The sequence below is a fragment of the Chryseobacterium indologenes genome (assembly GCF_001295265.1).
In the GTDB taxonomy this organism is placed as follows: Bacteria; Bacteroidota; Bacteroidia; order Flavobacteriales; family Weeksellaceae; genus Chryseobacterium; species Chryseobacterium indologenes_A.
Genome location: NZ_LJOD01000019.1, coordinates 1 through 93467 on the forward strand (window position 1 = coordinate 1; position 93467 = coordinate 93467).

The window sequence follows — 93467 nt, forward strand, 5'->3', positions numbered from 1 at the left end:
ATGGCAGCTGGTGAGGTTAATGTTGAATTCGGAATTCAAACAGCAGATATAGGTGGCAAAGATAATACTGTAGTTTATACATCTCACAATGAAACTTCAGCCAATAGTGTTTATAGTGGTGATAATGTTAAATTAAGTGGGCATCTTCATCCGGGATTTATGTTATCTCAAAATGGAGGCGGAATTGATTTTTCAGGTCCTTTAAACCCAAGTGGCTTTATGATGTCCAAATTCCCGACAAAAGAAAATGGCTATACTTTCTCTATAATAAAAAGTGCAATTAAAGGGGATAGAGCATCTGCAGAGAAAATGTCTAAGGCTATACATTTTATTTATTCTCCAAATTATAATACAACAGTAATATATAATAGTTCTACAATAATTAAAGCTTATGAAGGGAAATTTAAGAAAGATTAAGATAGTAATATTTTTAATGACTTTACTAAACAGTGGTGTAAGTTGTTCAGCTCAAAGGGTAGAAAAGGCTTTTAATAATTATTTAGATAATAGGATTAATTCTGGAAGATTTGTTTTTTTTGAAATCAATTTTCTAAAAAAATGTAATGATAATAAGTTTTTGTTTTCTTTGGCAGAAATGAATTACAATGATAATATTCCTAAAAGGCATAAACTATATATGTATAAAAATGTATTAATAGTTTATGATATAGATGAGTCTGAAAAAGATTTGAAAGTCATTGATTTTTTTAATTCTTATTTTAAAGAGATTACATATGATATTTCTATTTTACCAAAAGGAAATCAGTCTCTGGTTAATGCAACTGCTCTTTATTTTGAAAACAATAAATTTATTAATGATGATAAAGAAATAAAGACTTTCATGGAAAATAATTGTAATTAATGTTCTTGCTGTTGCAAAATTTCTCAAAGTTAAGCTAACAAAATAAAAACCATTATGATTATAGTGTTTTTTATGTCTTTATTTACAAAACCTCTGAATGAGTTTCATTATAACAACAAATCTTAGGGGTGTGTTCCTAAGATACTAGGCTTGGAACAGACCCTGATCCCAATGAAGTGGCTATGGATTAGATTATTCCCACTTCAGAAGGTTATTATGATGCACTTAATGGTCAGTATATTTATAATTATACCAATCATTTAGGAAATGTAAGATTAAGCTATACGGATACCAAGAAGAACGGAACGATTCAGCCGAGAATGTATCAGACAACAGTTATTCATTTTTCTCCTGCAGGGAATTTGATTACGCAGGAGTGGAGGCCAGGTGAGATTGTAGAAGTAAATAGTTATTATCCTTTTGGATTACTGCATAATTATACAGCAACAACACAGAATGCGTATCAATATAAGTACAATGGCAAAGCTTAAAGGTGCAAGATTTTATATGCTGGATTGGTTATCACAACTGCACATAAGTATTTTTCCATACTCACTTAAAAGCGTTCTGTTCTCTAAATGCAAAACAATAAATTCCCCAATCTTTCAGGCATTTTATTTGTTCCTCTTTTTGTCTTAAATTTGTAAATTCATTTTACAGGTTTTTATTTCGTGAACAATATTCCGTTCTGCTGTATTTTTTTTGCAGTTAAGAAATATGAAAATCAGTAAATTAAAATTGAAAGACTTATTATGATACGTATTACGAAAATTTTTACATTCGAAACCGCTCATGTGCTGTACAACTATGACGGGAAATGTAAAAATATGCACGGACATTCCTATAAGCTGTTTGTAACAGTGAAAGGGAGGCCCATTAATGACTTGGAAAATCCTAAGAACGGGATGGTGGTAGATTTTGGGGATATCAAAAGTATCGTAAAATCTGAAATTGTAGATGTGTGGGATCATGCCGTTTTGGTTAATGCCCTGTCTCCGCATAAAGAGCTGGGCGAAGATCTGGAACAGAAAGGTCATAAAGTGATCTACTGCAGTTTCCAGCCTACCTGCGAAAATATGTTGTATGCCATTGCTGCAAAAATAAAATCAAAACTTCCGGCTGAGGTTTCTCTGGCCTATCTTAAACTTCATGAAACCGAGAACTCTTACGGAGAATGGTTCGCAGAAGATAATAAGTAATCTGACAGATAAAAACTCAAAACGGTGTTAAAAACGATCATTAATCTCGAGCCGGGAAAAAAGGTATATTTTGCTTCAGATCAGCATTTCGGAGCACCTACACCTAAGGAAAGCAAGGTGCGTGAAGAGAAATTCATACGCTGGATGGATGAAATCAAGGAAGATGCACAGGTCCTGTTTTTAATGGGTGACCTTTTCGATTTCTGGCATGAATGGAAGCATGTAATCCCCAAAGGGTATGTGCGCGTTCTGGGTAAAATAGCAGAATTGAAAGACAGAGGAATTCACATCTATTTCTTTGTAGGAAACCACGATCTTTGGATGAAAGATTATCTTGAAGAAGAAATCGGCTGTACCGTATTCTATCAGAAGCAGTATTTTGAAATGGGCGGAAAACAGTTTCTGCTGGCTCATGGCGACGGATTAGGACCTGGCGATAAAGGGTATAAAAGAATGAAAAAGCTGTTTACCAATCCTGTAGCCCAGTGGTTCTTCAAATGGCTTCATCCCGATATTGCCATGAAAGTAGCATTGTACCTTTCACAGAAAAATAAAATGATTTCCGGAGAAGAAGACAAAGCGTTTCTGGGGGAAGATAAAGAATTCCTGATCATCTATTCAAAAGAGAAACTGAAAACCCAGAAAATAGATTACTTTATTTACGGTCACCGTCACCTTCCGATGGTTCTCAACCTAAACGGAAAGGCAGAATATATCAACCTTGGTGACTGGATTTCGTACTACACCTACGGAGTTTTTGAGAAAGATTTTGAATTGAAAACCTATAAAGACGGAACAAAAAAAAATTACCCCTGAAAGAGGTAATTTCCGAATGGACCAAAGCCCACTCTTGTTTTTAATCCATATTCCGGATAGGTAATTGCAAGAAGTCTACCAAAGTGTAGATCTTCTGGAAAAAAATTAAAAAATATCTTTCCCCTGTAAAATATTAAGTGTAAAATGGGGAGTTTAAAATAGTTTTATTAGAATTGGAAAATATATTCAACATTCAGACAGAACAGGATTTCCTGGACGCAGCATTGAAAACTTTTCGGTATCAGTATGAAAATGTTGAAATATACAGGAAGTTTGTAGACTTTCTGAAGACAGATGTTGAACAGATCAGCACCCTGGAGAAAATTCCGTTTCTGCCCATAGAAATGTTTAAAAATCATCAGATTCTGGATAAAAATGCAGACGCTGATCTTTTTTTTCAAAGCTCAGGAACCACACAGATGAACCTTTCAAAACATCATATTGCAGATCCTCGAAAATATGAAGATAGCATTTATAAAAGTTTTGAGCAGTTTATCGGGAAACCGGAAGACTTTATTTTCCTGGGACTTCTTCCAAGTTACCTGGAAAAACAGAACTCTTCCCTCATTTATATGGTTGATTATCTGATGAAAAAATCAGGAAAACCAGAAAACGGATATTTCCTTTACAATCATACCGAGCTTTTTGATCTGCTGGGCACTCTGAAGGATAAGAAAGTCATTCTGTTTGGAGTTTCCTTTGCCCTGCTGGATTTTTTGGATACATTGAAATCCCTTAACCTCTCAGTTTCCCCATCTCTCAATCTGACCGTGATTGAAACGGGCGGAATGAAAGGCAGAAAAGAAGAAATGACCAAAGACGAGCTTCTGGTTATTTTACAAAACGGATTCAAAACCGAAAAAATCTACTCCGAATATTCAATGACAGAACTGCTTTCCCAGGCTTATTCCCTTGGAAAAAATGAATATACGTGCCCGAAATGGATGAGAGTGATGATCAGAAATGCAGAAGATCCTTTTGCCTATGAAAAAGAAGGGAGAACCGGAGCCGTCAATATCATAGATCTTGCCAATATCCATTCCTGCTCTTTTATTGCTACACAGGATTTGGGGAAAATAAACGGAGATCAGTTTCAGGTGCTTGGAAGAATAGACCATTCCGACATCCGGGGCTGCAGCCTGTTGGTAAGTTAGCAGATGATAGATTAAGTTGAAAATTACCCGATACTTTTACATAGCACAGATAATATCCTTTTCATACAATGATCAAAATAGACGAACTTGTTCATGCCTACATCCATTCTCATTGTGATTTTGAGAAAGAAATTGTGCTGACGAATCATTTCCAGGCCGACTGGGAAGCCGATATACTTATTATTGATGCAGAAGGGTTCAGTCATGAAATTGAGATCAAGCTATCCAGGAGTGACTTTAAAAATGATTTTAAAAAGTCATATCTTAACAAAGATACCGGGGAAAAATTTCTGAAGCATGATAAGGTTTCCTGCGGCGATTATGTCTGTAACGCCTTCAGCTTTCTGCTTCCGATGGGAATGATTGAGCATAAAGACGTTCCTGAGCATTGCGGTATCATTGAATTTTATCATAACGAAGACACTTGGGAAACAGAATTCTACCTGATACGTAACCCCAGGAATGTACACGAAGATTCTTACTGGAAGCTGAACGATAAAGATCTTTTTATCCGTAAAATGGCATTGAATCTCCTGCATCGGAAAATGGAGATCAAAGGGAAGCACGAAGAGCTGATTTTTAAAAATCCTTTTGATATAAAGAAGAAAAAATAACAAATCCTGTCATCTGACAGGATTTGTTACATATGATAATTGAATGTTAAATACAATTAAGCCGCTGCTTCTGACGAGTCTCTCTGAAGCAGGAACTTGTAAATCAGTCCTCCTACAATCCCTCCTAAAATCGGAGCTGCCCAGAACAGCCAAAGCTGGGACATTGCAAGCCCTCCCGCAAAAACAGCCTGTGAAAGAGATCTCGCAGGGTTTACCGAAGTATTGGTGATAGGAATTGAAATTAAGTGAATCAATGTTAAAGCCAGACCGATGGCAATACCTGCAAACTTTCCGTTTGCCCATTTATCCGTTGCTCCCATAATAACAATAAGAAAAAATGCAGTCAGTAAGAATTCTGCAAGAAATGCTGCACCCATGCTGAATGCCTTGTCATTATACACTGCCTCACCATAGAAATTGGTGGCAAATGCCCCGGGCTTGGAAAAATCTACGGCTCCGGCACCATTAAGGATAACATACAGACATCCTGCTGCAACAAGTGCTCCGAGACACTGGGCAACAATGTACGGGATAAGGTCTTTGGCCGGGAATCTGCCTCCAGCCATAAGCCCGAAAGTAACCGCCGGATTAAAATGACCTCCGGAGATATGTCCCACAGCATAAGCCATCGTAAGCACCGTAAGACCAAAAGCCAAAGCAACGCCTAAAAGACCAATTCCGATATCGGGAACTCCGGCTGCAAAAACTGCGCTCCCGCAGCCTCCGAAAACAAGCCAAAACGTGCCGAAAAATTCAGCAAAAAGTTTTTTTATCATGTTGTTTATTTTTAAATGTATCTCAAATGTAGAATTTAAATCTCAAAATAAAAAGATAAATCTTAAAAATATTTCAAATGTTGGAGAACGAAAAAATTGATGATTTACTAATTTGGTTTAATGTTTGTTAAGGATTTTGTTGAAAGAGCATAATGCTCCGGTTTGATTGATACAACATAAATGTTTATCTTTCGTTAGTAATTTTAAAGCATGGTTAATGAGAAAGTTTTTTTGTGTGGTTTTCGTGCCTTTCCTATACAGTCTTTATTATTCACAGGGAACTAAAAAAAATCTTCCCTGTTATGATTTGTCACAGGTTTTAAAGGTAGAGCCTACCCCCCTTTATAAACCCCATCTGGATGCCTCAAAGAGTTTTGGGGTTAAGCTGCTTAAAGATTCTAAAACAGTACAGAAATATGTCAGCAGCGGTAAATTTCACGCCATAAAAAAAACAGGAAAAGGATATCGCGTTCAGAGACTGGATTACAGCAGGGCTTTTATGGTATCCAAAGCCAAAACAACATTGGAGAAAATTGCATCAAGATTCAGTAAAGAGACAAAAGGCCATACCTTTACGGTTTCATCAATGACAAGAACCCTTGAAGACCAGTGCCGATTGAGAAGAGTGAACTCCAATGCCTCTCTAGGGATCAGTTCTCACAATTACGGAAACTCTTTCGATATTTCCTATATACGTTTCAATAACGTACTCAAATATAATCCTAAAATGGAACTCGCTCTGGAGAAAGTCCTGAAATACTATGCAGACGCTGGCAGAATTTACTATATCAAGGAAAAACAGCAGAGCTGCTATCATGTTACTGTGAGGAATTATTAATTACGTAATAAGATGGGTTGAAATCTGGAACAGCGAAGCTATGAAATCCAGACGGAACAACTATTTTATCGTTTTATGGTAAGCTGATGGCTACCAATCTTACCCCGCATTAATTAAAATTCAAATTTCGGTGATTATTTGCACAGCACATTTAGTTTGTATATTTTTATACAAACTAAACAAGCCACATCTATGAACAGAGAACAATATACCCTGGCAGTCGCCCAATGGGGTAACGGGGTTTCTGATTATCACTCAATTACTGAGTGGATCCACACAAACTACACTTTTAAACTATCTAAAGATCAGATTGATAAGATCAAAGACTACAATTCCTACGAATACGTTTGCGCAGAAGTTGGAGTAGTTGAAGGAAGTCTTGTCCTGATTTTTGTTCCATTAACTGAAAAAGGAGAGCTGAATAGTAGTGTCACAGAGTATCAGTACACTACTCTTGAACCTCAGAAATATGATCTTGTCCTTCAGGAAACTAAAGAATTCAAAATCGTAAAAAATGCAGTGCTTTCTAACGACCTTCAGAAAATAGGCAGCAATGCAGATATGTATTTTCCGGTATCAGAGGCTCCTGTTTTCGAGCAGGATAAAGCAGTAGAAGCTATTGAACGCTGGAGAGAAGAAGGAATGGAATGGTTTCATCATGAATGTTCAGAATTCGGAGGTTCAAGAATCTTCAGAAGATTCTATGTTCCTATGGAAGACCTTTGCCATCCGATCCCTGAAGTAACCAGAATCGTATGCTCATTCGGACTTCGTTACAATGATATTTACCAGAGAATGCTGGTCACCCTGATCTTTATTTCTTTCCATGAGCTGTTGCAGAATGGAGGAAGTACATCCGTTATTTCCAATACCTATGACTGGGCAAAACCATGTCCGCCGGTATGCCGTATTCCTGGATTCCCTAATTAAGATCCTAAATATCCGGACGAAAAGGAATGACAGAATTTTTTAAGGCAATTTTATTTCTGAATTACGGACTGCTCCTTTGTGTAATCATTTTGGGAGCAGCCAGATACCGTATACTCAATCCTAAAGAAAAGCAGTATTTTTATTGTATTGCTTTTCTTTTTTTTATTGAACTCCTCAACCTGATCCTGCCTTATGTTTTTAAGCTGAATGATACTTCATTTATCTATCCGTTTTATATTGCCGGAGAATTTTTTCTGCTCAGCACCCTGTTCATCAGAAAGCTGGATGCATCAAAATATTTTGTCGGGCTGGCAGGAGTGCTGGCTGTTGGTCTTATGACCGCAAAATACGCTTTCAACTATCCCGGCAACAGCGATATTGCAAAAGTAGTATCCAATATCATCATTGTCTGTCTTTCGGGCTTCACACTCCTCCGGGAAATTAACGGAGCTTCTGCAAAGAATAGATTTCTTTTGGTAGATGCCAGTATTTTCTTCTATTATTCCGTTTCAGTATTTTTCTTTATTATCCAGCATCAGCTTGCCAATCTTTCTGATGATGATTTTTATTTTATGCTGAGCATTAATAATATTTTGCTGAGTATCTTATATTGTTCATTTATATACACCTTTATCAAATTAAAGAAGTAACTTTAAATATCAGTCTTTTGGTTCTTATAATTGTTACCATAACAGTTATAGTATCCTTTATACTCCTGGCTTACCGTTCATTCATCAACCGGATTATTAAAGAAAAAAATGCCCAGCATGAAGCCGAAGTTCTTCACCAGAAAAGCCTGGTGCTAGAAAATATTAAAGTTCAGGAAGAAGAAAGAAAAAGAATAGCCGTGATGATTCATGATGATATTGGGAACAGACTTAATATTTTATCGTTATGGCTCAATAATCTCGATACCAAAGGCGATGAGGTAATTAAAAAGAATATTTACAGCCAGATGTCATCACTGATTGACGCGGCAAGAAGCATTTCACATTCATTATATCCTGTAAATCTTGAATCGGTAGGGTTGGTTTTGTATGTAGAAGAGCTGATCGCCAACCTGTCTCATAAAATCAATATTTCTTTGCAGGTAATGCCGGGTTACAGAAAAAAAGATATTTTTACAGAAGTGCAGCTGTACAGGATTATTCAGGAATTTACAACCAATGTAATCAAGCATTCCCGGGCAACAGACCTCTGGATCTATATCAAAGATTATCCTTTGTATATGGCTGTGGTAATATCAGATAACGGACAGGGATTTGAATATGATCAGGTGAAAAAAGGCATGGGAATCAAAAATATAGAATCCCGGGTAAAATCAATGAATGCCGTCCATAAGTGGAAAAGTACCCTGAAAAAGGGAAGCCGTTTAATTATTATAATTCCAACAAACCATGAACCCGCAAATCAAAATAGTGCTGATTGATGATGAACAGCTGATCCTGGAAGGAGTAAAAATGCTGTTGTCAAATGAAAAAAATATCTCCGTATCGCTGACTTCCGGTAACGGACCGGATTTTATTGAAAAACTGGAAGAACTTTCTAACGAAAATTTTCCGGATATTGCCCTTGTAGATGTACAGATGCAGCCCATGAACGGCTTTGAGCTGGTGGAAATTTTAAAAGAAAAATACCCCGAGCTGAAGATCATTATCCTTTCTTCCCACTATAAAACATCTATTCTCGGATATATGGTTAAACTGGGCGTTTCTGCATTTCTTCCCAAAAATTCAGACAGGAAAACATTTATTGATGCCATCACGATGGTTCATAAAAACGGCGTATTCTTTACTGCTGAAGACCATCAGATGCTGTTTACCTATATGAACAGCTCTACAAAGAAAAAATCCCTTTTTGAAATGGAAGATGAACTTTCCGAAAGAGAAAAAGATGTGGTAAAGCTGATCTGCCAGGAATATACCAACAATGAAATTGGAGAAAAGCTGTTCATCAGTCCAAGAACAGTAGAAAGCCACAGGCAGAGGATCCTTGAAAAGATAGGAGCCAAAAATACAGTAGGTATTGTGATCTATGCCATCGTTAATAATATTTATACCCTCGAAAAAATATGATTCCGTAGAAATACGGATTTTTTTTATCTGGTGATTTCACGCTTGCACATCTGTTTTGTCTTTCGTTAATTTGAAAAAAGAAGTTTAGTGCCGGTACTAAGTGCTTGTAGTTCATCAAGATGTACCGGGAATAGTCAATTACAACACAGAAACACAAAGATGAAAAACGATGGAATAGTATCAGTCGGAATTTTTTTTGACGGAACGGGAAACAACGGAATTAATGCCACCTCAGCGAATATGCCTGCAAAGAATAATGAAAGCTATCAGGCAGCAGCTACCAATATTTATAAACTGTTTAATTTATTCAATGGAAACCACAAATTATATGTTGAAGGAATTGGTACATTAAACGGAGGAGAAGATCGTAATTTCGCAATGGCTACCTGTAGCAATCCTCCGGGAGAGAAAGGATATTCTTCGGATGATAAACTTCAGAAGGCCTATGATTTTGTAGCGCATACGATTAATAATACCAACAGAATATACCATTTTTATATCTATGGGTTCAGCAGGGGAAGTATGCTGGCAAGACATTTCAGCAATCAGATTCTGCTGCAGTACCCTTCGGCATCTGTTAAAATAAAATTTCTGGGTGTTTTTGATACCGTAGAATCCAAACCTTTCAATACATACATGACCAATCTGCCACAGGAAACAGAAAATGCTCTTCACCTCTGTGCCGTGAATGAATGCAGATATTTTTTTCCGCTAACCGGCTTTTTTGAAACTTCCGGAAATATGAGGGATACAAAAACAGAAACCTGGGATGCTGTATGGAAAGAAATCTTTGTTCCCGGAGCCCATGCAGATGTAGGAGGAGGCTATCTGGAAGGGCCTCAGTCTGTTTATATATCTACGGATTTTCTCAATGTCCAGGATCTGCAGGATTATGTATCAGATATAAGAAATGCAAAGACAGACGCGGCAGGAAATAAAATATGGGATTCGCTGCTTTCAGAATTTCAGATTGAAAAAGGAGTGATGCTTGCCCAGGCTTATGTTTCCAGAGACAAAGTGTATCAGGATCTGTCAAAAGTATATGGAAGGCTGATGCTGGAAGAAACCAACAGGGTGGCATTACAGATCTTCAGTTCAGATTTTAAAGAAGATGATTTTGAAATAGATGCAGAAAAACATCCGTTTCTTGCAGACTTCTATGCTCATGTTACAGACTATGTTAAAAATATGCAGCCGGATTCCCAGCCGGTATATGATTATAGCCGCTTTGCAAAGTATACCCATATTTCTGCCAACTTCGGGCTGTACAGTGATGAAGTATTAAAAAGATCCACAAGAGATATTAGTGCGGAGCTAATTAATAATGGGCTCAACGTACCGAGCAGCAGCTCCCTGGATCATGAAAACCATACCAAAGTGATCATGGAGCTTCACCTTCCCGAAGACAGCTTTATCCCTGATTTTCTCTACGGAACCAATGTCCCGAACAACGATATCTGGAGTCGTACCATTGAGATGAGAAGGAACAAAATGAAAGAAGAAAGCCGGAGGTAGGAAGGTGACAGCCTCTAAGATCCGAAAAGCCAAAACAACTTGTATAAAAGATAATAGCCGTTTCATAAAATAACCCAAGCTTAAGGCAGAATTTAGCCTCCATCTTCCCCCGCTTTTTATTTCTGGCCTATTCATTTCTTTTTCCGTACTTTTGCACCCGAAAATTCATTATTCATTACTAATTATTAATTAAAGAAATGCTTTCGGTTCAAGGTTTAGGATTACATCATTCGGGAAATTATCTGTTTCAAAATGTAAATTTTACCATCAAAAAAGATGATAAAGTGGGCTTGGTAGGAAAAAACGGAGCAGGGAAATCCACTCTGTTGAAAATGCTGTCAGGAGAAATTAATTTCTACGAAGGAAATGTTGTTCCGGAAGGAAATATTACCATTGGCTTCCTGAAACAGGATCTTGATTTCGTAAAAGGAAGAACGGTATGGAATGAAACAATGCAGGCTTTTGAGCAAATTAATGCATGGAAACAGGAACTTGAAGAAGTTAACCATCAGATGGCTGTAAGAACCGATTACGAAAGTGATGCCTATACAGACCTTATCAATAAGATGACCGAACTGAACGATCTTTTGATGAACCATGATGCCTATAATCTTGAAGGTGATATGGAGAAAATATTGTTTGGTTTAGGTTTTAAAGCAGATGACTTCCATAAAATTACTGATGAATTTTCCGGAGGCTGGAGAATGAGAATCGAACTGGCCAAGCTGCTGCTTCAAAAGAATGACATCATGCTTCTCGATGAGCCTACCAACCACCTCGATATGGAATCCATCATCTGGCTGGAAAGCTTCCTGAAAGACTATCCGGGAGCCATTGTTCTGGTAAGCCACGACAAACAGTTTATGACTTCGGTGTGCAACAGAACATTTGATATCAATAACAAAAAAGTTGACGATTATAAAGCCAATTATTCCAAATATCTTGTGATGCGTGAAGAACGCCGTGAAAAACTGATTCAGGCTAAAAAAAATCAGGACGCGGAAATCAAGCAGATGGAAGATAATATCAATAAGTTCCGGGCCAGTGCTACCAAAGCCTCTTTTGCCCAGTCCCTTATTAAAAAGCTGGATAAAATTGAGCGTATTGAAGTTGATAATGAAGATGTTTCCAAATTCAATATCCGCTTCGTACAGTCTATAGTACCCGGAAAAGTTATTTTCGAGGCTGAGCATTTAGGAAAAGCTTACGGAGACAAGCAGATTTTTGATGATGTAGATTTTATTGTTCAGAGAGGAGACAGAATTGCTCTTTTAGGACAAAACGGACAAGGAAAAACAACATTAGCCAAAATTCTTGCCGGAGATATCAAAGATTACACAGGAACCTGGAATTTAGGACACAACGTAAACATTGGATATTTTGCCCAAAATCAGGAAGAAGTGCTTACTCCCAATAAAACAGTGTTAGAAGAAGCCGAAGATGCAGCAACGGAAGAAACAAGACCCAGAGTAAGAGATCTTTTAGGATCTTTCCTTTTCCAGGGAGAAGCAGTAACCAAGAAAACCAAAGTGCTTTCCGGAGGAGAAAGAAACCGTCTGGCCCTTTGTAAACTATTGCTCCGTCCCTTCAATACGCTGATTATGGATGAGCCTACCAATCACCTGGATATCCAGTCTAAGGAGATTATCAAACTGGCTTTGCAGAATTTTCAGGGAACATTAATCGTAATTTCTCACGACAGGGAATTCCTGGATGGGCTTTGTGACAAGATCTACGAGTTCCGTGACGGAAGAATGAAAGAATTCCTGGGAAGTGTAGGAGAATATCTTGAATACAGACAAAAAGAAACCCTCAGAGAGATTTCTGCCGAAAGGGCGAAGCTCCACAATGAAGAGGTAAAGCCGGAACCTAAAAAAGAAGAAGTAAAACCTGCTGCTTCAAACAGCCAGTCATCTGTTATCATCAGCAAAGAGCAAAAAAATATTCAGAATAAACTGAAAAAGGTAGAGGAAAAAATTTCAGAGCTTGAAACCGAAATAGAAAAAATGGAGGCTTCATTTGCCCAGGAAAATCCTTCAGATGAAACTTTGGAAAAATATAATAAAATTAAGGAAGAACTTGAACTTGCATTACAGGAATGGGAATATTTAGGTTCTCAGCTGGATTAATTTTGTAATGAGGAAGAGCCGGGAAATGATTCCAAAATAAAATAAATAAAGGGTGCCTACGGATAATAGTTTGCAGAACCTTGTATGACTTTTGCCAGGCTTACACCCTTGTTTATCTTATTCCTTGTTTATCATTGCGATAAAATAAAATCCTCACTTTTTCAAAGGCTTTTCCATCAGTGTATTAACCTGAATTGATTATTTTAATCCTGTTCTGCTGTAACAAAAAATACTGATTCTCTACTTATTGAAAAGAGTACTAAACCTATTTTTAATATAAGTTTAATTCAAAAATTAAATTATTTTTATAATTTTGACAAATGGTTTTTAAGGAAAGCAGAAATCTGAAGAGTTTTATCGCCAAGCTTTTGTTTGGGATATACTTCGTTGCGCTGTTTTCCCAAAGCTTTCACCATCATGATTCTGTAGACTATTTTAAAAGCTTCAGTCTTAAAAAAACAGAAAACACCATGGCAAAGTCTTCCGGAAAAGAAAAAGCTGGGGACTGTCTTGCCTGTCATTTCCTGGCAACAGGACATACCTTAGTTCCTGAAGAATACGATTTTACTTTTGAACGTTATACGCAGGAAGTAGAACTCATTATTGCTGTTCAGGAAAGAATATGGTCTCAGACTAAATTCACATTTCAGCTTCGGGGTCCGCCCGCAATTTCATAATTCATAGATTCTTCTGGGTTTAAAATATAGTGTTTTAGATTTAATGTCCAATGTTTGACGTTTAGAGCCTGATGTTGCTGATAAAAACAATCAGTACTGTGCCGGCTTAAAATAATAACAGCAGCTTTTAACGTACAGCCTGCTTTCGTCATCAATAAATGGTACATTATTTACACTGAACATCATTCAAACTAAGCCCATCCATTAATTTTTACGAAAAATGTATCTCAAAAAGGTACGCAATCTATCTATTGACAATGAAATTGATATATAGCCTGCTGCTGGTCTTTTGCGGACTGGCGCTTACAAGTGCTCAAAAAACGTACACCATTGAAGGAACTGTTCAGGATTTTCATGATAAGACCATGCTGGAAAATGCCGTGGTGAAAATCGGAGAATTCACAACAAAAACAGACCAGAAAGGTAAGTTTATTCTTCATAAGATTCCTGCGGGAAAATATACACTCATTGCTAAACATCCTGATTGCAATGATTATACTGAAAATATAGGAGTTGACCAGGATCTTAGCCTCACGATTACACTGGAACATCACTCCGGTGATATCGAAACCATTACCCTGCACGGAAGCCATAAAAAGAAGGCCTCCGTGATTATGAAAACGCTGGATAAAACTGAAATCGAAAGAAATTCAACGGAAAATCTGGGGAATTTACTTTCAAGACTATCCGGAGTTACAGCATTGAAAACAGGGAATAATATTTCAAAACCTGTTATTCGAGGGCTTTACGGAAGCCGTATTTCTATTTTGAACGGCGGGGTGAAGATGGCAGAACAGGAATGGGGAGTAGAGCATGCTCCCAATGTAGACGTTAATGATTTTGAACACATCGATGTGGTCAAAGGAGCGTCGGCATTAAAATACGGAAGCGAAGGAATCGGGGGAACCATCATTCTTGAACCGGCACCGCTGCCTAAAAAAGATACCCTGATGGGAAATATAAAACTGTCGGGAATATCTAACGGAAGAGGTGGTGAACTGTCTGCAAATGCTTTGAAATCCTGGAAAAATGACTGGTTTGTAAAAACCGGAGGAAGCTATAAGAAGCTGGGAGACCAGTACATTCCCCATCACACACTGCAAAATACCGGACTGGAAATTAATTCTTTTAATTTTTCTTTCGGGAAACAGAGTTTTATGCAGGGATTTGAAGTAGCCTATAGCGGAATCAACCAGGAATTCGGGATTTACAAAGGTGCCCACCTTGGAGGACCGATAGATTATTATAATGCCGTAAACCTTGGGCAGGCCTATTTTTATGACGGCTTCAGCTATGATATCAACAGCCCGAAACAGGAAGTTGAGCATCATATCGGAAAAGTGATGGCCTACAAACGGTTTGCAGATTTTGGAAAACTGACTTTCCAGTATAGTTTTCAGCTGAACAGACGTAAGGAGTTTGACATCAGAAGGGGAGAGCTGAATGCTGTTCCTTCCATGGATTTAAGATTGATTACCCATACAGCAAGCTTAACACATCTTCTTGAACGCTCAGCCTGGAGCCTGGAAAGCGGAATCTCAGCGGGATATCAGGATAATTATCCAAATCCGGCTACCAAAGCCAGACGTCTGATCCCTGATTATTACCGCTATGATGCGGGCGCATTTTCTGTATTTAAATACAGATTTAATGGTAAACTGAATGCAGAAGCTGCTGTACGGTATGATTTCAGCAGATACGATGCCTATAAATATTATGATGCTTCCGAATGGGAAAGTAAATATGCAAACCTTTTTCCACAGTTTTTTGTCCAGAAAAATGACAGCAGAATTCTGACCCGCCCGATTCTGGATTATCATAATCTTTCAGCCAATATCGGACTGAATTATACCCCGGTTCATAATTTTGAAGTGAAACTGAACGCATCCAGAGCAGAAAGAACTCCAAATCCCGCAGAATTATTTGCAGACGGACTTCACCATTCCGCAGCCGTGATGGAAAAAGGAGACCTGGCCATCAAAAAAGAAACAGCGTATAACGTGAATCTTTCTTTGGCAGCCCAGCTTGATGTGTTGAAAGGCCTGCACATTGAAGCAAGTCCTTACTTTATGTATTCTGACAGCTTTATCAATCAGGTTCCAACGGGGATACAGTCAACCAACAGAGGAGTTTTCCCGATCTGGACATATCAGCAGATTAAAGCCAGAATGTACGGATTGGATGCAGAAGCAGAGCTTCGGATTCTTGATAACCTGAACTTCAGATCCGCATTCAGTACATTGAGAGGTGATGATCTGACCAATGATGAGCCCCTTATTCTGATGATGCCGACTAAACTTCGGAACAGTGTTGAGCTGAAGCTTAACAAACCATCTAACTTTTATATCACTTTAGAAAATGATATTGTTTCACACCAGAAACGTTTTCCGGTAAGAAATCCCGATATCACCTTTATAGAAGATGGAGCGCTGGTAACGAAAACCATCGATATGAGCACTCCTCCTCCTGGATATGTGGCATTCAATGCCTCTGTAGGAGCAGATATTTTCAAAAACTTTAACCTGAATTTCAGAATAAATAACATTACGAATACACTTTACAAAGAATATCTTAACAGGTTAAGATTAGTAATGTATGAACCGGGAAGAAACTTCGTGGTTACTCTGAAATACAATTTCTAATTTATTATTAATACTTAAAATTTAAATCAAAATGAAAAAAATATTCAATATAACACTTATACTTTTCGCTGCAGTTCTTTTATTCTCATGTAGAAATGATGATAACGACAGCATTCCGGAAGATATCCACGAACATGAGGAAATCGAAAAGCTGGTGGTGAAACTGACGAATAAAAACGATGCCACTGATATTCAGACGATCAATTATATCGGAGGAGTGGCAGATGCCCATATCCATGCGCATGCCGGTGATGTATATACGGTAGAGCTTGATTTTCAGGTAATGCATGATAATCATTATCACAGCGCCAACGACGAGATCATGGAAGAAAAAGATGAACATTTTATCATTTTCAATTTCGCAGGAGCCGATGTTAATGTGAAAAGAGCTGCAGATGATGTCGTAAGAACAGATGGAAAAAGACTGGGCCTTAAAACAGAATGGACTGTGGTAAGCACAACAACAAACGGAAAAGCGAATATCAAACTTATCCACGCACCAACTTCGGTAAATGAAAATTCACCTTCATCCAATAACCAGCTTGGTAGTGTGGTAGGAGGAGAAAGTGATGTGGATGCCTTAATTGATATCCACCCATAAAAACCTTAATATTAAAGTAACCAGCCGCTGAATTTTTCAGCGGTTTTTTATTTATAAATATTTGACCGTTAAGAATTTATTATTAATGAGTTATTTTCATAAAAATTTCATATTTTTGCAACCTAAAATTTTAATCAATAATGAAGGTTACCGCACAAAACCATGATGACGTAAGTGCTTTACTTACCGTAACATTGGAAAAATCTGACTACAAAGAAAGAGTAGAAAAGCAATTGATTAATTATGCTAAAAATGCGCAAGTTCCTGGTTTCAGAAAAGGGAAAGTGCCTTTAAGTATGGTTAGAAAACAATATGAAGCAGGTATTGCATTTGAAGAAATCAACAAACAGGTTTCTGACGCTCTTAACAACTACGTTAACGAAAACAAATTAAGACTAGTTGGACAGCCTGTTCCTCAGCCAGTAAACGAATTCGATTACAATGCTGATCAATTGGAAGTTGCTTTTGAAGTTGGATATGAGCCTGAATTCACTATAGATTTAGCGTCATACGAAGCTCCTCACTACAAAGTTGAGGCTTCTGAAAAAGAGATCAACAAGAGCATCGAGAACATGCAGAGACGTTTTGCAGAGCAGGTTCCTCAGGATAAGATCACTAAAGATTCTTATATTGCTTTAGAAGTTTCTCAGGTTGTAGAAGAAGATGCAGAAGGAGAGCACCACCACCATCCAAAGAACGTTACCATTACAGCTGAAAACAAAGAAGCTTTCAAATTGGTAAAAGGTCTTAAAATGGACGGATCTGTAAAAGTAACAAAAGAAACTCTTGCAGGAGACGAAGAATTAGCTAAAGAATTAGGATTCAGCAAAGAAGAAGTAGAACATTTACACCACGCTGAAGTAGAAGTAACTGTAAAAGATTTCTATTCATTAAACCTTGCTGAACTTAACCAGGATCTTTTCGATAAGGTATACGGAGAAGGAAACATCAAGTCTGAAGAAGAGCTTAAAGAAAAAGTAAAATCTGAATTGGATGAGTATTTCCAGCAGAATGCAGACGTTCACTTTGTGAATAAAGTATTGGAGCAGGTTACAGAGAAAGAAGAAGTGAAACTTCCTGAAACTTTCCTTGTAAAATGGTTACAGTTCTCTAACCAGAACATCCAGTCTGAAGAGCAGGCAAAAGCAATTCTTGAAGCAGAGAAAAACCAGCTAAGATATCAGATTATTGAAGGTAAATTAATGACGGACAACGAAATTCAGCTGGATTATGCTGATGTATTGGCTCAGGCTGAGCAGTTGGTAAGAAATCAATTGGCAATTTACGGAATTCACCACCTAGGAGATGAGGAAATCCAGAAATATGCTGTTGAAATGTTGAAAGACCAGGAACAGGTAAGACAAATTTCTTCTGAAGTAGCTATGGCTAAATTAAAAGACGTTATCCTTGAGAAAGCAGGTAAAAAAGAAACTGTAATCTCTCACGATGAGTTTTTAGAAGAACTTAAGAAATAATATTTCTTGATATAAATATTTCAAAACCGCCATAAGTGGCGGTTTTTTGTTTAAACAGATCAGATCTGTTAAAGTTAGTTAATCAAATTCCTTTATTTATAGAAATTTGCTTACCTCATAATTCCTTATTCTACCGCTTCCATCTCCCATTGCTGAAGAGTCCGCTAATATTCAGCTTATCCTGACCATTTTTTTGTTGATTTTATTTTCTTCAATATTCATATATTTACACCTTAAACTTATTATCATTATTATGAAAAAGATCATCATTCCGTTTTTCTGTGCCGTACTTTTTTCGGTTCCGGCAGCGGCTCAAAAGAAAAGTGCAGCTCCTGCAAAGACGGAAGTTGCCAAATCACAATTAACACCTAAAGATGTTTTGGATAAATATTTTACCGCACTGGGCGGAAAAAATAAATTAGAGGCTGTAAAATCTATCATCATTGAAAATACGATGAATACCCAAGGGATGGAAATTGCAATGACTACCCAGAAATCAGGAAATAAATTCAAATCCTCACAATCTGTAATGGGGCAGTCGGTAACTCAGGTTTTCGATGGAGAAAAAGGATATGTAGATCAGATGGGAAAGAAAGTAGATCTTCCGGCAGATCAGATTCCTGCTTTGAAAAAAGGAACTCCGGTTGAAGCGCTGGCTTTTGAAGATGCAGATTTTAAGTCAGCTTCAGTAGAAAAATTAGATGGTAAAGACTATAATGTGCTGGCTTCCGATAAAGGTAAATCTTACTTTGACATTGCTACAGGACTCTTATATAAAGTAGGATCTGAGCAAGGGGGCATGACCGTTAAAAATTATATGACTGTTGATGGATTAAAGTTTCCTTCAGAAGTGGAATTCGAAGGAAACGGACAGAAAGCAACGATTAAAACTACCAAGATTACTCTTAATCCGGTAATCAATGATAGCGAATTCAAATAAAAATTGATTTTTTTTAATGCAAAGCCGGGTATTTTCCCGGCTTTTTTGCTGGATTTTTAATTTTAACTCAAATTTAACTATAATCAGGTTTTTAACACTTCTTCAGGTTGTGAATAATTGATACTTTTGGCAAAAATAAAATCAATAAACATGAAAAGAATTTTATCGTCATTTGCGGTGGTCTTTCTGATGTCCTCAAATGTTTTCGGACAGAATATCCCTGTGGATCCTTCTGTGAGAATCGGTACACTTTCCAACGGAATGAAGTACTACATCAAAAAAAACACATTACCTGAAAAGAAAGTAGATTTCCGTCTGGCCATCAATGCCGGATCTATTCTTGAAGATGAAAACCAGAGAGGTCTGGCCCACTTTATGGAGCACATGAACTTCAACGGAACCAAAAATTTTCCGGATAATAAATTAGTTGACTTCTTACAGTCCATTGGAGTGAAGTTTGGGCAGCACCTTAATGCATATACCAGTTTTGATGAAACCGTATATATGCTTCCTGTTCCTTTAGATAAACCGGGAAATCTTGATGCGGGCCTGAAAGTAATGGAAGACTGGGCCTTCAATGCAACCCTTTCTGATGCGCAGATCAATAAGGAAAGAGGAGTTGTTTTAGAAGAATTGAGATTAGGTCTGGGTGCGGATAAAAGAATGTCAGACAAATATCTTCCTAAGCTTTTATATAAATCCCAATATGCAGACCGACTGCCAATCGGTAAAAAAGAAGTACTGGAGAATTTTAAACCGGATGTCATCAGAAAATTCCACCAGGACTGGTACAGACCGGATCTTATGGCTCTTGTAGTGGTGGGGGATATCAACGTGGATGAAGTAGAGAAAAAAATAAAAGATAATTTCGGAAAATATAAAAATCCTTCCAAGCCAAGAGAAAGAAAGGTATTTGATCTTCCTAACCACAAAGAAACACTGGTAGCAATTGAAACAGATCCTGATGCAACCAGCTCTATGGTTCAGTTTATCATGAAAGATGCTGAAGCCTATAAGCCGGATGTAACAATCCAGCAGTACAACCAGAGCATTATAGAAAATCTTTCTACAACAATGCTGAACAACAGATTAAGAGAGCTTATCAACTCAAACAATCCGCCTTTCACATTCGGTTCTGTATATCATGGAGGTACTTATGCAAGAAGTAAAGAAGCCTTTCAGGGATTTGCTATGGTGAAAGAAGGAAACCAGCTTAGCGCTCTTAAGGTTTTACTGGAAGAAGTGGAAAGAGCAAAAAGATTCGGATTTACACAAACTGAACTTGACCGTGCAAAAGCCCAGATTTTATCCAACCTTGAAAGATCTTACAACAACCGTGACAAAACCGAAAGTGATATGCTGGTTGATGAATATGTAAGAAACTTCCTGGAGCAGGAACCTATGCCAGGAATTGCCTGGGAATATGAAGATACCAAGTCCTTTCTTCCTTCGGTTACTTTGGCGCAGACCAATGATGTAATCAAGAAGATGGTAAAGGATGACAGCAGAGTAATCATAATGACAGGTCCTAAAAAAGATAATGTAACAATGCCTACCGAAGCAATGGTACTGAATACCTTTGAAGCGGTGAAAATGGCAGATCTTAAGCCTTATGAAGAGAAAGCAACCATCAAGAATCTGGTAAAACCTTTCAAATCTGAAGGAAAAATTGCAAAAACGGAAACGGATGCAAAACTGGGAACAACAACCTGGACATTGAGCAACGGCGCAAAAGTCACTTTCAAGAAAACAGATTTCAAAGATGACGAAATTGTATTCTCAGCAAGAAGTCTGGGAGGAAGCTCTTTAATCCCAGATGCAGATTTCAATAAAACTCAATTTGCTTTCTCTGCTTTATCAGAAGCAGGCGTGGGCGGACTTTCCAAAGCAGATCTTACCAATTATCTTGCCGGAAAACAGGTTAGCGTAAACCCAATGATCACCCCACTTTTTGAAGGAATTTCAGGAAGATCTTCGCAAAAGGATCTGGGGACAGCAATGGAGCTTATCTATGCTTATTTCACAGATTTGAATTTCAATCCGGCAGCATTCAATGCATATAAGGAAAAGCAGGCAGCGATGCTGAATAACCTTCTGTCGAATCCTCAGTTCTATTTCTCAAGCGAGCATGCTAAATTCATGAACCAGAAAAATCCTAGATTTATCGGAGTGGTTCCAATGGAAAAAGAATGGGCGAATACAGACTATAAAAAAGCATACGATATCTACAAAGAGAAATTTGCCAATGCCGGTAACTTCCAGTTCTATTTCGTAGGAAATATTGACGAAGCTAAATTCAAAAATGAAGTACTGCAGTATATTGCAAGCCTTCCGTCTACAGGAAAAACAACTTCATTTAAAGATACAGGTTACAGACAGATGACCGGAGATTTTACCAAAGTATACAAAAAAGGAAAAGATCCTAAAAGTATGGTAACGATCTCTTACAGCGGAGAAGCTCCTTACAATGAAAAAGAAGCGCTGGCATTATCTGCTCTTGGAGAAGTGGCAACTATCAAAGTAATCGAGAAGCTTAGAGAAGATGAAAGCGGTATCTATGGTGGCGGAGCCAGAGGTGGAATGAACAAAATTCCATACAGCACATACAACTTCAGTATCAGTTTCCCTTGCGGACCTGAAAATGCTGACAAATTAACGAAAAGTGCTATCGCAGAACTTCAGAAGCTGATTGACAAAGGTCCTGAGCAGAAAGACCTTGACAAATACAAAGAAGGAGAGTACAACGATAACAAGACTGATCTTAAAGATAATATGTACTGGATGAGTGCTTTGTCTAAAAATCAATTAGACGGAAGTGACAAATACGATATCCTGAACTATCAGGACAAAGTAAAAGCCCTTACCGTAAAAGACCTTCAGGATGTGGCTAAAAAATATCTTTCCAAAGGAAGAATTACAGCAACACTAATGCCGGAAGACGGATGGGAAAGTGCCAAAAAAGAAGAACCTAAAAAAGCAGGTGCAGCCAACTAACCTCTTTTACAGCCATAAAAAAACCGCAGATTAGTCTGCGGTTTTTTATTTTATGAGCCATATTCTTTTTTCCATTCATCGGCTGCTTCACTTAAAACCTCGTAAAATGCTTCACCGTATTTTCTGGTTAGCGGAGTTTTCAGAAATTTATAAACAGGTACCTGAAGCTCTTTCCCAAGCGTGCAGGCATCACTGCATACATTCCATTCGTGGTAGTTAAGGGCCGTGAATGTGGAATATTCTGTAATACGGATGGGGTAGAGATGGCATGAGATAGGCTTTTGCCAGTCTACAGCTCCGTCTTCATACGCTTTTTCAATTCCGCATTTTGTGATCCCTTTTTCATCAAAAGTTACATAAGCACATTCGCGGTCTTCTACCATTGGGGTAACATACATTCCGTCCATAGGGTCGGTAGTCCACGTACCCTGCTCTTCAAGGGCTTTAATGCCTTCCTGGGTAAGATAGGGTTTGATTTTATCAAAGATGCTGTCTAAAATCTCAAGTTCATCTTTGTCCAGCGGAGCACCTACATCTCCTTCTACACAGCATGCACCTTTACATTTTGTAAGGTTGCAAACAAATTCTTCGGAAAAAATATCCTCGGAAATCAATTTATCGTCTATCTGAATCATAATCTTTAAAATAAATCAAAATATGTACCTGCTTTGAATGTAATGAGGCTGATCATAATCAGCCACAGACACACTTCCTGCATCCAGTACTTAGGTAAAAATCTCATCATTCTGCTCAGGATAATACTGGACGGAAAGGCCAGCAGCAGAAGATATTCATAGCTTTTATTCATATACAGAATAATAGTGATCAGCTGGGCCACGGAAAAAACCAGCAAGAAAGTATATTTGTAGCGGCTAATCGGGCTCTTTTTGTTATAGTTGGTAAAATGGTCATATACGGCATATATAAGCATCAGGGCAACCGGAAGAAGCGGTGCCAGCTTGGTGTAATCCGTCATGGGTTTCATTTTTCCAAACGGGAAATAATCGATGTTCCATGAAGTGAATTGGAAGAAGAACATGATGGAAAAGTAACTGAATGCAATCAGAATAATTCCAAGAAGAAATCTGAAAAGATTCAGGGCAATTCTCTGGGAAGTGGCAATCACGTGAATAATCACAAAAACAGCCATGGGCCAGGTAGTGGGCAGGAAAATAAAATTCAAAGCCACAATAGATCCTACCAGAACATAAGACTTCTTCCTGATGTCTTCATCGGTACTGGTAAGAAGGAGGAGGAGAAATGAGTTGGTAAGCAGTGAAACCGCAATACCGATATCCAGATTTCCGGGATACAGTCCGAAAATAAAAAATGTATATAAAAATAACGGCAGGTGGGTCTGATAATTCAGAGCAATACTGTGAAAACAAAAATATCCTAAAGCAATTCCCAGAAAAGTAATTCCGGCAACAATAGCTTCATAGGTATTGAAATTCAGTATGTTAAATATTAATACTACTAAAAGAAGGCAACCAATGTAAACAGGAATTGAAAAAATATTGCTTTCTTTTGAAAGTAATTTAAACATTTTTTATAAATTTGTACAAAGTTAATTTAAAAAAGGAAAATAATGACGTCTTTCTGGTTATTCTTAAGTAAAGTTTTCAAATGGTCTTTCGGTTTTTATGATACATTTGGAAATGTTCTGAACTGGATTTTATTTATCGTTTGCTGTGTATTGTTCACGTATTGGTGCTATGTTCTGGTTGCAAAACTAGGTGGCGATAAAGATAAAGACTACTATTCTCCAACGGAAGGTAAGCATCCTTACTACGATCCGAAAATCTATAAAAAAGAAGGTTAATTAATTGGTTATATAGTAAAAAACCGATTGGAATATTATTTTCCGATCGGTTTTTTTATTAACGATTAAAAATTGATTCATATTCACTAGTCATGGATTGGAAGTACCAGCACAGGAACAGGGGAGTCTTTAGTAAGCCCTTTGGTGAGGCTTCCTACAAATACATCGTAGATTCCGCTTCTTCCGTGTGATCCCATTACGATATAATCTGCATTTTTTGCTTTGGCATATTCAAGGATTGTTTCTTTAGCAAGTCCCTGCTTCAAAAGGTGTTCGCAGTCTATATCATGGGCAAGAATACGCTGTTCTATTTTATTAAGCTGTACCAGTTCTTCTCTGATCTCGTTTTGTTCTACTTCAGGAAAATACTGATAGCCCATATCTCCAATGGCAAAACCAATATCAGAAGGTGCTACATGGATAAGGAAAATTCTGCCGTTCAGCTGTTTTGCAAATTTTACGGCACCCTCTACAAGCTGTTCTGTTTTATCCCCAAAATCTACGGGTAATACAATATTTATCATGACCTTTAATTTTGTTACCTAAAGATAGGGAAAAATTGCCGGAATTTATGTTAAATAACTTATAATATTCGAATATCAAGAATTTTATCATCTTTCAGGTATGCTTCCAGAATATCATTTTCATGAACTTGCCCAACCCCTTTCGGAGTTCCTGTAAAGATAAGATCTCCCACTCTTAAGGTAAAATACTGGGAAACGAACGCTATGATATCATCAAAGCTGAACATCATATCTTTAGTATTACCGTCCTGAACTTTATTTTTATTCTGTAATAAGGAAAATTCAAGGTTCTTAAGGTCAAAGTTTTCTTTTTTAAAGAAACTTCCTACCACAGCAGATCCGTCAAAACCTTTGGCCAGTTCCCACGGAAGTCCTTTGGATTTGAGTTCACTCTGAAGATCTCTTGCTGTAAAATCTATTCCAAGGCTGATCTCTTCATAATGTTTGTGAGCAGATTCTTTCTGGATGTATTTTCCTCCTTTTGAAACTTTCAGAACCACTTCCAGTTCATAATGGATATCTTCTGAAAATTCAGGAATATAGAAATCATTTCCTTTTAGCACAGCTGTGTCAGGTTTCATGAAAATAACCGGTTTTTCAGGAATTTCATTTCCCAGTTCCTTCGCATGTTCGCTGTAATTTCTTCCTATACAGATAATTTTCATAATTTTTTTATTTTAATGATTATCCCGTGAGGTACGGAAATTTTTTGTTTTTATCAGTGTATAAACTCGTTACCACAGTGATAACATACAAAATTCTGGCTTTTCAGTATTGATATCCCAAAGAAACTGGTAGCCCTGTCATCCCTGTAAATATGATTAGAACCGCATTTAGGGCATACGAAACCAAACTCAGGGTTTTCAATGGTATGTTCTGCTTCCAGAGAAAACCCTTCATTGTCTTTATACTCCTGCAGGAGTTTTTTTGCTTTTTCCAGATCTTCTTCAAATACCTGGAGCTGGATACCGCCTACAGCCTGGGACAGCAGCCAGTCTGACTGAATAAGCTGTTCGTTGGCAATAAAGCTGTTTATACCGCTTTCCGCAAGAATCTGTTTGTCCCTGTTAGCCTCCAGGGCAGTTTCATAGAATTTAAAGCGGACAAGTTCTGACATTTTTTAAAATTTACCAGCCAATTGAATTTTTGTAAATACTTTCTTGGTGTACAAAGGAAAATCTGCATTCTGAAGCCACCCGAAATATCCAAGATCTTTCTGGAAAACAGCCTTCACACCCTGCCCTTTATATTTCCCGAAGTTGAAAACTTCCACCATCTTTTCATTATATCCGATGAAGCCCGCCAGATCTGCATTCTTATTATGAAATGTAAATTCACTTAAAGGAGCAATCTCATTCGGAATATCATCATATTTTCCAACCTGTGCATCCAGCACTTCAAAAGTAGCCATCACATCAGCCTCTGCAGAGTGTGCATTTTCCAATGTCTTACCACAGTAAAACTGATAAGCAGCACTTAAATTTCTCGGTTCTTTTTTGTGGAAAATGGTCTGGGCATCTACCAGTCTGAATTTACTTAAATCAAAATCAATACCCACTCTTAAAAGTTCTTCGGCTAAAAGAGGAACATCGAAACGGTTGGAATTAAAACCTCCTAGATCAGTTCCTGCAAGCATTTCCATAATTTTGGGAGCAATTTCTCTGAAAGTAGGAGCATCTTTTACATCTTCATCATAAATCCCATGGATCTCGCTGGATTCTTTTGGAATAGGCATCTCGGGATTTACGCGCCAGGTTTTGCTTTCTCTGGATGCATCAGGATTTACTTTTAGTATACAGATTTCTACAATTCTGTCTTTTCCGATATTGGTTCCTGTGGTTTCAAGATCAAAAATACAAAGAGGTTTATGGAGTTTTAAGTTCATGTTGATCAATAATTTGAAAATGTGTTTATTTTAACTGTCCCTGAAAAATGAGTGATACCAATATATAATAGATCACAAGCATCGGGATTCCTACAATCTGGAAAAAAGCCAGAATAGCAATACCGCCCGCCAGTAATATTACCTTTGGATAATTATCTTTTAAAGCCTTGGACTTAAACTTCATCGCCATCATTTTTATAGGACTGATTAAAAGCCATGAAGTAATTACAGTAAGCGCTATCAGAAATAATTCGTTCTCAAACAGGAAGCGGAAATTTCCTGTTTCCCTGAAAGCATAGTATAATCCAAATAATAAAACAGTATTGGTAGGAGTGTTGAGACCTTTAAAATAATAACGCTGCTCTTCATCCAGATTGAAAATAGCCAGTCTGAGGCATGAAAAAACAGTAACAAGAAGTCCGATGTATTTAATTTCAAAAGGAAAGTGCATTCCCAGAAGCTCATTTCCGAAAGGCTCCAGCGCTTTAAACATGGTAAGTCCCGGAATCAGCCCAAAACTGACCATATCAGCAAGAGAGTCCAGCTGAAGCCCCAGGTTAGAATTAGATTTTACAGCTCTGGCGACAAATCCATCAAAAAAATCAAAGACAGAAGACAGGATCAGGCAGATGGCGGTAGTCTGGTAATCACCCAGGATAAGATGTATTGCTCCTATACAGCCTGCCAGCAGATTAGCGAGCGTCAGTAAGTTGGCAAGATTATTTTTTATGAAATTCATATCCGCAAAAATACAGTTTTTCCAAATTTTATCCTGAAATATTATACAGGAAAAAATACATTCATATGATTTTGATGTAAATTTGCCGCATGAAATTTTTTAAAGAATTGAGAAAACAGGAAATTCTGGTCCTTTTGTACCGGATTTTTCTGGCATATGTTTTTTATCAGATTGCAAGGCTGTTGTTTTGGTATTTCAATAAGGAGCTCATAAAAGTGGATTCCGTTTCAGATTATTTTAACCTGGCCTTTCATGGAACCGCCTTTGATACAACGGCGATTTTATATGTTAATGCATTGTTCATTCTGCTGAGCCTTATTCCGGTAGTGATTAATACAAAGAAAGGATATCAGGCTGTTTTATTCTGGCTGTACTTTATCACCAACGGAATTGCCTATGCCATGAATTTCGGCGATTTTGTTTATTACAGGTTTTCACAGGCAAGATTAACTTCCACAGCACTGAATGTTGCCCAGCACGAATCTAATATATTTAAGGTTTTTATGGTTTCTATCTGGCAGCATCCGTTTGTTCTGATATGGTTTATTGTACTGATGACGCTTTGGGTGTTCCTTTATAAAAAGGTGAAAGTTACAGAATACAGGCCTTTAAAGCTTATTCCATACTTTATCTGGTCTGTCCTTGTTCTCTGCGGGACAGCTGTCCTGGTTGTAGGCGGAATCCGGGGAGACTTCAGGCACAGCACAAGACCTATTAACCTGGTAGATGCAAACCGGTTTGTCATCAATCCGCTGCAGGGGAATATTGTTCTGAACAGTACTTTCTCATTTTTCAGAACCTTGGGAACCAATAATTTTAAAGAAGTTCATTTTGTAGATCAAAAATATATTGATGACCATGTTCTGCCTTATAAAGAATATAGCAGAGAAGTAAAAAACCGCCCCAATATTGTTATTTTTATTGTGGAATCTTTTGGAAGGGAATATTCAGGAGCTTTCAATAAAGATAAAAATATAAAAGGCTATGTTTCTTATACCCCTTTTATTGACAGTCTGGCCGGGCAGAGCCTTATTTTTCCCAACACGTTCGCCAATGGAAGACAGTCTATTCATGGGATGAGCAGTGTGCTGGCCGGAATCCCGAGTCTTACGGATGCTTTTACCAGTTCACCGTATTCCAATCAGAAAATTCAGTCTGTTGTTTCAGTATGTAACGACCTTGGATATGATACCTCGTTCTATCACGGAGCACCAAACGGGTCTATGGGATTCCTTGGATTTGGAAATATTTTAGGATTTAAGCATTATTTCGGAAAGAATGAATTTAATCATGATCAAGATTTTGACGGAATGTGGGCAATCTGGGATGAACCGTTCCTTCAGTATTTTGCTAAAAATGTCGGGAAAAAACAGCCTTTCATGAGTACAGTATTCACAGCTTCATCACATCATCCTTTCAAAATCCCTGAAAAATATCAGGGGAAATTCAAAAAAGGAACCATAGAAATGCATGAACCGATACAGTATACAGACTACGCCATCAAAAAATATTTTGAAACCGCCAAAAAGCAGCCGTGGTTCCATAATACCATTTTTGTTTTCACAGGAGACCATACCAATCAGATTGCTTATGGTGAATATGAAAAAGCAATGAACCGTTTTGCTGTACCGTTGATTTTCTATTCTCCTAATCCGGAGTATAACCTTAAAGGAGTGAGCCCGGAAATAGCGCAGCAAATTGATATTTATCCTACGCTGGCAGATCTTATCGGGTACAACAAACGCATCAGAAGCTGGGGGAGAAGCCTTGTAAGTGATAAAAAATATCCGTCACTCATTGTAAATTCGGACGGAAGTACAGAACAGTTCATCATTGGAAACTATATGTACCGTTTCAATGGAAAAGAAATCATAGGAGTATATGATAAAGCAGATCTTGGTTTTGAGAAAAATCTGATGGGGAAAATAAACAGCCCGGAAATAGAAACCGGAAAAAAGACTGCAATGGCCTGGTATCAGGATTATATGGACAGGGTAATCAACCGAAAACTGAATTAAACAAAAAAGAAGTGAAGGAGAGCACCGGTTAACAAAACGGGCAGATGAATCCTTTGATATTTCGTTCTGCCTTAATATGCTCCGTATAATAAAATTTTTTGCAGGTTGGAAATTAATTTATATTTTTATCAGTAGATAGGCAATAAAGCCAATATATCAGAATTAAAACTATAGAAATATGAAAAAATTATTAGCAACATTCGTTCTTTCATTATTCAGCGTAATGTCCTTTGCGCAGATAGAAGGTAAATGGAAGACGATAGATGATGAAACCAAACAGGCAAAATCTATTGTTGAAATCTTTAAAAAATCAGACGGAAAATATTACGGAAAAGTTTCTCAGCTGCTTATAAAACCTGCAGATCCTAACTGTACCGCATGTAAAGATGACAGAAAAGGTAAGCCCATTGTAGGGCTTGAAATCATCAGAGGTCTTAAAAAGGACGGTGATGAATTTACAGGAGGTACAATTACCGATCCTAAAACAGGAAAAACATACAAATGCACCATTACCAAAAAGGGTGATAAGCTCAACGTAAGAGGATATCTGGGAATGTCAGTATTCGGAAGAACGCAGACATGGGATAAAGCAAACTAAATTAAGTTTAAATAGAATTTTAAACGGCATTTCAGCACTGAAATGCCGTTTTTATTTATAAGCATGTTATTTTTCAAGCTATTTCTACTCTCTCACCATTTGGTAATTTCACTTTTCCGGCCTCATGCCTTTCGGCATTAATGAAAACAGGGATGTCTTGTCTTCAACTTACGTTAAATACAATGCATATTAAAGCATCTCATTCAATGAGATGCTTTTTTGTTATGTGTATAATAAAAAAACACTATTTTTGTAGTCTAAATTTTTCAAGAAAATATGGCAGAATATACTTTTCGTGAGGTAATTGCACAGGCAATGAGCGAGGAAATGCGTAAAGACGAATCTATCTACCTGATGGGAGAGGAAGTTGCAGAATACAATGGTGCATACAAGGCTTCAAAAGGAATGCTGGATGAATTTGGTCCTAAAAGAGTAATTGATACCCCTATTGCCGAGCTTGGTTTTGCAGGGATTTCTGTAGGAGCTGCAATGAACGGTAACAGGCCAATCGTAGAATTTATGACATTCAATTTCTCTTTGGTAGGAATTGATCAGATTATCAACAACGCGGCAAAAATCCGCCAGATGAGTGGCGGACAGTGGAACTGCCCTATCGTTTTCCGTGGCCCAACTGCTTCTGCAGGACAGCTTGGAGCAACCCACTCACAGGCATTCGAAAGCTGGTATGCCAACTGCCCGGGACTGAAAGTAGTAGTACCTTCCAATCCTTATGATGCAAAAGGGTTATTGAAAACAGCAATTCAGGATAACGACCCTGTGATTTTCATGGAATCTGAGCAGATGTACGGTGATAAAATGGAAATCCCTGAAGAAGAATACTACCTGCCGATAGGTAAAGCAGATATCAAGAGAGAAGGTACAGATGTTACTTTGGTTTCTTTCGGAAAAATCATGAAACTTGCCATTCAGGCTGCTGAAGATATGGCCAAAGAAGGGATCTCTGTGGAAGTTATCGATCTTAGAACAGTTCGTCCGCTTGATTTCGATACTATCCTGACATCAGTTAAAAAAACAAACAGGCTTGTAATTCTGGAAGAAGCATGGCCTTTCGGTTCAGTATCTTCTGAAATTACTTATATGGTACAGCAGAAAGCATTTGATTACCTAGATGCTCCTGTGAAAAGAATTACTACTCCTGATGCTCCGGCACCATATTCCGCAGCACTGTTTGCAGAATGGTTCCCTAAACTTGAAAAAGTAAAAGAGGAAATCAAAAAAGCGATGTACGTAAAATAAAGATAATAGAGAAAAACTTCCGAAAGGAAGTTTTTTCATTTATTATATTCATGAAGAAAAATTCTTGGCGTCATAAAATTAGTATAAATTTGCGCTTTTAAAAATTAAAATTGGCTGATATGGCAGAAGTTACAGAGGGCGGTCATCACTTTGACCTTAAGAAACTCTCATTTGTAGGTGTTATAGTATCTTTAGGGATTGTTTTCGGGGATATTGGTACCTCGCCGCTTTACGTAATGAAGGCGATCGTTAATGCAAGAAAAGACGGGGCCGCTATGCCGTTCGATGAGTATATTGAAGGAGCATTGTCCTGTATTATCTGGACCCTTACTTTGCAGACGACCCTGAAATATGTAATCATTGCCTTAAGGGCAGATAACAAAGGAGAAGGGGGGATTCTTGCCCTGTACTCATTAGTCAAAAAACTGAAGAAAAAATGGCTCTATGTCGTCGCTATTATTGGAGCGTCCACATTGGTTGCAGATAGCGTTATTACGCCGTCTCTTACCGTAATGTCGGCCATTGAAGGTCTTAAAATATACAACCCGGAAACTCCGGTAGTGCTTATTACCCTGATAATCCTGTTTGTGATCTTTGTTGTACAGCAGTTTGGGACTGCTTCTATTGGTAAATTTTTTGGGCCGATCATGGTGACGTGGTTCCTGGTTTTGGGAGTTTCCGGATCACTTCATATCTTCGATCATATCGAAATTCTGAGAGCTTTCAATCCAATGTATGCCTATAATCTGATCACCCATTCCTCAAGTGCAATTGTGATCATGGGAGCCGTTTTCCTTTGTACAACCGGAGCAGAAGCATTATACTCAGATTTAGGACACTGTGGGGCAAAAAATATCAGGATAAGCTGGATTTTTGTTAAAATAATGCTTATTCTCAACTATCTAGGACAAGGTTCATGGCTTTTGGATAATTACCATCAGGTACACAACGGAGTTAATCCTTTCTTCGGAATCATGCCTGAATGGGCGGTTCTTCCAAGTGTTATATTAGCAACAGCAGCTGCAATTATTGCCAGTCAGGCTGTAATCACAGGTTCATTTACCATGTTCTCAGAAGCAATGTCTATTTCTTTCTGGCCTAACCAGCATATTGAATATCCTTCAGGAATTAAAGGACAGATGTATATTCCCAGAATCAACTGGGGGCTGATGGCTTTCTGTTTTGTCGTTGTGATCTTCTTCCAGAAATCAGAACGTATGGAAGCGGCATATGGGCTGACAATTACCATTACCATGCTGATGACCACTATCCTGCTCCTGTTCTGGCTAAGCCGTACCAGAGTGAACAAAATTTTTATCTTAGGTTTTGGTTTGGTATACCTGTTCCTTGAATCAGGGTTCTTCTATGCTAACGTGATTAAATTTGTAGACGGAGGATGGCTGACTATGGTATTAGGAGGATTTATTGCAGTCTGTATGTATGCATGGTACAATGGCCGACTGATCAAAGCCAATTTCATTCAGTACGTGAAAATTGATAAATATGTATCTATTCTGAAAGACATGAAGCTGGATGAATCCATCCCGAAATATGCTACCAACCTGGCTTACCTGAGCAGAGCCAAAAGAAATGATGAAGTAGAGTCAAAAATTATCTATTCCATCATCAAAAAACAGCCTAAAAGAGCCGATCATTACTTTATCCTAAGTATTGTCAACCAGGAAGATCCATATACCTTCAAATATACGGTAGATGAAATTCTTCCGGGAACAGTGTATAAAGTGAATTTCCTTTTAGGATTTAAAGTGGACCGAAGAATCAATGATTACTTTAACATGGTTCTTAAAGACCTTATGGCAGACGGAACCATTCCTTCAAGAAGCAGCCACCCGTCATTAAGAGCTCACAATATTCCGCCGGATCTTAAATATGTTATTATAGATAATACATATATCAACGATATACTTTTAACGGTTAAACAGAAAATTACCCTCAATATTTACAACTTCGTGAAATACATCGGAAGTGACGACTTTAAAGCATGGGGAGTGTCTTCTCACAACGTTGAAGTAGAATCTGCACCCATTACGGAACTGACGGTTTACGACAATAAAATAGAACAATCAGGATTCTTCCGTCATAACTCTTAATCCCGGCGTATCAAACCATACTGTTTATTTAAATAAAAATCAATAAATTTGTAGATAATTTTTTTGATGGATACAGTACAAAAAGAAAAAAATATTGCTTTGATCAAGGATGTTTTAAGAAACTACTTATTAGAAAAAGGGTTTAGAAACACACCTGAACGATATACGATATTAGAGGAAATTTATAATATGGATCATCACTTCAATGTTGATGATCTGTATCTTCTGATGATGCAGAAAAAATATCATGTCTCCAAAGCAACCATTTACAACACTATTGAGATTTTCCTTGATGCAGGATTGATTCGTAAGCATCAGTTCGGAGAAAAGACACTGACTTCTTCATCTTATGAAAAGTCTTATTTTGACAAGCAGCATGACCACCTGGTGATCTACAAAAAAGACTCTGATAAAGAAATTGAAGAAATTATAGAATTCTGTGACCCGAGAATTCAGGGAATAAAAGAAGCAATTGAAGATGCATTTGGCGTAAAAATTGATTCGCATTCGCTGTACTTCTATGGCACTAAGAATGATTAATCAATGAGAATATTACTTTTCCTGTTCATTTTTATTTCTGCGCTTGCTTCCGCACAGGATACAAAACCTGTGAAGAGAGATCCGTATCTTCAGCCTGCTGCAGGGGCATCACGTCAGCAGCCACAAAAACCTGAAGACAAAATAAAGATCATTAATGCAGATGAAATCAAAAAAAGTCCTGAAAAATATGACGGAAACCAGTATTTCGTAGGCAATGTACAGATTGAGCACCAGGGATCTATTCTTACAGCAGATGAGCTGATCATTTACGAGAAAGAAAACTTTGTAAAAGCCATCGGAAATACCAAACTCCAGAATACCGACGGATCTGTGATCACCGCAGGAGAAATGGAATATGACGGAAACACCCAGAAAGGTGTGGCAAGGAAAAACGTTGTTCTTACCGACCCGAAACAAACCATAAAAACCGAAATTCTCTATTACGACAGAATCTCCAATCAGGCTTACTTCAATACCGGAGGAACTATTTCCGACGGACAGAACGTAACCTATACCAAATCAGCAACCTATTTTCTTAATACCAAATTGGTTGATCTTACCGGAAACGTAAAAATAGATACTCCGCAATATGTAATAGAAGGAGCAAATATCAAGCAGAACCAGAATACAAAAATTGCAGAATTCTTCGGCCCGACTACCATTACCAACCGTGCCAATCCTAAAAACAGGATTTATACCGAAAGAGGAACTTATAAAATGGAAACCAAGGAAGCTTTCCTCAACAAAAATTCCAGAATCTTTTATAATGACAAAATCCTTACCGGGGATGATATGTATTACAATCAGATCACTGGCTTCGGAAAAGCAACAGGGAATGTAACTTTAGACGATCCTAAAGAAAAAAGATATCTTAAAGGCGGCTACGGAGAAGTTTTCGAAAAGAAAGATTCTGCCATGATGACCAAAAGTCCTTATGCTGTAAAAGTAATGGAAAAAGATTCCATCTACTTTGCGGCTGAAAAGATTATCTCTTATCAAAAACCTGATTCTGCAGACATAAAAGTGAAAAAGAGTTTCTTAAGAGCTTACAGAAAAGGAAGAATATACAAGTCCAATGCACAGGGCAGAGCTGATTCTCTTGCCTTCAATGAGACTGATGGAGTCCTGCATATGTACACCAAACCTATTCTGTGGAGCGGAGAGAAGCAGGTAACAGGTGATAAGATTGAAGCCTATTTCAATACAAAAACAGAAGATCTAGACTCGCTTAAAGTAATCGGAAATGCTTTTGCCATCAGCAAAGTCGATTCCCTGACGCTGAAAGATGAATTCAACCAGGTAAAAGGGAAATTTATGACCGTTTACTATGAGCATAACAATATCAAAGAGGCTCGTGTAGTTGGAAATGCCCAGGCTATCGCGTATGCAGATGATGTTGATCCTGAAACCCAGAAGCCACGGAGAATCGGAATTACCCTTTCAACCTGCGGAATTATCGGAGCTTTATTTGAAGAAACAGGACTGCAGATTATTTCATGCAGCATCGGAGCCAATGCAGACACTTATCCGATGAGTATGATAGAACCTGAAAAAAGAAAATTCCCGGATTTCAATTGGAATACCAAAGACCGGATAAGGAAATGGCAGGATATCCTTGTAGATTCTCCGAATTATGAGGAAATAAAATATACGGCAGAAAACGATCTTTATAACCAGGCTCAGGAAGCCATGGAAAAAGAAAGGGCCAAAGAAGAAGCCAAAAAGCCGAAAAGAACCAGAAAATAATTAAAAGACCAGCATGACTGGTCTTTTTTATGCCTAATTCTGTGGGAAATGTGCGGCCACAACAGTCACAAAAGATCTGACACGTTAGTAATATATCTCAGATTTGAAAATCTACATTCTATCAGCAGGCATATAAAAATAATGCTCAAAAAGAAAACATCAGAAGCTATCTTTTTACACCATTAATTTGAGCATCTAATGAATGTTTTATAGCTTTGCTGAAATTTTTCGAGACAATGGAAATGCAAAAGGATTTTTTTACATATCAGGCACAAACCACTCAATTTGCAGCAGGTTTTGAAGTTGAAAAAGCAGATGGAAGTTACATCTACGGAACAGACGGAAAGAAATACCTTGACTTTGTAGCAGGAGTTTCAGCCAATACACTGGGACACTCACACCCCAAAGTGGTAAATGCAATCAAAGAACAGGCAGATAAATATCTTCATGTGATGGTATATGGGGAATATGCTCAGGAAAAACCGGTTGAGCTTTGCCGGCTGCTTGCAGAAGCCACACCGGACCCTTTAGAAATTACTTATCTGGTAAACAGTGGAGCAGAAGCTATAGACGGTAGTCTTAAACTGGCAAAAAGATATACAGGAAGAGAAGAAATTGTTTCTTTTAAAAATTCCTATCATGGAAATACTCACGGTGCATTAAGCGTATCAGGAAATGAATACCATAAAAGAGAATTCCGTCCTTTATTACCAATGATCAGCTTTATTGAATTCAATAATGAAAATGATTTTGATAAGATCACGGAAAAAACAGCCTGCGTAATTATGGAAACCATACAGGGAGCAGCGGGATTTCTGGTACCGGCAGATGATTATCTCATCAAGCTGAAAAAAAGATGTGAAGAAGTAGGAGCCCTCCTTATTTTAGATGAAATTCAGCCAGGTTTCGGAAGAACCGGAAAACTTTTTTCCTTTGAGCATTTTGGAATCGTTCCTGATATTCTCGTAATGGGAAAAGGAATGGGGGGAGGAGTGCCTGTAGGGGCCTTTATGAGTTCTAAAAAAATTATGGAAACCCTTTCACACTCGCCGAAGTTAGGACATATTACCACTTTTGGAGGAAACCCTCTGATTGCAGCAGCAAGCCATGCTACCTTAAAAGAAGTGCTGGAAAGTGGCCTGATGGAAGAAACTGCTGAAAAAGAAAAACTCTTCCGGGAGCTTCTGGTGCATCCGAAAATTAAAAATATCAACGGAAAAGGGCTGATGCTGGCTGTTAATCTGGGAAGCCCGGAATATACGCTGGAAACGGCAAAAAAATGTATGGAAAAAGGACTTATTGTCTTCTGGCAGCTATACAGGAATGAATACCTGAGAATTTCTCCGCCGCTTACTATTTCGATGGATGAAATCAGACAGGGCTGTCAGATTATTCTGGATGTTTTAAATGAAAATTAGATAAAAAAATCTCTTCAGTCCGGAGAGATTTTTTATGCTTAGCATCCTAGTTTTTATCCCTTAAAATGAAGTCTGATACAGATTTCTGATCTCTGATAAATATCATGCAGATTATGTAAAAAAGTAATGGCTTTTTTGTGTAATAAAAAAATTAATTTATATATTGCGGGACGATAAAAACAAAGATTATATGGCGAAACATAAAGTCCATTACGAATTTCCAATGCATTGTTTATCAGAGATTTTATATGAATATCTGGCAACTGCAGAGGGATTGTCTGAATGGTTTGCGGATGAGGTAACTGAGAAAGGTGATGATTTCTTTTTTAGCTGGGGCGGAGGGCCTGCCGAAAAGGCTACTTTGATCAGATATAAGCCTGAAGGTTTCGTCCGTTTCAGATGGGAAGAAGATGAAGGAACCAAGAACTTTTTCGAAATGACCATCGTTATAGATGATATTACAGAAGATCTTGCTTTAAATATCACCGATTTCTGTGAAGAAGGAGATGAAGAAGAAAATGCAATGTATTGGGAAAATCTGATAGAAAACCTTAGAATAAAACTGGGAGCAGCCTAATCTGTACACTGGTAAAATGGTAAAACTGATGAACGATTTATCGTTCATTATTTTTTTATAAATAAATCACATCGAAAATTGGAAAATCAATATTTTACATCAGACGAATTAAATGTAAAGAACAGAGCGTTTCTGATGGGAGACGCAGTGAAGGTTTCTTTCTTTGTAAGAAACAGAGAACTTATCATGGATGAAGAATGCTATTTTTTCCTGATGGCTTCCATGAGAAAAATGAGAATGAATATTCCCCTGACCTATACTCTGGAGTTTTTTCAGACTCTTTTTCACAAAGATGTTATAGAAGGGAAAGGAATTCAGAACGGGATTATTAATCTTCAGGTATTCAGAAATAATGATGAAATAACCCTGGCAAAATCTTCCGTTTCTTATTTTTATGAAGTAACAGAAGTTGCAGACGTGCTTTCTGTTCAGCAAAGGCTTCTGGAGCTGGATCTTATTAAAGAGATCAATGTCAACAACAATCTGTTAAGTAATATCCGGGTACACTGCCCTGAAAATATCTACGGTGGAATTTATGCTCAGGAAAATGATCTTGATGATGTTATCCTGCTTAATCCAAATAAAAGGATTGCCCGTACCACATCAGGAAACCTCCTGTTTCTGGAGGGAAATGTAATTAAAGTACCGAAGCAGACCGAAGGCGCCTACATTTCTCCTTTTATGGAAAACTTTGTAACATTCCTGCACAAAAATAATCTGGCAGATATTCAGGAACATGAAATTATTGCATTTGAATCCCAGAAAGCAGAAGAGATTTTAATGATCTCTGATGAAAAAGGTATATTTTCTGTAGGTAAAATAAGAAATAAAACCTTTGAAAACAGTCGTTTCCTTGAAATGGTGGAAAGCTGGAAAAAAAGTTTTTAAAAAATTGACAAACCCGGTAAACAACAAAGTTCCACAGTCCTTTACCGGGTTTTATTCTGAATAAATCAGAAATTGTATTTTTATTTAATATTCTCTGATAATTTCAGTGAATTTCTGAGCGATTTCTTTTTGCCCTTTTTCGCTGGTGATATACGCTCGGTCTTTGGTATTATTGATAAACCCAAGCTCTACTAAAACCGCAGGAGCTTTTGTTTCCCTTAAAATGTGAAGATTACGCTCTTCAACTTTACGAACGTCAAATTTTTTGGATATTTTTTTTGCCAGCTGTTTTGAATTCTCAGTATTCTGAACAAAAACTTCGGTCCCCTGATCAGAAGATTCCTTTTGAGGACTGCTGTTAACATGCAGGGAAATCACAATTTCAGGATTAAGCTTATTGATCATTGCTGTCCTGTCAGAAAGAGAAGGATAGGTGTCAGAATCCCGGGTAAGAATTACCTCATACTCATTCTGACCGTCATTAAACTTTTTGATTTCTTTCGCGATATTCATGGTAATATCTTTCTCTGCAATGTTTCCGTAAACAACCCCGTTATCATTTCCGCCATGTCCGGCGTCAACAACAATAACTTTTTTATTAACAGGAGTAAAAGATAAAAATGCCGCAGAAAATGCTGATAAAGTAAGTAGTTTAATTCCTTTCATTTTCAGTGATTTTTGTTTTTTCAAATAACGGAAATTCTTTCTTTAAAATTGGTTAATGTAATCTTAAAATTTGTTAATGTTTTTAAGGGGTATCAGATAGAAATACAGCTAGTTAAGGGATATATCTTCGGGAGAATTGGCCCAAAGAAGATATTCACCCCCCAGATTCTGCATAATAGACTTCCATAAAGTCTGGTCATTGGGTAATGTGTAGTCAAGATTATACACATCCACAACAGTCCACATCTTTCTCTGAACCTCCTTATCCAGCTGTTCTGCAGCCCATCCGGAATAACCTGAGAAAATCTTTACATCATCAATGCTCAGTTCTTTGTTAAGGACAGCGCTGATGATATTTTCAATGTCTTCCGTTAAATAAAAGTCATTCGTGATTTCAGAATAAAGTTCCGTTACCTTTTTGCCTTTTACAATAAAAAATACCTTGTCATTTTCTACAGGCCCACCGTCGTATACCTCTATTTTGAAATCAAAGAAATTATTGAACTTATTACTCATCTGGCTGTTTTTTTTATTCAATATCAAACCAAATGCACCACTTTCGTTATGCTCAATGATCAGAACCACCGATCTGGAAAAAATATCGCCGGAAATGTCAGGAGTGGAGATTAATATTTTACCTTTGTATGAGTAATTCATACTCAAATTTAATAAAAAATATTTATGGAAAACCTGCACAATAAAAGAAAAGTGTATGAGAAATCCCAACTTATTGAAAGTGAGATAAAACAAAATCCTATTGAGCAGTTCAGAGACTGGTTTTTAGAGGCTAATGAAAGCCCTGCAATCTCTGAAGCCAATGCTATGGCCGTTTCTACCATAGAAGAAGACGGGTGCCCGAGAACCAGAATGGTGCTTCTTAAAGCATATACCCATGAAGGGTTTATTTTTTATACCAATTACAGCAGCAGAAAGGGAAAAGCCATAGAGAAGAATCATAAGGCTTGCCTGCATTTTTTCTGGCCGAATCTTGAAAGACAGATCATCATCAAAGCTGATCTTGAAAAAGTAGCAGAAAACCTCAGTGACGGATATTTCCATTCAAGGCCCAAAGGAAGCCAGCTTGGAGCAGCTGTTTCACCACAGAGCCAGGTAATTCCGAACCGTGAATTTCTTGAAGAAAAATTAAAAGAGCTGGAAAAAGAATATGAGAACAGCGAAGTTCCAAGACCTGAAAATTGGGGCGGATACCTTGCAAAACCTTATGAAATTGAATTCTGGCAGGGAAGACCTAACCGCCTTCATGACCGGATTATTTATCAGCTGGAAGACCTGGACTGGAAAATTTCCAGGTTAGCCCCGTAGATAAACCCGTAAATAAATATTAAAACGCATAAATTTAAGCCGGACAAAAGCATAAAAAGCATTCATAACCCTGTTTAAACTTTTTTATTCCCATAAAAAAGACCGCTTCTTGAAGCGGTCTTTGCATTTTGTAATCTGAATGATTATTTTTTCTTAGCACCAGAAACTGCATTAGATAAATCAGCTCCAGCTTTGAATTTAGCAACTTTTTTAGCCGCAATTTTGATTGGTTTCTTAGTTGCAGGGTTGATACCTTGTCTAGCTGCTCTCTCAGCTACTGAGAAAGTTCCGAATCCTACTAAAGATACTTTTCCGTCTTTTTTCTTTAAAGTAGTCGTTACGTTAGAAATAAAAGATTCTAAAGCAGCTTTAGCTGCAACTTTAGTGATTCCTGCATCTTTTGCGATTGCGTCGATTAATTCAGACTTGTTCATAATTTTTAATATTAAAGTTAGTTCGTAATTATAGCAAATATAATACTATTTTCTATTTGTGCAATTTTTTTATTAAAACTTATATAATTTTTTTACTTTTCGGTAAAAATAGTCAAAATATGATAATTTGATTTTTTACGAAAAATCTACGTTACGGGTCACTAAAATCATGCCAAATGCTTATGTGCATTGACTTTAGCAAAAAATTAATATTACTTCGTGTATTTATTAAATCCTAAATTGCATGAAGACTATTAATTTTTTTTATGATATGTTTGATAATTTAATAAGCAATATTCAAAAAGCTTGTATAATTTAAAATTAAACCCCTGTGTTTGTGGGACTTTTAAAATGATTATAAAAGCCTGATTTATGAATTTTTATTAATAAATTTGCAGTATGTTAATAGAAGTTTTCAAGTCTAAGATCCATAGGGTGAGGGTTACTGCCTCAGACCTTAATTATATTGGAAGTATAACGATTGATGAAGATCTTATTGATGCTGCCGGCCTGGTAGTGGGAGAAAGGGTCTATATAGTCAACGTAAATAACGGAGAACGTTTTGATACATATGTGATCAAAGGAAAAAGAAAATCAGGTGAGGTATGTCTGAACGGTCCTGCAGCCAGAAAAGTACAGAAAGATGATATCATCATCATCATTGCCTATGCCCAGATGTCTCCTGAAGAAGCAAAAACCTTCCAGCCGAAGATCGTTTTCCCGGATGAAAAAACAAATCTGTTGACGTAATCCATGGAGAAAAAATCAAAAAGTCCTTTAAAATCAATACTAACAATAGTAATATCGCTTGCTTTTGCAGGCTTTTTTTTATGGCTTGCTTTAAAAGGCCTTGATTTTAAAGTGATTCAGAAATCGCTGGCAAAAGCCAATTATCTTTGGGTACTCTTTGCTTCCGTTTTCGGAATCCTGGCCTACTGGTTCAGGGCAGTCCGGTGGAATCTGATGCTGGAGCCTATGGGACACCGGATCTCCAATTCCAATTCCCTTTGGTCAATATCATTCGGATATCTGATGAATCTTACCATTCCAAGAAGCGGGGAGCTTGCGAGGGCTACTGCCTTATATGGGGTGGAAAAAGTTCCGGTAGATAAATCTTTTGGGACAATTATTCTGGAAAGAGTGGTAGACCTTGCGTGTATGCTAGGGTTTCTGGGATTAACATTGCTGTTTAAATATGATGCTATTCTGTCTTTTTATAAGAATTCAGGAATCAATATTAACCCCAACAGGATTTTACTTGTCCTTATAATACTGGCCGCGGGAACAGTTCTGTTTTTTGTATTTAAAAAGAAGCTGACCGGAATACCATTTTTAGGAAAAATTGTGAATTTTATCGACGGTATTTTTCAGGGATTGGCTACTATTTTTAAATTAAAACAGAAAGGAAAATTCATTCTTTATACTTTAGGAATCTGGATTTCCTATTATTTTGCAGCTTATCTGGTATGTTTTGCCCTTCCGGAAACCTCAGATTTTACGATTGCTGACGGGTTTTTTATTATTGTAGTAGGAACCCTGGGGATGATCATCCCTGCGAGCGGTGGGATCGGAGCTTTTAATCTGGCGATGAAGTACGGATTTATGGCTCTGTTTATTTCAGTAGGGAAAAATGCAGATCTCGGCGGCGAAATGGGACTTACCTATTCATTTATTTCACTTCCGCTTCAGATTACAATTATGCTGGTAATGGGGCTAATATCTATTCCCATGCTGGCAAGGGCAAGAAATAATGCCGTTTCCGATAAAGAATTTAAAGAGTAATATTACTATTAACGTGAGTTCGGGTTAAGGATTTTAAATGTAAAAGGCGGGAAGATGGAAGAAGGAGGCTGGAAGTTAATTTTAGTGATACTTCCCTCTTCCATCATCCAGTTTCAAACCTGCATCTATCGGATATTCTTATCCAGAACTGAGGTTACTGTTATATTTTAATAATACGTCCGGTTAAGAAACCGGACTTTTTTATGCTTTTATACTCCATAAAGTGAAAGTTTATCTGGTTTATACTGTGACATTTATTTTTTTATGTATAAATTTGGTCAATTCACAAATCAAATCTATCTTAATCAAAAAAATAATTAATAATCTAAAACATTATGGCAATTAATTTACAGAAAGGACAGAAGATCGAAATCGGACTGACAAAAATGACGATAGGACTGGGATGGGACCCGAATGACGGAACAGGATTCGACTTTGATCTGGATGCTTCTGCTATTATGATTGATTCCAACAGAAAACTAGTAAGTGAGGAATGTTTCGTTTTTTATAATAACCTGCAGTCTCCTGATGGTGCATTAACACACACCGGAGATGATCCCAATGGTAAAAACAGTGATGGAGACGATGATGAAGCGATCATTGTAGACCTGGAAAAAGTAGATCCGCGGGTTGAAGAAATTCTTTTTGTGGTAACCATTGAAGATTTTGAAAGAAGAAAACAGAACTTCGGACAGGTGAGAAACTCTTATATCAGGGTGGTAGACAATCATTCAAATCAGGAAATCGCAAAATATGAACTGGATGAAGACTTTTCTATAGAAACAGGAGTAGAATTCGGAAGACTGTACAAAAGAAACGGAAGCTGGAAATTTGAAGCTTCAGGAATCGGATACAGGGCAGACCTTGGATTCTTCCTTGAGAAATATTATAACGGACAAATCATTAAATAATAAAATCATTATATAAAACTATAGCTATGGCAATTAATTTACAGAAAGGTCAGACCATTGATCTACGAAAAAATGACCGCGGAGAAAGTGTGTATGACCTATCAAAAGTAACAATCGGTTTAGGATGGGACGTGAGAAAACAGGGTGGAGGCTTCTTTGGAAAACTTTTCAGCAAAGAACCAGAATACGATCTTGATGCGATTGCATTTCTTTTAGACGGAAACGGAAAAGTAGCCAATCTTGGGAAAACAGTTCAGACACAGGATGGAAGACAGATCGCCCTTTATCAGGGAGACGTTGTTTTCTTTAATTCTATGCAGCATCCAAGCGGAAACGTATGGCTTACCGGAGACAACCGAACCGGAGCCGGAGACGGGGATGATGAACAGATCATTGTGAAGCTGGACCAGCTGGATGAGAGTTACCAAAAAATCCTGTTTCTGGTAACTATTTACCAGGGGAAACAGAATAATCAACATTTCGGAATGGTGGAAAATGCTTTCATCAGAGCGGTAGATGCCAAAGGAAAAGAAATTACCAAATACAGCCTTTCCGGAGATTCAAGTATGAACGGAATGTGTGCCATGGTCTTTGCAGAAGCTTACCGTCATAATGGTGACTGGAAATTCCGTGCTTTAGGAGAGCCGCATCCTACAGATAATTTTATAGAAATTCTGAAGCAGTACGCCTACAGCAACTAAATTAACCTTCTATATAACTTAAAAGCCGGCAGAGAATAGTACAATATTTCCTGCCGGCTTCAGAATTAATACTTGCCTTACAATGACCAGAAGATTATTAGCATACTTTTTACTGGATACTTCAGGTTCTATGAACGGGGAACCTATCCAGGCACTTAATAACGGATTTAACGGGCTTATCAGCATGCTCAGAGCAGATCCTCAGGCTATGGACAGCCTTCATCTTAGTGTGATTACCTTCGACAGGGAGGTGAAGAATATCATTCCCCTGATTGATCTTGCGAGCTTTTATCCAATGGAAATCACCTGCCCGGACAGTGGACCTACCCACACAGGAGCTGCATTGGAAATGGTTGCGGAACTCGTTAAAAAGGATCTGGTGAAAGGATCAGGAGACGAAAAAGGAGACTGGCAGCCGCTACTTTTTATATTTACAGACGGAAAGCCTTCTGATATTCAGAAATACAGACAGATGATCCCTGTGATCAGAGGTCTTGAATTTGGTGCAATTGTAGGCTGTGCAGCAGGGCCTAAAGCCGATGAACAATTTCTGAAGGAACTGACTGATCATGTGGTAAAACTGGATACAACAGATGCGATAACGCTTTCTTCCTTCTTCAGATGGGTAAGTTCTTCCATTACACAGGGAGGGCATTCTCAGAATACGGGAGAAAATGTCACGCTTCCGCCGCCACCTTCAGAACTTAATATTATTATTTAACTACCGTCTTTACACTATAATCATGAGAAGACTACCGATTTATTTTTTGGTTGATATTTCCGAATCTATGGTAGGAGAGCCTATCGAACAGGTACAGGAAGGTATTGCCAACATCATCAGAGAATTAAAAAAAGACCCGTATTCACTGGAAACGGTTTATATTTCTGTGATCGGTTTTGCAGGAGAAGCCGAAGTTATTACTCCGCTTCAGGATATCATCAGCTTTTATCCTCCCAAAATTCCGATTGGAAGCGGAACATCATTATCCCAGGGGTTGATTAAAGTAATGGATTGCATAGACCGGGATATTGTAAAAACAACCTACGAGAGAAAAGGCGACTGGAAACCTATTGTTTTTCTGTTTACAGATGGAGTTCCTACAGATGATGCTACCAAAGCAATTGAAAGATGGAATACCAAATACAACGGAAAAGCCAATACCATTGCCGTATCCATCGGAGAAAATACCAATTATAAGCTTCTGGGCTCTTTGGCCGAAAATGTACTGCTTTTTAATAATTCCGATGAAAATTCCTACAAAGAGTTTTTCAAATGGGTGACAGATTCCATTAAAACAACCAGCCAGAGTGTTACCGAAGCCAATAAAGAAGGGATCAATCTGTCAAAGATCGACTCCATTATCCTGGAAAAAGTAGACCCTGAAATGGAACAAAGATTTCCGGATAACAATTTTGTGGTTCTGAATGGTAAATGCTCAGAAACCGAAAAACTTTACCTTATGAAGTTTAAGAAAGCCTTTACGGATTCAGGAATTATGGGAATGTCTACAAGGTATTATAAGCTGGACGGGGCCTATAAAATTGATGAAAAAGCGTATATGAGACTTTCTTCATCCCAGAGAAATAACCTCAAAATCTCTATTGAAGAGCTACAGGGCGGAACGTCCTGCCCTCACTGTGCCAATCCTATTGCGCTGGCTACCTGTTCCTGCGGCGGAATTCACTGCCTGAAAGGAGAAGGTTACAACAAGTGCCCGTGGTGCGGAACATCCGATTATTACGGATTCTCCAGCGGAGGTTATGATATTAACAGAACGCTGGGATAACAGCAGACGTACTATGGGAAGTATCTTTTTTAATAACAGAGGGAAAGAGCAGCAGGATGATCCGAACTCTTCCGGAGGCGAGAATGCCAGGGAAAAAACTTTGATCCTTAAAGAAAAAGAGGAATTCAGAGAAGCTTATCTGGTCCTGAAAAATGCAACTTCAAGAAAGTTTTATGAATTCAGTTTTGAGCTGGAAGATTTTCCCAATATTAAGATTAAAACCATCAGAAATATTGAGGAAACCGGACTGAAATTTGAAGAGAACGTGATATCCGGGATTTCCACAGGAGGTAATGTCTATGATCTGGATATTGAATTTTACCATATCCGGGATGAAAATAATTCAGACCTTAAAAGAGTCCAGCTTTATGTGAATGCCGATCCTAAAGATCTATGGAAAAATATTCCCGGTGATACCAGTGCTGCTTTCTATAAACCTGATGAAGTCTCATGGAAAGGAACTTTTCTGGATAAAAAAATAGTAGCTGCATCCAAAAGGGGCCGTTCACATGCCCATGAAGGAAAATTCAGGGAGGATGATTTTGCCGTAAATCAACTTCCCGAAGGATGGAATATTATTTCCGTATCTGATGGGGCAGGTTCTGCGGAAATGGCAAGAGAAGGCTCAAGGCTCGCTGTATATTCAGCCAATGAATTCTTTGATTCACCATTCATATTGCAGGAACTGGAGAAGAATGTTAAAGTCATTTATAATGCTGCATCAGGAGTACATTCAGAAGCAGAAAAGAATATTACCGGAATTTTATCTGAAAGTGTAAGACATGTATACAAAGTTTTAGATAAAAAAGCATCGGAACATTCCCTTTCTATCAAAGATTTTCATGCCACCCTTATTTTTACACTCGCTAAGAAGTTTGAATTCGGATATGTTTTTCTGAGCTTTGGAGTAGGAGACTGCCCTATTAACCTCATCAGCCCCGATTTTTCTGAAGTAAAGCTGTTAAACCGGATGGATGTAGGAGAATTCAGCGGGGGAACCCGTTTTATTACCATGAATGAAATTTTTAATGACCAGATGATTTCCCGTTTCGGAATGACCTGCGTTAATGACTTTTCCTATCTGGTATTGATGACGGACGGGATTTATGATCCCAAATTCATTACAGAAAACAAGCTCGAAGATCCGGAAAGCTGGACAACTTTTTTTAATGACCTCAACGGAAATAATAATGACCGTATAAAGGTTGATTTTATTAACGATACAGATATTGACCGCCAGCTTCTGCAATGGGCAGATTTCTGGAGCAGAGGAAATCACGATGACAGAACCCTGGCCATAATCTATTAAAACATGAAAAAGACTGTTAAGGTTGTTTCTATTTTAGACCCAGCCAAATCATATGAATATATAGATGAAAATCCCATTCGCGGAGGAGTTAAAGATGTTTATTTTTCTCCCGAAAGAGATTATGTCGTAGCTTTTTACAGAAATCCTGTGGATGCCGGGCAGAAAGAACGTATCATGCGGATCGTATCTACTTATCTGGCAAACATACAAAGCGGAACCTCATCAGAATACTTTCTGAACGAAATATTCAGGTGGCCGTATGATATTGTGGAAAAAGGAAAACTTACGGGAATTGTTGTTCCCGTATATCACCATAAATTCTTCTTTGCTAAAGGGTATATCGGTTCAGATAATATCCAGGGTGAAGACAAAGTGGGAAAATGGTTTACTTCCCCGATGTTCAGAAACCAGCAGTACCCGTTAAGACTTGACCAGTCGGAACTTGGTGACTGGCTGAGCTATTTCCAGATTGCCATCAATATCAGCAGGGGAGTAAAAAAGCTTCACCAGATGGGGCTGGCCCATTCAGATCTTTCTTACAATAATATTCTGGTGGACCCGGTAACGAAATCAGCCTGTATTATTGATATAGACGGATTGGTGGTGCCGAAATTATTCCCACCCGAAGTGATCGGAACGGCAGATTTTATTGCGCCTGAAGTGCTGAAGACCAAACATCTGAATATTCAGGATCCCGGGAGACACCTGCCCAACCAGAAAACTGATCTTCATGCCCTTGCAGCACTCATTTACATGTATCTGCTGAGAAGGCATCCTCTGAGAGGAGGAAAAATATGGGATCTGGACTCTGAAAAGGATGAAATACTTTCTATGGGAGAGAAAGCAACATTTGTGGAACATCCTGATGATTCCGTGAACCATGTGAAGCCTGATCATCTGAAGAAGTGGGAGACTTTCTGGGGAGATCCTCAAAAGGTTCCGTATACGATTACCGGACCTTACCTTTCCGAGCTGTTCAAAAAAGCTTTTGTTGATGGCCTCCATGATCCGATAAGACGTCCCCTGGCTAATGAATGGGAAACCGCTTTACTGAAAACGGTAGATCTTATCCAACCCTGCTCTAACGCATCCTGCACAGAAAAATGGTATGTTTTTGACAATACCAGCAATCCTAAATGTCCTTTCTGTGGTACGCCACATCAGGGAACACTTCCTGTGCTGGATCTGTATTTTAAATTTGATGATGAGGTCTGGAAACCCGAAAACCACAGGTTGATGGTGTATAATAACCAGTATCTTTTCAAATGGCACGTTTCCCGAAAAGTGATCCGGAATGAAAATCTCACCAAGCAGGATAAAATGCCTGTGGGATATTTTACGTTTCATCAGGGGAAATGGGTATTGGTTAATCAAAGCTTAACGTCTATGAAAGATGTTACAGAGCAGAAAGAGATTCCGCCGGGCTCAATGACAGAGCTAACTGACGGAAAAAAGATCCTTTTATCTGCTGAAGAAGGAGGCAGGCTGATTTATGTAACGCTGGCGAATCAATAAACGTTTGGCTGAAGCCATTAATGATACAGAAAGTTTATTTATGGTCCCGAAGATCAGGCGATTGAGCAGATTTTTTCTGTGATCATATAGAAATCATAGATTGTAATCCAGACTTTATAATTTTTTATCACCTGAAAATTCCATGAAATAAGAATGCTCATCTTCACCAACAATTTTAAACCCTAAAGCAGAATATAAGTTTTGTGCTTTATTGGTTTTCAATACGCTCAGAGAAACTTTTTTCCCTGTTTCTGAGGCTTCATCAAGAATATCTCTCAATATTTTTCTGCCCAGTCCCCGGCCCTGCAGCTCAGGATCAATCTGAAGCTGGAGAACTTCTGTTTTCTCTTCTGTCCGGTTAATTTTTAATAATCCGATGGGATGATGATTTAAGAAAATAATATGCGCCTTATCAAACTGGTAAAGAACCCTTTGTAAAGTAGCTTCACGATCAGTAGGTAAACTGGATTTTTCGTAGTGAGGATTCATGGTTTTCATTCTCAGGCTGAGAAGGAAATCAATATCAGTTTCATTGGCTTTTTCATAATGCAGGTTAAGATCCATTGTTTTATTTTTCATTAAATACCATTAACAGGAGTCTAAAATAACGATTCCTGTATTTTTATCAGCGTTAATTTTAGATTTCATGGCTACAGAAGAGAGGAAAAAATCATAAGCCCTGCAAACCGTTTGTGTGGTGATATTATCTTTGTTGAACATCTTTTTCAGATATTCGAATTCATTTTCCGCTTCTTCTAAGATAGGTCTATTAACCGGATTATCCTTAATTTCAAGGCCTGTTTTTTCTTCAGGTTCAGTAAAAGTATATTCAGAACCATCCAGCCTGCTGTCCAGAATTTTTTTGGTCAGAAGAATCATATAATCATTGAACCTCATAAAATCTTTTGAATCAACAGTAAGACCGATATCTTCGTCTGTCATTTGATCAACCTGAAAGTAATGGGTGTAATCTTCATTTAAAAATGAAATAATTGCAGAGAGCTCTTTAGCAGAGATTCTATTGATATCATTTCTGACGGTTTCTAACAAATTGTCAAAATTTATTTCATCAAAACCAATTTCACTTTTTTAATATATTCTTTGAAATTTCCGGAATGCACAAGGTGCTCATAAAGAGTTGGTGCTTTCTCTTTATCAAACATATAAATGGCCGTATTTCTTCCCATGATCCGATAGATTAAGTTATTTCAGAACTATTTTCAGTCCCATTTCTTCTTTCATATAAAGCAGAACCTCAGCATTTCCTCTCGCATCATCTACGGGATTATGGGTATGTTCCGTCTTACGGAGGTGTTTCCATTGGGCAAACGTATCTTTTTCCAGTCCGCAATACAGATCAGAAAGTCTTCGGGAAGAGTAGCCAAAAGGATTTCTTCCGATAAAATGATGAAAATACCAGCAGATAAACATCCAGTCGAAACCATTATTATCACTGATAAAAATAGGTCTTCCCTTAGAATTTTCTTTAATCCATTCCTCAAAAGCCAGCATTACGCGTTCCGGATCATCAAAATTCATCGTTTCCTCTCTGCTGAAGCCGGAAACCGCCAGCGCATCAGGATTGAATTGATCCGATATGGGTTTCAATTTTCCATAAAATGTCCGGTCCAGTTTTTCATCAACCAGCACAGCTCCGAAGCACACCATTGAAAAATCTCCCGGAATAGGGCCGTCTGACTCTATATCCACCATAAAATAGCTCATAACCTAATCGAATTTAATATTTCTTATCTTCATATATTCCTCATCAACTTCTTCCTTTTCCATACGGTCCGGGTATGTAGTAATCTTTAGCAGCTGATTGTTGAAGTTTTTTCCTACAATGAGTTCATTGCCATAAGATTTAAATTTTGAGGGCATAAAGAATATTTCTGTTTTATTTAAAGTATGAATATTGAAAATAAAAAACCTCTCTCTATGTTTGTCGTGGTAACGAACAATAAGGAAATTTTCAAAAAATTGTAACCGTACGCCGAATGCGGGATGACCTATCGTATTAAGCGGAGGATGCCAGGTAATAACAGTATCTTTGCAGAGCCATATTTTTACCATATCATTACCAACATCGTTAAGGATCCACCAGGCTGCCCATCCGTTATCACTGACAGCGGTCTGCCATGCCGATACCGAATTTTCAGCTCCGTAATGGTCTGTCCATACGATTTCATCTTCTTTGATTTCCGTATCAACGTTCTGTGCGTAAAGTTCTTCCTGAACGAGCAGGAAAATTTCTTTCGTGGTCATTGTTTTTTCTTTGATCCAGCGAATATATTGAAATTATTCCTGCAGTTGGAAAGTTTATGCCAGTTCAAAAAAACTTCTTCTCCCGATCTTCATCTTCATTTCTTTTTTCAGTTCAATTTGCTGTTCGGGATCTGTTATTTTGATATCATTAATCTGGACTCCTCCATTCAGAATCAGCCTTCGTACAGCAGATTTGCTGAGGTCATTTTTTAAATGATGGCAAAGTTCAACTAAAGAAACTGTATGCTGATGTTCTAAAGATTCTATTAAAACCTTCTCATAGACTTTCTCTTCAAAATTTTTATTCTGAAACTGGCTTTTAAAAAACTGTTCTGCATAATCTGCTGAAGCCTCATCATGATATTGGGTAATAATGTTTTTAGCAATCAGTTTTTTAATTTTCATCGGATTTTCACCGTTTTCTATTTTTTGTTTTAAATGGTTCTTTTCTTCAAGAGAAAAATCGGTGGTAAGATCAATGAATTCATCAATAAGACTATCCGGGATCGACATGGTTTTCCCAAACATTTCATTAGGTTCATCCGTCAGTCCTATAATATTGTTAAGAGATTTACTCATTTTTTCCTTTCCGTCAAGGCCTTTCAGCAGTGGCATACACATAACAATCTGTGCCGGCAGATCATGAACTTCCTGAAGCTGTCTTCCCATTGTACAGTTGAAGAGCTGATCTGTACCGCCCATTTCAATGTCACATTCAATCTTCACCGAATCAAATCCCTGAAGAATAGGATACACCAGTTCATGCATGGCGATTGGCGTGTTTTCTGTGAATCTCTTATTGAAATCGTTTCTGTGCATCAGCTGGGCTATAGTCACTTTTGACATCAGCTGAATGACCTCCGAAAAACTGAGGGCATCCAGCCAGTCAGAGTTAAAAACAACTCGGGTTTTATCCGGATCAAGGATCTTTGAAAGCTGGCTGATGTAGGTCTGTGCGTTATGATTTACCTCTTCAGCAGTCAGTGGCTTTCTTGCCTTGTTCTTTCCTGTTGGATCTCCGATTCTTGCCGTAAAACTGCCTACTACAATGATAATCTGATGTCCCAGCTCCTGAAATTGTTTAAGTTTTTTTAGAACTACGGCATGTCCCAAATGAAGATCAGGAGCTGTAGGATCAAAGCCCAGCTTGATGATTAATTTCCTGTTTTCTGCCTCCGCCTGTCGGAGTTTCTGCTCCAGTCCGTTTTCAGGGAGGATGATGGCTGCATTTTCTTGTAATGTACTGATCATGTTGTATTAATTTTAAAATGAAAAAGCCCGGACAACAATGTCCGGGCTCTATATGATGGGTTAGAATATTTTTATAGTATCACAGATATAGAAAGTTTTCCCGAACGGCTGGTCGGGGAGTAATACTCACTGAAGAAAGGAAGGCGCAATATGCTGTTCAGGTGTTTCATCTGTATTGTAAAGATAACATTTTTTCTGTTATTCCAATATTTAAACCATTAAGATGCCTTGTATGAAACAAGTAAGGTAAGATTTTAGCAAAAAAACTTAAAAATTTTAATCATTTTACCAATCCTAATGGTTTAAAATAATGGTTCAAAACAATTTTACTTGTCATTCCTTAAGCCAATACCATGCCATAAATTCTTCATTTTCAAACGGGAGAAATTCGTAAGAGTGAATTATTTCAGAATAAAAGTCCTGTCATTCTGTTATTTCCTGCGGGAGGTGGAGATAAGTATTAAGAATCTGTTCTTTCCAGACCTCAAGATCATCGGGGGAAACCCGGTCTGCCTTGTCAAAGAAAAAATGACGGATAACCTCTAAGCCGGAATACATAAAAATGCCGCTGTCGGAAGTCAGTGAAAGAGCTTTGTCCATTCCCATACGTTCATACTCTTCATTTGATTTTCCGTGGGTATTGATTACAATGGCTTTTTTCCCTTTTAAAAGGCCTTTCTGTACTCCTGAGTCATACCGGTATGCAAAACCATAGCTGAAGACTCTGTCTATATATCCTTTCATAATGGCGGGTAAGCCTGTCCACCAGATAGGATAAATAAACGTGATCTGTTCTGCCCACGAAATATGTTCCTGTTCTTTCTGTACATCTTCCGAAACCGTTCCGGCACGCTGTCCCTGCATATCTGCTATAGAAAGAACAGGATCAAATCCAATGTGATAAAGATCTCTGACCCTGATCTCATGATTTTGTAATTCCAGGCTTTCGGTCACTGTTCTTAAAAGATGGCTGTTTAAGCTTTGCTCATTAGGGTGGGCATAAATAATTAAATGTCTCATTGTTTCAGTTTTTAAATGAATGAAACAAATGTAGAACAGCTGAACACTTAAAAATTGTAAGAAAACGAAATGCTATTCTGACCTGGGATTGCAGATGTTCTGCTGGAATTTGAGATATTGGGAAGGAGACAGATTAAGATAATGTCTGAAATCATGAATAAGCTGGCTTTGATCATAATAGCCACATTGATCAATAATACTGAACCATTCCGGCTGCTGCTGATTTTTTATGCAGTCTTCAATGAAAGTAATTGCTTTTAAGAAACGGTTATATCTTGAAATTTCTTTTTGGGAATAGCCAAACTGCTCTTTTTGTCTGCGCTGGATATTCCTTTCTGTCTGACCGGTTTGCGTGGCTACAGTCTTGATGGGATTTAAGGCATTATTTTCAAAACTGCTTAAAAGAAATCCGGTGGCATCCTGTTCTGGAAGATAAGGCTTGCAAAACTCTAAAATATAGTGTACCTGCTCTTCAGGAGACTGAATTTCTGAAATAATATGCCATAGATCTGTAAAGCAGTTTTCTTCCAGCAGATCATCAGGATGTATTGTCCTGTTCTTTTCTATAATAATTTTTCCAAAGAACCTAAAAAATGCATCGTCTCTGAAATTGGCTGTCAGAATAGATGTTCCGGGTGAAAGTGTATATTCAAAAGACTGTCTTACCGGTCCGAAAATAATACATTGGTCTACCGTTATTAGATCACCCTCCGGAATCTGCATGGATGCACTTTTTCCAAAACAGAACAATAAAATAGTTTGATAGGTGGGGAGAAGGATTTTGGTAACCGGAAAGTCCGGAGACCTGTTTTCTGCAAAATAGAAATGTGAAAATACTCCTGCAAACTCTTCAGGCACTGTGATCCTCTGTTCATGGTAAAATGCTTTCATAATGGATTCTTAAAATAGATTTTTCTCCATTTTATAATTGGTGAGTTCCGTTCCCCTTAATGGAATAGACTGTTCGCGGAGAATACGGAAACCCATTTTTTCAAAGAAAGAGCGGGCAGTTTTGCTCACATCTGCTGTCAGGAGGGACTGCTTCTGCTTCATAGCTTCCTGTTCAATCAGCTTATAGAGCTGCAGAGCTATTCCCTGGTGCTGATGCTCCTTATGCACAAACAAAAGATCAATATAATTTCCCTGGTCAAGGCTGATAAAACCTATGATTTTCTCATGAGATTCGGCAATCAGTACATATTGTGTTTCTATGATCTTCTGCCACCGCATTTCATTCTCAGATCCCTGTCTCCAGGCTTCTATTTGTGCATCATCATAATCTTTTTTACAGATGTGTGTGATGGTATCGGCGAAAAGCAGCTTCATTTCTGTCAGATCCCTGCTGTTTCCTCTTCTTATTCTGATGGGTGGCGGATTCATCATCGGATATATTTCTTTTCGTAGAGTTTCTGCTGTTCTTCATTAAGCAAAGGATAAAAAAGATTCATCTGGATCATTACATAATGTTGTATGGCTTTTTCCTTATCAAATTTAAAGGCAAGACTGTTATGGGTAATCCAGTTGTCTGCAATAATAAAGATTTGTGTGGTGAGGCTGTGAAGGATAAAATCCGGAATATTTTTTCTGAAGACCCCGCTTTCCTGCAGCCCTTTAAAAATAATCTGAAATTCTTCTTTTCTGCTGATATTGATTGATTCATACTGCGATTCCATCTCCGGGATCTCATGCAAAATATCAACAAAATTCATGAAAATAAACCGGAAGGAATAAAATATTTCGTAGGTGGATCGTGTGAACTGATAAAGGTCTTCCAGCGTTCTGTTTTCTTCCTTCTTCATAGTGTTCAGCACTTCGTCCATTTTTAAGATAAGATCAGAGAAAAGAATTTTAATAATGTCTTCAGAGTGTTTGAAATGATAATGTAAATTTCCCGGACTGATATTCAGATTAGCTGCAATGTGCCTGGTAGTGATGTTGTTATAACCTTTTTCATTGAAAAGCTGCAGCGCTTTCTGTAGTATTTTGTCCTTCGTTTTCATAATCCAAATATAAGAGTGTTTAAATTATATACCAAAATTAGAACAATTGTTCTAATTTTGGTATATTTGCCTGGTAAAAATCAGATCAGTATGGAAGGAAAAAAAATGTTCAACTATGAAACTTCAGGAAGTAATGATGCAAAAAAAGGAAAGGATACACAGGAAACTCTGGTTAAAATTCTGCAGGTAATCATTGGATTTATTATGGCAGTTCTTCATATGTGAGGGATGAAAGATAGAGTTTCATATTGGTTTTTATCAGGGCTTACAGGGTGGTTTCTGGTGATTTTTTTAAGGCACGAGGGGATTTTCATTCCTGTGATCAGTAATTATTTCACAGATTTTATTACGGTTCCGATGTATGCTTATCTCATAGAATACCTGATGAATAAAGGAATGGGGTATTCCTGGAAACCGGATCTGAATTTTATTATGACCTCTGTTCTGTATCTGTCACTGTTGTTTGAGGCTTTATGTCCGCTTGTTTCAGAAAGATTTACAGGAGATCTGCTGGATGTCCTTGCCTATCTGACAGGAGGAATATTGTATTATTTTTTGAAAATAAGACCAATTGGAAAAAAAGATACAGCATGAGCAAGGCTTACTATTAAATAAACTCTATATATTACATTACGGGCGGGGAAGTATTTACTGATCAAGTTTGATGATAGAACCTTTGTAAAACCGGGTAAGATCATAAAGATCTCCGAAATACCGCTGTAATTCAGAATGATTTTCTATTCCCGTCCCATTTCTGAACTGGTCTTCTGCAAAGGAGTAGAGTACAGGATGGTCAGTCTTCAAATAATGAGAGACCATATTCACACTGCCTTTTTCTTCTGAGGCTATATCTGTGATGAACATTCCATAGATCAGAAACTGGTTGAAATTTTGGGAATCCATGATGAATTCCAGATTTTGTTGGGAATAATTTTCGTAGTCGGCAAGAAGCTGCTGAAAGCTTTTCACCTGGTTTTTATGGGAGATTTCATAAAAGAGATCAATGCCGTTGATGAAAAGCTGTGTTTTGGCTTCTTCAGTGTCGGAAGGACAAAGGCTGTTGAACCATGCAAAAATAATGGAAAGTTCATCCTTGGTAAGATGTTCTACAGAATCCTTTACTTTTTTCTTAATAATTTCAAGACTTACCCGGGCATCATCCGGAAGGAATTTCATCATCTGTTCTTCCTCACGGCTGATCTTATTGAACAAATTAATTTTGGCAATAGTAGGATTGGTTTTTATGAAATAAAGTTCATCTGCCATATGTTATGCATAGCTTGGTTTCTTAAGGAGCTAAGCCCTTTTCCGTGAACTAAGGTAAAGATTTTTTTTTCACAATCTGACAATTATAATTAATTTGTTCTATGATAAGTGTAAATATCGTGTCAGCTGTCTTTACATTCCTTATTTTTTTAGGGTTTCATGGAGGGCAATTCTGTTTCCTTCCGAATCTTCAAATTCAGCTATGGCAAAACCATTCTTATCATCTGTTTTTTTCGGGTAGAGAATTTTTCCGCCATTCTGAACAGCTTTATCCAAAGCCTGATCAATGTTATCTGTTTTGAAATAAATAATAACCCCTTCTTTGCTGGGCTTGTAAACATCTCCTTTGGCCAGGGCTCCGGTAATGCCGCTGTTCTTTTCCTCAAAAGGGAACAACGCCATTTCATAATTATCGATCACTTCTTTTTCAAAACTGAATCCGAAAACAGCCTTGTAAAACTGTTCCGCGCGTTGCAGATCAGTAACCGGAATTTCAAAGTAGACAACAGGATTAGAGGTATTCATAGGGTTTTCTTTTGGGGTGCAGGCGCTTAATAAGAGCAGGAGAAATACAAAATGTAAAAGATTTTTATTCATAATAAGTGATTTCATAAGACTGTGACCATTTCCCGTTTTCTTTCTCTGAAGCATCCTCGTAGTAGATTAAATTATTATGCGTGTCAAAAATATGGGTGAACTTCCTATGGTCTTCAGTTTCTTCCACTTCTGTTCTTTTTCCGTTTTCATAAGAAACAGTAGTAATGCTGGAGCTGCTGCCCGTTTTGATTTTTTTGATAACCCTATTTTCACCATCAAATTCATAAGTGTACGTATAGCTGCCACCGAAATCATGATTATTTTCTGTAACAGTATTAGTGTGGGCCGTTAAAAGTCCGCGGTCATCGTATTTATTTTCTGAAAATTCCAGCTGAGTGATTTCCGTTTTATTAAAATCCGGACAGAAAGCAAATCTGGCAGAGAAAATTTCCCGGTCAGATTCGTCATAAGCAAATGTTACAAGCTCATTGAAAAAATGGATGGATGGATAACCGGAAAGAAGTGCTCCATTCATGTCATATCTGAATTCTCCAAGAAGGTTTTTAATCTCATCTGCATACAAACTGTTTTCTTTTAACGGAAAAAAAGCCTGTTCCGGGAGGCTGTCCGGGACTATATTTTTAAAATCTTTCGTTGTAATCCTGGAAATGATTTCTTTACTGTACAATTCATACCGGTCATAAACATCAATATCATATCTGGAAAAAGCAAAATTCTGTAGGATCCTGTTCTTGTCGTCTAAAACGAGATATTTTAGCTTCACCAGCCTTTTTTCGGCATCAAATGTTTTTTTTGTAATAGAATTTCCATGGTAAGAATAGGTGACAACAGCCCATCTATCCCCGGAATCGGTAAATGATATTTCTTCCAGCGGCTGATTCTGTGCATTGAACTGTTTGGTAAAAAGAACGATCCCGTCTTTGATGAAGGAGATTAATTTTCCTGTAGAATTATGCGTGACAAAGGTACTCCCAATCTCTTTTTTTTCCAGAAAATTCCCATTCAGATCATAAGTCTCTTTTTTGTTGAGGTTTCCTGATGCATCCGTAAAATGATAAACAATCGTATCAGGCATATTTTTTCCCAGATGGTGAAGTTCTCTGACTTCCATCCCTTCTTTTTCGTATCTTTTTTCGATACTTGCCAAGATACCATTCCTGTATAATTTCTTTTCTGAAATCTGTCCTTCCTGAGAATATAGGGTTTCTTCACGAATAGCATCCAATACATATTCTTTCACCGATTTTACTTTTCCATGGAGATGATCCATTAGCTAATGTTTTTACTGTGAATAAATATACAGAAACTAAGAAATAAAAAATAGACAAAATCCGATTTGTCTATTTTTTATGGTCTTAAAATTAAATAAGATAAAATGTTTCAGAAATCGGAATGTTTCAATCGTAATTTTTTTTTATGGTTTGGATTCATCTTACCGGGATAAATGCCCATTGTTCTGCCCAGTCACTGGTTGAAGCCTGAAAAATTTTAATACGTGATCCGTTTTCTGTTGCAGCACCAAATAAATCAAGGGACATGGTGGAAATATGTTTTGGAGTTAAGGTGAAGTATCCGTTTTCAAGGCGGTTAATTTTCCATTTCTGATTATCTCCGCCATTTTTTTTCTGAAGAATAACATCTGTTCCGTTGGCTTTCCCTAAACCGTTTACATCCAGAACCGAATCAGGCGTATTCTGGGCATGCAGGTAGAAATAACCGTCTCCTGCAGCTTCCAGTTTCCATCTTTGATTGGGCTGGCCGTTTGCGGTATGGACAATAATCGGGGTGCCGTCTTGCTGGCTGTTTTGATTGACATCCATACATTTGTTAAGATCCAGTCTTGTACGGATTTCATATACCTGTCCGGGTTGCATTGTTTCAGAACCGAAAGAAAAAGGGTTGCAGGAGAAAAGACGGTTGATCAGGGCTTTATCCTGCGGAATTTCCGGGAAATCCATTGGGATAATCCCATACCGGGATGCAGGTTTGTTATACAGGTAATTAAAAAAAAGACGGTTGACAATTTCTGCAATGCCTCTTGGACCTTCATAAAATATATTACCACTGGTTCCACTGGTAAAATTAAGGAAAAGGCTGTCCGGAAGTGATGAGGAAGCTTTTTCCAGAACAGGTTTTACAGCTTTTATGAATTTATCTTCTATATCATCTTTCCAGTCATCATACCTGTCCTGTACATACAAGCCGATGCCGTGATTGCTGAATTCTTTAGTGCTGTCATGCGGCCATTGGTCATAAAGGTCAATGCCTATATCAGCCCGGTCTCCCAGTCCAAACCGGCGGAGGAGTACTATTTTTCCCCTTACTTCACTCAATGCAGGTATTCGGTTTTCGGTGTAGAAAAGTCCTGGGAAATGTCCGATATTCACAGATCCGGTCAGGTCATCATAGAATTTGTTTTTATCTTTACTGCTGTCAGGGTCACTTTCATTTTTGATGCTCATCAGGATGGTTTCTTCCGGGTTTTCAGAAAGAAATTGATGGCATTCATTCATAATGGTTCCGCTGAAGCTGATATCCATATCCGCAATTCCATGATATACCCAGAGCACATGATCCTTGTCTGCCCGGGTTCCGCGTTTTAAACGGATGTCCAGAAATCGTATACCTGCATTTAACTGTTCAGAGATGTTCAGGGACTGGCATTTCGTAAGGTAGCTTGAATCCCAGGCCGGATAAGTGCCGCTGTCATGAGTTCCTGGAATCGTAAGGTTATTAATTTTCAGATGATTGGGAAGATAGCTCATCCAGTTTTGTGAAAATGTTTTCATTTTTATTATTGATTAGTTTCCCTACTCCTATGGCTTTTCGGAATCTGCCCCGTTTGATAGATGGTTTCTGGTCTCCATCATACTTTTTTGATATTATTTTTTGATGATTTTATAGTTTCCGGAATCTGTGGTGATAAGATAAGCTCCGTCAGGAAGTGCGGTAATGTCTACTTCATTATCGCCTTTTACCGCTTCTGTGGATTTCACCAGCTTTCCGGATTGGTCATAAATAGAAACTTTATTGTTTTTTTCCACATTCAGGTGGAAAACTCCTGAGGTAGGATTAGGGTATATTGCTGTTTTGTCTTTAATGGTATTTTCAGCGGTTCCCAGTGTGGCTGTTTTTGTCCAGGTAAAGGCGTCCAGGCACATGTAAAAATAGCTTCCTGTGGATTGCAGCTGGAGCTCGTCAATAGGAGTGTTGCTGTTGTTCTGGTTATTCAGGGTGGCAAGATCAATCAGGGTAAAGCCATTGTAGATGCCTGTCGTTCCTGTTGTTGCGTTGAAGGTGGTATTGAATCCTGATGTTTTGGTGGTGGTGAATTTAGTGATACCTCCCAGTTTTCCTGTAATGATTAATGTTCCTGATGAATTAGACTGATTGAGCTGGGTATTGCTTAAGAATACCCAGAATTTTGATACGGTGAATCCGGAACTGCTTTTAACACTGAAGGATGGAGAGCTGATATTGGTGGTTCCTGTATTATCAATATAAATATTATCATTCGCAGTTCCGTTCCATCCTGTGCCTGGATAATTGGCCTGAATTCTAAAAGTACCTGCTTGTGAAACAATAGCAAACATATAACCGTTATTGGTGAAGCTTGTGCTGCCATTAGTTGAATTCTCAAAAGTCATTGTGCTTGTCTGTGCACTGAGGTCTGCAATACTGCTTAAGAAAAGAAGAATGGCAAAAAAGATAATTTTTTTCATGATACAGATTTTTAAAATGGATATGTTATTCTTAGTACCCCAAAGTAACAGGGAAATAAAAGGCAAAAACAGCGTATTACAGGCTGAATTGAAAAACAGGTAGAAATACGTGGTTTTCAATTCCGGGATTATTCTACTTTTGAAAACAGAGACAGAATGGAGTTATAAAATGATTGACAACAGCAGACTTTTATAAGTATTGAGCTATGCCTCAGATCTTTATTTTTTATAAAATGCTGAGGTTCATATTCCATATTCTGAACGAATTGTGTAACTTTAAAGAAATCTAAACTATGAAAACGATGAAAACACCCGTATTGCATGTACCATTAGAAGACGCCAGAAAATGGATACACAACTGGCAGATTCAGGAAAAAATTAAAGGCACCCAGATTATCTGCCACCTTCTCCCATCCATTGATGTGTATGAAATATTTAAGATTGAAAACGGAACCGAACGGTTTCGGGGATATAATGCCATTAACGATGAAGGGGAATATAAATTTTTAATGGTAGGCGTTGATCCGGATGGGAATGATATGGTAGATCCCGATCGCAGGTGGTATATTTATGATATGACAACTCCTTGTCCTTCCGCGTGTTCTGCTAATAAATGGTGGGAAGAAACAATTTAAAATAGAAGATCATTGTATCAATGGATTGAAATACCATCGCTAATTGGAAAAGGTATTCTGCTGATTAACCTGACCGTATATACCATAGGCTTTTCCGGTTCCGGGAAGGCCTATAGATTTTTTATGGGCTATTTAATCTGGATATCAATATGTGAAGCTGTATTTTACATACTGAGCTATCAGAAAATCAATAACCTGTTTTTCTCCCATTATTATCTGATAGGGCAATTCCTTCTGCTGGGGCTGTTCTTTCGTGAGATCCTGACGGAGCGGTATCAGAAGAAAACAGCACAGTTTTTTTTACTCATCATTCCAGCCGCCCTGATTTTACAATACATTGCAGATCCTGAAAAATATTATATATTCAATCTGTTTGAAATTTTTGTTACCTCTTACGCCATTATTATTCTGGGATTGTTTCATTTATATAATATACTGGATGCCGAAAAAAAATACAATTATATGGTTTTGGGGCTTCTTATGTATCTGATCAGCAGTACAGTATTGTTTTTGTCAGGAAACCTGTACGTGGTTATGGATAGAAATGTTCATAAAGAGATCTGGGTAATCAATGCTGTGATGTTTATTGTGTATCAGATTTTTATTCTTATTGAATATTTTTCTTTCCACAGGAAAAGAGTGTAATTATTTTGATGATTTTATACCATGAATGACAATACCATTATTTCTACGATAGTCTACACTTTTCTGGCATTCACCTTACTGGCTGTTGCGCTGATTATTTTCTACTATTTCTCCAATAAAAAGATCACCAAAAATCTTCTTCAGAAAAAAGAAATGGAAATCCGGTATGAGAAAGATCTTACCCATGCCATGATCAGTTCACAGGAAAAAGAAAGGCTGAGAATAGCTCAGGACCTGCATGATGATATCAGCTCAAAATTAAGTGTGGTCTCTCTGAATGTTCATCTGCTGGATTGCGAATATCTGACAAAAGAGGAATTTAACGAGCTTAAGGATAAAATAATAAACCTGATTAATACCACAGCAGAAAGCGCCCGGCAGATTTCACATGACCTGCTTCCTCCCATACTGGAAAAATTCGGGCTGCATGCTGCCATAGATGCCCTCTGCTCAGAAATTAATCTTTCAAAAACAGTGCAGGTTTCTTATACCAGCAATTTATATTTTGCCAGGACTGAAAGTGAGAAAAATTTACATATCTTTAGAATAATCCAGGAACTTACCAATAATTCCCTCAGGCATGGCGAAAGTACCCATATCCGGATCATATTTGAAGGCAGAGAAGGGAAAAACGTTTGTACATACGAAGATGACGGTAAAGGTTTTGACCCGGACGATGCCGTAAAAGGCGGCCTGGGACTGAGAAACATAAGAAGCAGAATAGAGCTTATCAACGGTACCCTAAAAATAGAAAGTAAAAAAGACAAGGGAACTACAGTAGAATTTACATTTTAATTGATAATCAGAATACGATGAAAGAAAACTTAATCCGGGTGATCATTGTGGATGACGAAGCACTGTTCCGGCAGGGAATCTCATTTTTGATACAAAGGGAAAAAGAGATGACCCTGTCCGGAGATTTCAGCAATGGCAAAGAAGTTCTTGATGCTCTTGCTGCCCTTGAAGAGCTGCCGCATGTGATTCTGATGGATCTTAATATGCCGGAAATAAACGGAGTGGAAGCTACTAAACAAATCCATACGAAATATCCTCAGGTAAAAATAATTGCATTAACCAGCTACAATACCAAACCTTTTATCATCAATATGATCCAGTCAGGAGCCTGTTCCTTTCTTAAAAAAAACTCCAGCCCGGCAGAATTGATTAAAGCGGTTAGGGAAGTACATGAAAAAGGGTTTTACTATAATGATGAAGTCATGGAAGCACTGCATCAGAATATGAGTGAGTCCAGAAAAAAAGTATCCAGTATTTTTGATGCAGATCATATCTCAAAAAGAGAAAAAGAGGTGCTGGAGCTCATCTGCCGACAGTATAGCACTTCGGAAATTGCAGATAAATTATTCTTAAGTTCCAGAACTGTGGAAGGGCACCGCAACAACCTTCTCCTGAAAACCGGGGCAAAAAATACGGCAGGCCTAGTTGTATATGCTATAGAAAGTAAAATTGTAGATACTCACTATCTGAAGGATAATTTTGAATAGATTTACAGTTGGAATAGAGACATTACTGATTTATATATTCAGGATCAATAAAAAATGACAGCAGGGTTTTCTGCTGTCATCTTGCTTATTGCTTTTCCAAAGTCTGCATGGCATGCTCAATATGCTTTTTGTCTTCAAAATAGCGCGTTTTGACGGATTCAAATTTTTTATCGTCTTTAAGTGAAGCTTTTAATGTAGATACCAGGAATGCATAGTTGGTGAAAACGGTGGGGGTTTTAAGAAGAGTATCCATCCATTTCCACATTTGTTTTTCACCGATTTCTTTTTCTATAGCTGCCAGAAGGATAGGAGTAGATTCGTAGGCATAATCAATATAGTCATCATCAGATGGTTTTGTTTTGATGGCGCTTAAAGGCATTGGAGTAAAATCCTTAATATTTTTAAGTTTATCCTTTATTTTTTTATCATACACCTCTTTACCCAGAATATCTTTGGTTACTTTTAAAGAAAGGAATTCTGAAAATCCTTCCGAGATAATCCCGCCAAGCTCAGAGTTGAACTGCTTGTAGGTTCCGAAATAATAATGTGCCAGCTCATGGGCAATAAATGGCTTGAACCAGTTCTGGGTTTTAGGATTAAAAAGGCTCTTAAGCCCATTCTCTCCCCAGCCGATGTTCATGATTGTGGGATAAGATACAAACAGCCATCCATTTTTCAGGGAAGTTGGGGTAGTTTCCACAAAAGTTACCGGTCCGCCGAAAGGAGTTTCCAGCTTTTCAGCATAATAATTTTTATAGGTATTGATCATTTCACTGAACTGTTTAATCTGCTCCCGGGTAAGCTGAGGATTCAGGATATACGTATTGGAGATATTGGAGTAATCGTAATTTCCAAGGAAGACCGCCAGCTCATAAGGAACATCACTTTGGAAGCGGTAATTTTTTGCCTTTACAGGGGGATTTCCGTTGACATACAGCGTAGAGCAGTCGTTGCAGGTAAATTCTATATCATATCGTACTTCTTCGTATTTTTTGTCTTTAGCCATATCAAATAGTATGGGATACCAGGCTCCCTGACTTCCCTCAGCTCTCAGAGAGTTATAGTTGAACGCAATATTTCCTCTCCAGTCATCTTTGGTATAATTTTCAATAGTGTCTTTGGCAATGGGAAACTTACCTGTATACTTCAATTGTACAGATTGGGGCAGGAACTTTTCTTTTTTGTTTTTCGGAAAATAGTAGGCCAGGGATTCACCTGTTGAAGTGCTGTCAGTGGTACTTTTTTCATAGGCAAGTACAAAATCATTGGGCTTTTTACTTTTAAAGTGTAAGATATTCATCCCGGAATTGAGGCGGATGACATAATCTTCGATGCGGGGAATATCACTTAAAGTAAGATCACAGTCGAAAGTCCCTTCTTTTATGGAAATATTGACTTTACCGGTAAGCAGCGGGCTTTTTTCCTGAGCATTGGCTTGTAGTGAGAATAATAGAATAATGAAAAACGAAAATGTAATTTTAATGTCTTGTTTTCTGAACATTGGTTTTGTATGGTATTTAGTTTCTTTCAGCAATTTCTGAGAAAAGCTGTCTGATAAAGATATTATTAAAGAAATGATCCTCCAAATTTTTTGAAATAAGAGACCTTGTTTTTAATGATTTTTCAGGTTGCTGCTCCAAATGATGCTGATTCTTATTTTCATAATGATTACGGTATTTAAGTTTCAGGGACATTATTTTTCTGCAGAGATAAGAAGCATCATCGGGCGGCGGAGCTCATCTTTCATTTCCGGGATTTCCTTCAGCATTTCAGGGCTGGGTTCAGGTTCTGTGATCTCTTTGATTCTGAAACCATATTTCAATAATGTATTCAGGTATGAGGTTAAAGTTCTGTGGTATTTGATGACACTTTCACCGAGGAAGGTTGTGTTTCTTTTTCCTTCCATGAAATAGCGGTCAACGGGCCAGCTTACTTTTTCACCATCTTTGTCATAAGTCCAATCCTGGCCGCCTTCTGCGGTAAAGACAGGGTGTTCCACCGAGAATATAAAATGTCCTCCTGCGGTCAGCCACCGGTAAACATTCTGAATGATGGTGTCCAGCGATTCTGCATAATGCAGGGTTAATGAACTCAGAATAATATCAAATTTTTCTGAAGGATAATCCAGGTCTTCCAGCGCTTTTCTTTCATACCGGATACCTTCAAGGCTGTTGATCTCTTTAGCTCTGGCAAGCATTTTTTCCGAAAGATCAATCCCGATAACAGATTTCGCATCATTTTCAGCAGCATAACGGCAGTGCCATCCGAATCCGCAGCCAAGATCAAGAACATTTTTACCTTTAAAATCCGGTAACATATTTTTCAAGGCATGCCATTCGCCGGCTCCTTGCAGCCCGAGCTGTGAGCGGAGCATTTTTTCATACTGTTCAAAAAAGGAAGGTTCGTCGTACTTATTTTCTTTCATATCAGATAAGTTGTTTGTTTCATTAAAAAACGAAAAAAATCAATAAAATAGTCTTTATTACTTTCTTTTATAAGTCTTTTTGTATACAAAAAATCCTTTAAAAAATTAAAGGATCTGTATAATTTATTATAAAGCTAATAATTTACTTCTGATTTTCGCGCATGGCACGGATTAACCTTTCATTTCGCTGGTCCGCTCTTGCATTATTTAAAGACAAAACAGCCCAGATCGCAGCAGGAAGCCAGCCTATCAATGTAATCTGGAGGATCAGGCAGACAATTCCCGTAATAATTTTTCCACGAACCATAAAAGAAAGAAAGGGAAGGAGAATCGCTAATAACATGGTTTCTGATTTTAATATTATGAATACGAAAGTTAGTTATATTTTTAAAAATAGGGCAGGTTTTTATTTGAAAAGTATTGAATTGATAAAAGAAGTTAAAATATAATAGGCTCGGAAAGCAGCTTCAGAATTTTAAATTCAGGAAATTTTCAAATAAATGCAACATTTCAACAGGACATGCGTCATTATAATAGTTTGAAAACTTTAAAAAACTTAAAAAATGAGAACTATGAAATTCAAAACTGCACTGGTATTCATTATGTTGTACAGCATATCTGTATCTTCACAATATTATAAAATTATATACGATTTCAAATGGAAAACAGAAAAAGAAAGTAAAAACTATAACTCTGAACTGACCGTTCTGCTGAAAAATGATGAGATTTCCTATTTTGAATCCCTTGCAAAATATAAATATGATACTTTAAAAACCAGACTTGTTCAGCAGGGGGCAGTAGGTTTTCCCAGTCCAAAAGAAACATGGAAACTACAGACATTAATTTCCAAAGATTTAAAATCTCAAACCACCACTTCCGAAGAAAACTTCTTTGATAAAGTATATTTTACAACTTATACATGCAAACCGGTCTGGAAAATCCTTTCTGAAAAAAGCACTTTTTTTAACTACAACGTCCAGAAAGCCGAAACCCATTTTGGCGGAAGAAAATGGATTGCATGGTTTACCAATGAAGTGCCTATCAATGACGGACCCTACAAGTTTTTCGATTTACCCGGTCTTATTCTGAAAATTTCAGATTCGGAAGAGAATTTTATTTTTGAAATTAAAGGGCTTACCAGGGAAAAAACAAATATTGAAGGCCGGAATGCTTACACTTCCAAAGTAAATTTCACTCCCAGACAATGGGAAACCTTTTGGACCCAATATCAGAAAGATCCCTCCATGGTTTTTGCCAATCTCAATTCGCCCAATGCAACATTCAGCTATGTGTACAAGGGTAAAAATGTAGACAGTAAAGAAGCTAAAGATGCCTACAACAAAGCTGAAAAAGAGAAGATCGCTGTTTTTAAAAATCCTGTTGAACTCAAGATTTGTGAGTAAATGTTTCAGGAGCTAAATTAATTTCCTTTTTTAATATTTTTGATTTTTTTCATAACCTGCAGGTAAGAAATAAAAAAATATTAGGAAAGATGCAACATTTGCTTCATAGATGCGTCTCTTCTACAGGAAACGATCGAGAATAAAAACAGCTATTGAAAACAGTAACCGAAAATATAAGTGATAGAGAATTGTTGGAACTTTGCCGTTCCGGTAACAATTCGGGGTATTCTCTGCTCTATCACCGCCATGCTAAAACTGCTTTCAACTCTATTTTCCGTCTGGTGAATGACAGGCAGGAAGCTGAAGATATTCTTCAGGAGGTTTTTGTAAAGGCTTTTTCTGAAATTGCAACATTAAAAAATGCTGATAGTTTTGGAGGATGGACCAAACAAATTGCTATTAATCATTCCTTATCGTTTTTACGTAAAAAGAAAAACTACTTTTCAGAAATTGAAGAAGATCAATTGCCGGATCACCACGAAGATGATCTGGAGGAAAAACGGAAATGGGAATTTCAGATTGAAGAACTTCAGAATGCTGTTGCAGAACTTCCGGTACAGGTAAGAACAATTGTCAATCTTTTTCTATTTGAAGAAATGCCGCAGGAGGAAATAGGAACCGTTTTAGGAATTCCGGCCAGTACCGTTCGAAGCCATTACCATCGGGCGAAAAAGAAAATCTTTGAAAAACTAACTCAAAAAAAACACAATGAACGATCCGCTTAAACAATATATACAAGACCGCCGTGAAGAATTTGATACCCTCGAAATTCCGGAAGAAACGTTTGATAAAATCATGTCCAGACTGAATGAGCCGGTTCCGTCTGCGGGAAAAAATCATCCATTATTTTCTTTGAAAACATGGACAATTGCAGCTTCTGTAACAGTCATTTTCAGTATAGGAGGCTTTCTTTTTCTGAAGGAAAAGGAAATTAAAAATCCTATTATAGTTACTAAGAAAAAAGCAAAAACTGTAGAGGAAAACCCGGTGGTAATTCAGATCCCGGAGAACAGAGAGGAAACATACGGAACAATAACCGCTGAACAGAACAACACCGATGGAAAATTGGACGGTACAGGTTCAGTAGGTTCAGGGAAAATAGTTGAAATTAGCAATCCTGAACAGCAGAATTATGTCGGAAATAAGTTGGATGTAGAAAGAGCAATGGTGATTGAGCTGATGAATAATCAAGAGTCAGCGAGCTCCAGACTTCAGGGAATTGCATTGGCCAAAAATATCTCAGCTTTCGATGAAAGGCTCATTCATCTCCTTTATGAAAAAGCTGTCTCAGATGAAAATACCAATGTAAGACTGGCAGCAGTTGAAACTTTAGCTGAACAAAATGAAAATCCGGCCATCGCGGAAAAAATTCAGCAGGTTTTCATTCAACAGGACGATCCCATGGTGCAGAAAGAACTCATTATGATGTTTGCCAGCCAAAAAATAACGGAACTCAACAGCGAGGTTAATGAAAAACTTAGGGTGCTTGCTCAGGACCCGGAAACAGCAGCTTATGTAAAAGATGAAGCCTATGCTGTTTTAATGCAATATTAAAAGCTTTTATATAAACTCACTAAAATTATTAACAAATTAAACATCATGAAAAAGATATTTTTAATCCTATTTTCATTGGCTGTATGCTCTTTTCAGGCACAGGAAAACCCGGATAAATCCAATACAGCAACAGAGAATTCCAAAACATATAAAGTCAGTAAAAATAAAGGGAAATTACAGCTTAATCTCGGAACTGTTACGGTTGAAGGTTATAAAGGAAATGAAATTATTTTTTCTCTGGAAGGGAATGCTTCTGCGGAAGACAAACGTGCAGAAGGGCTTCAGGCCATCAATGCTTTAGGAATTATAGATAATACCGGACTTGGAATTAATGTCAGTGAAAAAGATGGTATCCTGGAAGTTAATCCAATGAAAAAGCTTTCTCAGCCTAAGGTAAAAATATTAGTTCCGGAGAATGTGATTGTTTCCTTCAGACACCAGTCTCAATATGGCGGAAAAGTTGTATTTAAAAATATGCAGAATGAAATTGAAATTGCAGCTACCTACAATAATGTGAAACTGGAAAACATTACAGGCCCGGCCACTGTAAAATCAATTTATGGAAATGTAGAAGCCGCTTTCAGCCAGAATGTAAAAGGTCCTTTATCCATTATTTCGGTGTATGGACATACCGATGTAAGCCTTCCTAAATCTATAAAAGCCAATCTGAAAGTTTCAACTTCATATGGTGAAATGTATATCTCTCCGGAATTCAAAATAGCTGTTGAAAAAAAAGATGACTTAGCGATCCATGGCGATGAACTTAATGGAAAAGTAAATGGCGGAGGTATTCATATTGATGTACGTTCTGAATACAGTAAAATTTATTTAAGAACGAAATGAGAACATTAATCACCTTTGCAGTCAGTCTCGTTTTCAGTTTCGCTGCAGCACAAACATCGATTAATAAAAGCTTTCCTGTAAAGAATAGTCAGGGAATATTCCTGAAATTTGATTATCCTCAACTGATTCGAATCAGTACCTGGGATAAAAATGAAGTTGAAATTTTAGGAACAGTGAATATTAATACAAATGAAAATAACAATGCCTTTCAAATCAAAGAGACAAAAGATGCTAATTCTTTGATAATTGAAGGAAAAATTCCCGAAATTGAAAACCTTCCACGCCGGATTACAGCTCGTAAGGGAAATGAAAAATTCACTTTTAAAACCATGGAAGAATATCAACAGTATTGTGAAGTCAATAAAATGAAATTCAACACAATATCTGATGGGGCGGATATTAACATTGACCTGGAAATTAAAGTTCCGAAGTCATTAAAGACCCGGATAGAATCCACCTATGGAATTGTAGAGATGAAAAACTTTGAAGCAGAGATTGCTGTTAATGCAATATACGGTGGAATTGATGCCTCGGTTTCGGAGAAAAATACCGGGAAAATTTCTGCGGAAACTTATTACGGACAAATTTATTCCAATCTGAATACCTCATTCACAGGAAAAGAATCTGGTGATTTTCAGCAATTGGTTACCGCAACTCCTGGAATAGGACCACAGTACTATTTTGAGTCCAAATATGGAAATATTTATTTGCGAAAATAATTAAACATCAATAGTTTAACAGAAGAGAACCATTTCAGGTTCTCTTTTTTTGAAGCCGGGTGTTATTTTTAAGGTACTGGCTGTAATAAAGCAGGCTGCTTCAAAATGAAACAGCCTGTTATTTTTCTTTGGATAAGAGCGTACTCCACTAATAAGGAGTGTTCTTAGTCTTATACCGACATTACCAGCTCTTTCAGGGTCTTATCCGTTTTCATCAGTTCTCCATGGGGAATCTGATGATTGAGATATGTGAAAAACAGATGGTTTACCCAAGGATTTTCAATTTTATAAATGTAATATGAAGCAATCAGTTCAAAATCCTCAGAAATATAAGCCGGCAGATCAGATGAATTGGCTGTTCTGAAAGTGAATAAAAAGATCTCCTTTCGGATTTCGTCAACCTGATCCCTTAAAGCTTCCTCCATTTCCATTTCCTCTACGGCCTGATAAGCCTTCATCCATAATGAAGAGAATTCGGGCTGGTCTCTGCTGTTTAAAATTTCATCAATGCTTTCGGGGGTTGTTTTGTCAAGAGTCATTTTTAAAGACTGTATAAAAACTTCTCCCAGGGTATTGAGTTCCTGTTTCATAATGGTGCTGTTTTTATCCAAATGCTCTTTTCAGTAAACTTTCCACCTTAGGCTCACTTCCTCTGAAATCCTTATACAGCTCCATCGGATCTTTTGTTCCTCCGGAAGAAAGCAGGATTTTATATTTTGCTGCGGTCTCAGGATTGAAAATTCCGGTTTCCTTGAAATACTGGAAAGCATCGGCATCCAGTACTTCAGCCCATTTATAAGAATAATACCCTGCAGAATATCCTCCCTGGAAAATATGTGAGAAGCTTGGGCTCATCGCTGTTTCCGGATTAATAGGATATAATGTGGTAGGTTTTGTGTATCTATCTTCAAACTCTTTTACACTTTCATTTTCCAGTTCTTTCACTTTTGTATGGTAGCTCATATCCAGCAGTCCGAAACCGATTTGTCTTAGAGTCTGATAACCTTCCATGAAATTTTTAGACAATTCAATCTTTTCAATTTTTTCGTCGGGAAGTACTTCACCTGTCTGATAATGTCTGGCGAATGTTTTTAAGAATTCAGGTTCATAGCAGAAGTTCTCCAGAAACTGGGAAGGCAGTTCTACAAAATCCCATTTTACGGAAGTTCCGGAAAGATTTGGGTATTGGGTATCAGCCATCATACCGTGAAGAGCATGCCCGAATTCATGGAATAATGTTGTTACTTCCTGGAAGGTCAGTAAGCTAGGCGTCTCTTTGGTAGGCTTGCTGAAATTACATACAATGGAAATATGCGGACGGGAATTTTCACCGTTTTGCTTATACTGGTTTTTATAGCTGGTCATCCATGCACCGGCTCTTTTACCTTTTCTCGGGAAATAATCTACGTAAAGAAGACCTTTGTATCGGGTTTCCGGGTTCTGGCTGCCGGCCTGAACTTCTTTCACTTCATAAACTTTTACATCCTCATGGTATTTCGGAATATCATTTCTTTCTTCAAAAGTCAGCCCGAAAAGTTTTCCTGCCAGCCCGAATACGGCATCCTGTACCTGATTCAGCGGAAAATAAGGCTTCAGTTCTTCATCATCCAGATCAAATTTGGCTTTACGGAGCTTCTCCGCATAGAAAGTATGATCATAATTTTGCATTTCTTCAATTCCGTCAGCTTTTGCCAGAGATTTTAATTCTCCGATTTCCTGGTCAGCATAAGGCTTTGCTTTGGTTAAAAGTTCATTTAGAAAATCAAAAACCTTAACCGGAGATTTAGCCATTCTTTCTTCAAGGACAAAATCTGCATAGTTTTTATACCCTAAAAGTTCAGCCTTCTGCTGCTTTAAACTAAGGAGTTCTTTAATCAGATTCTGGTTGTCGAACTCATCATCATTGAAAGATTTTTTCCCGTTGGCCAGCGCCAGTTCCTTTCTCAGGTCACGGTTTTCGGCATAGGTCATAAACGGGATGTAGCTCGGATACTGTAAAGTAACGACCCAGCCTTCGAGGTTTCTTTCTCTGGCTTCCTCAGCATACTGTTCAATAATTGCTTCCGGAATTCCCGCCAGTTCTTTTTTATCTGTAATATGTTTAAAATAAGCATTCGTGGAAGCCAGTACGTTTTGTCCGAACTGAAGAGACTTTAAAGAAAGATCCATGCTGATCTTCTTTAATTTTTCTTTGTCTTCCTCATTCAACAGGGCACCACTTCTTACAAATCCTTTGTAGGTTTCATTTAAAAGCATTTCCTGCTCACCGTTAAGCTGGTATTTCTCCTTTTCATCATAAACTTTTTTAATCTTGTTGAAAAGGGCTTCATTCTGGGAGATTTTGGAAGAATATTCTGTAAGGATAGGAGATACTTCCTGGGCAATCTGCTGGATTTCATCACTGGTTTCAGCAGAATTTAAATTAAAAAATATATTGGAAACCACATCAAGCTGTTCACCGGAATAGGCGAGTGCTTCAATAACATTTTCAAAAGTCGGGGCTTCCGGGTTATTTACAATAGCATCAATTTCCTGCTCAGATCGTTTGATCAGTTCCTTGAAAGCCGGAAGATAATCTTCATTTTTAATTTCATTAAAAGGGGCTGCGTGGTATGGCGTGTTAAAAGTTTCTGTTAAAATATTCATTTTTCAATTATTTAAAGTAAAAATAATGATTCATCCGGGAATCACAGCTGAAACGGACAAAAATAATGCCCGGGTATCAGGATATGACAAAAATGCTTTAACTTTAATAATCTTGTCATATGAAAAGCTGCAGAGAAAACATAATGACTAATTTTGTTGACAGGATTTACCATTTCAACTAAAAATAAACTTAAAATATGTAAACTATGAAAACAATCTTAAAAATTCTTGGCACAATCATTCTGCTGCTTGTCGTGTATGGTATCATTGCAATACTGACATTCAGCAAGGATTATCATTTTGAAAAATCGGTAACCATTAACGCTCCGGTAGAAAAAGTGTGGCAGCATGTAGGCTCGCTGAAAGCTTATAATACCTGGGATCCTTTTTCTAAAAAAGTTAAAGATATTAAAATCACTTATTCCGGTGAAGGTGATAAAATAGGAGATTCTTATCATTGGTCAGGAAAAAAAAGTGAAGGTGAGCAGGCTGTTATTGAAACAGTGCCCAATCAAAAACTGGTAACAAAACTTCATTTTATCAAGCCATTTAACGGGAATGCTAAAGGAACTTTTATTTTAACGCCTGAAGGAAGCGCAACCAAAGTAACCTGGATGATAGACAACGAGCTGAATCCGGTAATGAAGATCATGAAGCCAATGATGGATATGAATATGAAAAAAATGTTTGACAAAGGGCTTGGCGATCTGAAGAAGCTATCTGAACAATAATTCAATAATAGAAAAAGAGACTTTTATAGTCTCTTTTTTTATCACAATTAAACGTTCCTGATAATGCATTCCTTTTCCAGATCCCTTTAGTACCGGTCTGCTTAAGATATCCGGTAATCTGGAAATTATTTTTGGTATTCATGTCAAATTTACCATCAGAATTCACATAGCCGCCTGTTATTTCTGTCGCATTACCGGGAGAAAACTCCAGCTTACCATCTATGGTTCCTTCTTTGCTACGGTAAAATAAATCCTGCCGTTTTCATCTCCGCTGAAAGTTCCCGCATATTCACCCTTAAACCCTGAATTTACCTGTCTGAGAGATTCTTCATCAGAAATACAGGATGTTAATGACACCATGAAAATAAAAGCGGGTACTGCTAAATTGATCTTCATGTTCTTGGCAGTAATTTATAACATTGGTGAATAATATAGCAGAATTGTCATTTCCGCACATAAATAATTGAATTTAACTAAAATAATAGGTCTTCCAGATCAGAATGGCTTAATTCTTTCAGGAAAAAAATATACCTTTATGTAAAGATTAGATGTATGGAGAAGACTGTATTTGAAAAAAGTGATATCCGAAATTATGTTAAGACTGCCATTGCAGAGAAAATAGAAAAACTTAAAAACTTCATCGAGTTTACGCTGGAAGCAAGTCGCGATATCAAAAAAACACCCAAATATGACAGCATCCGGGAAGAGATGCAGGAGGAAATCTATCAGATGCAGCGCCAGCTTGGAGCTTTGAATGATCTGAAAAGAAATATGGCCAAAGTACTGAACAATGCTACGCAAAGGGTTCAGCTTGGCTCTCTTGTAATTACCAATAAAGCCCGTTTCTATATTTCAGTTTCTTTGGGAGAGTTCTTTTTTGAAGGCGACCGCTTTTATGCTATTTCTCCCGAAAGCCCCATGGCCCGGAAAATGATGGGAATGAAATCCGGCGATGCATTTACCCTGAATAATATCCATCAGGAGATTATTGAAGTGCTTTAAGACGCAGTTACCAAAGACACTATTTTTAAAAACCTTTCTTTCAAAGATAGATATAGGAATAAATTTGCAGTTGTGAAAAATTTTAGTACCTTGCATTGCAAAATACTAAAGCTATGAAATTTGAAACACTCAGAACTAACCGATTTAACCAGTGGATCATTATACATTTAAGATATCTCGTAGGATTTGCCTTTCTTCCTTCAGGGATGGTAAAACTGATGGGGGAGAGATTTACACAGATTTCTACAGATGATCCCATCGGGTATTTTTTCGAAGCATTATATCAGTCGGGTTTCTATTGGAATTTTTTAGGACTTGCCCAGGTGGCGGCAGGAATCCTACTGATGACCCAACGTTTCGCTATGCCCGGTGCCCTCATGTTTCTGGCGATTCTGAGCAATATATGGATCATTACAATAAGCCTTTCTTTTACAGGAACCTGGATGATTACCTCCCTGATGATGGTTGCCGTACTGGTACTTATTGTATGGGATAAACATAAACTGATGCCTTTATTCAGTTACAATCAGCCATCTTCCGTGAAAGCTTTTCCGGATCCGGACAGAAGCTGGATAATTGCGGGAATGATTTATGTTTTCAGTTTTGTAATTCTTTACCTGCTTGGGCCTGTGGGAGAAAATATCTATATAAAGTGGATTTCTGCAGCATTAGGGGTTCTTATGGCGGGTACTTTTGTTATAACCGGATATAAAGCATACAAAAATCCGGATCTTCTTTTGAAAAAACAGGTGTAAATAAATGAGGAGCTTTTGCTTTCATGTTGTAAATTTGTAGCTATGAATAAAGCAGAAACTTTAAAAGAGATCATAGAGCAGAGAAAAAGCATATTCCCGAAAGATTATACTGATGCAGAAATTTCTCAGGAACTGATTGATGAAATTCTCAATTCGGCAACATTTGCTCCCAATCATAAACGGACAAAACCGTGGAGGTTCAAAGTTTTCAGGGGTGAAGAAAAGTTAAAGCTGGCATCAGAAATGCAGGCGATCTATAAAGCAACTCAGCCGGAGCAGCTTTTTCTGGAGAAAAAATACAACGATATAGGATTTAAAATCAATAAAGCAGATGCGGTAATATCCATTGTTGTTAATTTCAGCGGAATGGTTCCTGAATGGGAAGAAATTGCTGCTACCTCTATGGCTGTACAAAATATGTATCTTACCTGTACAGCCAATGAAATAGGATGCTACTGGAGTTCGCCCAAAATTGTCGACTATCTGAAGGAGTCCCTGACTATTGAGGAAAACCAGAAATGCCTGGGGCTTTTCTATATGGGAAAACTTAATTAAATGAATTATATACCAATGAAATTAATCCTGTAATCACTGCTTTTTAATTACATGATAAGCAGGGTTAATTTCATTGGTCATATCCAGAATGATATCATAGGTTCCCGGTTCTGTTATTTTTATATTATTCCCATATTTTACGAGATGGCTGGCTTCATTGATGCCCAGTTCCATTGCCCACTCATTATTGCCCCGGAATTTTAGATTACCTGGCTTTAACGCGACATTTCTGGCTTCCAGAATATTTTTATTTCTGGAATTGGGGGTTAATTGTACATCCGGTCCGTTCCAACCGTTCGGGGTGGAATCTCCTACTGCTCCCCAGAGAAAAGAACTGCTTATTTTTTTTGCTTCCCTGATCAGTTTTCCATTTTTTGTTATTTTTAAGGAGTTGATTTCTCCATTTTTGCCAGCTTCAAATTCAAAATAAATTTTATCATTTTCATAATTGATAACGTAAAACTTTTTTTCGTTTTCCGCAAAGAAGGTGTCTCCGGAGCTGTCTTTAGAGTCAAAATAGCTTATTGATTCGTCTTTTGCAGAAATATAGAGATTTCTGTCTGCTGACTGGTATAATCCCTTTATCCGGTTTTGCTGTTCAGGACTGATTTTTACATTTTTAGGAAGATGATAAGGGTGATTGTACAGTAAAGAGATGATTCCTTTATATACTTCCGGTACACCGCCATCGAAAGTGTTACTTAATACAATGACCGTAATGTCATCCTGGGGAATTCTGGAAAAGAAGGAGAGGAAACCCGGACCTGCACCTCCATGTCCGATCACGGTTTTCCCTTGTATGGATTCAACGGTCCAGCCATATCCATAGTCATAATTATGGAAACGGGACTGTGCTTTTTCTAAAGTTTCCTTATCCAGTATTTTAAAATTCTTAAGTCCTTCTTCATATTTATAAAGATCCTCTACCGTAGAGTACATGGCACCAGCAGCGTGAGGATGGTTATAATCATAGTTTACCCCTTCTCTGGAATTGTTTTTTGATAAAAAATCATAGCCTGTTGCTTTGTTTTTATCTTTTAAATCTTTAAATCCAAAACCTGTACTGGTCATGCCTAAAGGATCGAGAATATATTTTTGTACAGCCTGCTGATAAGACATTCCTGCCGTTTTGTTGATAATATAGCCTAATAAATAATAATTGGAGTTGCTGTAACTCCATTTGCTGCCTGGTGAAAAACCCAAAGGCTGGACTGAAATAAAGTTCAGGAAGGTTTCTTCATCCTTGGTCTCTGCAGGATTGACATTGTTCTGAATACCGGAGGTATGGGTCAGTAATTGTTCAATGGTAATACTGTCTCCTTTTGGAAATTTGGGAAAATATTTGGATAGTTTATCCTGTAATGACAATTTTCCCTGTTTTTCCAATAATAAAACAACGGTTGCAGTAAATGATTTTGTAGTAGAGTAGATCCGGTAAATACTCTGATTGGTGTTTTTCTCTCTGGTCTGGAAATTCTTAATGCCATAGCTTTTCTCAAAAAATATTTTCCCTTTTTCTGCCACAAGAACACTTCCGTTAAAACGGTTGAGATGGTAATAAGAGCTGATAAGCTTGTCAATTTTTTCTTCTCTGGATTGGCTGTGCAGATTTTTAAGGCCAAACATGACTACAAGAAGGAGGAGTAAGTTTTTCATTAAACGTAAGTTTTTGATAAAATATTTAAAATGTCTTGGAAACGGAAACATGAAAAAGAAAAGTAATAATAGAGTTAACTCCGGAAATCACAGAAATTTTCCATCAACAAACTGTCTGACCGTTTAATACTATAACAATTTAATGTTTTATCTTGTTACATCGGAAAATTTATTTATCTTTGCACTCTTAAATATTTAACTGGGACGAGTTCCCGTAAAATTCACAACATTATGTCAGTAAAAATCAGATTACAAAGACACGGTAAAAAAGGTAAACCTTTCTTCCACATCGTGGTTGCAGATTCTAGAGCTAGAAGAGATGGTAGATTCATCGAAAAACTAGGAACTTACAACCCAATTACTAACCCTGCAACTATCGATTTGAACGTTGATGCTGCTGTAAAGTGGTTAAACAACGGTGCTCAGCCAACTGATACTGCAAGAGCAATCCTTTCTTACAAAGGTGCCCTTTACAAAAAACACTTACAAGGTGGTGTAGCTAAAGGTGCTTTTGATGAAGCTGAAGCTGAAAAGAGATTCAACGCTTGGTTAGAAGCTAAAGAATCAAAAGTACAAGGTAAAGTAGAAGGTTTGGCTACTGCTAAAGCTGATGCTAAGAAAGCTGCTTTAGAAGCTGAAGCTAAAGTAAACGAAGCTAGAATTGCTGCTGCTGCACAGGCTGAAGCTGATGCTAAGGCTGCTGAAGAAGCTGCTAATGCACCTGCTGAAGAAGTTGCTGAAGCTGCAGAAGGAGAAGCTCCTGCTGCTGAAACTGAAGAAAACACTGAAGCTTAAAAAACAACCGCTGTATGCGTAAAGAAGACTGCTATTTATTAGGTAAGATCACACGCAGACACGGACTTGCGGGCAACGTTATCCTTAAACTGGATACCGATCAGCCTGAACTTTACAATAAATTGGAATCAATGTTCGTTGAAATCAACGGATTATTGGTTCCTTTTTTTATTGAAAAATCATCCTGGAGCAAAAATGATGCTCTGAACCTTCTTCTTAAAAATTCCACAGAAGCTATTGTAGACCAGGTATTGGGTAAAAACGTTTACCTGCCGCTTGCTACACTGCCAAAACTTTCCGGAAAACAATTCTACTACCACGAAATCATTGGTTTCGATATACTGGATCAGGATAATAATAACTGCGGAGTGATAAGATCTGTTAATGATCAGACCGCACAGAACTACTTCATCACCAATTTAGACGGAAAAGAGGTGGTGATTCCTATTATCAAAGACTGGATTATGGAAGTCAACAGAGAAGAAAAGTATATTAAAACCGAACTTCCTGAAGGACTTATCGATGTCTTTTTAGTTCCTTCCAAAAAGGACGAATAATTTAATTTCTCAGAAAATAGACCTGAAACTTTCCTGCTTTCAGATTATTCACTAAAAAATATTTCCCTGAAGCTGTCTTTGCAATGGAGGTGATCATCATTTTGGTATGATCTTCTTTTGTAGAGATCGTTTTGTTTCTGATTTTAAGATCGTAGTAATACATATACACCGGAGAATAACCAAAGCTGGCTACATAATGATTACCACGGCTGAACCAGGCATTTCCGGTAACAATCCTTCCTTTTTCCTTAAAAAATGTAGAATCTGCAAAGGATGTGCTGATCTTGCGGGTAAATTTGTTTTCCTTAGAAACAAGGGTCATTTTTGGCCGTAATTTTCCGTAAAGGGAGTCCCTGTAGCTGGCATTTCTTGTTTCAAATGCATCCTTCGGTTCTTCCAGAAAGTCAGGCATAATGTAGAAAGGAGCCTTAGAATCAGGATTACAGAGATAGGACGCGAAAGCGGATGGGTAATTCATAATTCCGGAGTTTGCTTCATCGTCTATATAGCGGATTTCTTTGATTCTGCTTAGAATATTGTTCTGAAGCTGCTTCTGCTCCATGGCTATTTTCCGGAATAGAACAGAATCTTTTTCATGTTCTCCAGCATGAAAAAGATGTTCATATTTACTTTGCACATCATTGAGATCATAAATGGGGAAAATTTCTTTCCGGGTATAATCAGGGGCCAGATATCTCCTGTTATTCACATACAGGTCCGCATGATCCCCGACAAACGCAAAGTTATTGGTCTTTGGAATATCTTTCCAGCTTTCGGAAATAACAGGCTTGCCGTTTTTGATGATGAAAATCCGGCAGAGCATATCAGCAGAACGTTCCGGGCCCGGATAATTGTAGATGAAAAAATAATCATCCTTTTGCTGATAAAAACAATTGCTGCTTTGGGAAAGGGGAAGCTCCATTACCTTTTCCGCATAAACGGCAGGATCTGAAAATTTTGGAAATTCCGGAATTTCAGGGTATTGATCTTTCTCAATATCGGTTTTCGGAGAATAACAGGACTGAAGTACCAGCAGTGAAAATAAGAGGATAATCCGGGTTTTCATAGATTGTTTTTAATTAAATATAGAGTTTTATGCGTCCAGCTTATTCTGAAGACGGATGATCTGTTCGTATATTCTGTTGAAAAATATCTTCCTGTCACGGTTTCCGGAGGTGTTCAGGGATTTTGAATTTTTAATCTGATGTTCAAAATAATTCAGGGTTTCATTACAGGTTTTGGCATCCTTAATCAGAATATATCCAAACATATTGGTCGGAATGGCAAAAAGGGACTGTTGCGGATGATGAAAAAATATGTCGTTGGAAAGGTGCATCAGCTCATTTTCATACAAGTGAAATTTGGGGTTGTTTTCCGTTTTCTGTTCAATGTATGCTATAAGTTCCTTCAGTTCCTCCAAAATAATACCGGCTTCTTTTTTTTGCAGTAGTCCGGTATCGGAATAAAAAGCAATCTGCTGTAAAATACTGGAAGCGGTCATATCATTCCATAATTCCACAACATTCTGTGCTTCATATTTTTTTCTTAGTTCCTGTGTATCTGCTTCAAAATAAGGCGGGGAAAACTGTAAAAAAGGAACAAAAACCTGTTTGGCATTCAGCAGATTCATCCAGACATATATTTTGAACTTGGAAAGCAGGGTATCGGAAAGGGTATAAAAAAAGGGAATATCCTTCGCTGAATAGTAAATCGTAATCCCGTCTGAAAGCGGTAAATCCTCAAAAACGCTGAGATTATTCTGGAAAAAAGACTGTAAATCTTCCGTTTCAGTTACTGCTGATGTTTTTTGTACCAGGATCTGATGATCAGAGGTCATAAACTGATCCAGGGAAATCTGATAATATTTCGCCAGTTCCAAGGCCTCTTCAAAACTGAATTTTGCTTTTAATGAGGTTCTTCTGTGAGCGGCATCATAACTTATATTAAGGATATTGGCGATTTCGTCATTCAACGATTTGTCGCCAATCTTTCTGCGTATTTCCCTGAGTAAAAGTTCCTGGTGCATGTTTTTTGTGATTTTCACAAATGTAGGTATTTATTTTAATTTTTTTTCGCATTCGGATTCGTGTTTTTCACAGATAATTTTGAAACATCATTTTAAACAATCAGCGATGAAAAATATCATCTTAGGAGTATTTTTATTTTTTTCCAGCATGGGTAAGGCTCAGCTGGGAAATGATAAGAACTGGAAAATCGTAGGGGTAATACTCTGCACAAGAATTGAAGGAACGTCATTAGGAGACAAGACCTTCTTATCAGTAGGAACGAAACTGCCTTCTGAAGATGCCAGAAACTACTATAGCCTGAGAGGGCATTTCAACTGGTGGGATGAAAGAAAGCTTTTGATTATACCCGAATTTGATTATTTCCGGAAAATAAAAGCCTTTGGCGATGAAGATCTTATTACCAGCTTGTACGCGGGAGCGGGAGTTTCACCTTATGCTGCATCACCCAAATTCGGGATAACATTCTGCCATTTCTTTACCGGAGAAGTGGGCTATAATTTCGAGTACAATACTTACAGACATTTTCCGGTCAAAGGCTTCAGGTATTCCTTTGGATTCAATATTGTTTTTTAAACCGGATCATCATGACAACAAAAATAAAAATCAAAAAAAGAATATGAAAACAATACTTTTAATAACAGCTCTTTTCCTGAACGGTCTGGCTTCGGCTCAAGACAGTTTGAGCAGAGAAAGAACAAGCTTTGCTGCATTAACTCCATTAAATAAAATCGATAAAGTAAACGGTATTGCTTTAGGCTTAGGAGGTGCCCTGGATAAAAACAGTACAAGAAAAATTAACGGGATCAATCTCGAACCGGTTCCTCTCGGGCCTGTTGTATGGATGTTTTACGATCCCGCAAAAAACAGGAAAGAACGGCCTGAACTGATTGTCAACGGGCTTACGCTTTCCGGAGGAGGATACGGAAGTATAGTGAACCACAATGGTGTTTCGGTTTCTGTTTATAATTATGGAAACACGATGAACGGAATTATTATAACAGGACTGGGCACTTACATTGATAAAGGAAACGGTATGATGCTGTCCGGATTTTATAATTATGAAAAAGATTTTAAAGGATTAACCATTGCTCCGGTAAATAACGCTGAAATCTTTAAAGGGTTCCAGGCAGGAATATATAACAAGGCAGAAGAAATGAAAGGAGTACAGATCGGGCTGGTTAATATTTCCAAAAAAATGAAAGGGCTTCAGCTGGGAGTCTGGAATAAAAACGGAAAAAGAAGTTTACCCATCATTAATTTTTAAAGCCATGAAAACAATACCTTATATTTTAATTGCCATCAGGTTCCTTCTTGCCCCGGTTATTCTTTTCTTAGCTTATTCTGCCGGTGGGGAAGCCCGGTTTATTATCTTAATCCTGATGTATACAGGATTGTTCACAGACATTTTCGATGGAATTATAGCTCGGAAAGCAGGTGTTTCTTCCGAAAAATTACGGAGAATGGACAGCCAGACCGATCTGATTTTCTGGCTTTCACTGGGGTTTGCAGCCTATTTCCTGAACCCCGGGCTCATTAAAAACGAATGGCTGGGAATTCTTCTGATCTTTGTGATGGAAGCTCTTTGTTACATTGTCAGCATCTGGAAATTCGGGAAAGAAACCTGTACACACGCATTCTTATCAAAAATGTGGGGCCTGAGCCTGCTGATTGCTTTTACGTATTTAATAGGATTCCAACAGACCGGCTGGGCATTTTATCTTACAGTTGGATTAGGCTTTATCTCTCATGTGGATGTGATCCTGATTGTTTTACTGCTCCCGAAATGGCAGTATGACGTGTCGAGTTCTTACCATGCATGGAGAATCCGTAACGGAAAACAGAGAAAGAAAACCATCTTTTTTAACTGATTCCTGTTCGGATAGTTTTCTTTTAAATAATTGATGAATGAAACAGCGTAATCGTTTTTTTACGCTGTTTTTTGTAACTTGACGGAGAATTAATTTTCTTATAAACCCTCATTCAGTAAAGGAAAAACCAAAAGATATCGTGAATCTGCTGAATAAAATAATATTTTTGTAAGATACCTTGAAGGAGTAATGAAAGTAAAATATTGGATACTGTTATTAATTGCAGGTAACATCATCGTCAATGCGCAGATAAATACGGCTGAAAAAAGTATCACGGGAAAGCAATATACTGATCAGCAGCTGGAAGAAAAATTCTTTAACAGTACTCCTCAGGCTGCCCTGAATAATTATATTCAGACTCTGAGCTCTGCCAAAGAAAAAGGGGATAAAAGACAGGCTGCCCTGGCACATATAGGTATTGCCACGTTGAATCATTATACGGGAAAATATGCCGAAACAGCCAGAACTTTCAGTCATTATTTATATGAAACAGATTATATGAATGAATCCGAGCAGAACTTTCTCAAACTCGGTCTTGCGAATGCTTATATAGAGACGCATAAAATGGATTCAGCTTATACTTTGATACAGCATGGCCTGCAGACTTCCCGGAAAAACAAAAATGAATATAGCTACCATCAGTATCTGAGCCTATTGGGCTTTTACCATTTACAGCTAAAAAAATACGGGCCTGCTGCAGACAATCTCTTACAATGCCGAAAGTTTTTCTTTATTCCGGGAAATGGTACTAGCAGGAATGAAAATTATACCCTTTTAAATTTAGGGAAATCCTATGCCGGACTTAAAGAAAAAGAGAAAGCCGTAGAATGTTTTGCCAGAATAGATTCACTGGTTCTTAAGACGGATTATATTTATCCTGAACTCAAAGAAGCGTATATATATCTTATCGGTTTTTATAAAGAAAATGGAAACAGGGAAAAACAATGGTATTATGTAGACCGTTTTCTGGAAATTGACCGTGTGCTGGATGCTCAGTTCAGGGATATTTACCGTGAGCTTCCCGGAAAATATGATGTCCCTGAACTACGGCAGGAAGAAGAGGCAGCAGTTAATGATTTAAAAAACAGAAAGAACCTTTTTTATATTGTGCTCAGTCTTTTGGTAATCTCCCATTTATTATTTATGAATTTTTATTTCAGATATAAAAAAACGGGAAAGAAATACAGGAAAATTGCACAGGATCTGATCCAGTCTGTTCATCAAAATAAGAGAAGCTGGGAACCGAAAACTGAAATGATATCAGAGGATTTTTCAGAACAGAATAGAGAAGCTGAAGATCATAAAACCGCCAGAACCGTTTCTGAGGATATTGCCCAGGCTGTATTAAAAGAACTTGAGATTTTCGAGGATAAAGAACAGTTTCTGAATAAAGGAATTACTCTGGGAAGTCTTGCCAAAAAAGTAAAGACCAATTCAAGATATTTATCAGAAATCATCAATACCTATAAAGGGAAGAATTTTGCCACGTATCTTAATGATCTTCGTATTGACTATGCGATTAACAGATTGGCGAATGATAAAAAATTCAGGTCTTATAAAATCCCTTTTATTGCCGAAGAATTAGGATACAATAATGAGCAGGCCTTTACTTTAGCCTTTAAAAAACGAACCGGAACTCCGCTTTCCATTTACCTGAAAGAAATTGAGAATATCAATTCAGTTTAAATTTAATTTATTTATTATCAGTGTTTTATTGTTTATAAATTCATGATTTTATCCCTATAAATTTATGAATCTATAAACTATCTGCTTGCATAATCAACCTGCTTTACTGCATCTTTGTTTCAGGTAAAGACACAATATTTTATTTTGAAGATAGAAAACAGAATCTGAAATAATGTAATGACATAATTGTTTAAAGATTGATATGCAAGCAGTAATCATTTAAGGAGCTTAAATAAAAACCAAACCTTCAATCCATAGATGCATTTTAAATGTGGAAATGAAATGTAAAAATGATTTGGATGACGGTTTAAACATTAATCTGAATTTTAAAAACTAATAACCATTTATTAAAAACTATTCCATGAAAACTCAGACAGATTTATTTAAAGTGATGTGATGTGGCTTCAGGTTAATGAGGGTTTTATAACAGTTCAGTGCGGTATTAAAGTGAAATTAAATCCGAAAATCAAGAAAAACTAACAGATTAAAAAGTGATTTTTCTGAACTGAAAGTTTAAATGCTTCTTAAATGATTTTTTAAAGACAGCGCAATCATTAAGTTGCGCTGTTTTTTTGTAACTTTGCAGTCATTAATTTTTATACAAAAATTTATCATCAACCAATGAAAAAGCAAACGATTAAAGAAATCCTACAGGATTACAAGAAAGTATTACATCATGACATTACAGTTTACGGATGGGTAAGAGCATTCCGTTCTAACCGCTTTATTGCACTAAATGATGGTTCTACGATTAATAATTTGCAGATTGTTGTTGATTTTGAAAATTTTGACGAAGAGCTTATCAAAAAGATCAGCACGGCTTCATCCCTTAAAGTTGTAGGAGAAGTGGTGGAAAGTCAGGGAGCAGGGCAAACGGTGGAGATTATCGCTAAAAAGATCATTATTTTAGGAGATAACTTTACAGAAGAATTGCAGAGTACCATTCTTCAGCCTAAAAAGCACAGTCTGGAAAAGCTTCGTGAGCAGGCGCATTTAAGGTTCAGAACCAATGTATTCGGGGCTGTTTTCAGAATCCGTCACGCGGTAAGTTTTGCCATCCATTCATTCTTTAACAAGAACCAGTTCTTCTATATCAACACTCCGGTTATTACAGGAGCAGATGCTGAAGGAGCAGGGGAAATGTTCGGGGTAACCAACTTTGATCTTAACAACATGCCGAGAACGGAAGAGGGTGAAATTGATTTCTCTCAGGATTTCTTCGGTAAAAAAACTAACCTAACGGTTTCCGGTCAGCTTGAAGGAGAAACTGCAGCGATGGGATTAGGAAGAATCTACACATTCGGACCTACATTCCGTGCAGAAAACTCAAACACCACGAGACACCTTGCCGAGTTCTGGATGATTGAACCGGAGGTAGCTTTCAACAACCTTGAAGACAACATTGATCTGGCAGAAGACTTCCTGAAATATGTGATCCAGTATGTTCTTGATAACTGTAAAGACGATCTTGAATTCCTGGATAAGCGTTTTGAAGAAGAACAGAAATCAAAACCGGAGAAAGAAAGAGCAAAAGAAGGACTGATAGAAAAACTTCAGAATGTAATTGCCAAGCGTTTCAAGCGTGTAAGCTATACAGAAGCTATTGAGATCCTTTTGAACTCCAAAGAAAATAAAAAAGGAAAATTTGTGTATCCTGTTGAAAAATGGGGAACAGATCTTCAGTCTGAGCACGAAAGATACCTTGTAGAAAAACACTTTGAGTGTCCGGTAGTATTATTTGACTATCCTAAGGAGATCAAGGCATTCTATATGAAACTGAACGATGACAACAAGACCGTTGCGGCAATGGACGTTCTTTTCCCGGGAATCGGAGAAATCATCGGAGGTTCCGAAAGAGAGGCCAGATTAGATGTATTAAAACAGAAAATGGCAGATATGCATGTAGATGAGCATGAGCTTTGGTGGTATCTTGATACCCGTAAATTCGGTTCTGTACCGCATGCAGGTTTCGGTCTGGGGCTGGAAAGACTTATTCTTTTCGTAACAGGAATGACGAATATCAGAGACGTAATTCCTTTCCCAAGAACACCGAAGAATGCTGAATTCTAGAACAATAAAAAAAGCCTTAACGTAAAAATTAAGGCTTTTTTATTTTTTTATAGTTTATTATGTAGAAAAGTATACAGCAAAAATCATGCTAAGGGTGTTTTTTATCAAATAAATTTATTAAATTCGTGGAATATGTTATGTTAAAACACAAATACTAATATGCTTAAACAACACTTACAACTCAAATTAGGACAGAAGCTTGCGCCTCAGCAGATACAGCTGATGAAGCTTATACAGCTGCATACCCTGGAATTTGAAGAGGAGCTGGAAAGAGAGCTTGAGGAGAATCCTGCTTTGGAAATTGTAAAAGAAGATTCTAAAGAAGATGATTACTCTTCTCTGGAAGACGCCTATCAGGATGAAGGTACGGAAAGCATTGAAACAGATTTTGATGTTAACGAGTATCTATACGACGACGAACCCAGCTATAAAACAGCATCCAGCAACTATTCTCCGGATGATGAGGAATTTGATAACGAAAGCCTTCTGACAGAAGGACAATCGCTCTATGACTATCTGATGGAGCAGATTCATCTGATTAACATCAGTGAAGAAGACCTGAAAATTGCAGAATATATCATCGGAAACCTTGATACGGATGGTTACCTTAGAAGAGAAATAAAATCTATTGTTGATGATCTTGCATTTTCACAGGGAATCTATACCACCAAAGAAAAAGTAGATGATATTCTGGAAAACTATGTTCAGAAACTGGATCCGCCGGGCGTAGGGGCACGCGGACTTCAGGAGTGCCTTCTGCTTCAGATTGAAAAGAAAGTAAGCTCCGATAAGGCTGTTTCACTGGCTGCCAATATTCTGAGACATCAGTTTGATGCTCTTACCAACAAGCATTACAATAAGATCATCCAGAAATATGATATTGAAGAAGAAGATCTTAAAGATGCCCTGGAAGAAATATCCAAATTATCTCCGAAAGTAGGAGGAAACTTTGACACCCAGACCATTACAATCAATCAGGAAATTATTCCGGATTTTGTAATTCAGGTGAAAGACGGACAGGTAATTCCTATGCTCAACAGCAAAAATGCACCTACTTTAAGGGTTTCTGAAGAATACAAAGATATTCTGACAACTTATTCACACGATAAAAACTCTTCCGAACATAAGCAGGCTGCACTGTTCATCAAACAAAAACTGGATGCAGCCAAATGGTATATTGATGCAATTAATCAGCGCCAGAATACCCTGCTTCAGACCATTACAGCTATTGTAAAGTTCCAGAAGGATTATTTTATTACCGGAGATGAGAAATCTCTTAAACCAATGATTCTGAAAGACGTTGCAGACATTACAGGATTCGATATTTCTACCATTTCAAGAGTGGTGAAAAGCAAATATGCCGATACACCGAACGGAATTGTTTATCTGAAAGACCTTTTCTCAGACAGTCTTACTAATGATGACGGTGAAGAAGTTTCTACCAAAGAAATTAAAACCCACCTTCAGGAGGTTATTGATAAAGAGAATAAGAGAAAACCGCTTACAGATGATGCGCTGGTAGTGATTCTTAAAGAACAGGGATACAACATTGCCCGAAGAACCATCGCCAAATACCGTGAACAACTCAATATTCCGGTAGCGAGATTAAGAAAAGAACTCTAAAATATACAAGGCTGTCCTCAGAAGACAGCCTTTATTTTTTGATCCCGATTTCTAAGTTGATAAGATATTTTGTAAGCACAATGCCGCAATGGCTTTTTAGTTGCTAAGCGCTCCGGAATAATCGGCGATTTTCGGCAGTTGAACTTCGGTTTTCATATTTGTTTATCATTGAATAAAAAAATCTGAACAATCTGCCGGGTCAGCAGTACTATATAATCTGCAGGATTTATTCAATAGCGGCGGACTTTAGTCCGCCTGAATAATAGAAAATAATCCATAAGCTTTAGCCAAAACCTATGTAGATTTCAGCATTATAGAAGATTATAAGGTTTTATGAACGTTTTAAGCCATCCAGACCCAGTTCTTTCACCGAAATCTCCCGCATCTCAACCTTTCGTATTTTCCCTGAGATGGTCATAGGGAACTCATCCACAAACTTCCAGTATTTAGGAACTTTATAATGGGCGATTCTCCCTTTACAGTATTCCAGGAGCTCGGATTCGGTCACCTCAAAACCTTTCCGGACTTTGATCCACGCCATAACCTCTTCTCCGAATTTTTCACTGGGTACTCCAATAATCTGCACATCGAGGATATTGGGATAGGTATATAAAAAGTCTTCAATTTCTTTAGGAGAAATATTTTCACCGCCGCGGATAATCAGGTCTTTGATTCTTCCGGAAATGGTGATGTAGCCGTCATTATCCATTACAGCCATATCTCCGGTATGCATCCATCGGGCATCATCCAGAACTTTTCTGGTATTTTCCGGATCATTCCAGTATTTCAGCATAACAGAATAGCCTCTGGTACAGAGTTCACCATGTTCGCCCCGGTTCAGGATTTTTCCATTTTCATCAATGATTTTTATTTCAAGATGATCCTGAACAGTTCCTACGGTGCTTACCTGCTTTTCTAAAGGAGTACCGATCAGGGTCTGTGTAGAAACGGGTGAGGTTTCTGTCATTCCGTAACAGATGCTCATTTCTTTGATGTTCATCAGGCTTTCTACCTTTTTCATGATCTCCGGAGGACACACTGAACCTGCCATAACTCCCGTTCTCAGGCTTGAAAAATCATAGGTGGCAAAGTCTTTTACAGCAAGTTCTGCAATAAACATGGTAGGAACACCATATAAAGAGGTGCATTTTTCATCGGAAACTGTTTTTAAAGTAAGCTCAGGATCAAAGCTGTCATTGGGAATAACCATACAGGCACCATGGGCAGTACAGCAGATATTACCGATTACCATTCCGAAGCAGTGATAAAACGGAACAGGAATACAGACCCGGTCTTTTGATGAATATTTCAGACGGATGCCGATAAAATAGCCATTATTCAGGATATTATGGTGCGAAAGTGTTACTCCTTTCGGAAAACCTGTAGTTCCGGAAGTATACTGGATATTGACCGGATCATCAAACTGTACATGCTCTTCAAAGCTGTGAAGGGTATCGTCTGAAATATCCTGCCCGTTATTCAGAAAATCATCCCAGTTATCATCGAAAAATATTTCGTGTTCCAGAGAAGGGCACACTTCTTTGGCATATTCTACCATTTCTTTATAATTGCTGGTTTTAAAGCTTAATGAAGAAAAGATAAAACGTATTTCAGACTGGTTAATTACGTAGGTTAGTTCATGTGTTCTGTATGCCGGATTAATATTCACCAGAATGGTTCCGATGCGGGCAGTGGCATATTGTAGAAGAACCCATTCATAGCGGTTGGAAGACCATATACCAATCCTGTCTCCGGCTTTTGCTCCCAGAAAGATCAGTGCTTTTGCAACGGCAGTGGTCTGGTTATAAAATTCCTGATAGGTTGCTCTGTATCCCTGATGAACACAGACCAAGGCTTCCTGAAGCGGATATTTTTCAACGGTGTTTTTAAGATTTCCCCCGATAGTCTGTCCCAATAACGGAGTTCCGGAAGTCCCATAAACATAAGATAATGACATAATTCAAGATTTGGCAGAATAAAATTAATGAATAAATCCTGAATTATAAGCCTGTACCGGTTAATTTTCCTGAGAATCTATGTCTTTAAGCTGTTTTAAATTCTTGTCGAGTTTCCGGATGATAATCCCATAAACAAGCCTGTAATAAAGCCAGATCAGCAGAACACACAAAACCGTACTTACAATAGTTCCTACAATAACGATGGTAAGGTTGGAATTGGAAGGCTGTATATTCTGGGAATTCAGAATATAGAAGAGAAACGCGGTGAAAACCAGAGTGAAAGCCACAAGAATAGCAATACTGATCAGGATAAAAGCATTTACGGTCTTTTTAAACTTAATAATTCTGATAATCAATCCTTTAAGGTTTTCTTCAATTTTTATTTTGCGGTAATTCTGGTAGAATTTCAGGACAAAATAAGCGGTGATCAGAAGGCTGATGACCTTAATAGCTAAATACGCAAGATCGAAATTGTTTTCCAGCTCAGGGGATTCCTGTGCTCCCAGTTTTTCGAGAATTTTACGGAAGCTGTCAGATTCATCGCCCTGGAAAAAATAAAATAATCCAAGTACAGAAAAGAATAAAAGTTCAACAACACTGATCCAGAAAATATATTTCACATAATTACGTGATTTTCTGTTCAGCATCTGAAGAATCTCATCACTGTTGTATTTTGGCTGAACAGGCTGCTCCTGCCATGTTTTCTTAAAGCTGTCTAAATCAAAATCAGGCATATTTTTCCATCTGTTCTTTAAGGGTTTTCTTTAATCTGTTCATTTTCACACGGGCATTGACCTCGGTGATCCCGAGGTTTTCTGCAATATCCTTATAGGGCAGGTCGTCAAGATACATCATTACAATTGCTCTTTCTACATTCGGTAACGTCTTAATCACGGTGTACAGGAGCGAGATCTGCTGCTGTTTTTCATCGTCATCTTCCACAAAATCCTTATGGTTGATGTCCAGTTCATTGGTAGGGAGACTTTTGCTTTTTTTCCGGAAAAGGGTAATGGCTGTATTAAGGGCTACACGGTACATCCATGTAGAGATTTTAGAATTTCCTTTAAAGGAATCATAACTTCTCCAAAGCTGGAGAACAATTTCCTGAAAAAGATCTTCTTCATCTTCGAGAGAATTGGTATACAAACGCGAAACCTTAATAATCAGTCCCTGATTATCCTTAATAAGCTGCGCAAATTCTTTTTCTCTCGAACTCATAAATTTATAATGGCACGAAGATAATAATAATGCGGTAAATTATTAATTTGAAAATGAGTTTATTTGAAAATTTGATTACATCTGGCTGGCTGCTTAAATCAATGCATTGAAACGGAAGAGGCATTTTCTATGTTTTTAATTTAATTTTCGAATGAACACATAGCTGCATTTTTCAAATTATCCCGTATCTTTGCCTCCGCGAGAAAATCGGCTTGTTGATTTCCCGTTTTACGGGAGGTAGGAAAGTCCGGACACCGTAGAGCAGCAAAGCGGATAACATCCGTCACCCGTGAGGGTAGGACAAGTGCAACAGAAAGCAGGTACAGTTCGGCTGTAGTGAAACCAGGTAAACTCTTTGTGGTGCAATGATAAGTATATCGGTTCTTTTCAGCAATGAAAATAGGGGCGGCTCGTCCTGAAAGCCGAGGGGTAATCAGCTCAAGTTTTGCAGCAATGTAAAACGCAGATAAATAACAGGCACTTCTTCGGAAGTACAGAATCCGGCTTACAGATTTTCTCGTATTTTTCCTGGAACAATTCCTAAATACCTTCCTTTTCAGATTGTCAGCTTTAAAAAAAGACCGGAACTGATTCCGGCCTTATGTAAGCTGGTCTGCATCTTATGGCAGCCAGAAAAATGAATTTAAGATCTATTGTGAATACAATTTGCAACAGCCTGATAATGCCGGAATTTTCTTCATACCCTTGAATGTATAGTCCCGGTTAATAAATCTGAAGATAGGTAATATTACCTGCACCGGAGCTTATAGTAAACCATTCCGCAAAAGATGGTGTGTTAACCCCGCTCTGGTTGGGCTGCAAAAAGCCTGCAGAAAGTACAGGATCACCCACCTCAAAAGAATCTACAGATTGCCCGTTGCTATCCCTGAGACTGAAAGCATAACCTTCCCATTCATCAATAGAGTTTACAGCAGTAATAAGAGGGTGATTGTAAGGGTAAGTGTTTGAATTGGCCGGGTTTAAAGGATCGCCATAATTCCAATAGAGGATCGGGATGTTAGCTGTTCCGGTAGTATCAAAATGTTCGTAGTAGCTGTAACCATTAATAGGGATGGTATAATTGGTAGAAGGGTAGGTGCCGATTGCATACATATAAGGGCTGTAGGGAGTTGCACTTTTGGTCATCAGTCTGCCCACTGCAATATAATCAGGATTATAATTATTTACCTGTAAAGGAGTTGATTGTGCTGAAGCAGATATACCTGCTGCTATGCTGAGTATAATGGTTAATTTTTTCATAGTATTTAATGGATTTTAGAGTTAATGTTTAGCTGATGTGTTATAAGCAGATATTACTTTTCAGATTTAATGTTCTTACGGATTTCGTCGCTTTTCTTCATATAGATCTGGGTGGCCCAGACAATGATCTGGCTCATATCACCGCCTGTTTTTCTCATCAGTTCGGCCTCAGTTACGCCAGTGGAAAGGATCAGTTCTTTGGAAGCGGGTACCAGAAGCGCTTTTCTTCTGTCACTCAGCTCAGAAGTGTTTCTTTTTTTTTCCTCTTCCGTAGGTCTGTTTTGTGGATCACCCAGACTTTTAAAAGCTTTGTCGAAGTTTTCCATCTGCGGAGTTTTCATGCTCTCCATGGTATCTACAGCATTATTTTCATTGTTACAGGAGATCAGCGTTAAAGTGGCAAAAGCCGCCATTAGAAAATATTTTTTCATAGTAATTAAGATGTAAGTATAATTGTTTAAAAC

101 protein-coding genes, 1 other RNA gene and 1 pseudogene are annotated in these 93467 nt (G+C 37.7%); 63 read left to right on the plus strand and 40 right to left on the minus strand.

The window, feature by feature from the left end:
* From AOB46_RS20135 to AOB46_RS20160, 7 genes and pseudogenes are all read left to right on the plus strand, one after another.
* A partial coding sequence (locus AOB46_RS20135; RefSeq protein WP_062702769.1) for a hypothetical protein occupies positions 1-417 on the plus strand: 417 nt, incomplete at its 5' end.
* Complete coding sequence (locus AOB46_RS20140) at positions 392-862, plus strand: hypothetical protein (protein WP_131724427.1); 471 nt, start codon at positions 392-394, stop codon at positions 860-862. The genes AOB46_RS20135 and AOB46_RS20140, both read left to right, overlap by 26 nt.
* Positions 863-1056: 194 nt before the next feature.
* A pseudogene (locus AOB46_RS24120) lies at positions 1057-1347 on the plus strand (hypothetical protein); the annotation flags it as partial.
* 267 nt (positions 1348-1614) lie between these two features.
* Entirely contained in the window at positions 1615-2061 is a 447-nt protein-coding gene (locus AOB46_RS20145; protein ID WP_062702773.1) for a 6-pyruvoyl trahydropterin synthase family protein, read from the plus strand.
* Between the two features lie 24 nt (positions 2062-2085).
* Positions 2086-2877, plus strand: coding sequence for a UDP-2,3-diacylglucosamine diphosphatase (locus AOB46_RS20150; protein WP_082377305.1), 792 nt, complete (start codon positions 2086-2088; stop codon positions 2875-2877).
* 173 nt (positions 2878-3050) lie between these two features.
* Positions 3051-4031, plus strand: coding sequence for an acyl transferase (locus AOB46_RS20155; RefSeq protein WP_062702775.1), 981 nt, complete (start codon positions 3051-3053; stop codon positions 4029-4031).
* A 68-nt stretch (positions 4032-4099) separates the two neighbouring features.
* Complete coding sequence (locus tag AOB46_RS20160) at positions 4100-4645, plus strand: hypothetical protein (protein WP_062702777.1); 546 nt, start codon at positions 4100-4102, stop codon at positions 4643-4645.
* A 56-nt stretch (positions 4646-4701) separates the two neighbouring features.
* On the opposite strand, the gene aqpZ is transcribed toward AOB46_RS20160, so the two are convergent.
* Positions 4702-5418 (minus strand): aquaporin Z, encoded by a 717-nt coding sequence (gene aqpZ / locus AOB46_RS20165; protein WP_062702953.1) that lies wholly within the window; start codon positions 5416-5418, stop codon positions 4702-4704.
* A 220-nt stretch (positions 5419-5638) separates the two neighbouring features.
* Here aqpZ and AOB46_RS20170 point away from each other — a divergent pair, with 220 nt between their 5' ends.
* The 13 genes from AOB46_RS20170 (at position 5639) to AOB46_RS20230 (ending at position 22237) form a co-directional block, all read left to right on the plus strand.
* Positions 5639-6259, plus strand: a complete 621-nt coding sequence (locus tag AOB46_RS20170; protein ID WP_062702779.1) for a DUF5715 family protein — start codon at positions 5639-5641, stop codon at positions 6257-6259.
* A 192-nt stretch (positions 6260-6451) separates the two neighbouring features.
* Positions 6452-7189, plus strand: coding sequence for a hypothetical protein (locus AOB46_RS20175; RefSeq protein WP_062702781.1), 738 nt, complete (start codon positions 6452-6454; stop codon positions 7187-7189).
* 26 nt (positions 7190-7215) lie between these two features.
* Complete coding sequence (locus tag AOB46_RS20180) at positions 7216-7839, plus strand: hypothetical protein (protein WP_062702782.1); 624 nt, start codon at positions 7216-7218, stop codon at positions 7837-7839.
* A gap of 17 nt (positions 7840-7856) precedes the next feature.
* Positions 7857-8618, plus strand: a complete 762-nt coding sequence (locus AOB46_RS20185; RefSeq protein ID WP_241489245.1) for a sensor histidine kinase — start codon at positions 7857-7859, stop codon at positions 8616-8618.
* Positions 8587-9264, plus strand: a complete 678-nt coding sequence (locus AOB46_RS20190; protein ID WP_062702784.1) for a response regulator transcription factor — start codon at positions 8587-8589, stop codon at positions 9262-9264. The genes AOB46_RS20185 and AOB46_RS20190 overlap by 32 nt, the downstream gene beginning before the upstream one ends.
* A gap of 159 nt (positions 9265-9423) precedes the next feature.
* Entirely contained in the window at positions 9424-10779 is a 1356-nt protein-coding gene (locus AOB46_RS20195; protein WP_062702786.1) for a T6SS phospholipase effector Tle1-like catalytic domain-containing protein, read from the plus strand.
* Between the two features lie 197 nt (positions 10780-10976).
* A complete protein-coding gene (locus AOB46_RS20200; protein ID WP_062702788.1) occupies positions 10977-12908 on the plus strand; it encodes an ABC-F family ATP-binding cassette domain-containing protein in 1932 nt (643 codons plus the stop codon).
* 320 nt (positions 12909-13228) lie between these two features.
* Positions 13229-13585, plus strand: coding sequence for a hypothetical protein (locus tag AOB46_RS20205; protein ID WP_062702790.1), 357 nt, complete (start codon positions 13229-13231; stop codon positions 13583-13585).
* Between the two features lie 257 nt (positions 13586-13842).
* Positions 13843-16227, plus strand: a complete 2385-nt coding sequence (locus AOB46_RS20210; protein WP_062702792.1) for a TonB-dependent receptor — start codon at positions 13843-13845, stop codon at positions 16225-16227.
* 31 nt (positions 16228-16258) lie between these two features.
* Positions 16259-16828 carry a hypothetical protein gene (locus AOB46_RS20215; protein ID WP_062702794.1) on the plus strand — a complete coding sequence of 190 codons (570 nt, stop codon included), beginning with the start codon at positions 16259-16261 and terminating at the stop codon, positions 16826-16828.
* A gap of 140 nt (positions 16829-16968) precedes the next feature.
* Positions 16969-18303, plus strand: a complete 1335-nt coding sequence (locus AOB46_RS20220; RefSeq protein ID WP_062702796.1) for a trigger factor — start codon at positions 16969-16971, stop codon at positions 18301-18303.
* Between the two features lie 253 nt (positions 18304-18556).
* The gene (locus tag AOB46_RS20225) at positions 18557-19243 is read left to right on the plus strand and encodes a LolA family protein (RefSeq protein ID WP_062702798.1); all 687 of its coding nucleotides are present in this window, start codon (positions 18557-18559) and stop codon (positions 19241-19243) included.
* Between the two features lie 150 nt (positions 19244-19393).
* Positions 19394-22237 carry a M16 family metallopeptidase gene (locus tag AOB46_RS20230; protein WP_062702800.1) on the plus strand — a complete coding sequence of 948 codons (2844 nt, stop codon included), beginning with the start codon at positions 19394-19396 and terminating at the stop codon, positions 22235-22237.
* A gap of 50 nt (positions 22238-22287) precedes the next feature.
* Here the strand turns inward: AOB46_RS20230 and AOB46_RS20235 are convergent, their stop codons facing one another.
* Both AOB46_RS20235 and AOB46_RS20240 read right to left on the minus strand, forming a co-directional pair.
* Positions 22288-22872 (minus strand): DUF3109 family protein, encoded by a 585-nt coding sequence (locus AOB46_RS20235; protein ID WP_062702802.1) that lies wholly within the window; start codon positions 22870-22872, stop codon positions 22288-22290.
* 5 nt (positions 22873-22877) lie between these two features.
* Entirely contained in the window at positions 22878-23783 is a 906-nt protein-coding gene (locus AOB46_RS20240) for a DUF6427 family protein (RefSeq protein WP_062702805.1), read from the minus strand.
* A 42-nt stretch (positions 23784-23825) separates the two neighbouring features.
* Here AOB46_RS20240 and AOB46_RS20245 point away from each other — a divergent pair, with 42 nt between their 5' ends.
* The gene (locus tag AOB46_RS20245) at positions 23826-24059 is read left to right on the plus strand and encodes a DUF6341 family protein (RefSeq protein WP_062702807.1); all 234 of its coding nucleotides are present in this window, start codon (positions 23826-23828) and stop codon (positions 24057-24059) included.
* A gap of 86 nt (positions 24060-24145) precedes the next feature.
* On the opposite strand, the gene AOB46_RS20250 is transcribed toward AOB46_RS20245, so the two are convergent.
* The 5 genes from AOB46_RS20250 to AOB46_RS20270 are packed head-to-tail and all read right to left on the minus strand — an operon-like array spanning position 24146 to position 27207.
* A complete protein-coding gene (locus AOB46_RS20250; RefSeq protein ID WP_062702817.1) occupies positions 24146-24583 on the minus strand; it encodes a universal stress protein in 438 nt (145 codons plus the stop codon).
* A gap of 59 nt (positions 24584-24642) precedes the next feature.
* Positions 24643-25248 carry a fumarylacetoacetate hydrolase family protein gene (locus AOB46_RS20255; RefSeq protein WP_062702819.1) on the minus strand — a complete coding sequence of 202 codons (606 nt, stop codon included), beginning with the start codon at positions 25246-25248 and terminating at the stop codon, positions 24643-24645.
* Positions 25249-25301: 53 nt separating this feature from the next.
* Positions 25302-25700, minus strand: coding sequence for a DUF2007 domain-containing protein (locus AOB46_RS20260; RefSeq protein WP_062702821.1), 399 nt, complete (start codon positions 25698-25700; stop codon positions 25302-25304).
* A 3-nt stretch (positions 25701-25703) separates the two neighbouring features.
* The gene (locus tag AOB46_RS20265; RefSeq protein WP_062702823.1) at positions 25704-26468 is read right to left on the minus strand and encodes a 3'-5' exonuclease; all 765 of its coding nucleotides are present in this window, start codon (positions 26466-26468) and stop codon (positions 25704-25706) included.
* A gap of 25 nt (positions 26469-26493) precedes the next feature.
* Complete coding sequence (locus AOB46_RS20270; protein ID WP_062702825.1) at positions 26494-27207, minus strand: CDP-alcohol phosphatidyltransferase family protein; 714 nt, start codon at positions 27205-27207, stop codon at positions 26494-26496.
* 89 nt (positions 27208-27296) lie between these two features.
* Between AOB46_RS20270 and AOB46_RS20275 the strand changes: the two genes are divergently transcribed.
* The 9 genes from AOB46_RS20275 to AOB46_RS20315 all read left to right on the plus strand — a co-directional run bounded on the left by AOB46_RS20275 (position 27297) and on the right by AOB46_RS20315 (position 38360).
* Entirely contained in the window at positions 27297-29225 is a 1929-nt protein-coding gene (locus AOB46_RS20275) for an LTA synthase family protein (protein WP_062702827.1), read from the plus strand.
* Positions 29226-29403: 178 nt separating this feature from the next.
* Positions 29404-29823, plus strand: a complete 420-nt coding sequence (locus AOB46_RS20280; protein ID WP_062702829.1) for a DUF2147 domain-containing protein — start codon at positions 29404-29406, stop codon at positions 29821-29823.
* 276 nt (positions 29824-30099) lie between these two features.
* The gene (locus AOB46_RS20285; protein ID WP_062702831.1) at positions 30100-31080 is read left to right on the plus strand and encodes a pyruvate dehydrogenase complex E1 component subunit beta; all 981 of its coding nucleotides are present in this window, start codon (positions 30100-30102) and stop codon (positions 31078-31080) included.
* A 119-nt stretch (positions 31081-31199) separates the two neighbouring features.
* A complete protein-coding gene (locus AOB46_RS20290) occupies positions 31200-33191 on the plus strand; it encodes a KUP/HAK/KT family potassium transporter (protein WP_062702833.1) in 1992 nt (663 codons plus the stop codon).
* Positions 33192-33257: 66 nt separating this feature from the next.
* Positions 33258-33731: a Fur family transcriptional regulator gene (locus AOB46_RS20295; RefSeq protein ID WP_055984478.1), complete on the plus strand. Its 474-nt coding sequence runs from the start codon at positions 33258-33260 to the stop codon at positions 33729-33731.
* A 3-nt stretch (positions 33732-33734) separates the two neighbouring features.
* Entirely contained in the window at positions 33735-35477 is a 1743-nt protein-coding gene (locus AOB46_RS20300; protein WP_062702835.1) for an OstA-like protein, read from the plus strand.
* 242 nt (positions 35478-35719) lie between these two features.
* Entirely contained in the window at positions 35720-36895 is a 1176-nt protein-coding gene (locus tag AOB46_RS20305; RefSeq protein ID WP_062702957.1) for an aspartate aminotransferase family protein, read from the plus strand.
* Between the two features lie 190 nt (positions 36896-37085).
* Positions 37086-37472, plus strand: a complete 387-nt coding sequence (locus AOB46_RS20310) for an START-like domain-containing protein (protein WP_027374691.1) — start codon at positions 37086-37088, stop codon at positions 37470-37472.
* A gap of 78 nt (positions 37473-37550) precedes the next feature.
* A complete protein-coding gene (locus AOB46_RS20315) occupies positions 37551-38360 on the plus strand; it encodes an aminotransferase class IV (RefSeq protein ID WP_062702837.1) in 810 nt (269 codons plus the stop codon).
* 84 nt (positions 38361-38444) lie between these two features.
* Here AOB46_RS20315 and AOB46_RS20320 read toward each other — a convergent pair whose 3' ends face one another.
* Positions 38445-39026, minus strand: a complete 582-nt coding sequence (locus AOB46_RS20320; RefSeq protein ID WP_062702839.1) for an N-acetylmuramoyl-L-alanine amidase — start codon at positions 39024-39026, stop codon at positions 38445-38447.
* A gap of 108 nt (positions 39027-39134) precedes the next feature.
* Positions 39135-39683, minus strand: a complete 549-nt coding sequence (locus AOB46_RS20325; protein WP_062702841.1) for a YqgE/AlgH family protein — start codon at positions 39681-39683, stop codon at positions 39135-39137.
* 24 nt (positions 39684-39707) lie between these two features.
* Between AOB46_RS20325 and pdxH the strand changes: the two genes are divergently transcribed.
* A complete protein-coding gene (gene pdxH / locus AOB46_RS20330) occupies positions 39708-40349 on the plus strand; it encodes a pyridoxamine 5'-phosphate oxidase (protein WP_062702844.1) in 642 nt (213 codons plus the stop codon).
* A gap of 143 nt (positions 40350-40492) precedes the next feature.
* Here pdxH and AOB46_RS20335 read toward each other — a convergent pair whose 3' ends face one another.
* A complete protein-coding gene (locus tag AOB46_RS20335) occupies positions 40493-40783 on the minus strand; it encodes an HU family DNA-binding protein (protein ID WP_062702846.1) in 291 nt (96 codons plus the stop codon).
* A 399-nt stretch (positions 40784-41182) separates the two neighbouring features.
* Between AOB46_RS20335 and panD the strand changes: the two genes are divergently transcribed.
* The 8 genes from panD (at position 41183) to AOB46_RS20375 (ending at position 48788) form a co-directional block, all read left to right on the plus strand.
* Positions 41183-41533 (plus strand): aspartate 1-decarboxylase, encoded by a 351-nt coding sequence (gene panD / locus AOB46_RS20340; RefSeq protein ID WP_062702848.1) that lies wholly within the window; start codon positions 41183-41185, stop codon positions 41531-41533.
* 3 nt (positions 41534-41536) lie between these two features.
* Positions 41537-42565, plus strand: coding sequence for a lysylphosphatidylglycerol synthase transmembrane domain-containing protein (locus tag AOB46_RS20345; RefSeq protein ID WP_062702850.1), 1029 nt, complete (start codon positions 41537-41539; stop codon positions 42563-42565).
* A 335-nt stretch (positions 42566-42900) separates the two neighbouring features.
* Entirely contained in the window at positions 42901-43476 is a 576-nt protein-coding gene (locus tag AOB46_RS20350; protein ID WP_062702852.1) for a TerD family protein, read from the plus strand.
* A 26-nt stretch (positions 43477-43502) separates the two neighbouring features.
* The gene (locus AOB46_RS20355) at positions 43503-44177 is read left to right on the plus strand and encodes a TerD family protein (protein WP_062702854.1); all 675 of its coding nucleotides are present in this window, start codon (positions 43503-43505) and stop codon (positions 44175-44177) included.
* 82 nt (positions 44178-44259) lie between these two features.
* The gene (locus tag AOB46_RS20360; protein WP_062702857.1) at positions 44260-44898 is read left to right on the plus strand and encodes a vWA domain-containing protein; all 639 of its coding nucleotides are present in this window, start codon (positions 44260-44262) and stop codon (positions 44896-44898) included.
* Positions 44899-44920: 22 nt separating this feature from the next.
* Positions 44921-45964 carry a TerY-C metal binding domain-containing protein gene (locus tag AOB46_RS20365; protein WP_062702859.1) on the plus strand — a complete coding sequence of 348 codons (1044 nt, stop codon included), beginning with the start codon at positions 44921-44923 and terminating at the stop codon, positions 45962-45964.
* A complete protein-coding gene (locus tag AOB46_RS20370) occupies positions 45939-47273 on the plus strand; it encodes a PP2C family serine/threonine-protein phosphatase (RefSeq protein WP_062702860.1) in 1335 nt (444 codons plus the stop codon). Before AOB46_RS20365 ends, AOB46_RS20370 begins: the two co-directional genes overlap by 26 nt.
* 3 nt (positions 47274-47276) lie before the next feature.
* The gene (locus AOB46_RS20375; protein WP_062702862.1) at positions 47277-48788 is read left to right on the plus strand and encodes a helix-hairpin-helix domain-containing protein; all 1512 of its coding nucleotides are present in this window, start codon (positions 47277-47279) and stop codon (positions 48786-48788) included.
* A gap of 114 nt (positions 48789-48902) precedes the next feature.
* On the opposite strand, the gene AOB46_RS20380 is transcribed toward AOB46_RS20375, so the two are convergent.
* The 10 genes from AOB46_RS20380 to AOB46_RS20420 form a co-directional block, all read right to left on the minus strand.
* Positions 48903-49367 carry a GNAT family N-acetyltransferase gene (locus AOB46_RS20380; protein ID WP_241489246.1) on the minus strand — a complete coding sequence of 155 codons (465 nt, stop codon included), beginning with the start codon at positions 49365-49367 and terminating at the stop codon, positions 48903-48905.
* 9 nt (positions 49368-49376) lie between these two features.
* Entirely contained in the window at positions 49377-49838 is a 462-nt protein-coding gene (locus tag AOB46_RS20385) for a hypothetical protein (RefSeq protein WP_062702863.1), read from the minus strand.
* Positions 49839-49849: 11 nt separating this feature from the next.
* Positions 49850-49975 carry a hypothetical protein gene (locus tag AOB46_RS24000; RefSeq protein WP_262486725.1) on the minus strand — a complete coding sequence of 42 codons (126 nt, stop codon included), beginning with the start codon at positions 49973-49975 and terminating at the stop codon, positions 49850-49852.
* Between the two features lie 16 nt (positions 49976-49991).
* Complete coding sequence (locus AOB46_RS20390; RefSeq protein WP_062702865.1) at positions 49992-50513, minus strand: 3'-5' exoribonuclease domain-containing protein; 522 nt, start codon at positions 50511-50513, stop codon at positions 49992-49994.
* 3 nt (positions 50514-50516) lie between these two features.
* Positions 50517-51053, minus strand: coding sequence for a hypothetical protein (locus AOB46_RS20395; protein WP_062702867.1), 537 nt, complete (start codon positions 51051-51053; stop codon positions 50517-50519).
* 54 nt (positions 51054-51107) lie between these two features.
* Complete coding sequence (gene tyrS / locus AOB46_RS20400; protein ID WP_062702870.1) at positions 51108-52304, minus strand: tyrosine--tRNA ligase; 1197 nt, start codon at positions 52302-52304, stop codon at positions 51108-51110.
* A gap of 423 nt (positions 52305-52727) precedes the next feature.
* Positions 52728-53324, minus strand: coding sequence for an NAD(P)H-dependent oxidoreductase (locus AOB46_RS20405; protein ID WP_062702871.1), 597 nt, complete (start codon positions 53322-53324; stop codon positions 52728-52730).
* A gap of 72 nt (positions 53325-53396) precedes the next feature.
* Complete coding sequence (locus AOB46_RS20410) at positions 53397-54215, minus strand: helix-turn-helix transcriptional regulator (protein WP_062702874.1); 819 nt, start codon at positions 54213-54215, stop codon at positions 53397-53399.
* Between the two features lie 9 nt (positions 54216-54224).
* Positions 54225-54707, minus strand: coding sequence for a GNAT family N-acetyltransferase (locus AOB46_RS20415; RefSeq protein WP_082377307.1), 483 nt, complete (start codon positions 54705-54707; stop codon positions 54225-54227).
* Positions 54704-55324: a TetR/AcrR family transcriptional regulator gene (locus AOB46_RS20420; protein ID WP_062702876.1), complete on the minus strand. Its 621-nt coding sequence runs from the start codon at positions 55322-55324 to the stop codon at positions 54704-54706. Before AOB46_RS20420 ends, AOB46_RS20415 begins: the two co-directional genes overlap by 4 nt.
* 90 nt (positions 55325-55414) lie before the next feature.
* Here AOB46_RS20420 and AOB46_RS24005 point away from each other — a divergent pair, with 90 nt between their 5' ends.
* Both AOB46_RS24005 and AOB46_RS20425 read left to right on the plus strand, forming a co-directional pair.
* A complete protein-coding gene (locus AOB46_RS24005) occupies positions 55415-55549 on the plus strand; it encodes a hypothetical protein (protein WP_262486726.1) in 135 nt (44 codons plus the stop codon).
* Between the two features lie 3 nt (positions 55550-55552).
* On the plus strand, positions 55553-55918 hold the full coding sequence (locus tag AOB46_RS20425; RefSeq protein WP_062702878.1) for a hypothetical protein: 366 nt from the start codon (positions 55553-55555) through the stop codon (positions 55916-55918).
* Between the two features lie 54 nt (positions 55919-55972).
* On the opposite strand, the gene AOB46_RS20430 is transcribed toward AOB46_RS20425, so the two are convergent.
* From AOB46_RS20430 to AOB46_RS20450, 5 genes are all read right to left on the minus strand, one after another.
* Positions 55973-56590, minus strand: coding sequence for a hypothetical protein (locus tag AOB46_RS20430; RefSeq protein ID WP_062702880.1), 618 nt, complete (start codon positions 56588-56590; stop codon positions 55973-55975).
* A gap of 141 nt (positions 56591-56731) precedes the next feature.
* Positions 56732-57187 carry a VOC family protein gene (locus tag AOB46_RS20435; RefSeq protein WP_241489247.1) on the minus strand — a complete coding sequence of 152 codons (456 nt, stop codon included), beginning with the start codon at positions 57185-57187 and terminating at the stop codon, positions 56732-56734.
* Complete coding sequence (locus tag AOB46_RS20440) at positions 57180-58418, minus strand: hypothetical protein (RefSeq protein WP_062702884.1); 1239 nt, start codon at positions 58416-58418, stop codon at positions 57180-57182. The genes AOB46_RS20435 and AOB46_RS20440 overlap by 8 nt, the downstream gene beginning before the upstream one ends.
* Positions 58419-58575: 157 nt before the next feature.
* A complete protein-coding gene (locus AOB46_RS20445) occupies positions 58576-59937 on the minus strand; it encodes a phosphatidylinositol-specific phospholipase C domain-containing protein (protein WP_082377310.1) in 1362 nt (453 codons plus the stop codon).
* 93 nt (positions 59938-60030) lie between these two features.
* Positions 60031-60870: a T9SS type A sorting domain-containing protein gene (locus AOB46_RS20450; RefSeq protein ID WP_062702888.1), complete on the minus strand. Its 840-nt coding sequence runs from the start codon at positions 60868-60870 to the stop codon at positions 60031-60033.
* A gap of 293 nt (positions 60871-61163) precedes the next feature.
* Between AOB46_RS20450 and AOB46_RS20455 the strand changes: the two genes are divergently transcribed.
* The 4 genes from AOB46_RS20455 to AOB46_RS20470 are packed head-to-tail and all read left to right on the plus strand — an operon-like array spanning position 61164 to position 63652.
* A complete protein-coding gene (locus AOB46_RS20455) occupies positions 61164-61505 on the plus strand; it encodes a hypothetical protein (RefSeq protein ID WP_062702889.1) in 342 nt (113 codons plus the stop codon).
* Positions 61506-61517: 12 nt separating this feature from the next.
* On the plus strand, positions 61518-62150 hold the full coding sequence (locus AOB46_RS20460; protein WP_062702890.1) for a hypothetical protein: 633 nt from the start codon (positions 61518-61520) through the stop codon (positions 62148-62150).
* A 21-nt stretch (positions 62151-62171) separates the two neighbouring features.
* A complete protein-coding gene (locus tag AOB46_RS20465) occupies positions 62172-62945 on the plus strand; it encodes a sensor histidine kinase (RefSeq protein ID WP_062702891.1) in 774 nt (257 codons plus the stop codon).
* 17 nt (positions 62946-62962) lie between these two features.
* Positions 62963-63652, plus strand: coding sequence for a response regulator transcription factor (locus AOB46_RS20470; protein ID WP_062702892.1), 690 nt, complete (start codon positions 62963-62965; stop codon positions 63650-63652).
* A gap of 85 nt (positions 63653-63737) precedes the next feature.
* Here the strand turns inward: AOB46_RS20470 and AOB46_RS20475 are convergent, their stop codons facing one another.
* The 3 genes from AOB46_RS20475 to AOB46_RS23000 all read right to left on the minus strand — a co-directional run bounded on the left by AOB46_RS20475 (position 63738) and on the right by AOB46_RS23000 (position 66420).
* Positions 63738-65153, minus strand: coding sequence for a hypothetical protein (locus tag AOB46_RS20475; protein WP_062702965.1), 1416 nt, complete (start codon positions 65151-65153; stop codon positions 63738-63740).
* Between the two features lie 192 nt (positions 65154-65345).
* A complete protein-coding gene (locus AOB46_RS20480) occupies positions 65346-66077 on the minus strand; it encodes a class I SAM-dependent DNA methyltransferase (RefSeq protein ID WP_062702893.1) in 732 nt (243 codons plus the stop codon).
* A gap of 142 nt (positions 66078-66219) precedes the next feature.
* Positions 66220-66420: a YqaE/Pmp3 family membrane protein gene (locus AOB46_RS23000; protein ID WP_082377312.1), complete on the minus strand. Its 201-nt coding sequence runs from the start codon at positions 66418-66420 to the stop codon at positions 66220-66222.
* Between the two features lie 229 nt (positions 66421-66649).
* On the opposite strand from AOB46_RS23000, the gene AOB46_RS20490 reads away from it, so the two are divergent.
* The 5 genes from AOB46_RS20490 (at position 66650) to AOB46_RS20510 (ending at position 70596) form a co-directional block, all read left to right on the plus strand.
* The gene (locus AOB46_RS20490) at positions 66650-67480 is read left to right on the plus strand and encodes a GLPGLI family protein (protein WP_062702967.1); all 831 of its coding nucleotides are present in this window, start codon (positions 66650-66652) and stop codon (positions 67478-67480) included.
* Between the two features lie 152 nt (positions 67481-67632).
* Positions 67633-68205 carry an RNA polymerase sigma factor gene (locus tag AOB46_RS20495; protein WP_062702896.1) on the plus strand — a complete coding sequence of 191 codons (573 nt, stop codon included), beginning with the start codon at positions 67633-67635 and terminating at the stop codon, positions 68203-68205.
* Positions 68189-69034: a HEAT repeat domain-containing protein gene (locus tag AOB46_RS20500; protein WP_062702898.1), complete on the plus strand. Its 846-nt coding sequence runs from the start codon at positions 68189-68191 to the stop codon at positions 69032-69034. The genes AOB46_RS20495 and AOB46_RS20500 overlap by 17 nt, the downstream gene beginning before the upstream one ends.
* A 45-nt stretch (positions 69035-69079) precedes the next feature.
* Entirely contained in the window at positions 69080-69877 is a 798-nt protein-coding gene (locus AOB46_RS20505) for a DUF4097 family beta strand repeat-containing protein (protein ID WP_062702901.1), read from the plus strand.
* The gene (locus AOB46_RS20510) at positions 69874-70596 is read left to right on the plus strand and encodes a hypothetical protein (RefSeq protein WP_062702902.1); all 723 of its coding nucleotides are present in this window, start codon (positions 69874-69876) and stop codon (positions 70594-70596) included. Before AOB46_RS20505 ends, AOB46_RS20510 begins: the two co-directional genes overlap by 4 nt.
* A 170-nt stretch (positions 70597-70766) precedes the next feature.
* On the opposite strand, the gene AOB46_RS20515 is transcribed toward AOB46_RS20510, so the two are convergent.
* Positions 70767-71186, minus strand: coding sequence for a hypothetical protein (locus AOB46_RS20515; protein ID WP_131724428.1), 420 nt, complete (start codon positions 71184-71186; stop codon positions 70767-70769).
* A gap of 13 nt (positions 71187-71199) precedes the next feature.
* Positions 71200-73242, minus strand: a complete 2043-nt coding sequence (locus AOB46_RS20520) for a M3 family metallopeptidase (protein WP_062702906.1) — start codon at positions 73240-73242, stop codon at positions 71200-71202.
* Between the two features lie 206 nt (positions 73243-73448).
* On the opposite strand from AOB46_RS20520, the gene AOB46_RS20525 reads away from it, so the two are divergent.
* Positions 73449-73973, plus strand: coding sequence for an SRPBCC family protein (locus AOB46_RS20525; protein WP_062702908.1), 525 nt, complete (start codon positions 73449-73451; stop codon positions 73971-73973).
* Between the two features lie 219 nt (positions 73974-74192).
* Here AOB46_RS20525 and AOB46_RS23490 read toward each other — a convergent pair whose 3' ends face one another.
* Complete coding sequence (locus AOB46_RS23490; protein ID WP_157845089.1) at positions 74193-74369, minus strand: hypothetical protein; 177 nt, start codon at positions 74367-74369, stop codon at positions 74193-74195.
* A 156-nt stretch (positions 74370-74525) separates the two neighbouring features.
* On the opposite strand from AOB46_RS23490, the gene AOB46_RS20530 reads away from it, so the two are divergent.
* From AOB46_RS20530 to AOB46_RS20540, 3 genes are all read left to right on the plus strand, one after another.
* Positions 74526-74975: a hypothetical protein gene (locus AOB46_RS20530; RefSeq protein WP_062702910.1), complete on the plus strand. Its 450-nt coding sequence runs from the start codon at positions 74526-74528 to the stop codon at positions 74973-74975.
* Between the two features lie 113 nt (positions 74976-75088).
* Positions 75089-75730, plus strand: a complete 642-nt coding sequence (locus AOB46_RS20535) for a DoxX family membrane protein (RefSeq protein ID WP_062702912.1) — start codon at positions 75089-75091, stop codon at positions 75728-75730.
* A 42-nt stretch (positions 75731-75772) separates the two neighbouring features.
* Positions 75773-76285 (plus strand): nitroreductase, encoded by a 513-nt coding sequence (locus AOB46_RS20540; protein WP_062702914.1) that lies wholly within the window; start codon positions 75773-75775, stop codon positions 76283-76285.
* Positions 76286-76318: 33 nt separating this feature from the next.
* Here the strand turns inward: AOB46_RS20540 and AOB46_RS20545 are convergent, their stop codons facing one another.
* Positions 76319-77941: a serine hydrolase gene (locus AOB46_RS20545; RefSeq protein WP_062702917.1), complete on the minus strand. Its 1623-nt coding sequence runs from the start codon at positions 77939-77941 to the stop codon at positions 76319-76321.
* Between the two features lie 231 nt (positions 77942-78172).
* Here AOB46_RS20545 and AOB46_RS20550 point away from each other — a divergent pair, with 231 nt between their 5' ends.
* Together AOB46_RS20550 and rimM are read left to right on the plus strand one after the other, a co-directional pair.
* Positions 78173-78736, plus strand: a complete 564-nt coding sequence (locus AOB46_RS20550; RefSeq protein ID WP_062702920.1) for a 30S ribosomal protein S16 — start codon at positions 78173-78175, stop codon at positions 78734-78736.
* Positions 78737-78750: 14 nt separating this feature from the next.
* Positions 78751-79293, plus strand: coding sequence for a ribosome maturation factor RimM (gene rimM / locus AOB46_RS20555; RefSeq protein ID WP_062702922.1), 543 nt, complete (start codon positions 78751-78753; stop codon positions 79291-79293).
* Position 79294: 1 nt separating this feature from the next.
* Here the strand turns inward: rimM and AOB46_RS20560 are convergent, their stop codons facing one another.
* Positions 79295-80359: a hypothetical protein gene (locus AOB46_RS20560; RefSeq protein WP_062702925.1), complete on the minus strand. Its 1065-nt coding sequence runs from the start codon at positions 80357-80359 to the stop codon at positions 79295-79297.
* Positions 80360-80386: 27 nt separating this feature from the next.
* On the minus strand, positions 80387-81337 hold the full coding sequence (locus tag AOB46_RS20565) for an XRE family transcriptional regulator (RefSeq protein ID WP_241489248.1): 951 nt from the start codon (positions 81335-81337) through the stop codon (positions 80387-80389).
* 88 nt (positions 81338-81425) lie between these two features.
* On the opposite strand from AOB46_RS20565, the gene AOB46_RS20570 reads away from it, so the two are divergent.
* The 6 genes from AOB46_RS20570 to rpoN all read left to right on the plus strand — a co-directional run bounded on the left by AOB46_RS20570 (position 81426) and on the right by rpoN (position 88567).
* On the plus strand, positions 81426-81893 hold the full coding sequence (locus AOB46_RS20570; RefSeq protein WP_131724429.1) for a hypothetical protein: 468 nt from the start codon (positions 81426-81428) through the stop codon (positions 81891-81893).
* A gap of 43 nt (positions 81894-81936) precedes the next feature.
* A complete protein-coding gene (locus tag AOB46_RS20575) occupies positions 81937-82584 on the plus strand; it encodes an LA_2272 family surface repeat-containing protein (protein ID WP_131724430.1) in 648 nt (215 codons plus the stop codon).
* Between the two features lie 4 nt (positions 82585-82588).
* Positions 82589-83188, plus strand: coding sequence for a CDP-alcohol phosphatidyltransferase family protein (locus AOB46_RS20580; RefSeq protein ID WP_062702933.1), 600 nt, complete (start codon positions 82589-82591; stop codon positions 83186-83188).
* Between the two features lie 189 nt (positions 83189-83377).
* Positions 83378-84874, plus strand: a complete 1497-nt coding sequence (locus AOB46_RS20585) for a helix-turn-helix domain-containing protein (protein WP_062702935.1) — start codon at positions 83378-83380, stop codon at positions 84872-84874.
* Between the two features lie 621 nt (positions 84875-85495).
* The gene (asnS, locus tag AOB46_RS20590; protein ID WP_062702937.1) at positions 85496-86944 is read left to right on the plus strand and encodes an asparagine--tRNA ligase; all 1449 of its coding nucleotides are present in this window, start codon (positions 85496-85498) and stop codon (positions 86942-86944) included.
* Between the two features lie 159 nt (positions 86945-87103).
* Complete coding sequence (gene rpoN / locus AOB46_RS20595; RefSeq protein ID WP_062702939.1) at positions 87104-88567, plus strand: RNA polymerase factor sigma-54; 1464 nt, start codon at positions 87104-87106, stop codon at positions 88565-88567.
* A 331-nt stretch (positions 88568-88898) separates the two neighbouring features.
* On the opposite strand, the gene AOB46_RS20600 is transcribed toward rpoN, so the two are convergent.
* Genes AOB46_RS20600 through AOB46_RS20610 form a run of 3 tightly spaced genes read right to left on the minus strand, consistent with a single transcriptional unit; the run spans position 88899 to position 91743 of the window.
* Positions 88899-90524, minus strand: a complete 1626-nt coding sequence (locus AOB46_RS20600; protein ID WP_062702941.1) for an AMP-binding protein — start codon at positions 90522-90524, stop codon at positions 88899-88901.
* A gap of 60 nt (positions 90525-90584) precedes the next feature.
* Entirely contained in the window at positions 90585-91259 is a 675-nt protein-coding gene (locus AOB46_RS20605; RefSeq protein ID WP_062702943.1) for a beta-carotene 15,15'-monooxygenase, read from the minus strand.
* Positions 91252-91743 (minus strand): RNA polymerase sigma factor, encoded by a 492-nt coding sequence (locus AOB46_RS20610; RefSeq protein WP_062702945.1) that lies wholly within the window; start codon positions 91741-91743, stop codon positions 91252-91254. Before AOB46_RS20610 ends, AOB46_RS20605 begins: the two co-directional genes overlap by 8 nt.
* 199 nt (positions 91744-91942) lie before the next feature.
* Here AOB46_RS20610 and rnpB point away from each other — a divergent pair.
* Positions 91943-92267: RNase P RNA component class A (gene rnpB / locus AOB46_RS20615), an RNA gene on the plus strand.
* Positions 92268-92466: 199 nt separating this feature from the next.
* On the opposite strand, the gene AOB46_RS20620 is transcribed toward rnpB, so the two are convergent.
* Together AOB46_RS20620 and AOB46_RS20625 are read right to left on the minus strand one after the other, a co-directional pair.
* Positions 92467-93003: a hypothetical protein gene (locus AOB46_RS20620; RefSeq protein ID WP_062702947.1), complete on the minus strand. Its 537-nt coding sequence runs from the start codon at positions 93001-93003 to the stop codon at positions 92467-92469.
* A gap of 53 nt (positions 93004-93056) precedes the next feature.
* Positions 93057-93467 (minus strand): hypothetical protein (locus AOB46_RS20625; protein WP_206542267.1); only part of this gene is annotated, 411 nt, incomplete at its 5' end.

What these genes read in the sequence shown, in the direction of transcription:
- AOB46_RS20180 (WP_062702782.1), top strand. Translation starts at nt 7,216, where the DNA reads ATGACAGAATTTTTTAAGGCAATTTTATTTCTGAATTACGGACTGCTC.
- AOB46_RS20475 (WP_062702965.1), bottom strand. Translation starts at nt 65,153, where the DNA reads ATGTTCAGAAAACAAGACATTAAAATTACATTTTCGTTTTTCATTATT.
- AOB46_RS20205 (WP_062702790.1), top strand. Translation starts at nt 13,229, where the DNA reads ATGGTTTTTAAGGAAAGCAGAAATCTGAAGAGTTTTATCGCCAAGCTT.
- AOB46_RS20610 (WP_062702945.1), bottom strand. Translation starts at nt 91,743, where the DNA reads ATGAGTTCGAGAGAAAAAGAATTTGCGCAGCTTATTAAGGATAATCAG.
- AOB46_RS20200 (WP_062702788.1), top strand. Translation starts at nt 10,977, where the DNA reads ATGCTTTCGGTTCAAGGTTTAGGATTACATCATTCGGGAAATTATCTG.
- AOB46_RS20245 (WP_062702807.1), top strand. Translation starts at nt 23,826, where the DNA reads ATGACGTCTTTCTGGTTATTCTTAAGTAAAGTTTTCAAATGGTCTTTC.
- asnS (WP_062702937.1), top strand. Translation starts at nt 85,496, where the DNA reads ATGAAAAAGCAAACGATTAAAGAAATCCTACAGGATTACAAGAAAGTA.
- rimM (WP_062702922.1), top strand. Translation starts at nt 78,751, where the DNA reads ATGCGTAAAGAAGACTGCTATTTATTAGGTAAGATCACACGCAGACAC.
- AOB46_RS20455 (WP_062702889.1), top strand. Translation starts at nt 61,164, where the DNA reads ATGAAAACGATGAAAACACCCGTATTGCATGTACCATTAGAAGACGCC.
- AOB46_RS20365 (WP_062702859.1), top strand. Translation starts at nt 44,921, where the DNA reads ATGAGAAGACTACCGATTTATTTTTTGGTTGATATTTCCGAATCTATG.
- pdxH (WP_062702844.1), top strand. Translation starts at nt 39,708, where the DNA reads ATGGAAAACCTGCACAATAAAAGAAAAGTGTATGAGAAATCCCAACTT.
- AOB46_RS24005 (WP_262486726.1), top strand. Translation starts at nt 55,415, where the DNA reads ATGGAAGGAAAAAAAATGTTCAACTATGAAACTTCAGGAAGTAATGAT.
- AOB46_RS20335 (WP_062702846.1), bottom strand. Translation starts at nt 40,783, where the DNA reads ATGAACAAGTCTGAATTAATCGACGCAATCGCAAAAGATGCAGGAATC.
- AOB46_RS20545 (WP_062702917.1), bottom strand. Translation starts at nt 77,941, where the DNA reads ATGAAAAACTTACTCCTCCTTCTTGTAGTCATGTTTGGCCTTAAAAAT.
- AOB46_RS20500 (WP_062702898.1), top strand. Translation starts at nt 68,189, where the DNA reads ATGAACGATCCGCTTAAACAATATATACAAGACCGCCGTGAAGAATTT.
- AOB46_RS20195 (WP_062702786.1), top strand. Translation starts at nt 9,424, where the DNA reads ATGAAAAACGATGGAATAGTATCAGTCGGAATTTTTTTTGACGGAACG.
- AOB46_RS20490 (WP_062702967.1), top strand. Translation starts at nt 66,650, where the DNA reads ATGAAATTCAAAACTGCACTGGTATTCATTATGTTGTACAGCATATCT.
- AOB46_RS20440 (WP_062702884.1), bottom strand. Translation starts at nt 58,418, where the DNA reads ATGGATCATCTCCATGGAAAAGTAAAATCGGTGAAAGAATATGTATTG.
- AOB46_RS20575 (WP_131724430.1), top strand. Translation starts at nt 81,937, where the DNA reads ATGAAAACAATACTTTTAATAACAGCTCTTTTCCTGAACGGTCTGGCT.
- AOB46_RS20375 (WP_062702862.1), top strand. Translation starts at nt 47,277, where the DNA reads ATGAAAAAGACTGTTAAGGTTGTTTCTATTTTAGACCCAGCCAAATCA.
- AOB46_RS20350 (WP_062702852.1), top strand. Translation starts at nt 42,901, where the DNA reads ATGGCAATTAATTTACAGAAAGGACAGAAGATCGAAATCGGACTGACA.
- AOB46_RS20270 (WP_062702825.1), bottom strand. Translation starts at nt 27,207, where the DNA reads ATGAATTTCATAAAAAATAATCTTGCCAACTTACTGACGCTCGCTAAT.
- AOB46_RS20235 (WP_062702802.1), bottom strand. Translation starts at nt 22,872, where the DNA reads ATGATTCAGATAGACGATAAATTGATTTCCGAGGATATTTTTTCCGAA.
- AOB46_RS20540 (WP_062702914.1), top strand. Translation starts at nt 75,773, where the DNA reads ATGAATAAAGCAGAAACTTTAAAAGAGATCATAGAGCAGAGAAAAAGC.
- AOB46_RS20250 (WP_062702817.1), bottom strand. Translation starts at nt 24,583, where the DNA reads ATGATAAATATTGTATTACCCGTAGATTTTGGGGATAAAACAGAACAG.
- AOB46_RS20320 (WP_062702839.1), bottom strand. Translation starts at nt 39,026, where the DNA reads ATGAAAGGAATTAAACTACTTACTTTATCAGCATTTTCTGCGGCATTT.
- AOB46_RS20390 (WP_062702865.1), bottom strand. Translation starts at nt 50,513, where the DNA reads ATGAGCTATTTTATGGTGGATATAGAGTCAGACGGCCCTATTCCGGGA.
- AOB46_RS20505 (WP_062702901.1), top strand. Translation starts at nt 69,080, where the DNA reads ATGAAAAAGATATTTTTAATCCTATTTTCATTGGCTGTATGCTCTTTT.
- AOB46_RS20175 (WP_062702781.1), top strand. Translation starts at nt 6,452, where the DNA reads ATGAACAGAGAACAATATACCCTGGCAGTCGCCCAATGGGGTAACGGG.
- AOB46_RS20570 (WP_131724429.1), top strand. Translation starts at nt 81,426, where the DNA reads ATGAAAAATATCATCTTAGGAGTATTTTTATTTTTTTCCAGCATGGGT.
- AOB46_RS20470 (WP_062702892.1), top strand. Translation starts at nt 62,963, where the DNA reads ATGAAAGAAAACTTAATCCGGGTGATCATTGTGGATGACGAAGCACTG.
- AOB46_RS20425 (WP_062702878.1), top strand. Translation starts at nt 55,553, where the DNA reads ATGAAAGATAGAGTTTCATATTGGTTTTTATCAGGGCTTACAGGGTGG.
- AOB46_RS20465 (WP_062702891.1), top strand. Translation starts at nt 62,172, where the DNA reads ATGAATGACAATACCATTATTTCTACGATAGTCTACACTTTTCTGGCA.
- AOB46_RS20280 (WP_062702829.1), top strand. Translation starts at nt 29,404, where the DNA reads ATGAAAAAATTATTAGCAACATTCGTTCTTTCATTATTCAGCGTAATG.
- AOB46_RS20535 (WP_062702912.1), top strand. Translation starts at nt 75,089, where the DNA reads ATGAAATTTGAAACACTCAGAACTAACCGATTTAACCAGTGGATCATT.
- AOB46_RS20620 (WP_062702947.1), bottom strand. Translation starts at nt 93,003, where the DNA reads ATGAAAAAATTAACCATTATACTCAGCATAGCAGCAGGTATATCTGCT.
- AOB46_RS20580 (WP_062702933.1), top strand. Translation starts at nt 82,589, where the DNA reads ATGAAAACAATACCTTATATTTTAATTGCCATCAGGTTCCTTCTTGCC.
- AOB46_RS20290 (WP_062702833.1), top strand. Translation starts at nt 31,200, where the DNA reads ATGGCAGAAGTTACAGAGGGCGGTCATCACTTTGACCTTAAGAAACTC.
- AOB46_RS20395 (WP_062702867.1), bottom strand. Translation starts at nt 51,053, where the DNA reads ATGACCACGAAAGAAATTTTCCTGCTCGTTCAGGAAGAACTTTACGCA.
- AOB46_RS20480 (WP_062702893.1), bottom strand. Translation starts at nt 66,077, where the DNA reads ATGAAAGAAAATAAGTACGACGAACCTTCCTTTTTTGAACAGTATGAA.
- AOB46_RS20145 (WP_062702773.1), top strand. Translation starts at nt 1,615, where the DNA reads ATGATACGTATTACGAAAATTTTTACATTCGAAACCGCTCATGTGCTG.
- AOB46_RS20415 (WP_082377307.1), bottom strand. Translation starts at nt 54,707, where the DNA reads ATGATGAATCCGCCACCCATCAGAATAAGAAGAGGAAACAGCAGGGAT.
- AOB46_RS20380 (WP_241489246.1), bottom strand. Translation starts at nt 49,367, where the DNA reads ATGAAAAATAAAACAATGGATCTTAACCTGCATTATGAAAAAGCCAAT.
- AOB46_RS20275 (WP_062702827.1), top strand. Translation starts at nt 27,297, where the DNA reads ATGAAATTTTTTAAAGAATTGAGAAAACAGGAAATTCTGGTCCTTTTG.
- tyrS (WP_062702870.1), bottom strand. Translation starts at nt 52,304, where the DNA reads ATGATCAGTACATTACAAGAAAATGCAGCCATCATCCTCCCTGAAAAC.
- AOB46_RS20255 (WP_062702819.1), bottom strand. Translation starts at nt 25,248, where the DNA reads ATGAAAATTATCTGTATAGGAAGAAATTACAGCGAACATGCGAAGGAA.
- AOB46_RS20515 (WP_131724428.1), bottom strand. Translation starts at nt 71,186, where the DNA reads ATGAAACAGGAACTCAATACCCTGGGAGAAGTTTTTATACAGTCTTTA.
- AOB46_RS20230 (WP_062702800.1), top strand. Translation starts at nt 19,394, where the DNA reads ATGAAAAGAATTTTATCGTCATTTGCGGTGGTCTTTCTGATGTCCTCA.
- AOB46_RS24000 (WP_262486725.1), bottom strand. Translation starts at nt 49,975, where the DNA reads ATGGGAAGAAATACGGCCATTTATATGTTTGATAAAGAGAAAGCACCA.
- AOB46_RS20370 (WP_062702860.1), top strand. Translation starts at nt 45,939, where the DNA reads ATGATATTAACAGAACGCTGGGATAACAGCAGACGTACTATGGGAAGT.
- AOB46_RS20525 (WP_062702908.1), top strand. Translation starts at nt 73,449, where the DNA reads ATGAAAACAATCTTAAAAATTCTTGGCACAATCATTCTGCTGCTTGTC.
- AOB46_RS20520 (WP_062702906.1), bottom strand. Translation starts at nt 73,242, where the DNA reads ATGAATATTTTAACAGAAACTTTTAACACGCCATACCACGCAGCCCCT.
- AOB46_RS20585 (WP_062702935.1), top strand. Translation starts at nt 83,378, where the DNA reads ATGAAAGTAAAATATTGGATACTGTTATTAATTGCAGGTAACATCATC.
- AOB46_RS20600 (WP_062702941.1), bottom strand. Translation starts at nt 90,524, where the DNA reads ATGTCATTATCTTATGTTTATGGGACTTCCGGAACTCCGTTATTGGGA.
- AOB46_RS20560 (WP_062702925.1), bottom strand. Translation starts at nt 80,359, where the DNA reads ATGAAAACCCGGATTATCCTCTTATTTTCACTGCTGGTACTTCAGTCC.
- AOB46_RS20160 (WP_062702777.1), top strand. Translation starts at nt 4,100, where the DNA reads ATGATCAAAATAGACGAACTTGTTCATGCCTACATCCATTCTCATTGT.
- AOB46_RS20345 (WP_062702850.1), top strand. Translation starts at nt 41,537, where the DNA reads ATGGAGAAAAAATCAAAAAGTCCTTTAAAATCAATACTAACAATAGTA.
- AOB46_RS20210 (WP_062702792.1), top strand. Translation starts at nt 13,843, where the DNA reads ATGAAATTGATATATAGCCTGCTGCTGGTCTTTTGCGGACTGGCGCTT.
- AOB46_RS20260 (WP_062702821.1), bottom strand. Translation starts at nt 25,700, where the DNA reads ATGTCAGAACTTGTCCGCTTTAAATTCTATGAAACTGCCCTGGAGGCT.
- AOB46_RS20225 (WP_062702798.1), top strand. Translation starts at nt 18,557, where the DNA reads ATGAAAAAGATCATCATTCCGTTTTTCTGTGCCGTACTTTTTTCGGTT.
- AOB46_RS20405 (WP_062702871.1), bottom strand. Translation starts at nt 53,324, where the DNA reads ATGAGACATTTAATTATTTATGCCCACCCTAATGAGCAAAGCTTAAAC.
- AOB46_RS20140 (WP_131724427.1), top strand. Translation starts at nt 392, where the DNA reads ATGAAGGGAAATTTAAGAAAGATTAAGATAGTAATATTTTTAATGACT.
- AOB46_RS20445 (WP_082377310.1), bottom strand. Translation starts at nt 59,937, where the DNA reads ATGAAAACATTTTCACAAAACTGGATGAGCTATCTTCCCAATCATCTG.
- AOB46_RS20325 (WP_062702841.1), bottom strand. Translation starts at nt 39,683, where the DNA reads ATGAATTACTCATACAAAGGTAAAATATTAATCTCCACTCCTGACATT.
- AOB46_RS20265 (WP_062702823.1), bottom strand. Translation starts at nt 26,468, where the DNA reads ATGAACTTAAAACTCCATAAACCTCTTTGTATTTTTGATCTTGAAACC.
- AOB46_RS20450 (WP_062702888.1), bottom strand. Translation starts at nt 60,870, where the DNA reads ATGAAAAAAATTATCTTTTTTGCCATTCTTCTTTTCTTAAGCAGTATT.
- AOB46_RS20355 (WP_062702854.1), top strand. Translation starts at nt 43,503, where the DNA reads ATGGCAATTAATTTACAGAAAGGTCAGACCATTGATCTACGAAAAAAT.
- AOB46_RS20215 (WP_062702794.1), top strand. Translation starts at nt 16,259, where the DNA reads ATGAAAAAAATATTCAATATAACACTTATACTTTTCGCTGCAGTTCTT.
- AOB46_RS20410 (WP_062702874.1), bottom strand. Translation starts at nt 54,215, where the DNA reads ATGAAAGCATTTTACCATGAACAGAGGATCACAGTGCCTGAAGAGTTT.
- rpoN (WP_062702939.1), top strand. Translation starts at nt 87,104, where the DNA reads ATGCTTAAACAACACTTACAACTCAAATTAGGACAGAAGCTTGCGCCT.
- AOB46_RS20220 (WP_062702796.1), top strand. Translation starts at nt 16,969, where the DNA reads ATGAAGGTTACCGCACAAAACCATGATGACGTAAGTGCTTTACTTACC.
- AOB46_RS20170 (WP_062702779.1), top strand. Translation starts at nt 5,639, where the DNA reads ATGAGAAAGTTTTTTTGTGTGGTTTTCGTGCCTTTCCTATACAGTCTT.
- AOB46_RS20310 (WP_027374691.1), top strand. Translation starts at nt 37,086, where the DNA reads ATGGCGAAACATAAAGTCCATTACGAATTTCCAATGCATTGTTTATCA.
- AOB46_RS20285 (WP_062702831.1), top strand. Translation starts at nt 30,100, where the DNA reads ATGGCAGAATATACTTTTCGTGAGGTAATTGCACAGGCAATGAGCGAG.
- AOB46_RS20510 (WP_062702902.1), top strand. Translation starts at nt 69,874, where the DNA reads ATGAGAACATTAATCACCTTTGCAGTCAGTCTCGTTTTCAGTTTCGCT.
- AOB46_RS20190 (WP_062702784.1), top strand. Translation starts at nt 8,587, where the DNA reads ATGAACCCGCAAATCAAAATAGTGCTGATTGATGATGAACAGCTGATC.
- AOB46_RS20360 (WP_062702857.1), top strand. Translation starts at nt 44,260, where the DNA reads ATGACCAGAAGATTATTAGCATACTTTTTACTGGATACTTCAGGTTCT.
- AOB46_RS20435 (WP_241489247.1), bottom strand. Translation starts at nt 57,187, where the DNA reads ATGAATAAAAATCTTTTACATTTTGTATTTCTCCTGCTCTTATTAAGC.
- AOB46_RS20530 (WP_062702910.1), top strand. Translation starts at nt 74,526, where the DNA reads ATGGAGAAGACTGTATTTGAAAAAAGTGATATCCGAAATTATGTTAAG.
- AOB46_RS20550 (WP_062702920.1), top strand. Translation starts at nt 78,173, where the DNA reads ATGTCAGTAAAAATCAGATTACAAAGACACGGTAAAAAAGGTAAACCT.
- AOB46_RS20300 (WP_062702835.1), top strand. Translation starts at nt 33,735, where the DNA reads ATGAGAATATTACTTTTCCTGTTCATTTTTATTTCTGCGCTTGCTTCC.
- AOB46_RS20305 (WP_062702957.1), top strand. Translation starts at nt 35,720, where the DNA reads ATGCAAAAGGATTTTTTTACATATCAGGCACAAACCACTCAATTTGCA.
- panD (WP_062702848.1), top strand. Translation starts at nt 41,183, where the DNA reads ATGTTAATAGAAGTTTTCAAGTCTAAGATCCATAGGGTGAGGGTTACT.
- AOB46_RS20605 (WP_062702943.1), bottom strand. Translation starts at nt 91,259, where the DNA reads ATGCCTGATTTTGATTTAGACAGCTTTAAGAAAACATGGCAGGAGCAG.
- AOB46_RS23000 (WP_082377312.1), bottom strand. Translation starts at nt 66,420, where the DNA reads ATGTTATTAGCGATTCTCCTTCCCTTTCTTTCTTTTATGGTTCGTGGA.
- AOB46_RS23490 (WP_157845089.1), bottom strand. Translation starts at nt 74,369, where the DNA reads ATGAAGATCAATTTAGCAGTACCCGCTTTTATTTTCATGGTGTCATTA.
- AOB46_RS20240 (WP_062702805.1), bottom strand. Translation starts at nt 23,783, where the DNA reads ATGTTTAAATTACTTTCAAAAGAAAGCAATATTTTTTCAATTCCTGTT.
- AOB46_RS20295 (WP_055984478.1), top strand. Translation starts at nt 33,258, where the DNA reads ATGGATACAGTACAAAAAGAAAAAAATATTGCTTTGATCAAGGATGTT.
- AOB46_RS20430 (WP_062702880.1), bottom strand. Translation starts at nt 56,590, where the DNA reads ATGGCAGATGAACTTTATTTCATAAAAACCAATCCTACTATTGCCAAA.
- AOB46_RS20420 (WP_062702876.1), bottom strand. Translation starts at nt 55,324, where the DNA reads ATGAAAACGAAGGACAAAATACTACAGAAAGCGCTGCAGCTTTTCAAT.